Origin of the sequence: uncultured Shewanella sp., from assembly GCF_947497935.1 — a bacterium.
In the GTDB taxonomy this organism is placed as follows: Bacteria; Pseudomonadota; Gammaproteobacteria; order Enterobacterales; family Shewanellaceae; genus Shewanella.
Genome location: NZ_CANMIO010000006.1, coordinates 173,014 through 288,356, shown reverse-complemented (window position 1 = coordinate 288,356; position 115,343 = coordinate 173,014). Strand labels below are relative to the sequence as shown.

Here is a 115,343-nt window from a genome sequence, read left to right as displayed (position 1 = left end):
CCTGCTGGCTTACCAAAGGGAGCATAGAAAATATCGCACTCAGCAAGATCAAAAGATTTGGTTACCGGGTAGCTTCAAGACCCTGCAGGGACAAACTCTTCTCCTGCTAGGTACTGGCTCAATTGCCAAGCATATTGCTCAAACGGCTAAACACTTCGGCATGCATGTTATCGGGATCAATCGCGGTGCCAAGCCGACTAGAGGCTTCGATGAAGTCGATACTCTGGCCAACCTTGCTCGCTACCTGCCTCAAGCCGATGCGGTCGCCAGTATATTACCAAGTACCCCCGACACCCAAGGTGCCCTTAATAAGCAGACGCTATCACTACTGAAAGAAGAGGTAGTACTGTTCAATCTAGGTCGCGGCGACGTGCTCGATTTAGATGCGCTCTACCTACAATTAATCAAACACCCAGAGCAGCAAGCAATTCTAGATGTGTTTAACCAAGAGCCTTTACCTGAAGAGCACCCAATTTGGTCGCTAGACAATGTCATTATTACGCCGCATATCGCTGCGCCGAGTTTTCCTGAGCAGGTGGTCGAGATTTTTGCCGAAAATTTCCACAAATGGATTAAGGGAGAAAAGCTCTCTCACAGAGTGCACTTCGAGCGTGGCTACTAACGATAGTCGATGCTGCAAAGTATGAGGTTAATAACAATCGACCAAAATATGTGATTTAGGCACGCTTTTTAATAACTAGCTTAGGCGATACAACTGACAATTATTCCCAGCGGTTATTAGCATTGAGAATCATTTTCATTTATACTTCGGGCCATGTTCGATTTAGAGATGATATTTCATGTACGTTTGTCTTTGCCACGCAATCACAGATACCCAGATCAAAGAAGCCGTTAGCCAAGGTGATATGTCGTTAGCCGATGTTAAAAAGCGCCTAGGTGTAGCGGATCAATGTGGAAAATGTGCCAAGATGGCGACCCAGATCATCCAGAGACAAGTCGATATCGAACCTAACTTCTACGAAGTGGCTTAATTGCTCAACTCGTAGAAATAAAAAATGCAGCCAAATGGCTGCATTTTTTGTTTATCGACTAGATATTAGATAACTAAAACTAGATAACTAAGCGGCTAAATAAATCAGTCACTAAAGTACTGGTTCACCGTCACCTAGCTCTACACTGTCTACACGCTGCAAGCCACGTGGCAACTTGGCACCACGGCGGCCTCGCTCACCTCGATAGTGTTCTAAGTCACTCGGTTTCAAAGTTAGCTTACGCTTACCTGCCCATAGGGTCACTGACGTGTCTTCTGGGATCACATTCAAATGCAGCAATAACTCTTCACGGTTCTTAGCACGTTCGCCAGGAATACCGATGATCTTATTACCTTTACCCTTCGACAGCTGCGGCAGCGCATCGAGAGAAAACAGCAACATTCGACCTTCATTAGTAATAGCTAAAATCGATTGAGCCTTTGACTTATCGACTCTCTGCGGCAATAACACCTTGGCATTAGTAGGTAAGCTCAGTAGTGCCTTACCCGCCTTATTACGCGATACCATATCCTTATTCGCACAGATAAAGCCATAACCAGCATCTGAAGCTAATAGGTAGCACTGCTCCTCATCGGACAGTAATAAGTGCTCCATGGTCGCTCCGGGGGCTAGATTGAAGCGAGTGGTAATAGGTTCTCCCTGAGAGCGGGCTGACGGCAAGGTATGGGTTTCGGTGGCGAATGCTCGACCTGAGGTATCAATAAACACGCTCGGTTGATTGCTACGTCCTTGAGCCGAACGTAAGAAACTATCGCCCGCCTTATATGACAAACTCTTTCCATCAACCTCATGGCCTTTGGCACAGCGCACCCAGCCTTTTTCAGAAAGCACAACTGTAACCGATTCCGCAGGAACCAGTTCTTGATCTGTTAATGCTCTTGATTCAGTACGCTCAACCAACGGCGAACGACGCTCATCACCATAATCTTCACCGTCTCTAATCAACTCTTTCTTGATCAGCGTCTTCATACGACGCTCAGAGCTTAGCAATAGCTGTAACTTATCACGCTCTTCTTCAAGCTCGCTCTGCTCAGCCTTAATCTTAAACTCTTCTAGCTTAGCTAAATGACGCAGTTTCAAGTCAAGAATCGCATCGGCTTGCTTATCTGATAGATTGAAACGTGAGATCAATTCAGCCTTGGGATCGTCGTTATAACGAATGATCTCAATCACTTCATCGATATTCAAAAATGCAATCATCAAGGCATCTAGGATATGTAGACGCGATAAGACCTTATCTAACCGGTATTCTAAACGACGCTTGACCGTGGTCATTCTAAACTCAAGCCATTCGGTCAATAGTTCACGCAGGCCTTTCACCTGCGGACGACCATTCAAGCCAAGCACGTTAAGGTTAACTCGGTAGCTTTTCTCTAAATCTGTGGTAGCAAAAAGATGCGCCATCATCTGGTCACAGTCAACACGGTTAGAGCGCGGCACGACCACGATCCGCACTGGATTTTCGTGATCTGACTCGTCACGCAAATCCGTCACCATAGGCAACTTCTTCGCCTGCATCTGATTGGCAATCTGCTCTAAAATCTTACCACCACTGGCTTGATGCGGCAGCGCAGTAATGACGACTTCGCCATTTTCCACGGTATAAACCGCGCGGGTCTTAATCGAACCACGACCAGTTTGGTAGATCTTTGCGATATCGGCAGCCGGAGTGATAATCTCAGCTTCAGTTGGATAGTCAGGTCCAGGCACAAACTCCATCAGACGAGGCAGATCCGCCTTAGGGTTATCCAAAAGCTCAACACAGGCACCCACCAACTCTTTAGCATTATGAGGCGGGACGTCTGTCGCCATACCAACCGCGATACCAGTGATGCCGTTGAGTAAAATATGCGGCAAACGCGCGGGCAACACTAACGGCTCTTTCATGGTACCGTCGAAGTTAACACCCCAATCTACAGTGCCTTGACCTAGCTCACTAAGTAAAACTTCCGAGAACTTAGACAGTCTGGCTTCGGTGTAACGCATGGCAGCAAAGGACTTAGGGTCATCTGGAGCACCCCAGTTACCTTGACCATCAACCAGTGGATAGCGATACGAAAATGGCTGCGCCATCAATACCATGGCTTCATAACAGGCACTGTCACCGTGAGGGTGATATTTACCTAACACGTCACCAACGGTACGCGCTGATTTTTTATGTTTAGATTGAGCCGATAAGCCTAACTCACTCATGGCATAGACAATACGTCTCTGAACGGGTTTCAGTCCATCACCAATATGCGGCAATGCACGATCCATGATGACATACATGGAATAGTTCAGATATGCCTCTTCCGTGAAGCGGCGTAGAGGCATTTGCTCTACGCCATCAAGGCTTAAATCTATCGCATCACTCATTAATCATTATCCTGTGACTGATTTTTTGCTGACTCTTTATAGAACAAACGGTAGACGTTGCCCTTTAGATCATCAGAAATATACATGGCACCATCTGGTGCAGTGACCAAGGCATATGGTCTAGCGACGGGAAATTCTCCGTCTAGAAAACTCACTACGGTACTTCTTTTGGCGACTTGGCCATTTTCAATCTCTAACATCACAACTTGATAGCCGACCTTACTCGAACGGTTCCAAGAACCATTTTCGGCAACGAACATCTGATTATGAAAACGCTCAGGAAACTGGGAACCGCGGTAAAAGTGTAACCCTTTAGCCCCAACATGAGCCGGTAACTCATAGGTCGGCGACACCACTTTTAAGTTTTGAGGTTTATCGTATGCGGGCTCAATAATGTCGGTGGCATGAATATAGGGGAAACCAAAATGACTCCCCTTACGCTCGACTTTATTTATCTCATCTGGAGGCAAATTATCCCCCATCCAATCACGACCAAGATCGGCAAACCAAAGGGTGTTATCTTCAACAGCCCAGTCAAAAGCCAATACCTTGCGCACCCCACTAACGATCTGCTCGCTGTCACCAGTTGCGACATCTACTGCTATGATGCTGCTATATGGCACTTCGGTCTCACACACATTGCATGGCGCACCAATTGCGATATATAACAATCCATCAGGACCAAAATGCATGGCGCGGCGGCTTTTCTTGCTATTGCCCGGCAATCGGTCATAAACCTCTTTCGGGCGTCCAGGCCTACGCAGTCGAGACTCTATTTGGTTGAAGCGTAAGATCCGCTCCTCTTCTGCGACGTATAAAGCACCATCATGAAACGCTATTGCTTCTGGGTAATCTAAGCCTTTTGCAATCACATAACGTTTATCAACCCGACCATCATTGTTATCGTCGACCAAGGCGGTAATACTGCCTTCTCGATAAGAGCCAACAAATAAGGTGCCATTGTCACCAACCGCTAGCTGCTTGGCATCACCGAGATCGGAGGCATACAAGGTTAAACCAAATCCTTTTGACACAGTGATCATCACAGGTTCAGCAGCAAATGCGCTACAGCTAAGGATAAAGTGAGCACACAGTGCTGAGATCCCAACGGCTAATTGATTTCGATAGTTTTCAAACGTCATTATTATTCTTTTGTCTGATGATAATCTTTCATTGCCGATTAGAGCTGGGCGAGATCACCCTTTGTCTCTAGCCAAGTCTTTCTGTCACCAGAACGTTTCTTGGCTAATAGCATATCCATAAGCGCCAAAGTATCTTCGGCGTCATCTATGGTAAGTTGCACTAATCGACGCGTATTGGGATCCATCGTAGTTTCACGAAGTTGTAATGGGTTCATCTCACCCAGTCCCTTAAATCGTGTAACTTGGACTTTTCCTTTTCGTTTTTCTGCAGTAATTCTATCAAGAATACCGTTTTTTTCAGCTTCATCGAGGGCGTAAAATACGTCTTTACCTATATCGACTCGAAACAGTGGCGGCATGGCGACATAAATATGCCCCTGCTCTACCAGTACTCGGTAATGCTTCATAAACAGAGCACATAGCAAGGTCGCAATATGCAAACCATCCGAGTCAGCATCGGCGAGAATACAGATTTTGCCGTATCTCAACTCTGAAATGTCGCTGCTATCAGGGTCGCAACCAATGGCAACCGATATATCATGTACTTCTTGCGAGGCTAGCACCTGAGAGGCATCAACCTCCCAAGTATTCAAAATCTTACCACGTAGCGGCATAATCGCCTGAAACTCACGATCGCGAGCCTGCTTAGCACTACCACCCGCAGAGTCACCCTCCACTAGGAATAGCTCACCACGCATTGGATCTTGTCCGCTACAGTCGGTCAACTTACCTGGCAGCGCTGGGCCTGAGGTAATACGTTTACGCGCCACTTTCTTAGCCGCTTTTAAACGTTTCTGTGCATTATTAATACACATATCAGCTAAGGCTTCGGCCTGTTCAGTATTGGTATTTAACCAAAGGCTGAACGCATCACGTACGATGCCCGACACAAATGCTGCGCACTGTCTGCTTGAAAGCTTCTCTTTTGTTTGGCCTGCAAACTGCGGATCTTGCATCTTGATCGATAAGATAAAGGTACTGCGATCCCAGATATCTTCAGGGGTTAACTTGATACCGCGCGGCATCAAGTTTCTAAACTCACAAAATTCACGCATAGACTCGAGCAAGCCCTGCCTAAAACCGTTAACGTGAGTACCACCAAGCGGTGTAGGAATAAGGTTTACGTAACTTTCGTTAAGATAGTCACCGCCTTCAGGCAGCCAAGTAATCGCCCAATCTGCGGCCTCTAAGTTACCGGCAAAACTGCCCACAAATGGCACTTCTGGCAGTGTTGGCACACCCTTAAATGATGATCTTAAATAATCTTCTAAGCCACTTTCATAAAACCACTCTTGGGTTTCATTGGTCTGCTTATTTACGAATTTAATTCGAAGCCCTGGGCAAAGTACAGCCTTGGCTTTTAGTAAATAGGTCAATTTAGAGATCGAGAAGTTGCCCGAGTCGAAATAACTCGCGTCAGGCCAAAAGTGAACGCTAGTGCCGGTATTGCGGCGACCACAGGTACCCGTCACGTGTAAGTCTTCGACTTTTTCACCGTGTTCGAAGGCCATCTCATAAACTTCAGCATTACGTCTAACAGTAATCTCTACACGGCTTGAAAGCGCATTGACCACTGAGATCCCCACACCGTGAAGACCACCAGAGAACTGATAGTTTTTATTGGAAAACTTACCACCCGCGTGCAGCTTAGTCAGAATAAGCTCGACACCAGGGATCCCCTCTTCAGGGTGAATATCGACAGGCATACCACGGCCGTCATCGATAACTTCCAGTGAGTTATCGGCATGCAAAATAACGTCGATACGACTGGCATGGCCCGCCAATGCCTCGTCGACACTATTATCTATGACTTCCTGTCCTAAGTGGTTTGGGCGCGAAGTATCGGTATACATACCGGGGCGACGTTTAACAGGGTCGAGTCCATTTAGGACTTCAATAGCATCTGAAGTGTATTGGTTTGTCATGGCACACATATTATTTTGTTATTCAGGCCATGTTGCGGCCCTACGGGTCTATTTGTCAAGAAAACAGATATTCACAGATAGAAGCAAGCTGATCCTCATAGCCAATAAAGCTATGGTCTCCACCTGGCTCTATTAAGAGCTTACAACAGTGATATTTCTGCACGGCCTGTTTATAGTCGAGCACTTCATCGCCTGTCTGTAAAAGTACATAAAAGCGATCGGGATTGATTATTGCGGGCGTATTGTATCGCGCCACATCCTGCTTATGTTCAGCAACAACTTGGTAGGTTTCATCCGTATAGGGATTGTACTGAGTGCCAATGAATTCATCAAACAGTTCGAAAGGTTTTACCGCAGGATTAATTAAAACTGCGCGGCCGCCATATGTTTCTGCTAAATAACTTGCGAAATAACCACCTAATGATGAACCAATATAGGTAAGAGGCAGCCCCTCTTTTTTGGCCTTTTCAACAATATCAATCAGCAGGGCCATAGCTTCGAGCGGCTCACAGGGAAGTTGCGGTTGTTGAAAATGTAAATCGGGATAGTTTTGTGCCATAAAGCGCGCAGTAACTAAACCCTTTTCTGAAAGGGGAGAACTATTAAATCCATGTATATATAGCAGCATACTTCCTCACACTGCGGTTTCTCTTAGCTAATAACCGCCTGCATCTTTATCGGGTGAGAAGTTCTCACCTGGAACCCGGTAAACATTAGTCAGAATGCTACCATCAGACTTAAGTTCCAGCAAACGATAGCCTGGCTGCAGTGCGTCTAGCGCAAAATAGGGCGACCTAGGTTTAAACTGAATGCAGGTTGACGGTGTTGCCATCAAATGCATCGCCCCGTGTGGCCCCATGTGCTTAGTGTCTATGCTTTGGTGAACATGACCCCAGAGCAGCCCCTTTACTTGTGGGTATTGAGCGACTCTCTCTATAAAGCTTTCACCATTATCCATGCAATGCTGATCCAGCCAATTACACCCAGTTAAAATCGGATTATGGTGCATAACCAGCAGTACATGACGTTCAGGTTCAGCTTCTATCGCACTGTCGATAAGCTCAAGCTCTGCATCAGACATATGCCCACCAGGTCGCTCTCTTACCGTCGAATCCAACATGATTATCTGCCAACTCCCCGCCAAGATACGCTTGTGAGCAAAAATCTTAGGCCCTTGCATATGTAGACTCATGATACGCGGGTCATCATGATTACCGGGTAAGTAATGACAAGGTAAATTAACAGGCTCAATCGCTTTAACGAAGCTGTGATATGACTCGTTTGAGTAATCTTGGCTAATATCACCAGTTGCTAGCATTAAGTGTGCAGGGTAATTAACAGCAGAGATGGTATTTAACACAGCACCGAGACTTTGAGCCGTATTGACCCCTAATAGCTGGGCTTCGGGATCGGCAAACAAATGAGGATCCGTGACTTGCACGATTCTCACACTCTCAACTTCAGAAATTGAATAAGAGATAGCCGCTTTCAACAAATTAATTTACCCAATAATCAGATTAACTGACGAACTTAGTTAAGTTATCTATCTTCAATAACTCTTCTAGAAAAGCATTGACTTGGTACTTTTCATCCCGATGATGCATATGCATATTTGGATAATCATACACTGGTCGTAATTGGAAAATCTGTTGACTAGTTAACACTTCTGCTAATTTAGCATCATGGTAAATGCGTACAGAAACTTTTGGCGTTGTGAGCCACTCATTGCCGCCAACACAGCGAGAAATCTGCACTAACTGGGTATATCTAGTGTTTTCTAGAAGGCAAACATCTAATTGACCGAACTCACCTTTAACTCGCCACCGTTTGCCTTCGCAGGGTTCTAGAGTCAGCCACCTTTGAATGTGCATATAATTACGCCCACAAAGTGCCAAAAACTGGCTGACATTAGGCTGATACTTATTTTTTTTCGCGAACTCAACGTTTGACACAACTCTATCCTAACTCTCTCTAACTTCATCACCACGAGGGCTACTTGGTTTTAAGCGTTCTGCTTACTGATTTCTTGATAATTTAATTGCAGCCATAACAAGCCTATTACGGTAGAAGCATTATCAATTTTGCCATCAACAACCATCTGATAGGCCTGTTCACGGCCAAGAACATGGACACGAATATCTTCATGCTCTTCATCTAGGCCATGTATACCTTGTGCATCGGCGGCACACACTTTAGCCCAGTAAAAGTCAAAACGCTCACTCGTCCCACCTGGACTTGAAAAATATTCATTTACCTTAGTGATACTTTGAGCACTCAAGCCAGTTTCCTCTTTTAACTCTCGATGTGCGACATCCATCGATGTTTGCCCGCTATCAATCATCCCCGCAACCAGCTCGAATAACCAAGGGGTTTTGCCACTTTCAAGCACTGGAATACGGATCTGCTCTATTAATACGACCTCATCCGATATGGGATCGTAGGGCAGAACGACTACAGCATGACCACGCTCGAACACTTCACGGCAAACCTCCCCGCTCCAGCCACCGTTAAATAGACGATGTTTAAAGCGGTATTCGTCCATTTTAAAGAAGCCTTTATATAGAGGCTTCTTGCCCAGTAATTCAACATCATTACGATTAAATGTGCTGTTCATTTCTCGTCCTAAATATACTTATTTATAAAGGTATTAATGCCACGATAGCGCCAAACAAAAATATTAATACTATGATGAAAGCAGTACTAATCATAAGCAAAAAAAACTGTTACACTTCTTAGTTGACTTAGAATTTGTACATTTTTAATATTTAACCCACTAAGTTTAGATGTATTGGGAAGCGTCGGGAAGCGCAAACCGCCTTACTGCCTCTGAGTTATTGTGAGGCATGGCTAAACATAACAAGTTAAATTCGCTCCTCAATGGAGAATTTTGTCTAAAAGGACAGCAAATGAAATTCAAGATCCGTTCTCTATGTGCCGCATTGACCCTTGCAGCAACGGCACAAGCAGCTCATGCCGATGACCTTCTACAAATATATCAACAAGCATTGACCAGCGATCCTATTGCACTTCAAGCTAAGGCTCAACGTGATGCCTTGTATGAACAGATTGAAGAAAATCGTGCTCCACTACTACCGACTATCAGCGCCAATATCGGTTACGATAAAGCGTGGAATGACCCAAATGATGACAGCAGCGGTATTGTTGGTGGCGTTACCCTAAATCAAGTCATTTACGATCACAGCGCATGGGTTGGTTTAAGCTTAGCGGAAAAAGCCGCTTCTCAAGCAGACTCGGCATACGCTTCTGCATTACAAAGCCTAATTATCCGCGTAACCAATGCTTACTTTGACGTACTAACGGCCAAAGATAACTACGAGTTCCAAGGTTCAGAAAAACGTGCCATCGAGCGTCAGCTTGAACAGACTAAGCAACGTTTTGCTGTAGGTCTTACCGCGATTACTGACGTGCATGAAGCTCAGGCTCAGTATGACTTAGCAAACGCAACTGAAATCCTAGCTGAAAATACTCTTGCTAACAGCTACGAAGCATTACGTGAAATCACAGGTATCGATCACAAGAGCATTAATATCCTTGATACTAACCGTTTCTCAGCAACTGCAGTTGCACCAGCCTCTTCTACAGACTGGATCAAGATGGCTGAAACCAACAGTGTAGACTTGATGACCACACGCATCGGTAAAGATATCGCCGAAGAGACCATCTCGCTTTATAAAGCGGGACACATGCCATCACTAAGCTTAAATGCTGGTTACCAGAAAGGTATCGAGCAAGAGCAAGGCGATATCAGCAAGCCTGATTTCGATAACGGCACAGTGGGCGTAACCTTAAGCATTCCAATCTTCGAAGGCTTCAAGGTTTCTTCTCGTGTAAACCAAGCGCAATACCAATACGTAGAAGCAAGCGAGAAGCTTGAACAGACTCACCGCCAAGTCGTTAAAAATGTACGTAATAACTTTAACAACGTCGGTGCATCGATCAGTTCAATCCGTGCTTATGAGCAATCAGTTATCTCTTCAGAGAGCGCATTGAAAGCGACTCAGGCTGGTTTTGAAGTCGGTACACGTACCATCGTTGACGTATTAAACCGTACACGTGACTTATACGATTCTAAGCGTAAGCTGTCTGACGCACGTTATGGCTACATCAACTCTATCCTAGCGCTTAAACAAGCTGCGGGTACCTTGAACGAAGATGATATAGCCTCAATTAACAACGGTCTTGTCGCTCCAACGGCTAACTAATCCCTGTTGTTACTGTCATAAAAAAACCGCCAAATGGCGGTTTTTTTATGTTCTTTAAGCTGGAATTTGAAGTCTAAATTATTAAAAGACTAAATCCTTAGAAGACTAGTTCAACACCGGCGAAGTAACCTTTGAACTGCATATCTGCGGTTACGCCATCGAAACCGTTAACGTCAAACTTAAAGTCACGGTAACCCGCACGAATACGGTAATCTAAAGCCGCACCATCGAAGTTCCAACCAAGACCCAATGAGTAGTCATAAACACTTGACTCGTCAACGCCCATCATCACATCGGCAAAGCCATAAAGACCAAGACCTGGCACGCCAACCTGTGCGTCGATATAACCCATTACGATACCGCTATCGATGTTTTTCGTTTCAGGGTGGCCTGCGTCAGCTACACGGAAATGACCATCCATCTTCTTATAAGCTGCACCTAGATCAAGGGCTACGATATCGTTATCTAAGATCTCGTAATAAAGCACGAAATCAGTATTGCTTAAGTCAGCATTGCTATTAACATTACCTTGAAAGTCATGACCGTTAAAGCTGAAATCAGCATCACTCATCTTACCGTCAGCATCTAAACTATTTTGTCTAATCTTAACGTTTGGAATTAGCGGAATTGGATGTTCCACTGCAACCCAGATGCTGCCTTGAGAAGATGAGTCATAGTTAAACTCTTGCTGTGCATTGCCCTTTTCAGCAAAAGTACCATTAGTATCAGCTTTCCAATAATCACCGCCAATTTTAAAACCGACGACGGTAGCAGCTTGAGCAGAAGTGCCCACTAATGAAGTTAATAGTGCACACGCCAATAACGTCTTTTTCATAGTTAACCTTGAGTCAATAAGTTAGTTAAATCGATAACCGCTGCATTTGCGCGGGAGATGTAGTTTGCCATCACCAGAGAGTGATTGGCGACAACCCCAAACCCTGAACCGTTAAGGATCATTGGGCTCCATATAGGCTGTTGTGTTTCTTCTAGCTCACGAATAATCTGACGAAGACTAACTTGAGCATTTTTCTTTTGTAATACATCGGCAAAATCAACTTCGATTGCCTTCATAAAATTCAGTAGCGCCCAAGTTGCACCACGAGTCTCATAAAAGACATCATCGATTTTCCACCAGCTGGTTTTTATCTGCTGCGCATCATAACCTGGGGTTGATTGTCTTGCGGCACTATCGCCAGACAAATCGGTATTTAGACGCTCCTGACCAACACTCGCAGACAGTCTTTGAGACATACTACCAAGGCGTTTTTGTACCTCTTTAAGCCACTCATTGAGGTTATCGGCGCGAGCATAAAACTGCGCATCTTGGTTTTCCGTTGCCATCATGCGAGCGCGATAAAGCTTAAGTAGCTTAATTGCATCACGGTACTCGCTCTCGGCACTCGGCACTAACCAGCTAGTGTGTTCAATATTGAGCTTTGAATGTGCCGCAAGAAGATCTTTATCAGCGGTCGATTGCGATTGAGAACGGCTAAACTCTTTACGCATGATCAGCGCCAAATCTCTCGCCTGCTCAATGGCGCCAAATTCAAATGCAGGCATGTTATCCATAAAGATAGACGGAGGGGTGACATCATTAGATAACCAGCCTCCGGATTTATCCAATAGCCCTTCAATGGTTAAGATCAAAGAGGTTGTCGTAGCATAACCGACAACATTTTGGCTATTTTCTTGGCTATAGATATCCTGCTCGATCGAGTCAGGCTCCACGCTCCACCAAACACTCACTAGATAGCCGATAAAGAAAACTATAACCGCGGCTGCTAAGACTTTCTTCCATGTCACCTGCATTGTGCTAACTCCTTAGTGGTGATGATGGTGATGTGCACCATCGCTTTGCTCTGCTTGTTTTTTTACAGGCAGGCTGATTTTTTGTTTCGTGCCATCGGCAAACTTTAGCGTCATGTCCACAGTTGAACCTATTACTAAAGGCGACGTTAATCCCATGAGCATAATATGATTTCCCGACTCTGACAGCACTAAGCTCCCATGAGAGTCTATGTCAAACCCCTCGACTTGGCGCATTTTTATCATGCCATCTTCTTCAATTAGGGTGTGTAGCTGCGCTTCTTTGGCAAACGGGGCATCTACAGTCACTAATCGAGTCGCATCGCCATGATTCTCTACTGTGATATAGGCTGCGCTATTGGGGACGCTTGGTGGCATCGCGCGCACGTAACCATCGACAAGTACCACCTGTGCAAAAGCCGTGAAAGATATAGTGCTTAACAACGTCAAATTAAACAGCTGTTTGAATATTCGCTTCAATGTCTTAAACTCCTTGTAAACCCAATTCGTAAAACGAGGATATAACGAATGAGCACGATTCAGGTTAAGGACGATAATGGGGTACGTATCATTACGTTTAATCGTCCAGATAAGCGCAACGCGCTTAACCTACAAATGTATACACAGCTAACAGAATACCTTATCCAAGGCGAGTCGGACAATGAAATTCGAGCCTTTATGTTCCGTGGTCAAGCTGATTGTTTTACTTCGGGTAACGATGTCGCCGACTTCTTACAAAATAGTGGCTTAGGAGCCGAACATCCTGCTTTTCGCTTCCTCTTCTGCCTATTGGATCTCCAAAAGCCTGTTGTGGCGGCTGTCACTGGTGCTGCCGTCGGTATTGGCACGACCATGCTACTGCATTGTGATTTGGTTTATGCGGATCAGAGCGCCAAGTTTCAACTGCCTTTCGTACAGCTGGCGTTAGTTCCCGAAGCTGGGGCTAGCCTATTGCTCCCTCAAGTCATTGGCCAGGCAAAAGCCAGTGAACTATTAATGTTAGGTGAGAGCTTTAATGCTGTTCAAGCCCATAGTTATGGCCTCATTAATGACGTTATAACCAGTGATACTATTTTTGAGCACGCCTTGAGTCGTGCGCATCAGTTAGCGATGCTGCCACCAATATCGTTACAAACGACCAAGAAATTAATTCGCTATAACAGAGAAGATGTGCGAGCGCAGATGAAGAAAGAACTTATCGAATTTGAAGCTAGGCTGGCAAGTGATGAAGCCAAAGCAAGATTTGCTGCGTTTTTAAAGCGTTAACACTGTCTAGTTAAAGACATAAATTGCGGATGCTAGACGTCGGTTTTTAGCATCCGCGTTTTGTTGCAATTACCACGGCATGATGATGCGCTTGATAACGACTTGAGGCGATGTATTTCAAGGGAGTTAACACTCTCATTTAAATGCCCTCTTTCTCATTATTTTAAAGCGCTAACCTTAATATGGCTTTTCCCATTTAGGTAGCACTAAGGCCAACACAAAATAGGTCAATAAACCCATCGCAGGATTGCAGAATATAGCCACAGCACAAACGACTCGAGTCCACATGCAAGACCAGTCAAACTTATCAGCCATCGCGGCAGAAACACCACATACCAATGAACTTGGGTCTTTTAAACGTTCAACTAAATCAATCATTTCAGGCTCCCTTTCGATTAATCTTCCAACTTGTGCCAATCTAACGAGCACACCAAACAAGCAAACATAACTAAACTAATAACAGGCAGTAGTAGTAGCATCATAAACTGAGCTAAGAACAACATGATTAATCCTTAGCTACCGCACTCGTCACTAATGGCTGCTCTTTGTTTTCTGCAGCAAGTTGATCGTTAGTGACTTGCTGTTCACTGTCCATATCAAACAACATTTCAGACATCTGGGCTTGAATAGAAAGACTTAGCTCAGTCTGTGCTTTGGCCATCATATCTTGCATCTGAGCAGAGATATTTTGCTCTATATTGTTAGCCACATCGCTAACTAAAGAGGTTTCTGCATGGGCAGAAGTCGTAGCACTTACACCAAGAAGTAGAGCAGTGAATACCGAAGCTTTAACGGTTTTTAATACAGTAGAGTTAAACATAATGGATTCCTTTTCGAGTTTTGCCTAATTGCATTGTTCTGAATAAAAGAACTCTGAGTGACTAACCTTAAAATTGCAGACTTCTTAATTACAGACTGGTTAATTACAAGATTTCTTAATTACATAATAACTAATACAAGCAGTGTGCCAACTTTTCAAAAAAGAGTTAAGACCATGTTTTACATAGAAATTTAATGCGGAGAGGTTTTACTGCGGAGTGCGCGATATTTGAACACAAAAAGAAATTAGTGAAACTGACCATGCTCTGGCCAATTTCACTAATAGAGAGTCACTAATTGGGATTACTAAAGGCTAACTACCGAGTCCATCTCAGCTCTCGCCTGGGTTATAACCTCAATGCCAGCACCTTGCTTGTGAGCATTTTCGCTTATATATCGGCGCCATACACGTGAGCCAACCTCACCTTGGAAAAGACCAATTATATGGCGAGAGATATGGTTAAGGCGCCCGCCTTGCTGCAGATGTTTCTCTATATAAGGAAGTAGTTTCTCCAAAACAGCATCTCGACTCATAACAGGTGTATCCATACCACAAAGCTGTTGATCGACCTCTGCTAGTATATATGGATTTTGATAGGCTTCTCGGCCGACCATAACGCCATCAAGGTGCTGCAGGTGAGCCTTACACTCTTCTAACGTTTTAACACCACCATTAATGCTGATGTTTAACTCAGGGTAATCACGCTTAAGCTGATACACTCGCTCATAATCAAGAGGCGGGATTTCACGGTTCTCTTTTGGACTCAACCCCTGCAGCCAAGCCTTGCGTGCATGAATAATAAACTCTTCACAACCAGCCGCTTTCACTGTATCGATAAACTGAGTTAAAAACTCATAGCTATCTTGCTCATCAATACCGATTCTAGTCTTAACCGTAACCGGGATATCCACCACTTGCTTCATTGCCGACACACATTCGGCGACCAGCTCAGGTTCAGCCATCAAACAGGCACCAAAGCGGCCATTCTGTACTCGGTCTGAAGGGCAGCCCACATTAAGGTTAACCTCATCATAACCACGCTCAGCGGCAAGCTTGGCACAAGCCGCTAAATCAGCAGGATTCGAACCACCTAATTGCAAGGCAAGCGGATGCTCTTCTTGGTTATAAGCGAGGTAGTCGCCACGTCCATGCAAGATCGCACCAGTCGTTACCATCTCGGTATACAGCAAGGTTTGGGAAGACATCAGTCGCGCAAAATAGCGATAATGTCTATCAGTCCAATCCAGCATGGGTGCGATTGAGAAAGTTCTATCAATCATAAAGTTATTATTCCTAATAATTAAAACAACTTATACTCTAATCGCTTATCAATATTCTTGTTTTCACGGGTATATTATTGCTTGTTTATGTATCAATTGTACCCACAGGGTACACATCTAGGGTACAATTATATATGCTAATAAAATTAGCTCAGTAGTGAGATATTATACAGGAGTTGTAAATATGGGGACAGTTAACATTGAAACCAGAGTCACGAAGAAAGAAGTGAAATATCGAGCTAGAGTTAGAATCCGCTCAGAGAAGTTAGCAAAGGGGTATTATGAGGAGAGTAAAACCTTTCTCAATAAAACCACAGCAAAAAATTGGGCAAAAGATAGGGTTAAAATTTTAGAAAAGGAAGGACTTCCGTCCAGAGACCCTAAAGAAGATGAACTAACTGAATGCACCCTATCAACTCTTATCCAAATGCTTCTTGAATCAGAAGATTCACAACATTTTGGACGCTCAAAAAGGTATGCCCTAAAAGCTATCGCTAAAACAGATTTAGCTATGTTTACTGTAAGCGGTTTATCTGAGCGTGACATTATCAATTTCGCTAAAGAAAGAAAAATAGATGGTGTTTCTCCTTACACTGCTTATCAAGACATTCTATACATCAAAGGCGTCCTTGAGATCGCTAAAAGAGAGTTTGGAGTTAGAGCTGACACCGACTGTATTGCAGAAGCATTGAAGTACTTCAGAGAGCAGTTAAAAAAGAAACCCAAAGGTCAAAGGCTCATTGAGTTTAAAGCTGAAGAACGGTATGTCATTCCCACAAAAAATGAAATGAAACTAATGAGGGATGCTCTCCTAGAAAGGCAGGAACATCCATCAGCTAAAATCCCATTTCTCACAATACTAGACTTTGCAATTGATACTTGTATGCGAGTAAGCGAAATTTGTCGAGTTGAATGGCGGGACTTTAACGAAGAGGACAGAACTTTAACCATTAGAGACAGGAAGCACCCAAAGAACAAACTAGGTAATCATCAGACAATACCTTTAATTGGTTGTGCTTATGACATTCTCCTCAATAGAAAAGCTAAAATTACCTCACAGAATGAGAAGTTGAGTGTTAAATTCAACTACAATACCGAAATATTCCCATATAACCCACGTTCTGTAAGTGCAGGCTGGCAGCGAAGTAGAGCTGAATTGATAGCAGCAGGAGAGCGAATAGACAATATTCGTTTTCATGATCTAAGAGCTTTTGGAGCTTCAAAATTAATTGAAGAAGGTTGGGATCTAAGCCAAGTTTCGGTAGTAACTGGTCATCGAGACTTGAATATCCTAAACAATATTTACCTACGCCTAAAGCCCAAAGATATTGCTATGCAGGCATTGCAAAAACAAAGTCATAAAAATTAACAAATTCTAGTACAAAGGGAGTGATATGCTATGCTGTAGCAGCTCACTCTCTACGCCTTCAAAGATGCCCTTTATCATTTCCCGTTCTTTTTTACGCCTTCTAAGATACCTTTTACCAGCTCCCGTTCTTTTTGTTGTTCAGACTTACTCTTAATTATCGTATAAACAAGGTTATCTCTACGTCCATCTACAAAGTAATCATCAAGGTAGCCGACTTTCTTTAACTGTTCATGAGCATGAAGGATTTTTTGATTTACATTAGCAATCCGCAATTTAGATTGGACTCTTTTACGTAAGGTTTTGATATTTCTTTTTATAGCGTTGTTGAAATTACAGGTTTCATAATACAGAAAGAGTGTTTTCGCAAATGCTGATGTGAGTAAGTTGTAGTACCGCATATTTATATAGCGTCTGTAGGAAAACATATTTTGACTAAGAAACAATGGATGAACATCTATTTCATAAACTCCCTCAGTTTTATGATACTTAGAATACTGTATTATTGCCCCACCTTCAGTGTATATCTCTTTATCGTTGGAATCGATGATACTCAGACTCAAAGTGCACCTCCAAAGAGCCTTTAAAGTACCTTCTATTTGCTCTTTGTTTGCAGGGCAAACTTTAGAAAATACTAACTTACATAGTTCGTTATCGCTAATTAAGATTTTTTGTTGTTGAGTGGTATATGCATATTCATGTAAAAATGAGATAAGTATAAAATCTTTTTCAACAGATAATGGCTTACCTGTGTACTCCAGTTGCTCAATGTAATTGCTCTTTTTATATGTTTTATCCCAAGTTAAAACAATATCTTCCCGCTCTTCAATTTTTTGACCACGACTAGTAACCACATAAATTTCTTTCTCTAGCATACTCAACAGGATATTCGGGTTACAACTGATAGATTCCTTAAAGAAACCGTTCTTACTATAGGCTGATAACTTGCTTTTTAACTGAGATTTTTTAAACTTACCGATCTGTTTATTATCTAACACCATGTCCACCCTAATCGTAATCCTTTATTCAAATTACCACTAAATACGCCACTGTCAATAGGGTTATGAAGTTACCTAAAAAGGTTTTGAAGTTACCTACAACCTCAAAAAACACCCACAAACACCTGATATACCAGCAAAAAAAATAACAATTAGAAAACCGTAAATATTTTTTAACGATGTTAGGTTACAAATAATAATGTTCGTAAAACTCTGAGAGAACCCTACGGGACAAAATCAAGATTTTGCTGTTCTCCAACGAGATTTTCCTCTATGGGTTGATCGTCGTTTACTACGCTAATTAGACTTACTAGCATTACCACTTCGTGGTGTTTATCTGTGGTAAAGCAAAGATGCTTAGAAGCAGGCTAATAAAACAATTCAAAGTAAGTACTTAGCAAATACTACTTAATCATTCAGTGCAAAAAATAGTTAAAAATGATTATAAGCAACATTATTGTTATACAACTTTAGGTTTTCTGACTTTAACGCCTATTTTCAACTCACACTGACCAAAACTTCACTGTTTATGCCTTTGTTATATCCAGATAATTTTCTTTTTTACTTGAAATGCTTTTGTTCTACCGTTCAAAAAACATCTGAAAAACGATAAATAAACCAATAGCTAATGACTTTTGTCAGACAGTCTCTTTTAGGCTCTTTTAATCGATAAAACTCATGTTAAAACTTAAGTATGTAATATTAGAGATTAACAAAGGAAACCCGATATAACTTCTTCTCTAAAAACAAGTTTTTCGATTCTACGCACAAGTTTGTAGAAGAAGTTTCGGTTTACTTTCACGAAAGTAACAAAGGTTGCTCTGATTGAAATTTGCCGATTAACTAGGAGTAACTATGAACAACGACAATGATAAAAAAACCAAAAATGAGATAGATTTTGAGCGTGGTATGCGAGAAATCGCCAAACTTAAATCACGAGCTTCAAAAAAAGCGGCTGAAGAGCAACAACAAGCATATCTAGCAGAAAAAGAACGGTTAGAGTTTCAAAGACTAATCAAAAAAGCTTCTCAACAATCAGCAGCCTCTTCAAAATCAAAAAACCGTGTTCTCAACAATTTCGCTTATCGTAAAGATCTTGCCAAGATTTTTAGACAGAACAACCATTCGAACGGCACACACTATAAACGACATATAACTGCGAGGTTCAGTAGCATCAACTATAACCACCGTAATAGCGGTGATTATAGTTTAAATGCACTTAATACATCATTAATTCATAGCTCTAGAAAAGAAAAAAATCGTTGCGAAGAGTGGCTAGACAATCAGTCCCATAAGAATATTTACTATGCAGATGGTAAATACTTATCTCATCATGATTTTGTCCAAAAGAGAGAGCAATATTTATCCTTTTTTGACGAAGTTAAGAAAACTGCTAATAACAAGGCTGATGAAAAGCACAAAGTGGAACTCGCCAAATATTCACGCTATCGAAGCAGCTATTTCTGTAAGTTGAAAAAGCTCTTAGCTCCAACTCATCCTGATCATGCTAAATTTGTTGAGCAGATATCTAAACTTGAATCTCCAAATAATAAACCCTTAGACCTGAGCAAGGAACCACATAGTGCTTCTATTGCTAGATTGAGAGCTTACCTAAATAAGCAGTACACACGACTAGGATTAAGCCCAAAACATCGAGAAAATAAGCTTAGAGTGTTTGATAACTATCTAAATCATAGAAAACAACATCAATCGTTACTTGAGTCAAAATCGAACAGAGCAATCAGACACCTCAACTCTACGTCAATTTCCGAGTACATCTTTAAAATTCCTCACCGACATGGAGGGTTCAAACAGATCGATAAGCAACAGTTGCTTGAGGCTTGTGTTAATTTTTTTAGTGATAATTTCGATGTAAAGATTGAACTAGCAGCTTTTCACGCTGACGAAGGGTTGAGCGATGAACAGGAATCTGGTCTCAACGTACATGTATTTATCAAACCAAACAGAAATACTCCTTGGTCACAGCAGTACATTGCTTTTGCTAAAAAGCAGACACAAGTGCATTATTCTGCTCAATTTCCAGAGCTCCTATCAATAGAAGCATCCAAAAAATTACCTCCACAGATTATGGTGGCCTGCGGCCAGATCCTCCAGCTCAGTTTTCTTCAGCATTTACAAGAAAAAGTGTTTAATCATCATGATATAGGTATCAGGTTTCTTGAAGAAAATGAGCGAAAAGAGTTCAATAACATTGTAGCAATGGTCGAAGAAAATATGCCCCTTCACCTGCGTCAACAGTCACGATTTAACATGTTGCAAGACAAATCTAATGAGTTAAATCAAAGTATAGATATTCAATCTGAAAAGCTTGATTCAATCACAGAAGCCACCACTCAGCTGCAAAATAAAATGCTCGATGCTATAGATATATGGAAACTACATCCATCACTAGAAACAGCCACTCTCACGCTCTTTCAGCTTGAAATGATAGATAAACTGCCTAGTCAAATTAAATCGACATTAATAGAGGATATAAAGTCGTTTGAGCAGCTAAACAGCATCAAGTCGAAGGCAAAACTATCAAACAAAATCAGCAAACCATAATTTACATCATGCTATTGAAATAGTTTTTTATTGTGTAACGATTACATTAGATAAGGATAATTTAAATGAATAAAAATAGAGACATACAATACATAAGGCAAGCTCTGGATTGTTTAGTCAAAGCAGAAAAAGTAACTACAGACTCAAATATTTTTCAGGGCTTAGAGCCAGAATTAAACACGCTATCAACCATCATCAAGAAAGACTTGTTCAGGAGAATAAATAATGAGAACTAAACATGAAAATCCAACCACGGATATCCAGCAAATTGAAAATGGGATCTGGTATTTAGCTCAGATCGACAATTTAATTGAAAAACCTTCAGTGATCATGATGATCCAGCGATTAGAAAAGCTTATAAGTACAGACGCTGATGATCCAGACTCCCCTGAAGTTAATCGCTTGATTGAATACCCTCATGCAGATGAAATTGAGCGTAACCTTGCACTCATGAAGTTCGAAAAACGTAACAGCAAAGGCTCAGGCAAATCAGGAGGCAAGTTCAGTGACAGACCTAAGCAATAGTTTCCAAAGATCTATTAATTTAATTGAAATGCACTACAAACGTCATTCAGAGAGGATAAATGAGCTAGGCAAAGATCAAGACTTTAGCCTTGAGTATTTTATTCATTTTTATAAGGCAATACTAATGGAAGAGATTCAGCAGATCTTTGAGATGGATGATAGTGAGTTCTCTTCGCTAAGTAAAACCAGAAAGTTCCAATCTAAGATCATCGATTTGCTAGATAAAGTAATCATGCAATTAGCGAATAAAGCCTATGATGCAAAGCTTTATCCACCTATACCTACAAGCCGTAAACCATAGCCGCTTACAGTATTTTTCAGAGTTAATTAACACTGCAATGTTTTAGTTTCTGGTAAGCCCCTAGAATGTATCGACCTATCAAAAGTAAAGATTATTACCTTTTTAACCCTCTTTTACAACTTGGCTTGCCTCTCTCATCAAGTAGGTAGTGCTTGTCAGTCAGCTCCCTTATAGCTTCAACCGCATCAAAATCGTCCTTCAGTTGAACACCATTCTCTTCAAGTTGATCAAGGTACTCAGCAAGCTTGTCCTTGCCGTACAGCCTATGAAATCGATTAACCAAGGTCTGATCATTAAACTCACCATCCAGACCATCACTAAAAATATCATTCAATGAATACTTATCAACAATCTCACCAGCTTGACGAGCATCTGACACAGTAAAGCCATGCTCCTTTGTCAAAAACTTCCCAAAGTCATAATCCATCAGGAATTGCTCTTTTGAGCTTGAAAGCATCTTACCTGTACTCAGAAGTAGCTCGACTTCATTTACCCCGTCAAAACGCTGTATTAAGAACTCATCAACCGCTTTCATAGTCGTCTTGTTAAGATAATCAGCAATGAACAGCGTATCAGTATCAACATTGCTATAGCCTTTGCTTAAGCAGCTTATTCTGAAATTATCAATATCCAAGTTCTCGACAAGCTTCACTTGATACTCTTTAGCTTTAGTGAGAATAAACTCAGCAGCATTAGCCCCTTGATGACAAGCGATACTTAAAAAGTCCTTGTTACCACTCTCCTTTTGAGTTTTGAGCCAACCAGCGATATAAGCAGCACTTTGACTATCTGTTACACTTGGTAGATTTAGTTTTTTAAGAATCATTAAACTACCGCTCTCGGCAATTAATTCTTCAAAACCTATATTTTTTGGGGTTCTTGCTTCATTACCTAGACTGTTAACTAAAGGTCTGTTGAGGCGAGATACTGCTCCCGTAGAGTGCGATAATTCATGACAATAAACGCCTGTATAAACTAGAGCTGGATGATCAGTCTTGAAGTTTTGTTCAGATACCATTGCGATTTGATCTTTTGAAGGGCTGTAATGACAGCTAGTAGGATGCTCAATTAAATCAATCCCCATCGCTTTACGACTTGCGTCAATAATACATTTAGCCGCATAAACCTTAGGTTCAAACAGTCTCTGTCTCTCTTCATCCGTAAGGCACTCACCAAGCTTTTTCAGAAGTTTGGTCTCTTTATAATTTTCGATCCAACCTCGATATACCTCATTATCACGCAAGGCATTTTGAAACTGAGAATGATGGTAAAGGTCGAACTGCTTAAGGATCTTCTGTTGGCGGTAATTTTCCTGGTCTTTGCTATCCAGCTTTTTATACTTCTTCGCTGATATCCACTTATCAGGATTATTACCATCCAAAGTATCATTAACATAAAGCTCTACTACTTTTTGACACACTGCAATTGCATGTTCAGGCACTTCAAGTCCAAGTTGTTCGATGTTTGACTGATTTAGATAAAATGGCAAATCTAGCCCCTGCTCACTTTGCAACAAAGATAAAAGCAGCTCGTTAGATCCTTTGTAATACTCACCTGTTTTTCCATTTATAGGATTAGCTAACACCTGTTCTATCCACGGCTTTTTAAACTTGTAGTCATCGCCACTCTCAATAAACTTTCTGTAGATATCCAACACTTGATCAAGCACCACTTGATTCTTATTAGCCTTAGGTGGTAACACCTCAATAGCTTCAAGTTGTGCTTTTACTTCAGAAATGCTTTTAGAGCTGGCATCAATCCCTTCATCAGATTCAGCTTTCTTTAGTATATGAGTGAATTTGTGCAGACTGAGGAACTGCTTAAATTTCTTTTTAGTTAGTTTGTCATTTACTGTTCGTCCTCGATTCAAATAATAATCGAGTTGCTTTACTGACTTAATACCAGATTGGGACTCTAGAAACTTGTTTTTAATGAGTGCTTGAACACTCGTACCTTTTTTGTTCTCCATATGATTAATCCAATGAGTGACACTAGCGAAAAATCACACTAGCTACTTTCAGTAAACCATATAAAAAACTAGATTCAAGTCGCCGAGAGCAGAATAAGCAACAAAAAACCAAAACGAACCAAAAAAGCTCGAAATCACTGTTTTAATTGAAAAAAACAATTCCGCTTGATAATCTATTTGCATGGATTAGTTGATATCCGTAACAAACTAAATATCAATTTAAAAGTAAGTATCGCTATGTTTAGCCAGTTAGAAACGAAAGAATATTGGAGGTGTGGAACTAGACATTGATTCTGGTCACCTACTCTTCAGCCAGAATAAAAAAACAGGAGATAACTATGAACCATTCAAACTCAAGCTAGATAACAGCTAACCTCGTAAGTGAGTTATTGAAAGTCATTTTCTAAATGATTTACGGCTTCTTGCACCCAAAATTTAAGGTATACAAAAAATTGAGTCTGGATTCAGCAGACAGGATTCGTGCGCTTCGAATTCGCTGAAGCCACTAAAAATTAATTACTAAGGAAACAAAATGATGAAAAAAACAGCAGCAATGTCAACTAAAGACACTAACAACCAAGAAAAAATCTTCTATGTGTCATCAAACAATGACATTGAAAACGATCGTAAACATTTAACCCACTTCGGACATTTCCTAAACAGGCTGTCAGATCGACTAGGCTCTTTTAGCAGACAAGAAGTTCTTAGTTGTATCGCTAGTTCCCCTGAATATTGTCATGAAAACCTACTCTTTGACGCCTGCACAGACTGCGGTGAAGTAGAGTTGATAACGACTGGAAAGCGCCCCCTATGCATTGACAAGAAAACTTATGATATCGACTACTTTGTTGATTTGCCGACAGAAGGCTTAAAGCTCCTCTTCTGTCCTTTCAAGGTTTTCATTGTCGATGATCAGCTTGAACAGCTACATATGGCCGATTGGTACTAACTACACCTTATTTCAATATGAAATAACTCTGCTAATTTAGTCGCACAATTAAGGAATGGAGGGGATGGCTATGAACTAAATAAAACAACGTACAAATCATTCTTGTAAGTGACGGATTAATCGCAATACATGTAATTAATCACTTACGGCTTTAATACCAAGTTTTGATTAAAAACTAAATCTGGATTCACCAGACAGGATTCGTGCGCTTCGAATTCGGTGGAACCACTACGAAATAAATGGAGATAAAAATAATGAAAAACAACACTCAGCAACAGGCTGCAAATAAAAATAAACGGATTAAAACAATAGAGTTCTTGGCTCAACTTGGAGCTGTAGAAGAGGTACACGAGGCGCTTAGTCTATATTGTCCTAATCCAGAACCATTCAATTTAGATGGTTTTGAAGACATCCTTGAGGACTTAAAACACTTTGCTGAACATCATCTATATGACTCCGATGAGGAAACTATAAACACTGCACAATCAGATCTTAATTTACTCGTTGAAGATATCAAAGGGTTTGACTCTTTAACTGTGCTTATTTGGAAGCACAGAACTGATCTGCTTGATTGCGTCTGCGAACTAGACCAGCCAGAAAACTACACTGTTCACCAACCTTTTAAAGAGCATCTTATAGAGCTATTTGACGATAGTTTTGACCATAAAAAATCTCGGTTACTCGTAATGGATCATCCTTCACTAGGAGAGTCATTTCTTATCTGGAATGGGAGGGAGCAAGTAATTTGTACAACCAGCCAAGAAACTTACGAGATAGACCCAGCTACACCTGAAGCTAATGGTTCAATGTGGGTCAGTAAATTCATCGAATTAGCTAAAAAATTAAATTAACAAACTAACTAAAGGATAAAAAATATGAAAAATTTCAATGTGAAAATGATGTTTGAAAGCAACTTGTTATCTAAAGATGGAGCATTCTACTTAATGAGTAGAATCGAAGATGTTCTAGTCTCGCCACTAGTCTATAAGGCAGCCAAAGAGCCAATGGTTACTGAACTTATGCAACAAGCCAGTACAACCGTACTTCTTAAAGCTCATTCTTTATATAAATATCACCTATATAACCCAAACGTGTCTCTTACAGACAGCGAAAAATGGGCTACAGCTAGGGTTATGACATTGATTACAAATGAAACTAAAAAAAGGAAGCAGAAATAATATGGATTTATCATACGAAGAACTCGCAAAGATAGTACTTAAGCAGCCCCGACTATATGAGTTCGTAAAGAGCTTATATGAAGGCAAAGACTATCGACTAAACAAACTAAAATCTATGGATAGCAATAGCTTCAACATTGCCATCAACATAGTGACATTTTACTACCCAAGTGAGTACTTCTACCAGCTTGTGATCGCAGGAGAAGAACCGAAGTAAACACGTAAAAAGTCCAAATAGGATATTAAATGCTTAACCAAATCTTAGAGAAATCATTCCTGAGTAGGAGGTGTCACAAAAGTTAATTTTGTGCCGTTTAGCCTCCTTTTACCCAAAAATGGAGAATAACATGTATAACAACGAAGCAAAATTACTAGAAAAAATGTTGAAGTGGCACATAAAAGAAAGTAAGTGCCAACTTGAAAAAATCGCCAATTTTAAAAGAACCAAAAACTATGGAGCGTTTTTCAAGTTTATCGATTCAGAGCTTAACCCCCTTCACCAAGCACCTTGGCCAATTATCAAAGAAAAGGTAACACCCAATCTGACAGAGGATCAAATTGAAGAGTTATTTCTATCTGGACGAATTACATTCCCTTTACACAACAAGCTTGCTGCAAAATTGATGAAGCTAAAATATCAAGTTTCAAATGCATCTCGATCTCTTGAAGAAATCGCAATTACCAACATCCTAGGCGGTCAACCTGACTTTATATATAGAGAGGATGGCAGAGCCAGTTATTGATAGGCGAACTAATCCAGAGTTAGTGAAATACTTCAACATCATCACTTCACAATTGCAGACATACTAATTGGAGGCTTAAAGATGGAAACATCAAAGCCAATAAGCAAAGAGCCTATAACTTCGGTCATAGGCTCTTTTTATTCATGACAAACTTGAAACACCTACTAAGAGATCCGATCCAAGACCACAGGTCCATTGCCAGAATCATACATTTTTTCAACCTCTTCATCAGATAGCTGAAAGTGTAATGATAATGGCTTAACCAGTTCTTTAAGCTTTTTAGCTTCACCATCAAGCAAATGGGTCAAAACTACAAATCGTATGTTGTTGTGCTTTGTGATCGTCATAACCTTTTACCTGAACTGTTTATTTAAAGTAACGTTTCAAAAGCTGGTATAAATTCAGCCTTTCGAGACTGATGATTGTAAAATGGCAGTCCCCAAACAATAAATTTCTTACCTTGCCATACCTGTTCAATTTTATGGGTAGCTTTTAAATCTAACAAAAAGTTTTGCTTCCAAGCATCACTCTCAATTAGATGTTCACCTTTAGGTTCTATAAATACCTGGTAAGTTAGTTCAAGATCTTGCTCTTTTTTAGTTAAAAGTAATAAAAAATCAGGCTCGAAAGCACGACCATCGTCAAATGTATAAAGCTTAAAGTGTTTTTCATTTCTTAAAAGATATACATCGTCATAGATTGACTGAAGATCATTAATCATTGAATCTAAATAGCGAACAAAAGACTTCTCTTCTAATGTTCCATAATTTTCATTAAACACAAACCAATCACGCTTAGAAAGGTCTAAAGAGAGCTCATCATTAGTAGTTTCACTTTGAGCAATACCAAACTCTTGTTTTGTCAGCCCATCATTAGCAATATTTAAGATCTTATCTGTATCATAAAGTTCATTGATAGTTTTAGGCGTAAACTCTTTTGTTCCTTGATAGTCAATACGATTAACATTTAGCCTTTCAGCAATTTTTTGAAGTATTTTCTTACTTATCTTCAATTTTTCAACTTGTGGTATATTATTTAATATATCCTCTCGGCCACTGATTTCTACTGAAATCCCACCTAAAAAATCACTTGAAACAATAAACTCATCTAATGTTTTCAAGCTAGGGAATAATAATTTTAATTCATTAAACCTATAGACAGGAAGTGTTGCCATCGCTTTTCTTACAACATGCTTCCCAATCTCAATGAACTTAATAGTTTCTCTCTTAAGCTTTAAATGCTTAACTGTTGCATTGTCAAATATTGTTAACTCATTGGAGTGTTCAGTCTTAATAGCATAAGAGTAATTAGTGTTAATAATTGAGCTGTCAAGACCTTTAACCTTTGAACGGTCATATGAAACCCGTTTATTTACATAAATCAAACCAGATTTATAAAGTGATGTTTCTTTAAAATTATCTTTAACCTTTAAAGAAAGTGCTTTCCTTGTTTTAGCTTTAATACCAATCTCTTGAAGAGCTATGTTTAAATCACTTATATATTCAGGATTGTGTGCAGAATGATAATAAAGTTCTTCACAAATCTTCAATTCATGAGCCTCTTCCGTATCATCTAAAATATCATATTTTCGTTGATATAATGGCTGTTCATCTTCAACTTTAAAAGGACAATAACGAGCACCACGGCCTATCAACTGAGCTTCTTGCGTTGCTGTTTTACCCCATTTGTTACGGGTGTCATATAAACGAACAATATCAAATAGATTTAGAACGTCCCAACCTTCATTGAGTTTGTCAACTGCAAAAATGGCACGTATTTCATTATCAGCATCTTCTAACGAGTTTAATTCAATTTGATAAGTTTCTGCTTTTTTACTGTTAACTTCGATTGTTTTTTCTACTGAAAAATCTTCTTTTAGCTCTAAAGCTAATGAATCCAAGTTGATATTGTTTTTTTCAAAAAATTGAAAGGCAGTATAAATAACATCACCATCAACTGAGGTATTCTTTATTTTTTCTAGATCATCTTTGTCAATTTTTTCAATTGCACCTAAGAACTCTCTATGAAAAGCCTCACTCTCAGCGATAGTTTTTGCTTTAAACAAAATAACTGGTTTAATAATAAGCTGATGTTTTTCGAAAACTTTACGGCGATATTGACTTAAAATTATAGCCCTTAACACCCTCGGAAATGGTTCGCTATCTGATTGAAAAACTTTAACCTCTTTCGAGTAAAGGTCTTCTCTAAAGCGTTTTAGAGGATAATCAAAAAGTACAATATCTTGATACTTAGCTTTTATTTTAGGATCTGCTAAATCTGCTGTTGCTGTAAATTCCAACATTACGTTAGAACTATTTGCGTTAAAAATATCTCTAATCGTATTTTCCCAACTATCTACAGAATGTTGCTCTTCCTTACTTTTCTTATTTTTTGTTTCAGCATTAATATGATGCGCTTCATCTGAGATTAATACTAGTTTGTTATCTTCAAAATCTTCTATCGAAAGTGCATTTTCTTTCGGGTTAAGCATTACAGCATGAAGACCTTGAATCGTAGTAAAAACAATATTGATATCACTAGAGTTAGTCGTTGCAAAACTTTCTACTTCTTTTACATTTACCAAATCACCGTCAATATTAATAGACTCATTAAACAGATATTTAGATGAACCTTTATTTAAAAAGTTTTCTTTTGTTTTTTTAATAATATTAGTGCTATTAACAAAAAAAAGAAAGTTACGATACCCACGCTTATAAAGCGTAAGTATCTCCCCAGCCATAATCAGAGTTTTACCAGATCCAGTAGCCATATGGTACAACACATTTAATGGCTCATTTTTCGGTCTCTTTTGATAAGAGTCAAGGTAATATTCAAAACGGCCAAATGCTTCTTTTTGATATGGTCGTATATCAAAGCTAGGGTTTAAATTGCTACTAATATATTCAGGCACAAGATCAGAAAAAACATTCTCACCAAGAGCAAATTTCAGTGTGCTAAAAGTTTCGTGAAGCATTGTCATAATCGTTATGCTCCGTAAAACTGTTCGTTTAACTTTTTATCTTTCTCTGAAACACCATTACTTTCATCATCAATATCAGAGTAATTGACATAAAGCTGATTTTTATCTATTACTTCAATAAGAAAACGCTGCTGTTCCTCAAAAGAAAGCTCATTCAATGCTTCGATATTTCTATCAAACTCTTTAGGATCAACTTTATACGATAAATTAGAACTTTCTTTTAACTCATTCCAGATAGCAATTAATTCACTTGAGTTTTTAGCTTGCTCCACCCAATCTGAATATTTAGATGCTAATTCAGCTAGTTCACAGTAAACAAAAGAACCTCCACCTTGCCAGTTGACCTCTTTAGATATTCCATTCTGATCACCAGATATAATATTTTTAAGACGAGGCAGGGTTGTATCTTCAATATAAACCATTTGCTCAATACCAATATATTGACGATTCATTTTATGAGCAACTGCTTGAGTTGTTCCGCTTCCCATAAAGAAATCGACAACAATATCTCCAGCATCAGAAGAGCTTTCAATTATACGCTTTAACAATTTTTCAGGCTTTTGAGTACTATATCCTACACGTTCGGTTGACTGAGAATTAATAACATTAATATCATCCCACACATCTTGAACAGCTTTTCCTTGCATTTCATGTAAGTATTGCTTCATTCTTGGAGTGCCCGTATTAGTGTAATAAATCCTATTGTCGGCTTCTAATTTTTGCATAGTAGTTTCAGGACAACGCCAATAGCCTTCTTTGCCCCTCCATTTATATTCATAACCGCCGCCTTTTAACCCCTTAGCAGATAAATCTCGGTCTAGAAAGAAACCTCGTTCATCCTTTTGCCTATAACGTTTTCTATATTCTTCATCATATTCAGTAAAGGTTTTATTAAACTTAAAGTTCTCGCTCTTACTATAAAACAAAATCGTATCGTGGTTAGTACCGTATGTATTAGCATCCCCTCTTGACGAAGTACGCTTCCAAATCAATTGAGCTTGAAATAAATCTCGACCGAATATCTCATCGAGAAGAACTTTGGCATAATGGATCTCGTTATAGTCTAACTGAACATAAATAGATCCATCTTCAGATAATAATTCTTTTGCTATCAATAAACGATTCTTCATAAAAGTAAGCCATGTTGAATGGCTAAATGAATCGTTATAACAGAAACTATCATTATTTGTATTATAGGGAGGATCTATGTAAATAAGCTTAACTTTCCTCCGATATCTTGGAAGAATACTTCTTAATGCTAATAAATTATTCCCTTTTACAATCAAATTATCAGCATCACCTAATTTAAATTCAGAGTGCTCTCCATCTTTATCAAACTTTTTAAAGTTCGTCAGTGTTTTAGGAGCAAGAAGCGTATCGACTTGTTCAGGTGCAAGTGTCTCATTCCAAAAAACTTCACTACGTTTCTGATCGTCCTTTGTTTGCCCACCTTCTAAAACGCAATCTTTGTACGGCCAAGATAGGACAACATCGTTAGAGTCAGCCAAATAGTGGTTATCAACTGAAAGACCAATTTTATTTTTAAATTGTGTAAAGCTATCAGGCAAAAAAGATTTATTATTAACGAAGCGCTGAAATGCAACTTTATCAAAAATTAACATCCCTTCCACATCTGTAAAGAAATGACTTTTTAGTCGCTCATTAGCCAACAGTATTTTTAGCAGTGTAGGGTCAAGATTGAAGGCAAGTTCTACGATTTTATTTTTAGCTAACTTACCGTCAATAACAAGGCGTTCATCTATGGATAGAGCTACTAAAAGCTCGTCTAAAACGGTCATAATTCAATCACAATTCAAAGAAGTTTATATGCCAGAACATTACCATAATCATGAATTAAAAAATATGTTCAACAGCAGAAATCTACACGCAAGAATGTACTTCTAAAATTAAACCAAACAGTCAAAGTGAGAATTAAAAGGCTTTAATATCATAAACTAAGCGTCAAACAAGCTTTTCATAGTAAAAGCGATTACAGTACATTAGCACCTAAGATAAGTTACTCATGAAAGAGCCAAACTGAGATAATGATGATAAATTGAGTTCATAACTTTGCATCCAATCTTTTAGCGTTAGCCTGATAGATAAAAGGTCCATCCTTTAACTTTACCAGAATCAATCAATTTGTTAATGTAATCGAGTCAACGTATTAGCGATGTTTGATCGTCTTTAACTAGGGGGAATATACCTCAAACCTAAGATTAATTAAGCGCTTGAGCGACATACTTGATGGTTTTGTGGAAGTGTAAGTGATGATTGCAGCGTTAACCTTTTTGCTCAATCAGGTGATCTTATGACTCAAACAAGAACCGCTTCTCCGCAAACATTACTTCTTTTAATGGCTGAGTACGGACAACAAGTTTTAATTCCTCTAGAACAGATTTGTGAAAAGGTCTTTCATATGAGTATTAAAACTGCAAATCGAAAAGCGAATGCTAGCGAGTTACCTCTGCCAGCAGTCAGACTTAGCGATAGTCAGAAGTCACCATATATGGTCTCCATACAAGATCTGGCTTTATACATCGAAGACCGATGTACTGAAGCGAGGATTGAATGGGGCAAGAGGCGCTGTTAGGAAAGCAAACCGAAGGGGACACATGTTGTCCCCTTCAACTTTTCAGGAACAAATCTTAAAATATATACAGCACTTACACTCTACAAGTGAGAGTGCCAAACTCTTCAAACAATACCCAATTAGTACCCAAATAAAACCTTTAAAACCACAAGACCACTAAATTAAAGAGCTGTGGGAACCTTATCCGTCCAATCCAGCATGGGGGCGATTGAGAAGGTACGATTGATTGGTGTCACTGACATAAACTATTTATCCAACTTAAAAATAAAGACAGCTATAGCCCGACTCTGGCTTAAGTGCCTATCTGAAAAAATGCCCGACTCTTTGCCTAAACCACAAAAAGTGGCTAACAATATCTACATCGAAGGAAGATAAATCGGTGAAGTGCAATAATCGCGCATTATAGCACTACATCAGGTAGGAGGAGAAAGCTCTAAAGTAATGTTTAGCGGCTCATCTGCCACTCTGCTACTTATGAGCATTGACGATATAGGACTCTAAGGTTTGCTGAAGCCATAGGGGGACTATCACTTTGCCATCTAATGAACGCTTAAGCCACAAGTACACAGTCGGGTAAGAAAAGCCTTCCAGTAAATACTTATCTTCGGCGTAATCCATCCTCCTCGCACGTAAGCCATTAATGCTTGATAAAAAATCCACCGCGCCTTGGACTCCGACTATCATTAGTGCATCAGAGTTTAATAGACTACTGGCCGCACTGCCTAGGTCTGGTGCAGTTGCATAGATCTGCATTGGTTTGCCTTGCGCCTTTGCATAGACTCCTATGGGAGATTTATTGGCAGGAAATGGCATAGTCACCAGTTTCACCATAGGGTAATCAATCATCTTATCTATGCTGGGTGAGCTCCAAATTGGATGCTCGGCTCGAGCGATAAGATGACCGCCTCGGTGCTGAATAACCGATTTTGATAATAACTCTTTTCTAGTTGAAGGCTTAAAGCAAATCACAGCGTCAATCTCTCCATCGACCAACTGCTGCTCACTTCTTTCTGACCAAGCCAGCGTTGAGATAGCGAGGTGGGGATTAACACTACTATGCTCAGCTTCTTCGATAACTTGCTGGGCCAAGCCTAATTCTAATTGGGGAACAGTACTTATAACGATGCGAGGATCTGGAACAACAACGCTATTAATGGCATCAGTTTCTATCGAGTTCGCACAATCCATGATTTCAGCGAATGCATCGTATAAGGTATGAGTGAACTCAGTCGGAACCAGTTTATTATTCTTACGAATAAATAAGGGATCCCCAAACACATCTCTTAACCCATTTAATGCACGGCTGACTTTAGGCTGCGATAAAGATAAGCTAGTCGCCACATCCTTAGTGCTATTTTTAAGGTATAACTGACAGAAGATCTCAATCGTGCTGAGATGGATACTAGCTAACTTCTTCATGATGACCTCCAGCTTTGGAGATAACATTTGCCCTAATATAACGGTCAACTTCACCGCCAACCCAATCCGGATAGTTTCGGTCACAGCGCATTTGTGTCAGATAGTAATGACACTGACCACTTCTCTGATTAATCTGCTGACTCAAATCATCGTCTAAGGTCATAGCGGCAATGTTTCCACGCTGACAAAGAAATGTTATCGCATCTGAATGATTTAAAAGTGAAACTGCATCACTCTTCTCTAGCTCAAGCATAAGGTCAGCCAAGAAACAGACCCTCAGCACCAAGTGTAAATCTCGCTCAGTATCTAAAGCGTAGGACTCGATGGGATCAATGACATCATTAAGATCGCTTCCAGAAAAACTGATATACGGATAATCACATATGTCATCAATATCCAGTGACTTATTGCAACTGAATAGAGGATGTTCACGTCTCGCAACCAGAACATAGGTATCTGACTTGGTGATTAAACTCGAACACAACTGCTCCGTGTTATAAGCACTAGATGTGACTGCGATATCTACATACTGCTGCTTTAATAAGTCTACGACATTGCTGCTACTGGGTTTAAGGTGGAATATATAGCTTTGCTCTTCTTCTATCGCTTTTTGCTGAAGCTCGCTCAATAGGTTTAATGACAAGGAGGAAGGGCAAGCAATCACCAACTCCCGCTTTCGAGTACACTTAGCATGAGTATCCATATGCTCACACTGTTTAGCTAAATCAACTATGCGCTTCATTCTAGGATAGATATCATTCGCTAAATCACTTCGCTCGAAGCCCTGCTGCTTACGTATAAATAATGGAGCATTCAGCGAATGTCTCAATGACTTTAGGCTCCGACTAACCTTAGAACTCGGCACTCCAAGAGTTTGGCTCACTGCCGTAGCGTTGAGTGATTCATACAATAAAACGAATACTTGAATATCGAACAGGTAATTAGCGCTTAACTTATTCATTCACCCTCAAATCAAACTCTTAGATTAAACTTTCAAATCATTTAGTAGATAATCTAGACCAATCTTCAGAGCTTAGGTATACACGACATCAATTTTCGAGAATCTAATATTAGCTAATACTCAATTTTGTGACTCAGGCATAATATTTACAGCCATGAAAATGCACCAACTTTTTAGATTTGCAAAATCTGAATTTTACATTTTCACATAAGCGAAACATCCCGATAAATCTACCTTCAAGGTCAAGGGTGGAATTTGAAACCATAAACCCCAGAACAAACAAAGTAATTACCCACCAAGCAAAGCTCAAGCGACATATAAAACCAAACAGGAAGCATTATACAAGAGTGATCAACCTCATATCAAAAAAGGAACAAGATTACTAACATTTCATCAACCAAGATTGGTTACCTTTAAGGAACGCATGATGATGATAATGAAAAGAAAAACATCGTTAGCCCTATTGATTAGCTCTGCATTTCTAATCTCTGGCTGTTCAGATGGTGAAGATGGAAAAAATGGTGAAGACGGCCAACCGGGTGGCCCAGGTGATCCCGGCACCTCAGGCTTACATATCGATATGGCAAGCGAAGCAATCGCTAGTATCAGCAATGCCAGCTATGCCGATGGTATCATTACAGTCGATTTTGAACTGGAAAATAAGCAAGGCGTGGGCCTGCATGGCTTAAATGCAGAAAATGAATTCCACGACTTCCGCTTCTCTTTGGCTCAGCTAAAAACTAATGAAGGCTCAGATCTTAAACAGTGGATCTCACTGCTCAATGATGCCACCAATGATGCTGGCACGACTTTCGAGCAAGGCTTCGAAAAAATTAAAGACTGCGCGGAATGCTTAGTCGATCATAAAGATGGTACCTATACTTATACTTTCAGCACTAACCTAACCACTGCCACCGATCCTGCCGGTGTTATCTTTGATCCCGTACTCACGCAAAGAATTGCCATCGAAATGCAGTTTGAATATGACTCGGGTCATGAGCTCGCTGAAAACGCGCATTACGATTGGATCCCGGCGACAAATGCGACTGAAGGTGTTGAGACACGCGATCTTGTCACACTTGAGACCTGCTACACCTGTCACCAACCTGATAGCCTTAAGGCTCACGGTGGCCGCCGCTTAGATATGGAAAACTGTCAGTCGTGTCATAACGGCATAGTGTCAGATCCTAACGCCGTATCGGTTGAGCTAGGTCACATGGTCCATGCTATCCATATGGGACCAAACCGTGAAGGAAAAGACGCCGAAGGTAATGTGGTGCCTATGCCTTATACCATTGCAGGCTATGGCGGCGATCATGCCTTCGATTACCCCGCCTTCCCAACTAAGCCATTTATGGATTGTGCAACTTGTCACGTGGAAGATGAAACGCTTGCCGACAAAGATCTATGGTTGGCTAATGCCAACGCTAATGCGTGTACGGGTTGTCACACCGATTCTCCGGTGCAGCATAATTCAGATAAGAACCCCGATCTTGTTTGTACCGACTGTCACAGTGCAGCGGTTCATACCGATCATAAGAAACCTTATGAAGCCGCTGAAAACTATAGCGTTGATGTCAGCAACGTGAGCATAGACTCTGCAAACCTAATTAAGTTTGAAACTAAGATCATGGACGCCAATGGCGAACTCGTCACTAAAGATGAAGTCTATAAGCAAGGCTATAGCAAGCCTTATATGGTTGTAAGCTGGGATGTAGAGAAAGATTACCCAGACTATAACCAATCACCTTACAGTGAGCGTCGTATCGACCTAAAAGATGAGACTAAAGCCACTTGGAATGCCGATAATACTGTGAGTATCGCAGTAACTATGAACTTCCCAAGCGATATTGCTTCTCGCTCTTTAGAAGTATTACCTGTACTCAAGGTTTGTTTTGAGGAAGGTAGTGCTATTCGCACCACATGTGATGCTGATAATGCTTATCCGGCTTATGTACAGACCGATGCTTATCGTACCGTACTAAACGACGCAGATGCAGTGGTTGCCGAGCGTCGCTCTATTGTAGATACAGCAAGCTGTTACGGCTGTCACAGCAAAGAGTTCTACCATGATTCAAATGGGGTGAACTGTATCGCTTGTCATACCAATGATAAGAGCCTCAAAGGAAATGGCAAAGCCGACAACGGCGCTGACCTACTGAAATCGACTAGCTTTATGTACAAGGCTCACAAAGCTGAAGGCCATGATAATGGTCACGGTGGCAGCGGTACTATCTTGAAGACTGATTGTACGACTTGTCACTCTGCAGTCGAAGGCTGGGGTGGTCTGGCTTATGGCTTCGAGTTAGGTCGCAATGCGGGTCAAGCTCACGCTATACCTAGCACACAACGCCCTGCTGCCGATGAAACTGTTCAAACTTGGTACGCCTCTTCTGATGCTGCAGCATGTATGAGCTGTCACCAGAAGTACATGTCTGATGCTGCTATGTCGCACATTAGAAGTAACGGGGGTTACTTTGGTGCCAACAAAGATGCAGACCATATAGTTGATGTAAATGATGTGGGTAATGCAAAAGATGCTAAAGAAGCTTGTGCAACCTGTCATAGCCCAGAGAAAGTCATGGAGCATCATGGTTTTAGCTTATAGCTTTAACTTGTAACTTTTAGCCTCACCTTGTAAAAACCTGAGGTGCTACTTTGTCCCTAGCACCTCAATAAGTTCCATCCCCTGCAAAAGTCAAAGGCACCGAAAGGTGCCTTTTTTGCGTTTGACCTAGCTAGCTCGATGAATCGCCAACTAAAATCCCCACAGAGTGTTCTGTATAAGCTCAAACAATAGAGCTAAACAGATTTCACCATGCAGTAAACATCAGCTTAATAACCCAAGTGAATAACCCATGCTGATCAACTGCACCCGATTTTTGGCATTGAGCAGCTCTTTCAATCTATCAAGATGATAATTGATACCACTTTCTGTAATGCACAGCTTAATGGCTAATTCTTCACTTGAGTATCCTTCGGCCGTCAGCTTCAAAATTGTTAGCGAACGCTCCGACAAGCAGTTGAAGTTACTAATGGGATTGATCTGGCTAATGTGATGCTCATTAAAATAACTGGCAAACATCATCAACTGGGCTTCAATTTCTTCTTCATGTGGCTGTAATCTGGCCAGTAGCTCTTCCCTAGGCAGATCGGAGAAAAAAACAAATGCTCCCAGCCAGTCAGGATGATAGCTAGTCGGCATATGCCACACTCCGCGACTACGGAAGTTATGTTCAGCCATCAGATTTGCAAATCGCTGCCCTTTTGGTCCACTAAAGTCGGGATCGGCCCAGATGCTCAGCCCCATAGGGTGAGGACGGAAATAGGCGGCATCCTCAGATGCAAAGTACTGTAGATATAAGTGACGGAACTTTAGCATACTTTCGCTTGAGTAAACCCCATACCTTATCTTAATCATATCTGACGGAATACGGCGTTTAAGGTTTTTAAATTGGTGGCTATATGGCGGGATCACTTTAGTGGTGATCCCGTAAAAAAACTCACAGATCCCGTATTGTCTTAAAAATCGGCTAACACTTTCCAATATTCTAGGGTTGGTATCGCATCTTGTTGTATAGGTGTTCATTGCCGTGTAATCAACTGTTCAAAAGCTGCCCTCATCCTACCCCAGAGTTTTAAGAGGAATACTGCTATTTATCACAGTAATCTGCGGCAAATATGCCGCAGATTGACTCTCATCACGATTTATCTGGATGACAGGTCATACAAGAGTATGGATCTGGGAACACGTCACTCATGTTCCAATCGGAGTTTTTTGAATGCCAAATGTTATCGTACACCTCGTAATTCCCCCACTTATCTCGGGGTAGAACATTCAACAGATCTGGGTGATTATAGATTTTATCATTACTCAGCAAGGCATCCTTGCGATACAACTTCTTAGTAGAAGCATCGCCATGATGTTTTGGCGTGTTAGATTCTCCGGTGTGGCACCAGAAACAGCGGGCGGTTTCCTTATGTCCAAATGGCGCACCATTACTTCCATGGCAGGTCGCACAGTAATACGGCTGCATGGTAGAGAAACCATCGGTATTATTGATTGGCCAGCTATGGCCACCATGTCCTAGTGGCTCTTTGCTCTCGTTGTGGCACTCGGTACAGTCGGCTATTTTCCAACCAAAGTGAGCCTTGGTCAAAACTGGAGCATCCTTATCATTCTCTGATGGAAGATCAAATACCTGTAAATAGGCAATATCAGAACCATCACGAGACTCACTAAAGTCACGCTCTTTAGATTCTTGGCCATTAAACTCTTCCATTCCCCACAGTGGGTAATGACTTAGGTATCCTGTCATCACAAATTCAACAGGCTGGTTCATAACCCAAACATCACTCATGACATGAATAACGTTGCCGCCGAAGTTCGAGTTCCAATCCAAACGACAGTGTTCGCTATCTACCTCTAGCTCCATGCCACCGCTTTCTGGTCGGCCAAAGTTACACTGTGCATTAGGCTTAAAGTCATTCATTACCGCCATTTCGCCATATACTGTTGTCCAGCCTTTACCCACCTGAGAGTCGATACCATCGACACTGAATAGAGCAAAATGATCGACCTTGGCACCAGTAGACAATGTTGGCCAGTAGTTGAATTTAGTCTCTACGCCACGCTGCCTAGCCGATAAAAAGACATCCATCTTAGTAATGACACCAGGCTTAAAAATATCTGGTCGCATGTTGTGTGCAGTCACCTCCAGGTTTTCAATTACCATTGGTGTATCTTTGCTTCTATCATCAATGTTGGCAGGATCGGGCTTGTTGATCATCAACTTAGGTACGATCACCTTACCGCCATTTTGTGCTAGACGCGCCATTTCTCTGTCTTGTACCCATTGCCTTCTTTGGGTCATCTCCGGAGAAAAGGGTTGGAAGCGTACCGACATTCCAGGTTGCAACACAAACTGATCTAAACGTTCATAATGGCCTTCGCCTTGCGGGCCTTTACCATCTAGCGTGCCATTAAGCTTTTTTTCTACGCCGCCGTTTGACTTGATTCTGGCATGCCAATCTGGAGTCTGAAAATTACTATATACATTGCCATCTAGCTCATCAAAGATACCATCTTTGTTGCGATCCCAAGAGAGCACAAACTCGTGCGTATCACGGCCAGTCTCCAGAGGGAGGGTTACAGAGTCAAAACGTAAATCTTTGCGGGTATATACTAAGTAACGTAGCAAATCGAAGACAGAGTAATGACCATCGACAAAAATATCATCACGGGCGCTGCCAGCTCCCAAACCGTCGGGGTTGGTGGATAAGACCTTAGCAATGTCTGCGGCATTTAAGGTGTAGTAAGTTTCAGGCTCGTTAAAGACTCCATTAGGATGTTCTGGAGTCTTATGCAGGTGCGCATCTCGCTCATCCACATGACCATCACCATTGAGATCCAACTCTGGATTTGCCTGCAACCAATCCTTCAAGCGATCATCGTACCGCCCCAAGTAGACAGTAACCTCGCCTTCAAATTTTGCATTGGGCTTAACATCGACGGTAAGAAAGTCAGGCTTAGGCTGTTCAGGTTCTGGTAAAGAGGGAGAAACAGTTTCACTATCGCTACCACAGCCCCCTAGTAACATGGCTGCTAGCAATGCAGCCAGAGGTAATTTGTTCATCATTTAATCTCTTTTTATATTATCCCCTATATTGGGTGCTCGTGAGATTAGGGCAAAGCAAACAAATAACTACTATTAGATTTGGCAGAAAAACGTCAGATTTTATCAATTTGTGACGCCGATAATGAGTGAAGCAGAGCCTTTCATTTTCAGATGCACAGTCTAGAACAAATAAAAAAGCCGACCACATAGGTGATCGGCTGGCTAGTTACCGCTTACTTCTATCTAAACAACAATTATTGTGCCGCAGCTTGCTGACCTGCAATACGACCAAACACGATGATGTCGGTATAAGCATTACCGCCAAGACGGTTAGAACCATGAGTTAGCCCCGTCACCTCACCTGCAGCGTATAAGCCTTTAATGATGTTACCACTGTTGTCTAATACTTCTGCTTTAGTCGTTGTCGCAACACCACCCATAGTGTGGTGCACCGATGGCGTTGCTTTTAAGATCCAGTATTTACCTTCAGACATATCTACCAGACCTGCACGGTTATTAAACGCTAAATCCTTGCCTGTAGCAGCATATTTATTAACGTCGCTAATAGTGCTTTGTAGGGCTTCTAACGGAATATTAAATTTCGCAGCCGCTTCTTCGATGCTTTCAACTTCAAACATTAAACCACGAGAATTTAGGTCGTTGAATTCACCAGGATGCATATCAATTGTCTTAGCTAAATCATCAATCTTTTGGTTCCAAATAACATAAGTATATTTGCCAGTTTGGTTCAAGATTGCGTTAGAAATAACGTCACGACGTTCTAATTCTTCAACAAAGCGCTTACCTTCTTGGTTAACCAAGATTGCCCCAAAGAAACGCGCATCGGCGATTAACGCGATAGCGCCTGTTTCAGGGTTACAAATTGGGTACGCTTGGATCTCGCCTAAGTTAGCCGTCTTAGCATTAACCGCTTCAGACATTAAGATACCGTCACCTGTTGCACCTGAGTGGTTAGTTGTACCGTAGCGCTCATCGTATTCAGGGTTGAATTTCTTACGCATTTCGATATTTGCGCCGAAGCCACCCGCAGCCATTACCACCGCATTCTTAGCGTAGTAAGTGATAACTTTACCATTCTTCATCGCCTTAACACCGACAACGCGGCCAGTCTCATCTTGAATAAGATTTTTTGCTGTTGTGTTCAAGTGAACAGGTAGACCAATCTCTTCAGCCTTGACAGCAAACTTGCTTAATACTTCTGCGCCAGTATGTCCTTTAGGGATAACGGCACGTTTTACTGAGTGACCACCAAACTGGAAGATTTGATCTTTATAGAAATCGACTTTGATGTCATCGCGTAACCATTCCGCCGCTGCAACAGCGTTGTCCGCCATGACACGAACCATCTCTGGATCGCCTTTGTAGTCGCCACCCTTTAATGTATCTTCAATAAATAGAGCTTTGCTGTCTGTAATGCCCATACCTTTTTGAACCCAGCTACCCGCTACGTTCATTTCGCCGCCAGAGATGAGTGAGTTGCCACCAATAATTGGCTGCTTTTCGATAATAACAGCAGATGCTCCGGCTTCAACCGCTTCAACGCCTGCAGAAAAACCTGCACCACCGGCACCAATAACCACAACGTCATAAGTGTATTCTGATGGCTGCGCATCGACTTTTTTTCCATTGATAGCAGCAGTAGCAACCAGTGTTATGCCTGCAAGTTCAGCCGACTGAGCAACCGCTTTCTTGAAACCATCAGAAGTGGCTGTTGCACCTGAGATGCCATCAACATTGACACTGTTGTTATCAATAATTGCTTGCTTTACGTCTTTATAAACAGCAGCTGATAAAACTTTATTCTCTTTTTGTTTTACAATGTCAATTGCTGTAATTTTGCCATTTTCAAATGTTGTTTCTACAGTAATATCACCATGTCGACCTTTAGCCGTACCTTGTGATTTGATCATTTCACTTGTTACTGCACAACCAACTAATATTACCGGCAGGGCAATTGCCACGCCTAGTGCTGACTTTTTCAATTTGAAATTCATAGGGGTCTCTTTAAAAATAACGAGTGCTCAACAGAACAGTTAATTACGGTTTCACTAAAAATTTTCATGGGTAAATGACATCAAACTAAAGCTTGATGTCATTTATTAAGGCCTATTATTTAATTATTTACTGCCTAGTATTTTTAACTTTATAAATAACTATTAATTTTCGTAAATAATTTATTTGTTTTTAATACTTCATTAAGAACTTTTGTGATGCTTCGATATCTACAGTGAAAGTACGGGTATCATCGGCATAGAATTTAACGGTTTTACGTAGGTCTTTTAATAAAGTCTTGTTCGCATCAGACAAATCACGGTCATGAACTTTCTTTTGAAGATCTAACGCTTGACCATAGGTCATTAACTCAAATGCGTAGATGTAAGAAACGCCATCAACAACTGTGGTTAGATTCTTAGAAGCCTGGTGGAAGTTACTAAAGTTATCTTCGATACCACCTTGGTTAGCCTGACCATAGAAAGACACCGGGTTAGACGCATGAGCAATATCAACAAACAGCGCAGTGAAGCCATTTTGTAGCGTATAGAAACTCTGACCGTTTGTATCATCTGGGTTTACAAGTGCACGTGGTAGACCGGTGAAATATGGGTCAATCATCTTAATTTGACGATTAGATGAATACTTACCTAGCTGAGCCATAGCAATGCTGAAGGCTTCAGTTGTTGTCGCTAACTGAATTGTGTCGAAGTTAGCTGACGAGTTAATTGCGCCAGATACCTTGCCATCAGTGAAGTACTGCTCAACTTGAGGGTACTTGTTGAAACGTGAGTGCTTAGCATTCAAGTATACCGTTGGATTATCGTCAGAGCTGTTGATCTGAATATGTACCAACTCTTCAAGACTGTTGTACTGGCTAATAGCATTAGCTACAGGCCAATGCGCTCCACGGAATGATAAGCTATCTTGTAGAGGACGCTTTTCATCACGCTCAAATAAATAACCGCCTTCAAGATTTTTAAGAATGTCATTACCTACGTCCTGTACGTGCGGCATAGGACGAGCATCTAGCGTATGAGGCAGAATTGGGCTGATGTTACCATTAATAGACTCAAGGCCCGCTGCAATCAACTTTGGCGAGAATTCGATTAACTGCTCTGCTTGCCCCATAGCATGGACTAACTGTGCAGTTGACAGCGCGTTGTTAGAAAGAATAGATAACCCATCCTTGCCGAAAGGTACTAAAGGCTCAACACCAGCAGCTTTCAACGCCTTAGCAGCAGGCATACGCTCGCCTTTGTAGAACACCTCATGCTCACCCATCATCGCAGCACCAATGTGCGAAGCCAATAGAATGTCAGAAAGACCTACCGAACCATCAGATGGCACCACAGGAATAATGTTCTTATTCACGAACTGCTCGTACAAGCGAGCTACGTCTGGTTGCACGCCTACATGGCCTGTCGCGATCTGGTTTAGACGGATTGTCATCGCCATACGCACAACAGCTTGGTCAATTGGCTCACCAGATGCTGCGGCGTGAGTGAATAACATGTCACGGTTGAAATCTTCAGACAGTTTTACCGCTTCATCTGACATCTTTCCGTCTTTACCAAAAACTTCAGTATCCTTGTTCTTACCCACACCAACGGTTAGACCATAAACAGGAGTGCCTTGACGAGCTGAATCCATTAATAGATCGAAACTGTCTTGGATGTTCTGCTTGCCTTTTTTGCTAACAGTCACATTGGCTTCACCACTCTGAACTTTAAGCAATTGCTCAATAGTGAGATCTTTACCTGTTAGGCTAATCGTTTCAGCCATAGCGCTAAATGAAGCCATAGGAGCAACTGCACAGCTTAAGGCAATAGCCAAAGAACTTAGTTTCAACTTATGTTTAATAATCATTTCCATTCCTTTATATAACTGTGTGATGCACACTAGCCCACATAAAATTTGAGTTAGAACAATGACGAAAAGTTTTATTTAAAACTTAAACAAAGATTAACCTATAACAAATATTATGAAGTGATGTTGCTCACTATAATTTTTCGCTGTTCCAAAACAGTGTGGTAATGAACAGTAGTTTTAATAAATAATCAGAATTAAGTTCAATAAACGAACCAAATAGAGCAAATAAGCACAGATTTAATGCACAATACAATTAATTTTGGCTTATCACTCCCTCCACCTTGTAATAAGACCTACATCACAAAAAGAATAAAACCAATCACTACTTCAAATATCTAAACCACACTAAACACTGTAAGTCTGACGAATATCAAATAACGACCACAATATTTAGCGTGATCACAATATTAGCTATCCATCGGCTCTATTCACTTGAGTGGATAATGATTGTAGCCCTAAAAGAGTTATCATCATTTACTGTTGAGTAATCCCAATTGAGCTGCTTAGTTAGCCTTTCAACCAACATCAAACCTAGGCCAAAGCCACTGCTATTATGTTTTGATAAGGGATTAACAATATCAATTCGATTACCAGCTTGCTCTATGACAACCCCTTTAGCACCGTGCTCTAAACTGTTTCGGATCAAGTTGTTCAACACAATCATCAGAGGCTCTTTAAGCACGTAAAGCTCGGTTTCATCGCAGATCAAATCAACATTAATATCACTGCCCTGAGCATACTTTTGATCATCCACTATGCTCGCCAGTAGATGTGACAACTTCACATCACAGCAATTCATTGGACTACAGTCTGGACTCATTAACCAAAGCAGGGTCTCTGTAATTGACTTCATCTGAGTTGTCGCTTGACTAGCATGTAAGGTTGGCCCTTTAAGCTCTCCTTGTTGCAGCGATAAAATTTCAAATGATGACTGACATATTGCAATCGGTGTTCTTAGTTCATGGCTGGCAAAGCGTAGAAAAGATAACTCTCTTTGCTGCGCTTCTTTAAGCTGTTTAATCGAGCTATCTAGCGCATCCACAATCGATTGCAGCTCAGCGTAACATTGCTGCGGAAACTTAAGCTCTTGCATACCTTGCCAGTCATGTTGCTTAATGGCCCTGCTGATCTGGTGAACCGGTAATATCACCCGACGCTGTAGATACCAGGCAAGAGTCGCATTCACCGAAAATGTCATGATGACTAATAAAAGAATCGCAGCCATATTCTTCGGAGCAAATTCTAATGCGTGAGTGGCGTTATAATGCAACCAAACATAATAGTCCTGCCCCTCTTGAGTCGAGTAAAGCATCAAACCATCGATAAATTCTCCATCTGAGTGCTGATGTTTAACATCAAGCGCCTGCTGGGGAGGTAAACCTTCATTAATCGCCCTAACATGATTCGGCACCGCATCCCAACGGGTGTAAACCGTGATGTTCTGGGTTTCAATAACATCTTGGTTTGCACTGGCATAAGCTTCAGCTGCCTGAGCTGCATTTCTCATGGTGATTTCATGCATGCTTATCATTCCCGTACACATCATACACAGGGGAATAAGACTATTAATGATTAAAGTAATCGCTAAAAAACATATACCGTAAACCTGATATACACGCTTCAAACTCAGTTTAGGCTTCATCACTTTCAACTCTTAAGCACAAACCTACACCACGAATCGTATGAATAAGATTCTGCTCAAATGGTTTATCGACGACTCTGCGTAGCAGATGCATATGGCTTCGTAGGCTGTCGCTATCGGGTAGGCTATCTGGCCAGAGAAGTCGCTCTATCTCCTCCCGTTCGACAGTTTCAGGGCTTCTTCTTGCTAGAAAGGAAAGGATCTGCCATCCCGTACGCGACAATACAAGTTCCTGCCCCCGACGTTGTACCTTATGAGCACCAAAATCCAACTCGAGATCACCAATCGTCAGTCGTTTTGGCGATGGGCGTCGCTGCGACACCACCTTAAGCCGTGCAACTAACTCAGCTAACGCGAAAGGTTTAACTAGGTAATCATCGGCTCCAGCCTCAAAACCTGACAGTCTATCTTGTAAGTTACTTCTCGCTGTCAGCATAATGATTGGCGCCATAATGCACCGTTCTTTCCACCTCTGGCATGCCGTAATGCCATCACCATCAGGTAAATTAAGATCTAAAATTATCGCATCAAAGGTGCTGTTAAATATGCTTTCCTCAGCCCGCTCTAGAGTCTCCGCATAGTCACATTCAATCTCATTGAGTTCCAGATACTGAATGATATTTTTCGCCAATAGGCGGTTATCTTCGACAAGGAGAACCAACATCTTCTATATAATTTCCAGTTGATGAGCGATATGAACTAAATTGGCCCTATTACTGGCACACAACTTACTTCTTAAAGATTCAAGATGATATTCCACCCCACGAACAGTTATATCCAATTGCTCGGAAATCTCGTGGTTATGCAACCCCGTGGCAGCCATTTCCAGCGCTCTAATTGCAGTCTTATTAAACAAGTTATATTGGCGGTAGGGATTTATTTCATTATGAAAATGTTCAAATATTAACATTTGAGCTTGCTTTAACGCCTGCTCTAATTCTGCAATATTGAGCTCTTCATATGGATACTTTGACAATAAGGTAAATCGACCGCTCCAAGTATCCGATGCAAAATTCTTCAACGGCCAACTGAGAACTGTATTAATTCCATGGCTATTAAATAGTTTCTGTACTTTAGTCGGCTGACCATCTTCCGAAAGAACATAACAGTAAGGAGAATCAAGCTTTAATGCCGCAGCAAAATTTATATCGGTAGAAGCAACACGCGTCACATATTGTTGATGCAGCAATTTAACTGTTGGCGATGACGCGATGACGCCGCCACAGCTTCTTAACACTTTACGTGTCAGTAGACTCTTACGGTTGTTACCTAGATAGGATTGGTAAGCGCTGTTGGCAATACCTTGAAACCAAAAGCCACCGAAACCCAGTTCAGCAATTGGGGATTTAATTGTATTGAGGAGATCATCAGTTAAAGGGGGGAGATCAAAGTCACTTTCATCTATTAACCATGCACTGCTATTTATTTGTCCCATCACTCTACACCCAATCAAACTATTCGTGGTCACAAGCGGCAAAATTACCCAAGGTAAAGCCTATAAAAAATCACTTTACTCAAATAGTATTAACGGATAAACATTCTTGATGGAGATTTTCTAACCTTGCAACAGAAACATAAAATTTAATTTAGAGGGAAGTTATTTTGACGCAATTTTGACGTTGCTTACCCTATAATTACTTTAATTTACCAGAAATAAAATTAGCGGCTGAATATAAGCGTTAACTAAATAGCGGGTTATTAAGTGTCAGATTACTTATTCCGCTCATTAATTCAAAAACTATCTTCTCTCATATCTAAATCAGTTAGCGCTTCAGCAAAACCAGTACGCGAGCAAACATTTTTCAGCTATAGAATTGAAACTCTCATCAAAGCATGCTCCATCCTTGATCGTTGCATCGGCAGTTTTCAATCAAGGTCATTCAAGTCAATAGCCGGCATTATAGAGGCTGTATATACAACAGCCCCTCACCACAAGGATTAAAACGAAAAGCAACTTAGAACGGCTGATTGACCATAATCCAGAACTGATTTGACTCTTCACTGAAGGCTAGCTCAGCACGCACCACTACGCTTTCAACTTCAAAGCGCGCACCGATACCCGCCGACCATTTTAAGTCATCATGTAATGCACTAGCGCTAAACTCATCGCTGACTTGGCCAGCTTCAGCAAAAGCAACCCACTGCCACCAAGGAATGTCGTATAAGTTAAACACTGGCCACTCTTGCAATGGTTGCCATCTAGGTTGTACACGATACTCTGCGCTATACAGCACGGCCGAACGACCAGTAAAACGCTTGCTGCTATAACCGCGCAGACGCTCGAATCCACCTAAACTCACACCTGCAAAACTAGGCGGTTGATGCAAGTTATCATCTGAGCCTGATGTCCAAGTTGGTGTATCGGCTAAATAAAAGTTAAACGCTAAAATTTGCTGACCAAACCATTCATTAGAGTCGATAGAAACAAAGGTGCTTTGGTCAAACTCCCAGGTCGTCCAACTATTGCGTGAGCCGCTGCCAAAGTCGCGGGTAACCTTAAAGCTTGTTTGCCCACCTTGAGTACTATTTTTACCGTTATCACGATTATCCCACTCGAGCTCAACAGCTAAACCTTTGGCTTCATCCTCTAAAAACTCAAAGCCTTCGAGTTCTCTGCTCTGAGTAAAAGGGCTGAATTTAACACTGGTGACACCTGACTCTAGTGGATTCCAGCTAATATCTGTTCGCGCACGGCCTAGGCTACGCGCCGCACCTTGACTACCACGGCCAATAGGCAGCACGTATCGAGCATGAAACTTGGTAAAGGACTCATCACCTAACGTCACCACTCGCTCGCTGTCACCATTAATGTCAGCCTGATTAGGCACATAATAAACGCCTTCTTTAAAGCGAGCGTTGTAGGTTTCGATTGAGAACAACCATTGATCAAGGGTAGGAATTTGATAGTCGTTAAAACGCAAATAGCTAACCCAACTATTATTGGTGCTATACACACCAATACCCAATATAGAGGATTGAATCTGCCCTGCATGTTTAAGCACACCGGCGCCACCAAAAGCAGTACTTAAGCTCTCACTTGAAAACGCAAAAGGCACAGCAACAAATTCAGATTCATAATCCGGTAGTTGGTTATCGTTTGTTTTTTTCTGCTTATTAGCACTCGATTCAACTGACTCAATAATGACTTGCTCTTCACCAGACGGTTTACCATCTAGTTGTTCTGCTGTTGATTCTGCACTCACAAAGGGAGACATTAAGCCCAAAGCGACAAATATAGTTAATGGATTTATTTTCAATTTAAGACATCTTCAACTGCAACGGGCATCCCGCCTCAACTTGCAATATCAACATAAATAAGTTGTTTATTTGCTCAATCTAGGCAAACAGCGACTCGAGGAGTCAATTTAGTTACAAGCTCGTACGCGATAGTCCCAATGTGCTCTGCCACCTCCTCTACTGGAAGGTCTTTACCCCAGAGCACGGCATTATCACCGACACAATCTTTGGCATCAGCGCCAAGATCCACCGTCAACATATCCATCGACACACGACCAACAATTGGTGCTAAACGGCCATTAATTAATACTGGCGTACCCAAAGGGGCGTTACGTGGGTAGCCATCACCATAACCTATGGCTACCACACCAAGCTTGGTATCTTTATCGGCAACCCAATGACTGCCATAGCCGACAGGCTGGCCCGCTTTATGTTCACGTATGGCTATTAGTTGTGATACTAATTCCATCGCGGGCATTAGCCCGTGTTTAATACCTAAGTCGCCAACCACTGGAGATACACCATAGAGCGCAATACCAGGGCGGATCCAGTTAGCTTGGCTCTGCTGCCAAAATAGCGCGCCAGCGGAGTTCGCTAAAGTGCGCTCTCCAGGTAAGTCTTTGGTTAACTGCTCAAATGTCGCTAATTGAGTGGCAGTGTAATTATTATCTGGCTCATCGGCACAAGCGAAGTGAGTCATCAAATTAATCGGTTTAGCTATGTTCTTACACGCCACTAAGCGCTGATAAACCTGATGAAATTCATCGGGTACAAATCCTAAACGATGCATACCTGAGTCAACCTTCATCCACACGTTCACAGGCTTATCGAGCTCAGCCTGTTCGAGCATCTCAATTTGCGACTCATGGTGCACTACGGTTTCAATATCATGCTCAACTAAAGTCACTAAATCAGTCGGCCTAAAAAAGCCTTCTAATAGTAAAAGTTTAGCCTTAACCCCACCGGCACGTAGCGCCAATGCCTCTTCTAAACGCGCTAAGCCAAAACCGTCGGCATTATCTAAACATTGAGCGACATTAAGTAAACCATGGCCATAGCCATTGGCTTTTACAACCGCCATCACCTTGCTTGATGGGGCTAATTCATGCAGCCGAGCCAGATTATTCTTCAATGCTTGGCGACTGATCTCTGCTCGTGGAAATGGTTTCACAAGTAACCTTGTTATCTCTATTAAAAAGTAAGAGCCTCTATGAGGCTCTATTGTAATTAATCATGGTCCGTAAATGACTTTATGGACAATAATTAATCCTCTTCGAATTGTGGACCAGCGTAGTTATCAAAACGTGAGAATTGGCCTTGGAAGGTTAAACGCACACGCCCGATTGGGCCGTTACGCTGCTTACCAATAATGATCTCTGCGGTACCTTTATCTTCAGAATCGTTGTTATACACTTCATCACGATAAATAAACATGATCAAATCGGCATCCTGCTCAATCGCGCCCGATTCACGCAAATCCGAGTTAACCGGGCGTTTATCAGCACGTTGCTCAAGCGAGCGGTTAAGCTGTGACAGTGCAACAACCGGAATTTCCAGCTCTTTCGCCAAGGCCTTAAGCGAGCGTGAAATCTCCGAGATCTCCAAGGTACGGTTATCTTTAAGCGCTGGCACCTGCATTAACTGAAGGTAATCGATCATAATCATCGACAGACCGCCATATTCACGTGCGATACGTCGTGCACGGCTTCGTACTTCAGTAGGCGTTAGACCTGAGCCATCATCGATATACATCTTGCCCTGCTCAAGCATGATCCCCATGGTTGAGGATACACGCGCCCAATCGTCGTCATCAAGCTGACCAGTACGAATCTTTGTCTGATCGACACGGCCAAGTGAAGCCAACATACGCATCATGATCTGTTCTGAAGGCATCTCCAAGCTGAAAATGAGCACAGGCTTATCTTCGTGCAGTGCCGCCTGCTCACACAAGTTCATCGCAAAGGTGGTTTTACCCATAGATGGACGCGCCGCAACAATAATCAAGTCACCAGATTGGAAGCCTGCGGTCATTTTATCTAAGTCACCGAAGCCACTCGACACCCCCGTCACACCACTGGTCGGGTTATTATACAGCTCTTCAATCTTATCGACGGTCTTTTCAAGAATCGCCTTAATGCCTTCAGGGCCTTCGTTAGCGTTGGCGCGCTGCTCGGCAATCTTAAATACTTTGGTTTCGGCTAAATCAAGTAGCTCACTCGAATTACGCCCTTCGGGATTAAAACCCGCATCGGCAATTTCGTTGGCAACTTTAATCATATCGCGAACAACCGCACGCTCACGCACAATATTGGCGTACGAGTGAATATTACCAGCACTCGGCGTGTTTTTAGCGATTTCACCGATATAAGCAAAGCCGCCAACATCTTCAAGCTGATCTTCAAGCTCAAGCTGCTCAGATACGGTAATTAAGTCGATTGGCTGACCTGCGCTGATCAAAGATTCCATTGCCGTAAAAATGGTGCCGTGGGCACGGGAATAGAAATCTTCTTTTACAACCGCTTCAGCCACTCTGTCCCAAGCGTCCGAGTCCAACATCAAACCACCGAGAACCGATTGCTCAGCTTCAATTGAATGCGGCGGCATCTTCAGCGCGTCCATCTGAAGATCTCTTGGTTTCTCTTTGCCCTTAAAGGCGCGTTGTTGTGACATTAAATCTCCAAAATTCCAACGTTTAAGCAAAATGTGGTATAAAACAGTGGTAAAACAGAGCAGGCTTTTAACATCATACGACCTGCAACTAAAAATACACTATAACAATATTAAGGAAAGAACATGCGCAATGCATTGATTGCAGCCATCGCTCTATCTACGGGGATGCTGCCGTCAGCCGTAGCATTGGCTGATGAAGGACAGTGGCAACCCTATCAAATGCCGTCCATCGCCGATAAACTCAGCGAGCGTGGCATCGATATTCCGGCTAAACAGTTAGCAGACTTAACCCGCTACCCTATGAACGCAGTAGTCGGACTGGGCTATTGTACCGCCAGTTTTGTTTCGCCCCAAGGCTTAGTTGTGACAAACCATCATTGCGCCTATCGAGCCATTCAATATAACAGCAAAAAAGAGCATAACTATCTTGCAGATGGCTTTTTAGCAACCAGTAAAGATAAAGAACCAACAGCGGGTCCAAACGAGCGACTCTACATTACCGAAGCGGTCACCGATGTATCTGAGCAAGTCAAAAAAGATATCGGAGAAGACCCGCTCAAGCGCTATGAGAATATCCAAGCCAATCGCAAAGCCTTAATCAAAGAGTGTGAAAGCGATGATAACTACCGCTGCTCAGTAAGAAGTTTCCATAATGGCCTTGAGTATTACCTTATCAAGCAGCTAATTATTCGTGACGTGCGCCTAGTGTATGCGCCACCTGAAAGTGCAGGCGCCTTTGGCGGTGATATCGATAACTACGAATATCCACGCCACTCGGCCGATTTTACCTTCCTGCGTGCCTACGTTGGTAAAGACGGCAAACCAGCAGCTTTTGCTGAAGACAACGTCCCCTATATGCCTAAGAGTTACTTAAAGATTAATGCCGACGGCGTTAAGGCCGGTGACGGTGTATTCGTAGCCGGTTACCCAGGTTCAACCAGTCGCTACCGATTAACTAGCGAACTAAAATTTGCTAGCGATTGGTTATACCCAACGTTAGCCACTCGCTATCAGCTACGCATCGATACTATCGAAGCCATGAGCGCTAACGATAAAGACGTTAAGATTAAGTATGCTGGCACACTGGCTGGCATGGCAAACCGTATGAAAAAATACAATGGTTTGTTAGATGGCTTTAAGGCTACCGATATTGCAGGCATCAAGCAAAGCCGTGAAGATGATTTCCGCGCTTGGCTTAGCAAGGATCCTAGCTATCAATCTTTCCAAACTCAGTTTGATGAACTAGAAACGTTATTGGTAGAACAGCGCCAACAACGTCAAGGACGCTACTACTTTGAAAATGCTCAAAGCAGTGCCCTGCTATCGACAGCTAATAAGCTTTATCGCTTAGCCAAAGAGAAGCAAAAGAGCGATGCAGAGCGTGAAGAAGGTTATCAAGAGCGCGATATGAAAATGTTTAAGGCCCGTCTTAAGCGCCTTGATTCAAGCTTTGCCATTAGCGTCGACAAAACGCTTTGGATGCAAGACTTAGAAGCCTACCTTGCCCAAGACAACCGCGTTCCTCAGCTGGATGCGATGCTAAACGAAGGTGATAGCGATGTGAGTTTGAGCGACAAACTTGATGCGCTTTATGCCCTTAGCTCACTGACCGATAAACAAAAGCGCCTTGCTTGGATGGGTGCCGATGCACAAGCATTTGAAACAAGTGCCGATCCGTTTATTCGTCTTGCTGTCGCCCTGTATGATCAGAATATGCAAGCAGAGATTGATGCTAAGACCTTAGCGGGTAAGCTATCAAAAGCACGTCCTGACTATATGCAGGCAATTATTGCTTACAATAAAGCCAATGGCTGGCCAGTCTACCCTGACGCCAACGGTACCTTACGTATTACTTACGGCATGGTCGATGGATACCAGTCAACTGATGCGCTTTATAAGCAGCCATTTACCCGCTTAGAAGGCATTACCGCTAAACATACAGGCGAAGAGCCGTTTAACGCGCCAACTAAGTTGCTAGAGGCCATTGAAGCTAAACGTTACGGCAGCCATGCTGTTGAAACCGTTTATCAAGATCCTGCGTCATGGTTATGCCGATTGTTTTCTTGCTTAGATAAGCCTGAGAGCTTTGGCTCAGTACCCGTTAACTTCCTATCGAGTGTCGATACCACAGGTGGTAACTCTGGCTCACCAGTATTTAACGGTAAAGGTGAATTAGTCGGCCTTAACTTCGACTCGACTTACGAAGCTATTACTAAAGACTGGTTCTTTAACCCAACCATCACCCGTGCCGTACACGTGGATATTCGCTATATTCTATGGATGATGGATCAGGTGGATAATGCGCAAAACTTGATTGAAGAGTTAGACTTAGTTAACAACTAATCCTGAAATCTAAACGATAAAAGCGGTAGTCCCTCCCAGGGCCTACCGCTTTTTAGTTTATGCCGATAGTACGAACTAAAACAGACAATTAAACTCCCCACCACCCCATCCTCCCGCCATCCCCCTGTCAACTGCATTTAATTCAACATATAAAACATATACACCATCCGACTGAGCAAGTATTAATCAAATAATCATTTGATATATCTTATGCAACGATATAACATCCGACTTGTTACATTTTTGTAACAAAATAATAACAGTTAATTACATAAGTAATAACAATATAAAAATTAACAAAGGATTGAACATGAAGACAGTCAACTTCAAACGTTCATTACTAGCAGCATCTATTTCGACAATGCTAGCAATAAGCTCCCCTGCAATGGCCGCCAACAATACGGCAGGCTCCATGAAAGGAACCATTACCGATGCATCTAGCCATAGTGCGCTAGCGGGTGCAACTGTAACAATCGTCAACAAAGACAACGGTGCATCTACTTCTGTAACGGTCAATGATAAAGGGACATTTAAAGTGCCCTCGCTCAGTATTGGTGATTATAAAATAACCATCACAAAACCGGGCTATGAAACTCAAGTCATTGAAAGTGCAAAAGTGACTATCGGTAATGAAGTCTCAATTGAAGTACCAATGACAACTGGTGACGTAGAGAGAATATCAGTTACAGGTTCAAGAGTTGCGATGGTTGACACCTCATCTCCTGAGATCTCATTAACGATCAGTGCCGATGAAATCGCTCGCTTACCGATTTCACAAGATGTGGTATCTGTAGCACTACTCGCCCCTGGCACCACACAAGGTGACTCGGCATTTGGTAACCTCGCTTCATTTGGTGGCTCATCTGTCGCAGAAAACACATTCATCATTAACGGTGTGAATGTAACGAGTTTCCGTCGCGGTACGTCTATCGCCGACATTCCATTTAACGCTTACGATCAATTCCAAGTAAAAACGGGTGGCTATTCCGCTCAGTTTGGCCGCTCTACTGGTGGTGTGGTAAATGCGGTAACTAAGCGTGGTAATAACGGTTGGGATTTTGGTGTTGCAGCTCGTTGGGAGCCAGATGAATTACGTGAAAAGCGTCCAACAGTAAAATATCCTGTAGGTAATGCTGCTGGTACGATTCAGCCATTCGATACTTATTGGAATAATGATGCCGATGAGCTAGATGATTTTGAAGCTGAGTTTTCAGTTTCAGGTGACATCATTGAAGATACGTTATTTGTATATGGTTTAGTTCAAGCACAGGACTACAAGTCATATAACGAAAATTCAGATGGAACCCGTTATACAACAACTTCATATGACGATCCCTTATGGCTAGCACGTGTCGACTGGCAGATCACCGATAATCACTCATTGATGGCGTGGGGATTCTCCGATTCAGAAGAGGTAACTTACAACGACAATTCATATACTGATATGGATTCTCAAAAGCTATCAATAGAAGATCGCGGTGGTACTACTTGGTCTACTCAATACGTTGGCCGATTCACTGATTGGCTATCTATGGATGCTTTATATGCAGAGGTTGAATTTAACTCTACAGTACAAGCACCAGAAGACGAAACCTGTCCAGCAGTATATGACACCCGAGAGGGTTTCTGGGATCCTAAAGGTTGTTGGCAGAATTTTAGTTCGTCAGCTGAGAGTGATCTTCGTAAGCAAACTGTGGTTAACCTAAACATTGACTACTTCGACGACCATGCATTTAAAGTGGGTTATGACTACGAGAATAATACCTCATTCGAAAGTAGCTTCTACTCTGGCCATGTTTACTATCGTTACGGCATTGCAGCCGCAGGTGAATCCTTAAACGGTGTAGAAATGAGTGAAGATACTGAATATGTCAGAACTCGAATCTACGAAAATGGTGGTGAATTTACGAGTAAATCAACCGCATGGTACATCGAAGATACTTGGAGCATTTTACCTAATTTAACAGCGCGTATTGGTTTACGTTCTGAATCTTTCGAAAATTTAAATGCTGATGGTAATACCTTTATTGAGATTGAGAATCAACTTGCACCACGCTTAGGTATCTCTTGGGATCCAATGGATGATGGCGAGTCTAAGATCTTTGCTAACTGGGGGAGATACCACATTCCAGTCGCATCAAACACCAACGTTCGTTTAGCCGGTTCAGAGCTATATACCGCTGAATGGAATGAACTACTCAGTGTTGGTCCTGATGATTTACCAACAGGTATTGGCGCGCCAATTGGTGAAAAGCAGTTTTATGCCGACGGTACTGTCGCCGATCCAGCAGAAATACTCGATACCTCTATTGACCCTATGTATCAAGATGAGTTGATTATTGGTTATCAACGTAACCTTGATGAAGATTGGTCTACTGGTATCAAATTCACTCACCGTGATCTTAAAAGTATTATTGATGATGTCACCATCGACAAAGGTATCCGAGCAAATGGTTGGGTAGAAGGCAGTGCTCACACATATGTGTTAACCAACCCAAATACCGATGTGCACGTATCGTACGATACCGATGGTGATGGTACTCTAGAGCAAGTGGTTATTGCAGCTGCTGATCTAGGTTACCCAGAGCCAGAACGTATTTATAACTCTGTAGAACTGACTCTAAACCGCACTTGGAATGATGATTGGGCATTTAACGCATCATACACTTGGGCGCAAAGCTACGGTAATGCAGAAGGTTACGTTAAGTCAGACAACGGTCAGGATGATGCAGGTCTAACTACCGACTGGGATTTCCCTTACTTAATGGACGGCGCTAATGGTTACCTACCTAACGATAGACGCCACACCATTAAGGCCTACGGTGCTTATCAAATCATTGATAACCTTTCTATTGGTGCCAACTTGCTAGCACAATCGGGACGACCAAAGAGTGCGTTTGCAGATACTCTGCCTGCAGATTATGGTGATCCGTATGAATACGGTGCAACATATTATCCATATGATCAGAAGTGTGAGCGTGGCTGTATGGGACGTGAAGATTGGCGCTTTAAGATGGATTTGAACCTTGTTTATAACATCGACTTCAGCGATAGCGTTCAAGCAGATCTTCGTCTAGATGTGTTTAACGTGTTCAATTCATCCAATGTACTAAAAACTTCAGAGTCATTAACCATTGGTGGTCAATATGACCCATCTTATGGCCTGCCAGAGGAGTTTGAAGAGCCTAGATACGTACGTATTAGTGCAAATATTAAGTTCTAAAATTTAAAAAACATTACTCCCTTATTTGGGGCGCAAGTTCAGCTTGTGCCCCTTTTTTTATGCTCACCCTCTTCTCCTTAATAAGCCCTGCTTTTTCTGCTTTTCCTGCTTTTTCTGCTTTTCCTGCTTTTCCTGCTTTTCCTGCTTTTCCTGCTTTTCCTGCTTTTCCTGCTTTTCCTGCTTTTCCTGCTTTTCAGACATAAAAAAACGCCGCACTAATAAATTAGTACGGCGTTTCTAATTAAAGCATTTGCTCAGAGCAAATTATTAAGCTTCTGCAACTACAGATAGTTTAACGATTGCTTTAACTTCAGTGTGAACTTGAACTTCAACTTCGAATTCACCAGTAGTGCGGATAGCACCTAGTGGAAGACGAACTTCGCTCTTAGCTAGTTCAACACCTGCTGCAGTAACTGCATCAGCGATATCACGGTTGCCAATTGAACCGAATAGCTTGCCTTCGTCACCAGCTTTAGAAGCGATAACAACAGACTCAAGTGCAGAGATTTTCTCAGCGCGTTGAGTAGCAGCAGCTAGGTCAGCAGCTAACTTAGCTTCTAGATCAGCACGACGTGCTTCAAAAACTTCAGTGTTAGCAGCGTTAGCAACAACAGCTTTACCTTGTGGTAAAAGGAAGTTACGTGCGTAACCAGCTTTTACAGAAACTTGGTCACCCAAGTTGCCTAGGTTAGCGATTTTATCAAGTAAAATAACGTTCATTTTATATTCCTCTAAATTATTGCAGTATTACTGATGTAAATCAGTGTACGGCAGTAGAGAAAGATAACGAGCACGCTTGATAGCGCGAGCTAGTTGACGTTGATATTTAGCATTTGTACCAGTGATACGACTAGGAACAATTTTACCACTTTCAGTGATGTAGTTCTTCAAAGTTACGATATCTTTGTAATCGATCTCGGTAACGCCTTCTGCAGTGAAACGGCAGAACTTGCGACGACGGAAATAACGTGCCATGTGACAGTCTCCTAAGTTTTCAATTCGACATTTTCAGCGTGTAAAACCAAGCGATTTTGACCATTTCTGCTCTGTTGCAGATTAATGAAGCCTTCGACTTGTATTTCCACGCCGGCTTTTAGGTTTTTTGCAACGCTATTAAAGCGTTCTCCACTTAATACAACTTGGATTTGGCAATAAACGTTGCGTAACATTTCTGCTTCGTAACGCTGCGATTTGTGTTCTAACATCACTACCGTATGGGCAATGCCTGCAGGACTATCAAATTGCCTGGAACGCGTAATGGTTCCTGCTAATACCAAATTGTTTGTGGTCAAAAAAACTTACTCAGCAGTGTTTTCAGCGCTTTCTTCTACTTCTTCAGTAGCTTCTGCACGAGGTGCACGCTCTTCAGATGAACGACGTGTGTCGCGCTCGTCTTTAGCTTTAGCCATTGGAGATGCTTCAGTGATGGCAGCTTTAGTACGCATAACCATGCTACGCAAAACAGCGTCGTTGAAACGGAAAGCTGTTTCAAGTTCTTCAACCGCTTCTGCAGTAGTCTCTACGTTCATAAGAACATAGTGAGCTTTATGCAATTCGATGATTGGGTAAGCCAATTGACGACGGCCCCAATCTTCTAAACGGTGGATTTGACCGCCAGCTTGGGTAAGAATACCCGTGTAACGTTCGATCATACCTGGCACTTGTTCACTCTGATCAGGGTGAACTAAAAATACGATTTCATAATGACGCATTTTTTGCTCCTTACGGTTATCTAGCCTCGTTGTTGGCTCAGTCAAACCTAATAGAGGCAAGGAACTAATTAAAGTGACTGAATTAAGCCGCGGAATATTACATAAACCAAAGCAAAAATTCAAGCAATTATTAACCACTTTGATAATGAGTTTCGATAGTCTATTGGATTGAATAAGACTACCGACCAAAGTATCACTCGCTACTTGGGTCACGTTCTCCATTTTATAGTCTGAAAGGCTAATACAATCTAGTTTGCGCCTAAGCTGATTCTAGGTATTATGTTGCTACGACAAAGTGATGATAACCCCTCCAAACAACATCAAGAATAAGAATAATGCTAAAAACTCTCTTCATTGTATTTGGTCTTTTGTGCTCACCAGCCGCCTTTGCCCTAGTGCCGCCAGACTATCAAGAGCCTCCGAGCGATCTCACCGCCGAAATTGAGGCGGGTTTCCAGCTAAATACAGGTAATACTGAGTCTAGTAGCTTTAATGGTAGAACCAAGTTGGTTTACGACACGACTCAGACTAAACAAGAAGGCACAATTAAAGCCTACTTTGCTGCCGACAATGAGAAAACAACAGCAGAGAAGTATGACCTGCAACTTCAGTCAAACTATAAGATTAACGGTGGTTACTTTTTTGGACGTGGTGATTTTACCTGGGATAAATTTGGTAGTTACACTCGCATCGCTACGGTGTCAGGTGGTTACGGTTTCGACGCGGTTAGCACCTCGAAGACTAGCCTCAGTTTAGAAGTCGGCCCGGGTTATCGTTATAACCTGCCGATTGCTACAGACGAGGAGCCGCTTCCCGAAGCCAATAAAGACCTTATTCTACGTACTGCAGCAAAATTTGAAATGAAGCTGCAAGAATACACCAGTCTTAATGCCGACCTTACCGCCGAGACAGGTGAAGACAACAATACACTGACGCTGGATATGAGCTATAAAAACACCCTCTTCCAAGACTGGGCATTTAAAATAGGCGTAAACGTTAAGTACACATCTGTGGTACCTGTTGGCTCAAAACAGACCGACACTATTACGACCTTTAATCTACTGTACACCTTTCAATAGCGCCTATCGCGTCTCAAGCGGTACAAACCAATATAGTTTGTACCGCTATTACAGACTAAATTTAAGCCGACTTATCTTAATTGCTGCATAAGATAGGCGTAAACCATAGACTTCAATTCCGCCGCTTGGTTATTATCGGCAGCGCCTGCGTGACCACCTTCAATGTTCTCATAATACAAGACATCAATGCCCATACCTTCCATTTTGGCAACCATCTTGCGAGCATGAGCGGGGTGAACCCTGTCATCACGCGTCGAGGTGGTGAAAAAAACCTTTGGGTAAGCCGTATTTGCTTTTAGGTTATGGTAAGGCGAAAACGTCTTAATATAATCCCACTGAGCAGGAATATCAGGATCGCCGTACTCACCCATCCAACTCGCACCAGCCAACAGTTTGTTGTAGCGCTTCATATCCAGCAGTGGCACTTGGCACACAACAGCACCATAGAGCTCAGGCTTACGAGTAAACGCCGCCCCCATTAGCAATCCGCCATTACTGCCACCTTGGATCCCTAGATGCTCACTAGAGGTAATCTTTTTGGCTATCAAGTCTTCTGCAATCGCCTCAAAATCTTCATAGGCTTTATGACGATTCTGTTTCAGCGCCGCTTGATGCCATGCAGGGCCATACTCCCCCCCCCCACGAATGTTGGCTAAAACATAAACGCCGCCTTGCTCTAACCAGTTTTTACCGATTGTTGCCGAATAAGAAGGGCGTAGTGAAACCTCGAAGCCACCATAGCCATAAAGCAGAGTCGGATTTCTACCATCACGTTTAAGATCTTTCGCCATCACTACAAAATATGGCACCTGAGTACCATCTTTGGATGTAGCAAAATACTGTTTGGTTTCAAATTGTTCGGCAGCAAACTGCTGCTTCATGCCCTTAACTTTCTCAGCTTTCATGGTCACAGCATTAAAGCTATATAAACTTGAAGGCTCTAAGAAGCTAGTATAGTTAACGAAGAACTCATCACTATCACGCTCGACATCAAATACGCTAATGGTGCCATTGGCATCAAACGGCGCTTGCATACTTTTCCATTGGCCGTTTTTTGCTTGAGAGTAACGTACCAATTTGCCTTTAACGTTATCTAACCAAGTGACGAAAATTGCACTCTTGGTAAATTTAACTTGTGAGATAGAAGCGGTGTCAGATGGCTCCACTAACACTTTAAACTCTGGCTTCTGCTCAATCAGTTTCTCTACAGGAGCATAAACGATACTACCTTGCTTGAAGCTGTCGCCCTCAGCCTTAAGATCGCTTTTTAACTCAATATAGAGCTGACCATTAAAGAAGCCTTTAAGCTCTGCATCCTTTGGTAGAGGTAGCAGTGTGAGCTTTCCATCGCGATAAACATAATGTTCAGCGGTATAGAAGGTTAACGCCTCCGACACTAGCTCTAAGGAATTATCACCGTCAAACAACACATAGCCAGATACTGCCACCGAAGCCTTATCACCGCTGAAAACCGTTTTTGCTTCAGACAAGTTAGTACCACGCTGCCACAGCTTCACGACTTTAGGATAACCTGAGTCCGTCATGCTATCGTCACCAAAGTCGGTGCCAACAAAAACATTATTCTTATCAATCCAGCTCAGACTCGACTTAGCTTCTTCGAGAAAAAATGCATGCTGTTTGTTATCAACAAAGGACAGTTTATCGAGATCAAACTCCCGCACCTCGGTAGCATCGGCACCACCACGAGAAAGAGAGACAAAGCAACGGTCATTTTCAGGGTAACGGCAATTAAATCCTTTGTAGACCCAATTAACCCCCTCATCTTTGCCTAACTTATCGATATCGAGTACGGTTTCCCACTTAGGCGAATCCTTCTTATACTCCTGCATAGTGGTTCTGCGGTAGATCCCTCTAACGTGATTCTCATCTTTCCAGAAGTTATATAAGTAATCACCAATACGACTAGCATACGGAATGCGCTCCTTGTCGTTTAGGATAGCCAGACTATTACTCACTAAATCATCAAAGTTTTCGAATGCCTTAATTTCTTTGGCTGAGGCAGCATTTTGCTGTTTGACCCATTCCATTGGCTTCGCACCTTCAACATCTTCTAGCCAAAGATAGTTATCGTCCTCAGCATGAGCAGGGACAGCAGCGACCGCCCCTATCACGCACAAAGATAAAATCTGATTTCGCATGTAAACATCCTGTTATTAGAATTTGTGTTCTTAACCTACTGCATATTGCTCAGCAATAAAATAGCACTAGGGTTCTGCGCTCATAACTCCTGTAACAAAGCATTTCCATAAAGCATAAAAAATGCCGATAAGGTTAAACCCTATCGGCATTTATCAATAAAGCCAGTGTCACTCACATAGGCGAGTATTAGGCTAGACGTTGACGCACGGCTTCAAATAAGCAAACACCGGTTGCTACCGACACGTTTAAACTAGAAACACTACCCGCCATAGGGATAGACACTAAAGTGTCACAGCTTTCACGTGATAAACGGCGAAGACCTTTGCCTTCTGCGCCCATTGCGATAGCTAAAGGGCCAGTTAGGCTAGCTTGGTATAGCTCACAATCAGCTTCACCGGCTGCACCAATAATCCAAATGCCTTTCTCTTGCAGGCTACGCATAGTGCGCGCAAGGTTCGTCACTTGGTATAGCGGCACCACTTCTGCTGCGCCACAAGCTACTTTGCTCACCACTGGCGTTAAGCCAACAGAGTTGTCTTTAGGTACGATCACGCCGTGTACACCTGCAGCGTCAGCATTACGTAGGCATGCGCCTAAGTTATGCGGATCGGTCACACCATCTAAAATCAGTAAGAATGGTACTTCCGTCTTTTCAAGCATTGCCGCTAAATCGTTATCGTTAAGGATTTTTGCAGGCTTAACTTTAGCAACTACACCTTGGTGTTGGCCGCCATCAGACTTTTCATCCAAAGCTTTACGAGAAGCATACTGTACAGAGACTCCCCACTCAGCGGCGATCTCAAGAATAGGTGTCAGTCTCGCGTCATCACGACCTTGGAGCACCCACATCTCAATAACACGCTCTGGGCTATTTTTAAGTACCGCTTCAACAGCGTGTAAACCAAAGGTCATATCTTGCTTTTTCATCTATTTCTTACTCGCTTTACGCTTGGCTGACTTAGCTTTACTCGCTGAAGATTTTTTGGCCGAAGCTTTTGTCTTTGTCTTTTTAGCTGCAGCACTGCTGCCACTCTTATATTTACCGCCGCTCGCCTTACCGCCTGAGCGACTCTTACTAGGTTTACGTTTAGCACCTGCTTTAGATTCTGACTCAGAACCTGCTTCAGCGCCCTTACCATGTGAAGAGTCACGTCGATTACCGAGCTTAGCGCCTTCGCGATTCACTCGCTCACGAGCAGTCAATGGCTTAGTTGGTCTGCGACGTCGTCCGCCAGCAGAGTCACCTTCCATCATCAAGTCAATCTGACGGTCATCAAGATTAACGCCAGCAACTTTAACGGTTACCGTATCGCCAATTTGATAAACCTGACCCGATGCTTCACCCACTAAGCGCTGGCGCATATTATCATATTGATAATAGTCGCTGCCTAAGCTTGAGATATGCACTAAACCATCTATAAACAGGTCATTTAGACGCACGAACATACCAAAGTGGGTAACCGAAGCGATAACAGCTTCGAAGGTGTCACCTACGTGATCTTGCATAAACTCGCACTTAAGCCAGTCGCTCACATCACGGGTCGCTTCATCGGCGCGGCGCTCTGTAGTCGAACACTCTTCACCTAACAGATCCAACTCTTCAATCTTATAATTGAAACCGCCATCGGCAGTCCACTGATCCGTTAAGTTACCTTCTTGCTTAGCAAGTAAGTAGCGGATCACGCGGTGCAGAATCAAATCTGGGTAACGACGGATTGGCGAGGTGAAGTGTGAATACTCCTCAAGTGCCAAACCAAAGTGACCTTCATTATCGGGTGTATAGGTCGCTTGGCGCATTGAGCGCAGCAACATCACCTGAATAAGCTCAGCGTCGGGTCTATCAGCAATCTGCTCCATTACCGCTTGGTAATCTTTAGGCTCAGGTTCAAGCCCACCTTCCATCGTTAAGCCGCGCTCTTTAAGGAAATCCTTAAAGTTAGTTAGCTTTTGCTCTGAAGGCGCCTCATGCACACGGTATAACACTTCACCTTTGTGCTTTTTAACAAACTTAGCCGAAGCCACGTTAGCCAAAATCATACATTCTTCGATGATCTTGTGTGCTTGATTACGATGACGAGGCACGATCTTATCGATCTTACGCTGCTCATTGAAGATAAATTGCGTTTCAGTGGTTTCAAACGCAATTGCACCACGCTCGGCGCGGGTTTCTTCTAATGTCAGGTATAGTGACTGCAATGTCTGTAGATGTGGGAATATCGGTTCGAGCTCTTCGCTCACCTCTCCACCTTCTAGCATGTCAGCAACCTGGGTATAGGTTAAACGCGCATGTGAGTGCATCACTGCTGGATAAAACTTATAACCCGACAATTTGCCTGCTGCAGAGATAGTCATCTCAGCAACCATACATAGACGATCGACCTTAGGCATCAAAGAACAAAGACCATTAGAGATCTTTTCTGGCAGCATAGGGATAACTTGCGATGGGAAATACACCGAGTTGCCACGTGCACGCGCTTCTTTATCGAGTGCAGACTCTGTGCGTACGTAATGACTCACATCGGCAATCGCTACCCATAAGCGCCAGCCGCCAGACTTTTTCTTCTCGGCGTAAACCGCATCATCAAAGTCACGCGCATCTTCGCCATCGATAGTCACTAATGGCAATTGACGTAAGTCGACACGACCTTGCTTATCCGCTTCGGTCACTTCATCAGGGATCTTACGTAGTTTCTTCTCAATTAGGCCTGACCAAGTGTGTGGTAGGTCGTAATTGCGCAGCGCAATCTCAATCTCCATGCCCGGCGCCATCTCTTTACCTAGCACTTCGGTGACTTTACCGGCAGCTTTAACGTAGCGACCAGGTCGACGGGTCAACTCAAGTACGACAATATCGCCCTGACGTGCGCCCTTACGGTCTTCTTCAGGAACCAGAATCTCTTGGGTAATGCGGCGATCATCTGCAATTACAAAGCCCATACCCGCATCTAGATGGAAACGACCAACTAATGCAGCACTGCGCTCTTCGACTAGACGTACGATTCGCGCTTCGCGGCGTCCTTTACGGTCTACACCCGCTTTTTGCGCTAACACTTTGTCACCGTGGAAATACATCAGCATGTCACGGTTGTTGATATAAAGGTCGTCGCCGCCCTCTTCTAATTTCAAGAAACCAAAGCCATCACGGTGACCAATCACGGTACCGGTTAACAAATCCATTCTCTCTGGCAAGCCATATGACTGGCCACGGGTAAACACTAGTTCTCCATCACGCTCCATGGCTCTCAAGCGGCGGCGAATAGCTTCTAGCTGCTCTTCACCTTCAATTTGCAGTGCGACAGCAATATGTTCACGAGTTAACGGGGATTTCTGTGAGCGCAAGTAATCCAAGATATACTCACGGCTAGGGATAGGGTTTTCGTATTTTTCTTGCTCACGCTTAATATGCGGATCTTGTATCATTCACTTTCCAAATTAGTGACACAGCCATCTCTAGGCCGTGCTTATTGTGGCGTCCTAAGGTGTTCTTTCTTTGCCCTAGCAACTGCGCTGGGCGGCATCTTTGCCTCTAACACCTTTAACAAGTTAATTGCTTCGGCTTGCGTGGTTTCATCGCTAAACACTTCATTGTAGAGCCAATGAAAACCCACTTCGTAATCTCGAGGACTACCATAGCCCTCACCAAATAACCGAACCAACATCATCCGCGCAGGTAAATCTCCTGTCGCGGCAGCTGGCAATGTATATTGCACAGCCCTTTGTTTATCTTCGATGACAAATTTACCATCGTGATAATACTCAGCCATTCTTACCATGGCTTCAGCACTCCCCTGCTCAGCAGAGGTTTTTAACATAGCAATCCCACGCGGCGGATTCGCCTTTACGCAGATGCCATAATTGAGCATTTCCGCCCAAAGATACTGATACAAAGGCTGATTTAGCACCTCAGCCCTTGCTTCAATATCCTGCACTATCTGACAGTCATCCCCTTGAACTTGCGTCAAATAGCGTTTTGTTCGAATCAGATCAACCAATTGCTCCTGAGTATAGACATCAATAGCCTTGATAGTCGCAAAACTTGGTAGAGACAATATCGACAAGATTGTAATCAATACATAACGCAGCATAAGGATTCTCAATGACAGTAGGTTAATCTAATAGCCGTTTCATCAAGCTACCAATAATAAAGGATAACTTGAATATACTCTATTTTAATACCAATCAGTATAAGTAGTTGATCTACTCAGAGCGCTTTTTGGCAACTAATTCAAGGCGAATAGCTGAAAGAATGGTTATTCCCTTGTGAAGCTGTTCAACACAGAAGTAGGCAGCCAAAAACGCTCCAGAATGGCGAGTTTTAGCGGTTCTGATGCTGTGTTAACGAGCTTAACCGTAGAACAACTATGCTCTTCACTCGTTGCCTTGCCTCAGAACCGATAAACTCTCGCTGAGCGACCAAACCTTTATACTGATTGGTATCAGTCATCGGCAGTATAACGTATTTCTTGAGCTAGCTTCTCACTTATAGAGAAGGCATTAAAAAGGCCGCTAATTGCGGCCTTTTCTATTAACTAAACGGATTCACTAGAATCATGGTCTCGTTTCTATCCGGACCCGTTGAGATAATATCGATTGGCGTTTCTAGCAACTCTTCAAGACGCTTAATGTAGTTCAATGCCGCTTGTGGCAATTGCTCAACAGAAGTTGCGCCGAAAGTAGACTCGCTCCAACCTGGCATAGTTTCAAGAACAGGGGTAACCTTCTCGTAACCTTCAGCCGCTAGAGGAGTAGTAGTCGCTACAGTTCCATCTGGATACTGATAGCCAACACAGATCTTAACTTCTTCTAGGCCGTCTAGAACGTCTAGTTTAGTTAAGCAGAAACCGCTTACGCTGTTGATTTGAACTGCACGCTTCATAGCGACAACGTCTAACCAACCTGGACGACGCTTACGACCAGTAGTTGCGCCGAATTCGTGACCCTTAGTACCTAAGTAGTCGCCGATTTCGTTTTTCAATTCTGTTGGGAAAGGACCAGCACCAACACGTGTGGTGTATGCCTTCATGATACCCAAAACGTAGTCTAGATGACGTGGACCAAATCCTGAACCTGTCGCAACACCACCAGCGGTAGTATTAGAAGAGGTTACGAACGGATAAGTACCGTGGTCAATATCTAGTAACGTGCCTTGAGCACCTTCAAATAGAATTGGTTCACCTGCTTTACGCGCCTGATCAAGAAGCTCAGAAACGTCAGTGCACATGCTCTTCAAGTAGTCAGCAATTGCTAGAGCATCTTTCAATGTCTCTTCGTAATCAACAGCTTCGCACTTGTAATATTCAGTCAGCATGAAGTTATGGTAAGCCATTACTTCTTTCAGCTTAACGGCAAACAATTCTGCATCAAACAGATCACCTACACGTAAACCGCGACGAGAAACTTTATCTTCGTATGCTGGACCAATACCACGACCAGTTGTACCAATAGCATTATTGCCACGCGCTTTTTCGCGAGCCATATCTAGAGCACAATGGAATGGTAGGATTAGAGGACATGCTTCAGAAATTAATAAACGTTCCTCTACAGGTACGCCACGCTCTTTAAGCATGTTAATTTCTGCCATCAGTGCGTCAGGTGCTAGCACCACGCCGTTACCAATAATGCACTTAACATTATCGCGTAAGATCCCTGATGGAATAAGATGAAGAACGGTTTTGTCGCCATCAATTACTAAAGTATGACCCGCATTGTGGCCACCTTGGTAACGAACGACATATTTAGCCTGTTCGGTAAGAAGATCAACTATCTTACCCTTTCCTTCGTCACCCCATTGGGTGCCGAGAACTACAACGTTTTTGCCCATTATTTGCTGCACGGTAGTGGTTAAAACGGGATTTTAGCAGATCTATGGGGGCTATAGGCAAGTAATTTATGAAAAAATAATCAATATCACTATGCCTACTGTGACTAAGGAACCACCAAGTCTTTGCAAAAGTTGCTGATTTTGATTAGAAATTTCTTTTAGATAGGCTCGCCAACGATTTGGAAACAAAAGTGGACCAATTCCTTCAATTATTAAGACTAAACCTAACGAAAGCATGATTAACTCAAAAGACATAACAAAGTGTTCCTTTAGGTGAACAATCCAGAGAATAAGACTTAGAATTTGAACCTAGGTAGTTCAAAACTGCGCATGGAGCTTTCAGATTAAAATAAGTAAAAATAGCGAATAAGTCGTGCCTATTCGAAGCATTTTCTACCGTAAAGGTTATACCAATCTGTATAAGAAGTTGATCGACTCAGAGGTTTTTTGACAAACTAATTCAAAACGAATAGCTGAAAGAATGAATACTCGCTTGTGAAGTTGTTCAACGAAGAAGTGGGCAGCAAAAAATGCTCCGCAGTGGTAAGTTTTAACGATTCAGATGTAGTGAATCTTATCAATGCACGACTATATGGTCTATTTTGTTCCATACAAAATAAGACATTTCTTCCTTTCCTTGGAAGTCAGATATAGGAGGTACGAGACTAGGGATGAGCAAAGGTAGATCATGCAGGAGCAATTATCGAGAGTAGCTCAGGAGTCGTTACCTAAGAGCCATTAATCACCTTGCCTCATAACCACTCAGCTCTCGCAGAGGGGCCAAATCTTTATACTTATTGATATTTGCCTATTGCAAAATAACCTGTGATAAGTGCGAAGCGCTACAAAAGCAGATTTTAGATAAGAAAAAACCCAGCATATAGCTGGGTTTTTTGAACTCTGAAAGCGAAATTTTAACGCTTTGAGAATTGTGGCTTACGACGTGCTTTACGTAGACCAACTTTCTTACGCTCAACTTTACGAGCATCACGGGTAACGAAACCAGCAGCACGTAGAGTAGGACGTAGAGACTCGTCAAGTTCCATCAACGCACGGGTAATACCGTGACGGATTGCACCTGCTTGGCCAGTGTTACCACCACCCTTTACAGTTACCATGATGTCTAACTTCTCAGTCATTTCAACTAGCTCTAGAGGCTGACGAACAACCATGCGAGAAGTTTCACGACCGAAGTATTCGTCTAGAGGTAGCTTGTTAACGATAATGTTACCAGTACCTACTTTAGCGAATACGCGAGCGGTAGATGTTTTGCGACGGCCAGTGCCGTAGTATTGAGTTGCAGCCATTGCTATAATCCCGTTTAGATATCAAGAACTTGAGGTTGTTGTGCAGCGTGGTTATGCTCTGTACCAGCGTAAACTTTAAGCTTACGGAACATGGCACGGCCCAATGGACCTTTAGGTAGCATACCCTTAACAGCCTTCTCGATGATCATTTCAGGCTTATGGTCTTGTAGCTTCTCAAAAGTGATCTGCTTAATGCCACCGATGAAGCCTGAATGTGAGTAGTAAACTTTGCCTTTAGCTTTGTTACCAGTCACAGCAACTTTCTCAGCGTTAATAACGATGATGTAGTCACCAGTATCTACATGAGGCGTATACTCTGGCTTGTGCTTACCGCGTAAACGAGTAGCAATTTCAGTAGCGATACGACCCAAAGTTTTACCTTCGGCGTCAACGACGAACCAATCACGAGTGACTGTTTCTGGTGTAGCAGTAAAAGTAGTCTTCATTTACAAAAACCCAATGTTAAAATTCTGTCTCACATGTTTATGCCACTATTGGCAAAAACACAAAAAGTGCCATTCCCCGCCCCTTCGAGCAAAGAATAAGCTTTACAACTTCCACCTAATTGGTGGATAACGAGGGCAGGTTGCGGATTATAGACAAAGCTGAGTTAAAAATCACCTAATTTTTTAGTTTAATTCTTATCAGTTTTAATTCGTTCCGACCGTTTGCTCACTCAATTTCAAAAATAAACCAGCAAAACAGTGCAAAAGATCACCCTTATGGGGCAATGCACTGTCGTTGATGAAAATTTTGGTGGCGAACAATAAGCGATTCCGCTTCAGTTTACTATTAATTTTCAGCCGAAAATCTACGGGATATGCTCCAAAGCCAAATAATCATGAGATTGCATCTCGGTTAACCGTGAGCGACAGCGTCTAAACTCAAAGTTTAATAAGCCTTCAGTATAGATCTCCTCAAGAGGAGCCGCCGATGAGATAATCAGTTTTACATTACGCTCGTAAAACTCATCCACCATAGCGAGAAAACGACGTGCGATATCATCCCCTGTTAGATGCTCACCCATCTGTTCGACATTACTCAGTAGAACCGTATGGAATAACCTTGCTACTTCCATATAATCTCTCTGACTTCTCGGGCCATCGCATAAGGCTCTAAAGTCAATTAGCAGCACCCCTTGAGCCTGCTGACGAATATCTATCATTCGACTATCTATCTCTAAACCTTGGGTCGAGACCTCAGATTCTGGCGCAAGTTTCTCAAAGTATTCTTTTAGATTTTGCTCGGCTTTAATATCCAAAGGCGAGTGGAAAATTTCAGCCTGCTCTAGGGTTCTTAAGCGATAGTCAACACCGGAATCAACGTTGAGTACCTCACAGTGCTTATTAATCGCTGCGATAGCAGGTAAGAAGCGTGCACGCTGTAGCCCATTACGATAAAGCTCATCAGGAATGATGTTAGAAGTTGCTACCAGTGCTACGCCTTCGGCAAAAAGTGACTCAAATAAGGTACCGAGTAACATGGCATCGGTAATATCGGAAACGAAGAATTCGTCAAAACAGATCACCTGATATTGTGCAGCCATTTTCTTCGCAATCACAATGAGAGGGTCTCTTTGCCCTTGTAACTCAGCAAGCTCGATATGTAGTTGATGCATAAAACGATGAAAATGTGCTCGTAGCTTCTTATCACCGGGCAAGGCATCGAAAAAGGTATCCATGAGATAAGTCTTGCCGCGGCCCACCCCGCCCCATAAATATAAGCCTTGGACGCCTTGCTTACGTTTTTTGCTAAACAGAGAGAATAAGCCCTTACTCTGATTATTATTTATGGCAATCAGATCATCATAGACCCGCTGTAACTGTTTTACGGCCAGCTCTTGAGCGGCGTCATATGAAAAGTCATCTCGAGTTAAATCTTGCTGATAATGCTGCCATGGAGTTAATTGCGACACGTAAATACTTCTCTATTTATAGGGGAATACACAAATCAGCCCACTTAAATTAAAGATAGAGCCGTTTGACGAGGTATTTTTAATCATTTCCAGTTAATGGTATCACGCTAGAAAGCCACAATGCATCACCCACTCAGTTCCATAAATTATTCGATACTTGCTGAGGATAGATACAGAACAGTTCAATTTATGCTATTTGCTGACTTATTTTTAAGTAAACAGTACCGCGGCTTAAATCCGCGATGTATATTTGGCTCAATCAGCATCATATAAGTAAATTTAGGAGTCTATATGGAGTGGGCATTAACCTTTGCCGCGTTTGTGATTGGTGGCGTATTTGGCTACGTGGGCCATACTTTATTGGCTAAAAACAATCGCCATAAAAATAATAATGAGCAGTTGGAGCAAACACAGCTAGAACTCAGTCAATACAAGCAAGAAGTATCTGACCATTTCGATGACCATTATAAGCAACTTGCGGAGTTAACTGCCCAGTTAAATAGAGTCAATCAACAGTGGAATGCATCGGCTAGTTTGTTCACATCGCCGGTGACGGACAAACAACTACCTGAACTAGGAGTTCACAACACTGAAAAGAATGATGAAAAAACTGAGTCCATTGAGGAACAAAAGCTAGCTCCAGCATAAATGTGTGGGGATAAATTAACCTTTGTTAATAATTGATGAACTTTTTGATACTCACTTGAGTCCGAATCAATATTGAGTGAAACGGCATACTGATACTCAGTAACTAGCGCAGTACTGGCCAGTAAGTAGCCATTTTCATGATTTTTTAAATCTTGATTTTGAAGCCTGGTTGTAAAAATTTTGATTTTTACAATTTTAGTTTTGAAGATTGGAGCAATATATAAATGAAGACTAAATTATCCTTACTTTCAGCTGCAATATTAGGCGCTACCCTGGCACTAGCCCCAGTGGTTTCTCAAGCTGCCATTCCTTTAGCCGTCGATGGGCAAGAGCTACCAAGCTTAGCGCCCATGCTACAAAAAACAACGCCAGCTGTCGTAGCTGTCGCAGTCTCTGGTACCCATGTTTCTAAGCAGAAGGTACCCGATGCCTTCCGTTATTTCTTCGGCCCTAATGCGCCGCGTGAGCAAGTGCAGGAGCGTCCATTTAAAGGCTTGGGATCTGGGGTTATTATCGATGCCAAACAAGGTTATATCGTCACTAACAACCATGTGATTGAGGGTGCTGATGAAATTCTTATTGGTTTGCATGACGGCCGAGAAGTCGAAGCAAAACTGATTGGCACAGATGCAGAGTCGGATATCGCTTTATTGCAAATCAAGGCCAAAAACTTAACCGCATTAAAGCGCGCCGATTCAGACGCATTACAGGTCGGTGACTTTGCCGTAGCCATTGGTAATCCATTCGGCCTTGGCCAAACGGTGACCTCTGGCATCGTCAGCGCCATGGGCCGTAGCGGTCTTGGCATCGAGATGCTAGAAAACTTTATTCAAACCGATGCGGCCATTAACAGCGGTAATTCAGGTGGTGCTTTGGTCAACCTTAACGGTGAGCTTATCGGTATTAATACCGCGATTGTGGCTCCCGGTGGTGGTAACGTTGGTATTGGTTTCGCAATTCCAGCCAACATGGTGAATAACCTAGTTAAGCAGATCATCGAACACGGTGAGGTTCGCCGCGGCGTGCTCGGTGTGATGGGACAAGATCTCACCAGTGAACTCGCTAAAGGCTTCGGTATCGAGACTCAGCACGGTGGCTTTATTAACGAGGTGATGCCGGACAGTGCCGCAGCCAAGGCGGGCATAAAAGTCGGTGATATTATTGTCAGCGTTAATGGACGCAGCATTAAGAGCTTCCAGGAGCTACGTGCAAAAGTCGCTACCATGGGCGCTGGAACGAAAGTGGAATTTGGCTTAATCCGCGATGGTGACGAAGAAACTGTTACCGCAGTACTCGGTGAGTCAACCCAAGCAGCGGAGGCTGCAGCAGGTGCGGTGCACCCTATGTTGCAAGGGGCTAAACTAGAAACTGCAGGTTCATCTGGAGTAGAGATCACCGATGTCGCTCAAGGTTCTCCAGCTGCAGCAAGTGGCTTAATAAAAGGTGACATTATCGTTGGTGTTAATCGTACTAAGGTGAAAAACCTTAAGGCACTTAAATCTGCGCTTGAGGATCAAAAAGGCTCTGTAGCGCTAAAGATTAAGCGCGATAACACCAGTCTTTATTTAATCCTTAGATAAGCACTCCAATCGTCCAGTCGAGAGCCGAGCCATTTGCTCGGCTCTCTTTTTGGATTTAAAGCGCTTTTTCATGATTGCGTACAAGCTAGTACAATCATGTTAATATATTTCATCTTTTCAGTATTTATTCTCAGACATGATCATTAAAGACACTCTCATATATGTCGGTAAAGCCATTCTGTTTGGCCTTATCATGGCTGCAGTTATTATTTTTGTTTTGCCACTTATTACCGGCCAGAGCTTAACCAATGGCATCACTAGCCGAGTTTCGACAAGTAGCAACGAACTCTCTTTCTCGAAAGCTGTGCGTAGAGCTGCACCTGCTGTAGTCAACATCTATAGCTTGAGCATAGATCAATCTAAACCGTTAAACCCAGGTTCCCTTCAAGGACTCGGTTCAGGCGTGATAATGAGTAAAGAGGGTTACATTCTTACCAACTATCACGTTATCAAGAAGGCCGATGAAATCGTCGTCGCCCTACAAGATGGCCGTAAGTTCACCTCTGAAGTCGTGGGCTCCGATCCCGAAACCGACTTAGCCGTACTCAAAGTTGAAGGTGATAATCTTCCTGTTGTCCCTGTCAGTTTAGAGATCCCCGCACGTGTCGGTGATGTCGTTCTGGCTATTGGTAATCCATACAACCTTGGCCAAACCATAACCCAAGGGATCATCAGTGCAACAGGCCGTAACGGCTTAAGTTCTGGTTACTTAGACTTCCTACAGACCGATGCAGCAATTAATGCTGGTAACTCGGGTGGCGCACTAATCGATACCACAGGTCAGCTTATTGGTATTAACACTGCAGCCTTCCAGATTGGCGGTGAAGGTGGTGGCCACGGTATTAACTTCGCGATTCCAATTAAGCTAGCCCACAGCATTATGGGTAAACTAATAAAGAATGGCCGTGTTATTCGTGGTGCCCTTGGTATTGGTGGTGAGCCCGTAGGTCCTGTGATGGCGCAAATTTTAAACCTACCCGACTTAACTGGTGTTGTTATTACCAGTATTGACCGTAACGGCCCGGCAGCGCAGGCTAAGCTTCAACCCCGCGATGTGATCACTAAGTATGAGGGTGAGTCTATCCCTGGTGTTGAGATGCTAATGGATAGAATTGCTGAAACCACTCCAGGAAAAAAGGTGATGATGACAGTTATTCGAGATGGTAAATCTTACGAAGTGCCTGTAGTGATAGCCGAAAAGCCGGTTCATTATAATTAGGTTTTAGGAAGAGCTGAGATGAAAAGACGATACAAGCTAAGACGAGCGGCCTAGCCTACGGCCTAACGGATGTGACAACGTCACTGAAGAAGCTTGATAACTGTAGGTTGGGCTTTAGCCCATTAATCTTGGATTTAATATAGATAAATGACGGCATAAATACCGACCTACTTAAAAGAAGAACCTAGGTTCTAGCATTAAACAAAACCCATAAAGGCAAAACAGTATCAGCTGTTTTGCCTTTTTCATTTCATTCGACTTTCTTGCTAAAACGACGTCCTCAGCTTTCCTGCTTTTCCTAGGACCTACGACTTTGCTTGAACACGCCAATCCAAAATGCCAGCTCAAGTAATACGCCAATAATAATTAGGCCTGCCGCCCCTTTTGCCATTCCTGCCGCATAACAGCCTATCGCTGCGCTAATCAAGGCGGCTAAAATAGCCACTCTCATCCATGATACCATAATGCTCTCCGTTGCTGATTTAGACTAACACTAGCAAACTGCTTGCAATCACTCACTTATTTCAGATTAAACTTAATTAACTCTCACCCAGACCAAGCTAGTGCTTCCCCCATAAAAAAAGCCACGCTAAATACGTTAGCGTGGCTTGTCGGCAGGGACTAAATAATGATGAGCTTATTGTTATTTATGGATTTTAGGTAGTGCCGCGGCTCTATCGCTATAGTCTGCATGACACTTACCACAAGAGTACTGCGCAGTTGACCAAGGCATCTGGAACTTACCATCTTCGGTGAACTGCTTAGCCGCAGGGTCTAAGTCAATCGTGAATAAGTGAGATTTCACATCGCCAAAGGTTACACCGTTAACCACTTTACTGACTGCGCTCTTAGCCTGCTCTGGCATATGACAAGTTGTACACTCAGCCGCTGCATGTGGCCCAGCAGCCCAAGTATTTTCCGCAAACTCCTTTTCATGACAAGCCGTACACTCTTTCACTGCTCCCATGTGTAGACCATCATCACTATCCTGATTCACGGTAGACTTGTGTGAGTCATGACAAGTAGTACAGCTCATATTACGTTTCGGACCAATCTCATCACCAGCTTTATAGTCACCGTACGCTTCAGGTACGACACCTAACATTTCATCGCCGGTCTGGTGGTGTTTAGATAAACCACCTCCTGATGCAATAATACGTCCACCCACTTGACTGCCATCAGGGAAGGCTGCGTTATAGGCGCTAATGTAAGTTGGGTAATCCTTCTCACCATCACGTGTATGACACTCAGCACAGGTTACCGCTTTACCAAATGCCATATCCTCAGACAAGAAGTCTTCAGTAGAGCGTGCTACAGCAAGCTTAGTAATGTTGGCTTTTGAAGGCGCCTTAATATGGTCACTACCTGCACCATGACAAGCTTCACACTGAACACCTTGCTCAGCAAAAGTGCCCCCCATACCAGGTAGACCATCCTGTCTATCTGGATTTCTTACATCGCCATCTTCAGTGGTAGTACGCTTCCAACCTGTTGTATGGCAGTTACCACACTTATACTGATAGTTCATATCACCGGTTTTATAGTTACCCATCACATCAGGATCATTAGGGTGGTTTTCCGGAGTATTCAACTCATCAGCGCTATTACGAATGTTATATTGCACGTTAGTGCCAGTGACAATATAACCATCAGCATCTAACCAGCGCATCTTCCAGTGGTAGCCACCAACAACATAAGTGACATCGTCGTAGCTGGTTGGCGCGCCTAAGGCGTTGTTAGTTGTGCCATCGCCATCTGGACCAGCAAACTGTAGCAAGTCGATAGCACCTGTAATGGTTGCTTCAGGTGTATAGGGGAAAGTTGGTTGCTCACCATTTGCGATCTTTTGGATCTTAAAGTTATGGCCTGTCTTACTAAAGGTTTCATGTTGACCGCTATGACAGCCTGCACAAGCGGCGCTGCCAACATAAGCTAAAGGCTCGGGTACTGGCAGTGCCTCAACAGTTACCGTCACTACCGCCGATGCTTCATCGGTACCGTCGGTGATAGTGTAATTAAACTTCACTTCGCCCGCTTCAGTACCAGCTGTAAAGTCGACCTTGCCATCTTTAATCACTGCGCTATCTGAATCTACTGACACGATGGATAATGTATCACCGTCGGCATCGGTATCATTGGCAAGTACATCAATTGTCACGACATCTTCAGCCAAGACATTGGCAAAATCAGCCACCGCTACGGGTGCAGTGTTCTCAACAGGTAGGTTTACTTCGTTATCGTTATCACTACCACAAGCAACCAACATGGTGATCATGCTGGCAAGAAGTAGTTTTTTACATGGGATTTGTGCGTTCATAAGTTCATCCTCAACATTGCTATTCACATCGCCAACGTTGCAGGGAATGGCGATTGATATGCCTCTATGGACATGTTTCAAGTATTGAAGAGTTACTACTAAAGGGATAGATAACTAGAATTCACCACTATCAGAAAGTTGTGAACTATAGTTATCAACAGCAATCTAAGCTATTGTTTTAATTAAAAAAATCAACCCTGAGAAATGTTATGATTTGTTATCACAAATTGACCGGTATTTGTCAAAATGTAGATCTTGTTCTCATTTTGCGTAACAAGCCCAGCCTTCTTTAACTGGCGCAGATGGAAATTAAACTTAGTATGGTCTTCAATTTCAACTAGACGGCATAGATCCATAAACTTCAGCGCTTTATGTGTTGCAAGCACTGTAAGAGCTTTACGTCGAAAAGGATTAGCCAGCGCACCGTAAACTAAATCAGGGTCAAGATCGACACGGCTCTTGAACAGTTGTTTCTCCGCCAAACTTCGCCTTATCGTCACTATGAGTTCATGACTTTTAAAAGGCTTGGTCATCACGCTATCAGCTCCTTTTTTCATCGCATCCACAGCGGTGTCGACAGTAGCATAGGCAGTGATAATAATGACTGCGATTAAAGGCTGGTTTTGGCGCAGATTAGAAATGGCTTCAACCCCGGTCATTCCTGACATTAACAAGTCCATCAAGGCAATATCAAAGTGCTGCTTTTCACTGGCAAGGATTGCCTCCTCCGCGCTTTCAACCGCAGTAACACTAAAACCTTCAAGCTCGAGAATTTCGACCATATTCAGGCTCAGTTCCCTATCGTCCTCCGCCAACAAAATTGCAGTCATGAGTGATGTTCCCGATAAAATGTTAGCTCTACGCGCGTGCCCTTTCCTTCGCTACTCACAATATGCATTTTCCCATTATGTAGTGATACGATTTGTTCACAAATTGCCAAACCTAATCCCGTCCCCTGACCTACAGCCTTAGTCGAGTAAAATAGCTCTGTAGCTCGAGCCAGCAACTCTTCCCCCATGCCGCAGCCGAAATCTTCTACTACCACAAATACCTGTTGCTCATCTTGTTTAGCACTGACGATAATTGAACTATTCGCGGGTGAAGCATCAATGGCATTACACAGCAGGTTTATGAATAGCTCTTCTAGTTTAATTCTCTCGGCATATAAGACGATATTGTCACTGCAATCCAACTGAATATTATACTGCTTAGTTCTGTGTGACAGTAACTTCACACCGGAGTCTAAAACTTCTCTCAAGGCAACAAAACAGCGCTTACCCGATGCAGGCCTGGCATAGTTCAACAGTTCTTTACTGATAGATGATGCGCGTTCAATCCCCAAGCGAACACGACTTAGGTAATTAGCTTCAGACTCAGAAACTTGTGAGTGCTTTCGCTCCCAAAGGTCCAGCGCTAAGGAGGAGGAAGCCAATGGATTGTTGATCTCATGGGCGACTCCCATAGCCAATTGGCCAATAGCCTTATATTTATCCGCTTCAATCGCCCGCTTAAGCTTAGCTGCTGTCTTACGCTCTTTCTCTAGGTCAAAGACTTTAAGTGCCTTAAATAAAGCCACTAGGATAATGCCACCCGCCAATGTCCGGTAAATAGGTACGCTATAGTGATACTCCGTCGGTACTAGCCCAGATAGCACACCATAAATCATTAAACCTATGCCACACAGTGCAAAATAAAAACCATAACTGTGCTCTTCTTGGCGTAAACTGTTGCCGTAAACAACCATACCAACACCAGCCAAAGCAGCAGAGCCGAAGCCAATTAATATTCGAGTATATCGGCTAGCTTCTTCAAAACCAGTCTTGTTCACCGCTAAATGATGCAGATCAGGGAGCACTATGTAGGCGTAACTCAGTAACAGGGCAATAATCATCCCGTGTCCTATGTATGCTAGACGTTTATTACTGATCATTAGGATCTGCCAAGCAAACACCATTAAGGCGGCGTAGGATAGGAACAGCTTAGCCAAACAGAGCCATTGGGTTAATAAGCGGTATTCAGGAGCGATATGGTCTGAAAAGATAAGTACGTAAAGCTCTGACCATTCATGAAAAGCATGGGAAAAACCGAATATGGCCAGAGCCCAAAGTGTGGGAGCCACCTTTAATTGGCTGTAACGAAAATTTCGAAACACTACGGCACAGCCCATCGAGAAGAAAACGAGCCCATAAAAGAGATAGATGTTAAACGTGACAAATACTGGCATGACACAAAGATAGCACCCAATACTAAAGTTTGATTTGATCTGCTTCTTGTTTCACCTGTTTGTTATTTGCGCTAGCTCATAAAACAAAAAAGCCACTTAAGTGAATATACTTAAATGGCTTTTCATTGATAACAGTTTAAGGGTTACGACTTAACACGTTCAACGTGTCCGCCTAAGCCTTTAAACTTGTCTTCGATATGTTCGTAACCACGATCTAAGTGATAGATACGATCGACAATTGTCGTGCCTTCTGCCACTAGCCCCGCTATCACAAGACTTGCTGACGCACGTAGATCCGTTGCCATCACCTGAGCCCCATTTAGCTTTTCAATACCATGAATAATGCAGGTATTGCCTTCCAGCTCCATGGTTGCCCCCATACGGCTTAGCTCAGGTACATGCATAAAGCGGTTTTCGAAAATGGTTTCGGTGATCGTAGCCGTACCTTCAGCTAATGCGTTAAGTACACAGAACTGCGCCTGCATATCAGTTGGGAAACCGGGATATGCCACAGTCTTGATATTAACTGCCTTAGGGCGCTTACCCTGCATATCAAGCTCAATCCAGTCATCACCAGTGGTGATGCTTGCACCTGCATCTTCAAGCTTAGCCAATACCGCTTCAAGCGACTTAGGATCGGCTTGAGTACAACGGATCTTACCGCGGGTAACCGCTGCAGCCACTAAGAAGCTACCGGTTTCGATGCGATCTGGCATCACTCGGTAATCACAACCTTTAAGTGACTCGACACCTTGAATGCGCACAGTATCGGTGCCCGCACCTTCGATTTTAGCGCCCATTGCAATTAAGCAATTGGCCAAATCGACAACTTCAGGTTCACGTGCCGCGTTTTCGATAATGGTTTCACCATCGGCAAGAGATGCAGCCATCAGTAAGTTTTCTGTTGCGCCAACGCTAATCATATCCATAAAGATATGCGCGCCTTTTAGACGTCCATCGACACGGGCCTTAATGTAACCTTCTTGCACTTCAATTTGTGCGCCCATCTGCTCAAGGCCTTGCAGATGCAAGTTTACAGGACGAGCACCAATAGCGCAGCCACCCGGCAAAGACACATCGGCAGTGCCATATCGTGCAAGTAGAGGACCTAGAATAAGAATCGATGCGCGCATGGTTTTAACCAACTCATACGGTGCACAAAACTCATTAAGGTTAGTCGTAGAGATACACACCTTGTCAGTGCCAGAGCGAGTCACTTCGGCACCTAAGCAGCGCAGTAATTCGCAACTGGTATTCACATCTCTTAAATTTGGTACGTTAGAAACATTGAAGTCGGTCTCGGCTAGCACACCTGCCATTAAAATAGGCAAAGCGGCATTTTTAGCGCCAGAGATAACCACGTTTCCAGCAAGTGCACCACTTGCTTCAATTTTTAATTTATCCACTTTAACTCTCTAAATCCGCAATTACATATTAAAGACTTTTTCACGCTTCCATTGGGTAGGCGTGAATGCATTAATCGTAATAGCGTGTAACTCACCGCTAGTAATGTGAGCCATTAATGGGCCGTAAATTGTTTGTTGCTGCTTAACTCGTCCCATACCGTCAAAGCATTCACCTACAGCAACAATCTTGTAGTGTGTCCCTTCTTGGGTCACTTTAACTTCCTCTAAAGAAAGCTCGTTTAAAAGGATGGTTTCAATTTCTTTACATTCCATGGAACAGTTCACCTTACTTAGCTTCTTCGATAAAGAAGTCGTTTAAATCGTATAATACAATAAATTTCTTAAGCTGCTCTGAAGGCGACACAAGCTTTAAGCTCGCGCCTTTCGCAGCAAAAGTACTGACTAACTCAAGTAAAAATGCCACGCCAGCACTATCACAATATTCAATTTCAGAAAGCCTCAAAAATGCGGTATCTGGATCTAAAATACTCGTTCGTCCATTCCATAGACTGCGCACCGCCTCTTGGTCCAAACACCCAGATACAGTGCAATTAATCCCTTGCTGTTTAAATGATGCCACTAGCTCTTTTTCTCATTCGCATCTAAATCAATATGTTGATTTGTGCGTTCATTGAGCATAGTAATCACAGATTCGATACCTTGTTGACGTACAAGGTTAGTGATTTCGGACTGCTTAGATGATAACAAGCTAACGCCTTCAGCAATTAAGTCAAATGCTTTCCAATTACCGTTTTTCAAACGACGCGCTTTAAACTGCAACTTGATCGCTGGACGCCCTTGCTCGATGATCTGCACATTAACGTTAACGAACTTCTCACCCTCAAAGTCTCCCGCTTTGGCGTATTGTACCGTTTGGTCAGTATATTCGGTAAATGCTTGGGCGTAAGTCGAGATCAGATAGCCTCTAAACGCTTCAACAAAACGGTTACGCTGATCTTTAGTGGTATCACGTAGATATTGACCCAATACCTTATAAGAGGCGTACTTATAATCAACATAAGGCATCAACTCTTCAGTCACGATAACCTTTAAATGATCGGGATTTTCAGCAATGAGTTTCTCATCTTGATGAAAACGCTCAAAGGTCTTATTCGCAACGGCCTCAACCAAGGTAAAAGGGTTGGTTTGATCGATATCGGTACTTGCCTCTGCATAAGCGCTAATACTCACACTCAAACTAAGCAGCGCCATAATGACTAACTTCGCACTTCGATAGAAACCTTTAAACATTTTTTAAATACTCCAACTACTATCCTGAAAGGTTAATCCTTTGAACCCGTGCTATACAGGAACTGGCCAATTAAGTCTTCTAACACCAGCGCCGAATGGGTATCTTCGATACGGTCGCCATCGGCTAATAGCTCAATATCATCATCCATAAACCCGGGGGTTAACCCTAGAAATTGCTCGCCTAACAAGCCTGAAGTTAAAATCGATAAGGTGCTTGTTTCAGGAAAATACTGATAGCGCTTATCCATTGATAACGTCACTACTGGCACTAACTTTTCAGGGTCGAGATCGATTGCGCTTACACGCCCGACCACAACACCACCAACTTTCACTGGTGAGCGAACTTTGAGGCCGCCGATATTACTAAACTTGGCATATAAGGTATAACTGCTATCGCCTGATTTAACCTCAACATTGGCAACGTTAAAGACTAATACTAAGAAGGCTGCCAGTCCGGACAATAAGAATAGACCGACTAGAATCTCAATTTTCCTTGTCAACATAACTCATTTACCACTCTATTCAACAAATCTAAATAATAATTAACGACTAGGAATACACACTCGTCATATCAACTAATTACCAAACATTACCGCAGTCAATAAGAAGTCCAGTGCTAAAACGGCTAAGCTTGACTGCACAACGGTCTGGGTTGTCGCTCTGCTAATTCCTTCAGGATTAGGAATGACATGGTAGCCTCGGTAAAGCGCAATCCATGTCACCACGATCGCAAACAACAAACTCTTGATAATGCAGTTAACGATATCTTCTCGCCACTCAACAGACGCCTGAAGTATTGACCAAAAGCTACCGCTATCAATGCCTTTCCACTCGACACCAACAATGTGACCACCATAGATCCCGACGGCGGTAAACATCAGTGCCAGTAATGGTAAACTGATAACCCCCGCCCAAAATCGCGGCGCAATAATCTGTCTTAATGGGTCAATCGCCATCATTTCTAAACTCGATAGCTGCTCAGTACTCTTCATTAGACCGAGCTCAGCCGTTAATGCCGAGCCAGCACGCCCAGCAAAAAGCAATGCAGTCACCACAGGGCCTAATTCTCGCAATAAGCTTAGGGCAACCATAGGCCCTAAGCTCTCCTCGGTGCCAAAGCCTACTAAAATATTATAGCCTTGTAGCGCTAGTACCATGCCGATAAACAGCCCGGAGACTAAGATGATCACCATAGACTGTACGCCAACAACATACAGCTGCTTTAGCAATAAAGGCGTACCTTTACGCAATCTGGGGCGATGTACGATAGCGCCCCACAGCATTAAACCGGCTTGTCCCAGCCCAATAACTAACTCAATTGCAGCCCTACCTAGTCGAGCTATTTGGTCAATCAAGCTCACTGAGAAGTTCCTTCTTGTAATCTTGTGCAGGATAATGAAACGGTACAGGACCGTCTGGCTCACCACCAATAAATTGCTTTAACTGCGGATTATCCGATAACCGCAACTCTTCCGGTGTACCGTGAGCAATAATACGTTTGTCAGCTAATACATAAACATAATCAGCAATGCCGAGCACTTCTGCCACATCGTGAGAAACCACGACAGAGGTTAGATTAAGCGCATCGGAAAGTTCACGAATAAGCTTCACTAGCACGCCCATGGAAATAGGGTCTTGACCTGCAAAAGGCTCATCGTAAAGCACCATCTCTGGCTCTAATGCTATTGCTCTAGCCAAGGCTGCTCGCCGCTGCATTCCGCCCGAAAGCTCTGTCGGCATCAATTGCGCCGCGCCTCTTAGACCGACGGCCTCAAGCTTCATCAGAACGATTCTTCGAATAATCGCTTCGGGTAGGCCTGAATGTTCCCTTAGGGCGAAAGCGACATTATCGAACACATTCATGTCGGTAAATAGAGCGCCGCTTTGAAATAACATGCTCATACGCTTACGTAGCGTAAAAAGCTCATTACGGCTGCAAGTATGCACATCAACGCCATCGAATAATACCGAGCCACTGTCGGGCGTTAACTGGCCACCAATAAGCTTAAGCAGCGTAGTTTTTCCGATACCACTAGGCCCCATAATCGCAGTAACTTTTCCCTGGGGAATAGACAGGGTCACATCTTCAAAAATGACATGCTCACCACGACTAAATGCCATGTTTTGGGTTTTAACCAATGTTTTCGGGGGTTGAGTCATACACGCACCCTGCAGCTAAATTATGGAAACTTCCATTTTCCGTACCGGAAAGGGAGAAATTGTACGTAATTGACCACAGGGGCACAACCAAATCGATACTATCTCGCCTCAATACTTTCATTTTTCTTCATTTACAGCGAAAATACCCCGCTATACCCAAAAATACTAAGAATCGATGTTATTTAATATTTTTATGTTAGTTGTAGGCTTAGGGGCTCTCGTTTGGAGCGCTGATAAGTTTGTCTACGGTGCAGCCGCCTTTGCTCGTAACCTTGGCTTACCGCCAATGTTAATTGGTTTAACGATTGTCGCCATGGGTAGCTCAGCCCCCGAGATGTTTGTTGCGGCCACCGCATCCCTCGAAGGCATGACCGATACCGCAATCGGCAATGTACTGGGCTCTAACATAGCTAACATCACATTAATCTTAGGTATTACAGCCTTACTCGGAGCGATTTCAGTCAGTTCTCAGACACTGAAGCGTGAGATCCCATTGATGCTCATAGCCACCGTAATTGTAGGTTACTTCCTACATGATGGCTTTTTAACGCGCTTCGAAGGCATTAGCTTATTAATGATGTTCATCGGCTTAATGGGCTATCTGATTTGGCACGGATTTCACAGTAAAAATCGTGACGCCTTAGCAGTAGATGCTGAAAATGAGATCCCTGCAGATGTGCCTACAGCGAAAGCAATTTTATGGCTTGTGGTCGGCATGGTATTGTTACCGCTATCGGCAGACTGGATGGTTCAAGGCGCGGTCGGTATAGCCAAGGCTTATCACCTATCGGATCTCGTTATCGGCCTAACGATTATTGCCGTGGGTACCAGCTTACCAGAGCTTGCCGCTTGTGTTGCCGGAGTCTTAAAAAAGGAAGACGACCTTGCGATCGGTAACATAGTTGGTTCAAACTTATTCAATATTTTAGCGGTACTTGCTATACCTGGCATCATAGCGCCAGGCGCTGTCGATGCGGCGGCGAGTACTCGAGACTTTTATATGGTGCTTGCCACGAGCAGTGCACTGGCAATACTGATCTTATTATCTGGCCGTGCTAGACAGTTAAAACCCTGGCATGGCGTAGTATTACTTATTACATTTATCGCATACCAAGCATTACTTTTCCTATCTTAGCTGTGGATGCGGTACGTTAAGCAGAAATTTAAAGAGAGACCAAGAAATGGTAGATGAAAATCAACTACGCCAATGGGGTACTAAGGTTATCGATATCGAGAAACAAGCACTCGATAATCTGTATCAGTACATCGACTCTTCTGAATTTGCCCAAGCTTGCCAATTAATATTGCAATGCACAGGTAAAGTTATCGTGATGGGCATGGGTAAATCGGGTCATATTGGCAACAAGATTTCAGCCACATTAGCTAGCACAGGTACACCTGCATTTTTCGTTCACCCAGGTGAAGCCAGTCATGGTGACCTTGGCGTACTGAGCGAGAACGATATCGTGCTTGCGATTTCAAACTCTGGCGAATCGAGCGAAATCTTAACCCTAATGCCTGTCATTAAGCGTATGGGATTACCGATGATTTCGGTAACGGGTAAGCCAGATTCGAATATGGCCAAATTGGCTCAATTACACCTTTGCATCGAAGTGCCTGAGGAAGCCTGTCCATTAGGGCTAGCGCCAACGTCAAGCACCACCGCAACCTTAGTCATGGGCGACGCCCTTGCGGTTGCATTATTACAAGCTCGCGGCTTTACCCAAGACGACTTCGCACTGTCACACCCTGGCGGTAGCCTAGGTCGTAAGTTATTGCTAAAAGTCAGCGATGTCATGCATAAAGACGATGAGTTACCGCGTGTTCGAGATGATATTTGCATCACAGATGCCTTATACGAGATCTCTAAGAAAGGCTTAGGCATGACTGCCGTTGTAGACAGTAACAATACCTTGGTCGGGATCTTCACCGATGGCGATCTACGCCGAGTTATCGATGCGGACGTTAACTTAAGAACCACACCGATTGCCGATGTGATGACTAAAGGCTGCGTGACGATTACTGATAATGTACTTGCAGCAGAAGCGTTAAAAGTCATGGATACCAAGAGCATTAATGGCCTAGTAGTCATTAATGATAAGCAGCAACCTGTCGGCGCATTAAACATGCTCGATATGGTAAAAGCGGGAGTAATTTAATATGTCTCACCAAGGCTTTTATGGCCCGATTAGTGATGAGGTTTGGCAAGCGGCGAGCAAGATTAAACTACTCATTTGCGATGTTGACGGCGTGTTTTCAGACGGCTTAGTCTACATGAGCAACAGCGGTGAAGAACTTAAAACCTTCCACACACGTGATGGTTATGGTGTGCGCTCGGTGCTCACCAGCGGCATACAGGTTGCGATTATAACTGGTCGTAAATCACAGATAGTCGAAGACAGGTTTACCGCGCTTGGCGTCACACATATCTATCAAGGGGTCGACAATAAGCTGGCTCCTTATAACGAACTACTCGCGCTTTATAATGTAAGCCCTGAAGAAGTCGCCTATATTGGTGATGATATGGTGGACTTACCGGTTATGCAGAAGGTGGGTCTATCGGTATGTGTCGCTGATGGCCACCCTTACGTGAAACTACGCGCGAAAATGACAACCAATATTAAAGGTGGTCACGGTGCCCTAAGAGAGCTAACCGACTTACTACTGTTAAGCCAAGACAAGTTTGACTCGGCCCATGGGATGAGTATATGAACCGCGTTACCCTAGCGATTATCGCTTTATTTGGCACTGCGCTTTTGCTCTATTGGCAGGTGCAGTCTAAAAAAAGTGAGCAAGAGCTGGATATTGATATGAGCCAGCGACCCGACTATATCATCGACGACCTGCGCAGTATCGAATATAACGAGTTAGGTTTAGTCAACAGCAAAGTATCGGCTAAGCACATGGAACATTTTGATAGCATCAACATGACCTATTTTACTGATCCTGTTTATCTAATCTTCCCTGATGACGGACAGGCCCAATGGCGCCTGCAAAGTGCTAAAGGCAGCCATAATAAAATCACTGGCAAGGTAAGTTTAGAAAACAATGTTATTATCGACTCAATAAGTCCAGAAGAGCCGATCCAGACGTTAAGCACAAGCTATTTAGAGCTTGACTTAAATACCATGATCATGACCTCTGATGAAATGATCCACGTCACTGGCAACGAATTCGCCATTCAAGGTTTGGGCTTGTACGCTGACCTGAATGCCCAGAGTGTAAAACTAGTCAGCCAAGTAGAAGGCATCTACGACGCTAAGTAACACTCATAAATTGAACACTTTTACACTCATACTAACTAGACGAATCGCTTTAGTTGAGTAGAAGGACACTATGAAATACAACCAATCTATCCTTGCAGGCCTTTTTTGTCTGCTAAGTTTCAGCTCTGCTGCTAAAGTCGATGATCTACAGCAGGAAGTGAAAATTGCAGCGGCAAGCCAAGAAGCCGATATTAAGAATAACCAAGTTATCTTCTTTGGCCCTGTAGAAGTAACTCAGGGCTCGATTAAGATGAATGCCGATGAGCTACGTGTATTCTCAAAGGAAGACAAGAGCGGTAAAACGCTTGTGGCAACTGGTAATCCAGCCACCTACACCCAAATGATGGAGGATGGTCGCCCTGCAACCGCTAGCGCGAAAGAGATCCGCTACGAGCTTGCGACCCGCACATTAACCTTAATCGGCGAAGCGACCCTAGCGCAAGACGGCAGCCAAGTCACAGGTAACCGCATTAAGTACAACATTAGTCTGCAGCAACTTATTGCTGAAAGTACTGGCAAGGGCGATGACAGAGTTATCACCATTATTCAGCCTGAAACCTATCAGGAAGAGAAGCCAGACACGCCAGTGAATAAGCAGGAACAGCAATGACCCAAATTACCTTAAAAGCGGCCAATCTTGCTAAAAGCTATAAAAACCGCGCCGTCGTACAAGATGTCAGCCTTACCGTAAAAACAGGACAAATTGTCGGTCTGCTCGGCCCTAACGGCGCAGGTAAGACAACAACCTTCTACATGGTGGTCGGCCTAGTACAGAGCGATAAAGGTCAAATCTTTATCGATGACGACGATCTCACTCTAGATCCTATGCACCTACGCGCTCGTAAAGGTATTGGCTACCTGCCTCAAGAAGCTAGTATTTTTAGAAAGCTATCGGTGCGTGACAACATCATGGCGGTATTACAAACCCGCAGTGATATCAATAACGAGCAACGTGAAGAGCAACTCGAACACTTACTCGAAGAGTTCCATATCACTCACATTCGCGATAGCCAAGGCATGGCATTATCAGGCGGCGAACGACGCCGAGTGGAAATTGCCAGAGCATTGGCCGCTAATCCAAAGTTTATTTTATTGGATGAGCCATTCGCCGGTGTCGACCCGATTTCAGTTATCGATATTAAAAAGATCATTGAGCAACTTAAGAGCCGTGGTCTAGGCGTACTGATCACTGACCACAATGTTCGCGAAACCTTAGACGTTTGTGAGCACGCTTATATCGTAAGTCACGGAAATCTCATTGCCGAAGGTACACCTGCTGAAATCTTAGACAACCAACAGGTTCGAGCAGTGTACTTAGGTGAACAATTCAGGCTATAGTTAATTCATAGTATGGAAGCTGAAAAACTCAATATGGATTTACTTCCAAATAAAATCAACGTGTTGAGTTTTCAAGCGACCTTCGCCAGTTCAGCGAGCTTTAACGTTTAACTACAGTGTAGGGAATAGCGGTAAAATGAAAGCGTCACTCCAGCTCAAAATGGGTCAACAGCTCACCATGACTCCCCAGTTACAACAGGCTATTCGCCTGTTACAACTGTCTTCTTTAGAGCTGCAACAAGAGATCCAACAAGCATTAGATTCTAATCCGCTACTGGAATTGGATGAAGAGCAATCAGATGGCGACATGGATAGCAGTGACGATCCATCTTCAAGTGATTCAAATAACCTAGATCAAGATAGCGCTAGCGTTGAAACCTCCGATGCCCTAACCCAAGACTCCATGCCAGATGATCTGCCAATGGACACCACTTGGGATGAAGTCTATACCGTTTCTTCTAATTCAAGCTCAGGCGTGAGTCGTGAAGAGGATATGCCATTTCAAGGTGAAACCAGCGAAGGCTTATACGAACATTTAGAGTGGCAGAAAAACCTCACTCCTTTCTCTGATAACGACTTAGCTATAGCGACAGCGATTATCGATGCTATCGATGAGCGTGGTTACTTAACCCAAAGCTGTGAAGATATCCTCGAGGCGATGGGCGATCCTGAAACTGAACTCGATGAAGTTGAAGCCGTTTTAAAACGTGTACAACACTTTGATCCTATCGGTGTTGCCGCGCGTAACCTGAGTGAGTGTTTACTCATACAGCTGGCACAATACGCCGCCGATACGCCGCACATTGAAAACGCTAGATTGTTGATCAAAGACTATTTAGATCTTATCGCTGGTCGAGACTTTAGACAGCTAATGCGTAAGACCAAGCTAAAAGAAGATGATCTTCGCGACGCAATAACTCTTATTCAAACCCTCAACCCTAGACCAGGACTAGCGATAGCGCGTAGTAAAGACGAGTACGTTATCCCTGACGTTTCAGTTAGCAAGAAAAAAGGTCGCTGGGTCGTTGAGCTGAATCCTGACTATATGCCTAAGATTAATGTAAACCAACATTATGCATCTATGGCGCGCAGCACCACTAATCAGGCCGATGGCCAATTTATTCGTGGTCATCTGCAAGAAGCTAAATGGTTCATCAAGAGCTTAGAAAGTCGTAATGATACCTTGCTCAAAGTCACCAACTGTATCGTAAAGTTCCAGCAAGGATTTTTCGAATACGGCGAAGAAGCCATGAAGCCTATGGTACTCAATGATATTGCCGAAGCAGTTGAAATGCACGAGTCGACCATTTCACGGGTAACCACCCAAAAATATATGCACACCCCAAGAGGTATTTTTGAACTAAAGTACTTCTTCTCGAGCCATGTAGGAACCGACGATGGTGGCGAGTGTTCGTCGACCGCTATCAGAGCGTTCATTAAGAAGTTAGTCGCAGCAGAAAACCAGAAGAAACCATTAAGCGATAGCAAAATGGCGCAACTTTTGGCTGAACAAGGGATTAAAGTTGCTAGACGTACGATAGCTAAATATCGAGAGGCGATGCTGATCCCCCCCTCAAACCAACGTAAGAGTTTATAGCTCAAAATTAGGCACTTGGAGGATCGATATATGCAAATCAACCTGACAGGACATCACATCGAAATTACCGATTCACTGCGCGGTTATGTGGAAGAGAAATTCACAAAGCTTGAACGACATTTCGATCAGATCAATAATGTGCACGTTATTTTGAATGTACAAAAAATGCAACAGATTGCCGAAGCCAAAATCCACCTTAAGAAAGGGGAAGTATTTGCCACTTCGGAACATGCGGATATGTATGCCGCAATTGACTCCCTGATCGATAAGCTCGACCGTCAGGTTATTAAACACAAAGAGAAACTAATTAAACACTAACGATGGAACTAAGTACCATCCTGCAGCCGGAGTGCACTACCTGCGCCACTCCGGGCAGTAAGAAAAAGGTATTGGAATTAATCAGTGATATTGCCGCTGTCCAGTACCCTACCCTTTCTTCACAAGAGATTTTCGAAAGTCTGTTGGCGAGAGAAAAAATGGGTAGCACGGGTATAGGTAACGGTATAGCCATTCCTCACGGAAGGCTGACAAATATAGAGCGCCCTGTTGCGGTTTTAGTTAAATGTGAAGATCCAATCGCATTCGACTCTATCGATAAACAACCTGTCGACATTCTATTTGCCCTATTGGTGCCATCAGAGCAGTGTGAACAGCATTTAGCGACACTGTCCTTAATGGCAGAAAAACTCAACGATAAAACGGTAGTCAAGCAGTTGAGAAAAACCAGTAATGAGTCAGAGCTATACCAAGTCATTACCCAATAATTAGCTACTCAGGTCTTTAAGTTATTTGTTTTTTCAAAATGGAAAATAGATGATTTAAAGACCTAAGTAATTATTACAGCAATATTATTTCTCATAATCATCTGCTCAATTTCTTGCTTTCAGTCTTAAAAAAGTTACTCTATACACATACGTAACATAGTGATAAACCCCAAACAATTAGTTTAACCTCAATCAGGTAGTCATACGATGAAGCTTGTTTTAGTCTCTGGTCGCTCCGGCTCAGGCAAATCTGTTCTATTAAGAATGCTCGAAGATCTCGGCTACTATTGTGTAGACAACCTGCCTTTGCCTATGATGGGCACTCTGTTAAAAGAGTTGTCGGGTAACACTCAATTTGTCGCGATCAGCGTCGATATTCGTAACCTTCCAGAGAAAGAGAGTGAGCTGACTAAGCACCTTACCTTTCTGCCTGATGGCGTCGAGCTATTAAGCTTCTTCCTCAACTCTACCGATGAAGTGCTGCTTAAACGCTATAACGAAACACGCCGTCTGCATCCATTATCTCACGATAATATATCGCTGAAAGAGGCGATTGAGCTAGAGGGACGTTTGCTTGAGCCGCTGGCCAATATCGTCGATCATTATATCGATACCTCAAGCTTAAACATCTACGACCTTAACGATCAGGTGCGTGAGATCTTACTAGGTAACCTTGATAAAGAACTGATGATCAACTTTGAGTCATTTGGCTTTAAGCATGGTATGCCCATCGAAGCCGACTTTATGTTTGACGTCCGCTTTTTACCAAACCCACACTGGGAGCCAGAACTTCGCCCAATGACGGGTCTCGATAAACCAGTGCAAGACTTCTTAAACGAACGCCCGCGAGTCAATCAGTTTATTAAGCAAATTGAAGAACTACTCGAAAGCTGTCTGCCCGATCTGGAGCGCAATAACCGCAGCTACCTCACCATAGCGATTGGCTGCACAGGTGGCCAGCACCGTTCGGTTTATATCACCGAACGCCTCGCAGCGCATTTCAAAAAAGGTAAACACAAGGTCAATGCCCGCCATCGTGAGCTAAACAATGCCAACCATTAAGCGTGAAGTCACCATCTGTAACAAACTAGGACTCCACGCTCGCGCAGCAACAAAACTGGTAGTGCTAGCCTCAGAGTTTGATGCGGAAATCACCATTATCCAAGGTGAAAAACAAGCTTCAGCGACGAGTGTACTAGGCTTATTAATGTTAGAAACTGGCATGGGTAAGACCGTACAACTCCTTGCTACGGGAACCGATGCCCAAAGAGCGCTCGATGCGATTTGTCAGCTAATTAACGCTAAGTTTGATGAAGACAATTAATTCGTAATGTTCCTGTTTAATTTCCTATGTTAGCGCACACAAATACTCTTTAGTTAAGTTATGATAAGCGCCTTTTAAACGACCCTGTGAGGGAGCCATGCCGATTGAAGTCTTAGACAATGAAACAACAGATCAACGCCTCAATCAGCTAACAAAAGCATTGGGCAGCGGTATGTTTGTCCATGTCCGCAATATGTTGCAGGACATGGCAGCTTCAGATATTGCTTTTATTCTGGAATCTTCTCCACCTCGTACCCGTCAAGTGCTATGGCAGCTGATTGACCAAGAGCACACAGGTGAAATCCTCGATGAACTTGGGGAAGAACTAAAAGATAGCCTGATCACCCAGATGAGTCCTGAGCGTGTCGCTAAAGCCGCCGAGAATATGGACACCGATGACTTAGCCTATATTTTACGTAGTCTGCCAGATAGCGTATTTAGACAAGTCTTGCAGTCTATGAGTAAGCAAGACAGAGTTAGAGTCGAGCAAGCTTTGTCGTATCCTGATGACACCGCCGGTAGTTTAATGAATACCGATACCGTCACCCTACGACCTGACGTCAATATCGATGTAATACTGCGCTATTTAAGAATTCGTGGTGAACTGCCCGATGCCACCGATATGCTTTATGTTGTTGATAAACACGATCGTGTTTTGGGCGGTGTACGAATTGCCGATCTTCTTACTTGCGATCCCAACGCGTCCGTACGCGAGATTATGGTATCAGATCTCGAAGCGATCCCCGTAGGCATGTCAGACAGCGAAGTCGCGCAGTTGTTTGAACGCCATGACTGGATGTCAGCCCCTGTTATCGATGAAAACGACAAGCTGCTTGGCCGTATTACCATCGATGACGTGGTCGACGTTATTCGTGAAGATGCCGAACACTCCATGATGGGTATGGCGGGTATGGATGACGATACCGATACCTTTGGCCCTGTATTAAAAAGTACCTTCCGTCGCTCATTATGGTTAACGGTTAACTTATTTGCAGCGTTACTCGCGGCGTCGGTCAGTAACATGTTCGAAGGCACAATTGAGCAATTTGCTACTATCGCGATTCTAATGACAATTGTACCGAGTATGGGCGGCGTTGCAGGTAACCAAACCTTAGCTCTAGTTATTCGCGGTATTGCACTCGGTCAAATCGGCCAAAGCAACTCCCGCTGGCTGATTGGTAAAGAGCTCGCGATTGGCTTCCTTAACGGCTTGTTGTGGTCCATTTTAGTTTTTGCAGCTGTATGGGTCTGGAAAGGCGATATCGCCTTAGGTGGCTTGATTGCGGGGGCTATGCTAATCAATATGACGGTGGCAGGACTTGCGGGTGCCAGTATTCCACTCATATTAAAGAAGATGAACATAGATCCTGCACTCGCTGGCGGTATGGTATTAACCACAGTGACCGATGTTATTGGTCTGTTTGCCTTCCTCGGCTTGGCTACTATTTTCCTAATGAACTAAACCTGTATAAAAAGCCGCTATCTCAGCAATGCTGGTAAATTCAGCCCAAGCCCTGTTCAAAATAAAAACTAAGAGCCCAGTACAAACTGGGCTCTTCGTGTCCTTTGTGGTTCATTCCTATCTTTGAAAGTTATCGAGTTTCTCTAAATAACTTCCATTAGTGATCTGCAGTACCCTGTTTTCTATCTGCTATTGCTTAAGCGGCGCATCGAAGCCGTAATCAGCAAGAATCGTCTGTCCAGGCTCTGACAGAATAAACATCGCCAGCTTCCAAGCATCTGCTTGGGCATTATCGAGCACGATCAAACCATAGTTAGCACCGACAGCTAAGGGCGCAGGCATCTGCACAATTTGCAGATCTTTCACCTCTTTTTGCGCCAATACCGCATTGGTGCAATAAGTCAGGAAAACATCCGCACGCTTGTTTTCCATTACCCAGCCATAGGTATTACGACCCTTAGGGGCTTTAGTACTATTCTCACCACCAGTGAGCTGTAACGCTTTATCTTCAAGTTTTTCTTGAGCGCCAGTTTGTAACTGACCCGCTTTAGCGAAGATCTTCCAAGCATAGTCTCCAGACGGATCGGCTTTTGGCGTTGAAGTTCCCACACGCACATTAGGATCGAGCATCACAGCGAGTAAACCTTCACTATCGATCTTCACATTTGGCTGCGCAATAGCGCACATCTGATTGCGGGCAAACATCACTACATTGTCACCTTGTCCCGCAGTTTGTAGTGTTTGTGGGTGCTTCATATTGGCAGAGGCAAATACTCCCACTTTTTCGCCATTCTCGATGCGCTTTCTAAGCAAGCCTGAAGGCCCAAAATCGGCATGAACATCTTTGTTTGAGGCTTGCTGGTAAGCCGTCACAATATCATTCATGGCGTTTTTTAAGCTGCCTGCCGCTCTTAGTTCAATAGGCTCAGCGTTGGCGGCAAAAGGTAGGCTTAAAAGCGAAACGAGAATCCATTTTTTCATCATTTTGTCCATGGTTAAGATTTATTTTCACACAGGTGAATTAAGATTTTTTCCAATGAAAAAGCATCTGAGACTGAATAACAATGGCTTAATCCGAGTCGCTTCTATCAAGAGATTAACGCCGAGACTTAAGTCACCCCCTCCAAGGATAGCAAAGACAAATAGTCCCACTCATAAAAGCATGGCAATCAACTTCATAAGGTTAGAGCTGACAACAAAAAAGCCATGTTATAGAAGAGGGCTTCTCCCATTTGATACAAAGCCCTCCCTCTAGCTGGAGACCGCTATCCTGCACTAGCAAGAAGCCAAAATCCCCCATCCCCCGACTAGAATCACAGATATAAAGCTGACAACAAAGAAGCCATGTTATGAAGAGGGCTTCTCTCATTTGATACAAAGCACTCCCTCTAGCTGGAGACCGCTATCCTGCACTAGCAAGAAGCCAAAATACCCCCTCCCCAGACTAGAATCACAGATATAAAGCTGACAACAAAAAAGCCATGTTATGAAGAGGGCTTCTCTCATTTGATACAAAGCCCTCCCTCTAGCTGGAGACCGCTATCCTGCACTAGCAAGAAGCCAAAATACCCCATCCCCCGACTAGAATCACAGATATAAAGCTGACAACAAAAAAGCCACCCTAGGGTGGCTTTCATTACTCACGCAATTTAACACGGTTAAGCGTTTGGCATTGGGCTTAAGATAATCTCTACGCGACGATTTTCGGCTCGGCCCTGCTTAGTCTCGTTAGAGGCGATAGGCTTTGATTCACCCATACCATGAGAAGCTACACGCTGAGCTGGCACTTTATGATTAGTAAGATAGTTCGCCACTTCACTTGCACGCACTTGCGACAGTCTTAGGTTATATGACTCCGCACCCGAGCTGTCGGTATGGCCCATCACGTTTAACTTAGTCTCATCATATTCAAGCGCCACCAGCACCACACTGTTTAGTACTTGCTGGGCACGCTGGCTCAAGTCAGTTTGATCAACACCAAAAGTCACGTCATTTGGCATATTAAGAATAATATTGTCGCCACTGCGGGTAACACTCACACCTGATGATTGCAGCTGCTTACGAAGCTCGGCTTCCTGCACATCCATGTAATAGCCAATACCGCCACCTAAGGCCGCACCAGATGCAGCACCAATCAGTGCGCCTTTACCGCGATCATTTTTACTTGATGATGCAACACCAATCGCTGCTCCAGCGATAGCTCCAATCAAGGCACCGTTAGTCGCTTTGCCATTTTGAGATTCGTTGGTATAAGGATTGGTTGTCTGACAACCAGACACCATAATGGCGGCGATAAGACCACCAGCAAGAATAGAACTACGTTTAACGCTCATTTGTACCACTCCTAACTGCTTTTGTCTGTCACAAAAGCGACGACTAATAAGTTGTATTTTTTTAGCAGTATATAAACCACGGTGAATTAGACAATGGCCTAGCTACTAAGTGGTTTAAAAATAAACACACCATAGGTTTTCTAGATAATTTCAACGCACCACAATCGTGCACACCGCACCACTTTAGGGCGAAGATATTAAGAAATGTTGCCCCAAGTTGGTACCACTATTATTAACCACATGAAAAATAATGATTTAATATATAAGAACAAGTTGGCACACCTTAAGCATACTCATTATTGAGTACTCACTGGCAATAAAAATAATTAATAACCATGCTCAGAGAGTCACGACAGGGCTAAGCTTTACCGCCTTGCCAAGGGAACTCCGTCACCACGCTCAAAGACGTACAAGCTACTGATGTTTAAACATTAGAATTAGAGAAGAGAATGCCGATGGATGCCATGAACCTTAACCTAAAAGTCATTAACGAAGTCAAAAATAACGGCCGTTTATTATCGGACGTCGCCAAAGATTATGGCCTATCGACTAAAACCGTTTACCAGATTGTTCAGGAAAGTGAGCAAAGAACCACTAAAGGTTCGCTACCTATTCTGAAGCAGACTAAGCAGCTAAGTTTACGTATTAAACAGCTGCTCAGTCGCCGTTAAATTTAACAGGCTGTACCCTGTTAAGCAGAGGCGGAAAACACTATTTTCGCCTCAACGAAATCAAAAATTAACGCGCTAACTCTATACAAATAAAATACGCTTAATGTGAATTTCGCCTCTGCACCCCATTATCAGTTCAATACCGTCTATTGAAAAGTGGTCAGTCGATAACCCAGTGGCTGGCTATCGTCTCGGTTCAGCACCATGGTATAATTTCCCGCCTGATTAAACGGCACCACATCCGATTGATACACTAAAGTTAACGTGTCATTGTCATCTTTATAAACCACACTGATTTCATAGTCATCGGAGGGTAAGCTGATACTGCCCAGCTCGGTAAACTCGATTCCAGAGATCTGATACTCTGCAGACTCAATGGTCTCACTCGAACGCACAAAATAGATGGTCAGCTCGTCAAAGTCAGCAACAAGATTGGCTAAGCTAATCTGATGTTCAAAAGCTCTAGGTCGGTGATCATGGGTAATCGTCATCCCCTTTGTTCCACCTAACTCATCCTCGTAAAGCACAATGGACTTACTTTCATCCTGATTGAAAGTGATCAATAGGTTATTGGCCAATACCTCACTCGTTGTACTGTCTGAGATGCTAACCCCATAGTCGTTGTAACCTATCGCCTTAAACTCTGTTAGTTGATTCTGACTAAGTTCATACAGATACTGAGACTCCTGATGACTCACTAGCTCTGCATCGACCATATTTGTCTTATTTAAGCCATTAAAAAGACGGTATTCGGCATTAGCATCAATATTGCTGTATTGCTCAGGGCTCCCGGTTGAGTCTACATTATCGACCATGAGCTTAGGGACTCCAGGACCAAAGCTATTACGGACAACTAACTTGTATACCGTGTTAGCTGTCAGCTCCAGCGTGGCAGTAGTAAAGATTGGCGAGGTTTTGCCACTCTCGGTCAGATACAGTACGTAGTCCCCGGTATCGAACATCTGCTCATTGCTATAGCTTTTATAATTAAGCGCTCCCAGCATAGTCGCCGAGCTAAACTCCTCTCCCTGTTTACCCAAATACGCATCAAAGCTCGACTCCCCCATCGCGGCGTGAGCAACTAGCACCTGCATTTTGCTATAGTCACCACTTTCATCACTGTTAAGCTCATCCATTTCGCTACGGCGATAGACGATATCAAGCACCTCCGGCTCACCATAGTCGCCCACTAACATAAACAGATGGTTGTCGGTATTGGCAAACTCTATGCTCGATTGATACAGGGTCAGCTCCTCGCCTGAGGCATCAAGCCCACTTATCTCCAGTTCACTCGTTCCAGTCCCGTACTCATACCTTGGCAAAGAGTCGGCAAAGTTCACCACCGAGTAGGCATAATCATCTAGTACTAATGCCGTCTCAGTGCTATTGGGTGAAGCATTATAATATTGGATATAACTACTGTTACTCGTGGATTCATTGTCATCGGAGCTACAGGCAACAAGCGTCGCCATAATTGCTGATAAGCCTAAATATCGCCATGTTGTTAATTTCATCTATCTTCCTTAATTGGTAATCATTGCACTTCTTATGACCTAATATTTGCGTCAAGAACTGTCAGACAATGAAATAAACGGCAAGGTAATGAATAGCTTTGTAAATTAGTGTTAATTCGAATAGAAGTAATGCTGCAATAAAAAAGCGACCCGATTAGAGTCGCTTTACTGATATCGATACTGGGAAATGCAGACTAACTGGCTAATAGCACCCTGAACTGCCTAGAGAGCTTCTTATCGTCTTGGCGACCATACTTAATCAGCAGATCTTCTCTGCCATCACCGTTTAGATCCTCAGCCTTTAACATGCCACCTTCGACAGGCAGCTTCAGCTCATGCTCTTGTGCATCACGACTAAACAGCGCATCACCACGCTTACCCAAATAGATTTTCAAGGTCGACTCATCTTCTGACAGCAACAGATCTTTTAGCCCATCACCGTTCAGATCCGCAAGCTTGACCACAGGGCTGCCAGCTTGCCCCGAACTAAAACTAAAATTAAGTTCCACCTCTTTTGTCACGTTGGAATCGTCGCTAAAACGGCCTGTTGAATCCATCTTAAACAGATGCACATCTTGGTCGATACTGCCCGAAAGTAGCGCACCAATAATCTGTGACACACCGATATCAAACCCCGCGACCATCACCTCATCTTTATCGTCACTGTCGATATCGATAAACTCCAACCCTGTTAAGGTGCCTTCGGCTCTGATCACACTGCTAGCTTCTTTGGGGAAAGCTAACGCCCCTTTGTTGTTTTCACCGAGATAGATCTCATAGTCATTTACCCTGTCGAACACGCCGCTGCTTTTGGTATAGCGGATCACCATATCGGTAATCCCATCAGCGTTGAGATCTTTAAGCTGCTCCACCTTACGATAAACCAGCTCACTCTGATCTAATTGCTCCCCAAACGCATCGCGTTTATTCCACCAATCTACCCCACTAATGGGCTGACGCACTGAAATAAACGCGGCAATGGGATCGAAGTCTTTAGCTTGCGTCTGCTTGTAAACCTCTAACTCCCCCTCACCTATCTTAACGATATCCACCAAGCCATCTAAGTTGATGTCAGACACATAGAGTTTAGATTGGGTATAGGTGGCGCCATCATCAAATAATCGAGATTGTGGCTTAATCGGCAGGGTTTGACGCTCAAAGCCTTGCTCTGCCGCTAAGAATAGATGCACCTGATTAAAGTCATGGATCAAGATATCATCGCGGCTATCTCCATTAAGATCCTTAATAAACTCGCCGCGGCTGATAAAATCGGGGCGGTCTTTAAAAGATAACGAATTAATCTTGGCCACCGTTTCAATATATAGCTTAGCGCTATTTTCCTTGCTGACTAAGAGTTTGAGCTCGTCTTGAGATAAGAAATACAATTGCTGCAGCCCACCGGATGTAGACTCAGTGATATCGAAACTGTGTAACGCTTGAGGAAGCTCTCGTTTCATTACAAGTTGGTATTGCCCCTTTTCAAAGGCGTAAATGGCCATCCAACGGTGACTCAAACCATCTACACCAAATACCACCAGCTCTTTACCCGGCTCAGGTAATAAATCGGCAGCAATGATAGGGTGAGTCAGCTCAAAAGGCGCATCAATTGTCGACTCAGTAAAACTGAGTGTCGTTCCCGAAGCTGCCTGAACGGATAGCGGCATTGTAGAACCGAGCACCAACAAGGCTGCCCCGCTTCTATTTAAAATCGATCTATTATTAAAGAATCCCATCATAGCCGCTACCTCAGCATTATTACTCCAGAGTGTGAAACTAGCGGTTTTCGAGCAAGAGTAAAACCACTGGTTAACAGTTTGTAACATAAGCTTGGCCATTTTGAGAATTATTCAACCGCAGCAGCCTTAAAAGTCCAACGGTTAGCACCGAACCAATTGATGAAAAGCCCCGCTAATATGCCTAGGCTAAAACTAAGCAAGGCATTAAACTGGCTATTGCTTAGCACCGTGGAGCATAGATAGAAAACCATCAAATTTACCGATGCAGCTAAACTTGAAACGGCAACAGACATCAGTAACTGCTTGGATTTGGGTGCTTGTTTGCGATCGCCAAAAGTCCAACAGCGGTTAGCCAGCCAAGACACTATGACTGCACAAACAAAAGCACTGCAACGGGCAAGCATTAAGGGCAGTTCAAATCCGCTGAGCAAGCCATAAAACAGGGCGGCATCAAACACGAATACCGCACCGCCTACCAGCAAAAAGCGTATGCCTTGTCCATGCTTATCCCATAAAGACTCCAAGTTGGGCACAGAGAAAGTGGTTAATTTCGACGACAATGGAGCAGACCTCGATACTTGTTACGCGTCACTTCACTACAGTGAGCAAACTTAGGCTCTTGTAAAACCTTGTTGTCAGCGACTAAGTAATAGTCCCTCTTCGAGTCCACCTCATCTAAACGGTCAATTTTATCTGCTTGACCCGCGCTATAGAAACGCGCTGAAAACGGTTGCTTGTGCCAGTAATAGGTCGGTAACGCTTCACTGCGCTGTGACAATAACCAGCGCTCACTCTTATCTTTTCCAGGCCCCAAGTTCAGCACAACCACGGTGATCAATAGCAGTGCAGGAATGCATAAGGCGATAACATTCAGCCCAGGTAGGCGACTTCTGCGCCAAGCAAAACCGAGCAGCAAGGCTAAACCAGGGATCCCCGGCAAGACATAGGCAGGTAGAATATTACCCGCGAGAGTAAACAGCAGCATAGGTGCTATCATCCAGCAAATTAGATAACTGACCAGTCCTTTACTCTGCTGCTCATTTTGCTGATGAGCTTGCCCCTCAGCCTCCAGCACTCCTATCACCGAGCTATCATTCTCTACCACTGAGTTACCCGGTTTTACTACCGAGCTTCTTGACTCTTTAACTAGCTTATAAATTGCCCTAGGTAGGAACAGTGACCAAGGCATAGCTGCTACAACAAAGTACACCCAAATCGTGCCCCTAACTTCATCATGCGCCGAACCATAGAGATCGCCAGTCCAACCACTATCGACAAAACGGGACCAATGTTCTCCCACAATAAAGTAATTTAAAAAGCCAGGAGTCGCTCGCTCCGCCATCACATACCAAGGCAATGCAATCGCCAGCATCAGCAGTGTGCCCGTCACCAGCGGTGTTCGCTGCCATAACAGCTGCCACATTTTTATCGGGCCATTCTTGTGCGGACCATAGCGCCAGAGCAGCCAAAGCCCAGTGCCTATACCGAACAAGACTAATGCCACCGGGCCTTTAGCAAGCAGGCCAATCGCGAGTCCACTAAAACCGATATATCCCCACAGCTTGTCCCCTTGCCAGCACAGATAAAATCCGCACATAGCGAGAGTGAGTCCAAGGGTAAGGGCCATATCCGTCATTACCGCGCCAGCACTGATGGTGAACACTACGGTAGAGGCCAAGATGATTAACACTGACATAACCGGTAAACGTAGACGTTTGGCAAAGTAGCCCACAACAGCGAGGGTAAACATCGCTGCTAGCCAGTGCGGAAAACGCACAGCAAACTCATTGCTACCTAATACCGCTAAAGAGCTCGCACTCATCCAGGTATGTAAAGGTGGCTTGCCCCAGAACGGCACATTGTAATCAAACAGTGGAGTAACCCAGTTTCCCGTCTCTACCATCAAGCGTGCCATCTCGCCGTATCGCGCCTCAGTGGTATCCATAAGTGGATACCAAGGCAGGAGTAACAGCCGAGTAAGAACCACAATCAAAAGTACTATCAATCCCTTCTGGGTACCTCGTATGCTCTGCATTATTTAGCCCCCAAGTAGCTCACGTTACCTAGATTTGCATCGCTATTTCTGGCCTTCACTTGCGCTAATGACTGTCGATAAGCCACCTCTTCAATCAGGTATAAAGGCCTTTGCTTCACCTCAACAAACACTCGTCCTAAATATTCGCCAATAAGGCCAAGGGCTAACAGCTGGATCCCTGCTAGCGCCAGCTGCACCACCATCAGTGACGGATAACCAGCTACATTGCCGCCAAATATCAAAGTCTGCGTCACTATCCAGCCACCATAACCAAAGGCGCATAATGCAGTTATCACTCCACACCAGGTCGCCAGTCTAAGAGGTTTAAAGCTAAAAGATGTGATTCCGTCCATCGCCAGGCCAAACAACTTACCGTAGTTCCACTTTGTTTCGCCGATGAAGCGAGGGTCTCGGTCAAACTCTAAGGTTTTTTGCGAAAAACCCGGCCAGCTGAACAGGCCCTTCATAAAACGATTTCGTTCCGGCAACGCCTTTATACTGTCGATAACCTGACGGCTCATCAGACGAAAGTCACCAACATTTTCCGGCACCGGCGAGTCAGAAACCCAGTTCATCAAACGATAGAAACAAGCGGCTGAAAAACGTTTAAACCAGGTCTCTCCCAATCGCTTTCTGCGCTTCATATTGACGATATCGTATCCCGCTCGCCACTGCGCCAACATCTCTGGGATCAATTCCGGTGGATCTTGCAGATCCGCATCTAGCATGATCACCACCAAACCTCTGGCGTGTTCGATCCCCGCCGACATCGCCGCCTCTTTACCAAAGTTACGGCTTAACTTGATACACTGGTATTCATTGTCCACGAGCGGTAATTGACTCACCTGTAGCCAAGAGTCATCACTGCTACCGTCATCGACAAACACGATTTCACTACTATCATCAAGCCTTGAAAGCACTGCGGTTAAGCGTTCAATTAACGGCTTTATCATTTTAGATTCATTAAATAACGGCACGACAACAGACAGGCAGATTTCGCTATGAGTATTTGCTTGTTCGGGTGAGGAGTAAGACATGTTTTATCCTGCAATGGCTTGTTTTGCGCTAGCATGCCTAAGTGGGAGTGAACAAAATGTCATTGACATTTTTTCCACATAAAAGTGGTAATATCTAGCCAGCGTAACGGGTAATGGTCCTATATAAAATGACAATCAAACTACTGATTATTGAAGACAACAGCGATGTAGCGGGGATCCTTGGCGATTACTTTGAAGCCAAGGGGATGGAACTCGACTTTGCCGGTAACGGTGAACTTGGCCTTTCTCTAGCGCAAGCTTTTGACTTCGATGCGATCATTCTCGATCTGATGTTGCCTAAACTCGATGGGTTAAGCCTATGTAAGGCGCTGCGATCTTTGGGATGTAGCACGCCGATCTTAATGCTCACGGCATTAGATAATAAAAGCGACCTGCTTACTGGCTTTGATTGTGGCGCCGACGATTACCTAGGCAAGCCTTTCGATCTCGATGTTGTCGATGCCCGCGTGCAAGCGTTAATAAAGCGCCACCGCGGCCAAGTCGCCCAAGGAGTGCTCAAGTTTGGCGATATCGAAATCAATATCGCTAAACACCAAGCATCAAGACAAAATATGCAGCTTGCGCTCACCCCGATCACTTACCAAATCTTGTTACTCTTGATTAAGAATGCCCCTAATATTGTTAAGCGCGAACAAATTATTGACGAGATCTGGGGGCAATCGCCACCGAGTAGCGATATTTTACGCAGTCATATGTATCAGCTTCGCAATCAGCTCGATAAACCTTTTAAGCAGCCAATGCTCGCCACAGTGCCTAAAGTTGGCTTTAGGCTACAACTGGGAGAATAGACTTGCTAAAGCGCTTGTTCAACCGCGTACCATCTGTCTCTAAGCTACCGCAAAAACTGCTGATCTATTTCAGTAGTATTGCCTTAATGATAGGTCTGACTCTTTATATCTCTATGCTGAGCCTGATGCAGTGGATTGAAGATGAGGTCAACCAACATGAACTCGAGTCCAGCGCTCCCTTTGCCATCAGTCTATTCCAGCAAGGTGCCAAACAACCCTTGCAGATAGGCCTGCATGTTGAGGCCTACTATTCAGCAGAACTTATTCCTGAGTATTATGGTGACTTAAGCCAATTTCCAAACGGTTTCTCAGGTGAGGTTGTCGATCGCAATGCCAGTGGGCTATTGCACGAAATTGTTAATTTTAGCTTGGTAGATAGTGATTCGCTTGGGGTAAACAAAGAGCTATTCCTCTATCGCAGCGAATTTGAACTCGACGATGCCATGCACCCCCTCTACCTCATCATGCCCTCTGAGGGCGTGGAGCTAAGCGACAGTGAATGGCAATCGATTAATCTATTTGTTCTCAGCTTTATCGGCGTGCTCTTCCTACTTTTTGGCTTCGCCATTCATAAGCTGAGCCGCCGATTAGTCGAGCCGGTGGAGCAGCTCAGTAAGCAGTTAAAATCCCCCTCGGCCCACAAGACCTTTAATGTACCGCCACAGTCAGCCGCCGAGTTTAGTGAGCTTGCCAATAGCCTCAATGATTATCGCCAGCAAAATGAGCGAATGATAAAACAGGAGCAAGCCTTTGCTCGCTATGCTAGCCACGAGCTGCGCACTCCCATTACCGTCATTAGCGGAGCCGCTAAACTGCAGGAGCACAATGATGCTCCAGAGTTTCAGGCTCGCCAGCGAGATAGGATCCAACGCGCAGCCTTTGAGATGCAACATACCGTCGATGCACTGCTGAGCATAGTTAAACAGGAAAAAGGCACAGCGAGTAATAACTATAGAGCCCTAGAGCTCAAAGAGGTCGAACAGATAATCGCTCCTTTATCGCTGTTAGCTAATGCTAAAAATATCCAAATCATCTTAGATTTCAAACAAGCGCCAAGAATTAAACCCAGTCCCGCCGTACTCAGGATGCTGCTCAGCAATGTCATTAGCAATGCAATCAATGCCAGTGACTCGGGCGAAATAACCATCCGTATAGATAAAGAACAGATAGAGATTATCGATATGGGCCGAGGGCTTAGCTCGTCGGAAAACAGAAATGAAGAAGGTCACGGCCTAGGGCTACTGATTGTCGATAGCCTATGTCAGCGTTACCAATGGCAATTTAGCCTTATAAACATAACACCTAAAGGCTGCTGTGCTCGACTGATTTTACCAATAGCAGAAAGCCAATAAGACTCTCTGTTATAACCACTTAGCATTAGTGCCAAGCTTAAGCTGCTGACGACAGCACAATCTCATTACAGATCTCTTTTGCAATCCGTCGGCTGAAAATGACTGATAAATGCAAAATAATGATAAAGCTCTTGTTTTCAGCCACTCGCCAACAAGAGCTTGAGCTTGGCACTATCGTAAAATCGATGGGCGTCCAATAAGAATAAAGCTTTACCCCCTCTAAAACGGCTTCCGATTTCGCAAGCTCAACAAGCAAGTCACTGTTAGGCCTGAGTTGTTTAATGCCTTTTGACGGATAAGGTAGATAAGCTAAGTAACTGCCGTTGTGGGGAGTCGACAAACTGAAAAACTGGCTCACTCGCCGAGCTCCATTTAGCCGCTGCATGTAATAGCGCCCGACAATGCCTCCCATGCTAAACCCCACCAGCACAATGTTAGCGTCAACACCGAAGATTGCATCAATTTGTTGGCCCAACTCTTTTGCCGCATGCTCTATGCCATGGCGACCATCGAAGGGGCTTATCGTTGGCGAAAAACATTCATGTCCAGAGGCTTGCAGCCTTTTTTGCAGCACGCGCATAACATGCCCCGTATTAAAGATGCCATGCACTAACACCACCTTCATCCGTTTGCTCCTGACTAGACCCTATAATAATGTAGCGTTTATTTGTGCGCCAATTTACCCCGAGAGTCAAATCATAGCAGGCCATATACCAAGTAGCCTTAACCCTACTCTCATCGCCTTTTCATCAAGATTGAGGGTATTTATTGGTGCATTTTTGCTATCATTAGCGCCGTCACCTCTGACAGTATTTCAAATGAGCCCAATATTTATGTCGATCACTACATCGGACCCTGCAGCTTTAACTCTTTCTCAAGCATTGACTCAAGCCATAGCTAAGCGTGCAGATTTTTTACAGTACTCTGCAACCCAGCAAACTGACTGTTACCGCATATTCCACGGTACGGTTGAAGGCTGTAATGGACTCAATATTGATCGCTACGGCAATGCATGGCTCATTCAAAGTTTCCATCAATCGCTTACAGTTGATGAATTAAAAGAGGTAACAGAGCTGCTAACCCAAGTTGCCGAACTCGCCGTGATCTATAACGATCGTTCAGACAAAAACTCTCGAGTGCTGAACCGATTATCAGAGGAGCAACAAGCCTTTGCTGAGAGTGAGCAGCAGATGCAAGAAAATGGCGTCCTATTTACTAGCAAGCTGCGTCATGAAGGCCAAGATCCCCTGCTATTTCTCGATATGCGTATAGGTCGCGAATACGTAGCAGCGAATAGCCAAGGTAAGAGTGTATTAAACCTCTTCTCCTATACCTGTGGTATCGGCACCGCTGCCGCTGTTGGTGGGGCTAAACGCGTGGTTAACGTCGACTTCTCTTCTTTCGCTTTGGCTGCTGGACGTAAAAATGCCGCGCTAAACCAAGCTGAAGATGTGTGTGAATTTATCCAAAGTGATGCCTTCCCCGCTTTAAGGCAACTTGCCGGACTCAAGGTCGGCGGCCGTCGTAACCAAAAGCTACCAGCCTACCCCAAATTAGCTGCGACTCAGTTCGACCTAGTGTTTCTTGACCCACCAAGATATGCCAAGAGCCCATTTGGTATTGTCGACTTAGTTAATGACTATCAGGGTCTATTTAAGCCAGCACTACTCACAACTAAAGCTGGTGGCACTATCGTGTGCTGTAATAACGTTGCCAAAGTTGATCGCGATGAATGGTTTGCAAGCTTAGTGCGCTGCGTTGAAAAGCAAGGCCGTAAAGTCGCTGGGCACACCTGGTTAGATTGCCACGAAGATTTCCCTTCGTTTGATGGTAACCACCCACTGAAAATTGTGGCTCTGCAACTTAGCTAACTACCACTTAAAAAACGTTAAAAATGCAGGCGTTAAACCTGCATTTTTAACCATACCAACCTAACATCCCTACCTAAGCACTATAAACACCAGTTAAGAAATTTAAAAAAGCCAAAATAGCAGCTTAATCCAAACTGCATAAAAACAGCGTAAAACAAGCTACCAAACTTAACACACACCGCCACGCAAAATAAAATTAAAACCTTTACTATTAACAAGATAAAAGAAATTTTTGATAAAAACTTGTTTTTTATCATCTTGTATATAAATTAAGCTTTACTTTCTATATTAAAAGCATAAAATCCGCATCCTTAATTCAACAATCAAACCTTAAAAAGTATCAACCAATAGGAGATAGAGGTGGAAAATTCTGCCTGCCAACCATACAAAAACAGTACGTTCGTACCTGTTGCTGGTTTATCATTTTTCGCAATTGCATCTGGCTTCTTAATGAGTCTAATTCCACTGTCATTGGCATCATTTGGCATGGATAGTTCATTGGTCGCATGGTTAGCGAGCATCTTCTATTTAGGTATTTTAGTTGGCACAACTTGTATTCAAAATATCGTGGCTAAACTTGGTCACCGATTTTCTTTGATGCTGTTCTTAGCTATGCTAACGCTAACGATTGTCGCCATGCTTGCCGTGCCGACCTCAACCGTGTGGTTGATCGCCCGCTTTATCGCAGGCTTTGCCGTTGCAGGTGTATTTGTTGTGGTTGAATCCTGGTTACTCATGGCTGACAACGCTAAGCAAAGAGCGAAGCGTTTAGGCTTATATATGACCTCACTTTACGGCGGCAGTGCATTAGGTCAGCTAGCGATTGGACCTTTAGGCGTCAATGGTAATACCCCATTTTACTGGGTAATCGGCCTATTGATGTTAGCTATCTTGCCACCGCTTTTAGTCAAAAAAGGCCAGCCAGAAGCATTAGCTCACCAAAAGATCAGCTTGCGTGAAGTTAAGAAAATCAGCCTACCTGCGGTTATTGGCTGCTTAGTGTCTGGCATGTTGTTAGGCCCAATTTACGGTTTAATGCCAAGCTATATTAATGGCCAATTTGCCAGTAACGAGCGTACAGCATTCTTAATGGCGATCATTATTCTAGGCGGTATGTTAGTGCAGCCTTTGGTGAGCTACTTATCGACTCGGATCAGCAAGAGCTTATTGATGGCGCTATTTTGCTTGTTAGGGACAATCGGTATCGTTGGTATTGCCGATGGCACCTCGGTGCCTTTTGTTACCACTTGCTATTTCTTACTCGGCGCAAGTTGCTTTGCGCTTTACCCTATTGCCATTACTCTCGCCTGTGAGACCATGGCACTAGAGAAGATTGTTGCTGCAACCGAGCTTATGCTACTTAGCTATAGTGTCGGCTCAGTATTTGGCCCTGTTATCGCGGAGCACAGCAGTACTTCGGCGCATTCGTTGATCACTTACTTAGCCGTAGTGTTAACCACAACGTCGATTTATATGCTGATTAAAAGCCTGCAAAATACCCGCAGTGGCCACACCCCCGCTATTGGCTAACCGCCACTAAATAGCACACTAAGCGCAGCGAAAGCTGCGCTTTTGCTATCTAAAAACTATGCTCAAAAATCTCTGGGGACTACAGGGGCGATTTTTTAGTGAAAAAGCACTAAAATACTTCCTGTATGGTTTTCCATTACAGATAGCTATTACCGTCAGCCGAAAACGTTTCTAGCCAAATTAGCAAACTTATCGTCCCAACGCTTTAGAGAACCCAATCAGTGAAATGTGCCCACTTTGATCAGCAGCAATGCCTTTCTTGCCGCCATATTAAACAACCCATGTCAGCGCAAGTCGACGCTAAATCGCAAGTGCTAAGCCAACTACTGAGTGGCTTTGACGTGGAGCAATGGCACCAGCCTGTATTTGGCCCAGATAGTGGTTTTCGCAATAAGGCCAAAATGGTCGCACTCGGCGCCGCTCATCAGCCAATCCTCGGGATCGTTACCCCGACAGGTGAGCCTGTCAGCTTATGCGATTGCAACTTGTATCCAGACGATATGCAGCAGCTGCTGCATCGTCTAGAACTGTTTGTGCGTCAAGCTGGTATACCGCCTTACAATGTCGATAAAGCCAAGGGTGAGCTTAAATTTATCCTACTCACCCGTAGTCAAATCAAGGGCGAATACCTACTACGCTTTGTGCTCAAGTCTCATAAGTCTATCGAGCGCATCGAACGTGAGCTACCTAAGCTATTAAGCGAGTACCCGCAGATCAAAGTGGTGTCGGTGAACATTCAGCCTGTGCATATGGCTATTCTCGAAGGAGAGGAGGAGCTCTTCTTAACCGAAGAGACCCGCTTATCAGAGCAATTTAACGATGTGCCGTTGTTTATTCGCCCTAAGAGCTTCTTTCAGACTCATCCTGAAATAGCCGCAAAGCTTTACCAAACGGCCCGCGAGTGGGTAGCAGAACTAAAACCTAACACCCTCTGGGATCTATTCTGCGGCGTCGGAGGGTTTGGCTTGCACTGTGCGTCTAAAGATATTGGATTGACCGGAATCGAGATCTCCGCAGAGGCTATCACCTGCGCTAAGCTATCGGCTGAGGCAATGGGCTTAACTCAAGTTAACTTTACCGCACTGGACTCTACTGACTTTGCTCAAGGCTGTGATGCCAAAGATAAACCTGATGTGATCATAGTCAATCCACCAAGGCGTGGCATTGGTGAAAGCTTGTGCCAGTCATTGTCAGCTTTTGCTCCTAAAGCCATTTTATACTCGAGCTGTAATCCACACTCCTTGGCCAAAGATTTAGCCCATATTCAGGGTTACCGCATTCAAAAGGTACAGCTATTCGATATGTTCCCGCATACCGACCACTTCGAAGTACTGGTCCTGCTAATTAAGTCCAGCTAGTCTAAACAATACCAAGCAGGCTGAGTTCACTTTGAAACTAAGCCTGCCTCTTCTTTTCTTCTTTTCTTCTTTTCTTCTTTTCTTCACTCAATTTTCAAACAAGCAAGTTCTCAGATGCTAGCTAATTAACTTATGATAAATTAGTAAGATATAAACAAACCATGACAAAGCGTGATCAAACCTACAATAAAATGACTTTCAAACAAGCAAACGTGACCCGAACCAAGATAATGCGTCATATTGTCCAATATGAATATCATTACCCTATAAAGCTATTTATAATATTGTCTTTATTATTAAGGATATACTCATGAAAATCAGCGCACGCAACACCCTAAACGGCACAATCAAGTCAATCGAAGAAGGTTCTGTAAACAACGAAGTTGTTATCGAACTAGCACCAGGTGTTGAAATCACTTCTGTTGTAACTAAGAAGTCTTGCGAGCAGCTAGGTCTAGTTGTTGGTGGTCAAGCATACGCGATCATCAAAGCAAGCAACGTAATGGTTGCTGTAGACTAATATTAGTCTACATAAAAAATGCTAAAAAGCCGCCCACACTACTGTGTTGGCGGCTTTTTTGATTGACTGAATTAACGAGTATGAGCGCTTAAATCACTTTAAAGGCTCATTGATATTATAGGCCTATCAGCGCAGTGACTGAGCCTATGATAATCAAAGATATCCCGGCTAAGATAGTGTACTTAACCCGAGTCGCACGTTTGTAGGCCAATAAACCAGCGTACTGAATATCGATATTCTCAGAGTTTTCAAACCCTCGACCCAGTGTCCAGGTAAAGAGCGTCATACGATCAGAAGAGGAGAGCAAGCTAGCTTGAGATCCCAACAAAGAATCCCATAGCGCCCTATCATGTTGCTTTAACACTCGGTTAAGCTCTGGTAAGCCCATAAAGGCTAACCCCAGAAACATAAGAATAAAACCTAATGCCATCACAGCCATAACGTCCTCCACTGACGAAAAATCATCCAACTTTTGTATTAACATCGGGTATTTTTCGAAAGATGTAAAGATCTGTTATAACTCAGTCAAAGTTTTCTGTGATAACGACAGCTAATTCAAAACCTTTACTTCACGCTTCTAAAGCCTGCGTATTGCACAGCAGTTGGTGTCGATTGTGGATCCAATTGATAAGGTGTTTTCAGTATTCTAGGATCTAGGCTATTGCTCGCGGTTGCTTTACCACTGCAACCGCAGCCACCACTCGCACCACCACAACAGCCGCCCTTTTTCTCATGGTTTAATGACGCTCGACCTTGTGAAGCATCTAACAGACGATGATTGAGATCTCTTGCCCTGTTGATAAGCTCGGCTATATCCAAAGCATTATCAGCCTGACTCACACTAATACCCGCATCGAGCAACTTGCCTAACATGCGTTCACCAATATGCTGCACCACAACGATATCGGTTTTATGGTCGATGATAAGATTCAGCATTGCCTTCTTGGCGCTACATCCACCACTCATGGCAGGATTGTCATAACGCCCGATGAGCTGTAGATGCTCATCATAAAAAGCGATTTGTGGGGCTTTAGTGAAGTGAGTCGCCAAACGATCTCGACTCATAGGAATAGCAATGATCATGATTAATCCTTGTTTGCAATTTGGGGAAGTAAAAGCGCCTGGCCTTGAGTGACAGCCGTCGCCACTTTTTTACGAGCACTCGCCAACAAGTAGCCAAAAGTTTGCCGTGAGATCCCCATAGATGCGGCGGCATCCAGTTGACTCATCTTTTGCACATCCCCTAAATTCAAAGCCTCGAATTCATCAGCTTCTAACTGAATTTTTTCAAGCTGAGTCGATGGGATGCCATTAGGCTTAAACAGGCTACATGGCACACAGCTTCTAAGATGCCGACACTTCTTGGGTCTAGACATAACAAGCAGCCCTCTGGTTAATTGGTTGGAATGCATTCATTGGTGTTAATTGACCGCACTTTGCACTGTTATCCAGTGAGTATTTGCAGCAGTTATTGGCCTACGCCAGTAACGACTATTATTGGGTATGTTTTCGATGCAAACTGAGGCGAGAATCACAGTCAAAAATATTCGCCAAGTCTAAATAACCGTTCGTTTTATAAACATCAACTGCATAAGCGCCAAGATGACTGGATAATTAGCGAGTACACGGCCAGTTGATGACTCGATGGCAAATAGCATTAAGCAGATACTCGTCGTGGGAGATCACCAACAGGCCTAAATTGCGGCGCTTGGCACTGGCTAGAAGCTGTTGCCATAACTGGGCCTGGGTCACCATGTCCAGATGAGCAGTTACTTCATCACAGATCAAATACTCAGTGGTCGGAACCAAGGCTCTGATCAGATTAAATCGCTGTAATTGACCGCCCGATAGCTGGTTGGGTCGCCTCGTTAGCCATGCGGGAGCTAAGCCATATTCCTCTAACAAAGGCAGATAGGCATCACTTCTCCAGCTTTCAAATAACGAATCTTTTAAGCTCATGCGTGGATTAAAGGCAAACTCACTCTGCTGAATAAGCCATTGCACAGGGTTGGCCTCGCGAGCCTGCCTTCTTGGCAATTTTAGCAACTCGCCATCAGCCTTAACCATACCCGCCAGCACACTGGCTAACGATGACTTGCCCACACCGCTAGGGCCGGAGATCCCGAGTACCTCACCTCGCTGCAAGCTAAGATCGGGAAATGCGATTTTTTGCTCGCGGCGCCACAAACAAGCATTACGCAGCGTTAGCATTTGTTAGCCCCCAATGCTCCGGCAGCGCCGCCCATAGGCTTTGTGTATAACTGTGGCACGCTCCGCTGCGAATATTGGCACTGGTCGTTATCTCAACCAGCTGGCCATCACGCAACACTAAAATTCGGTCAGCCACTGTAAGAAGGTGCCTTAGGTTATGACTTATCACCATCACGGCTACATTCTCGCTGCGTGCTAGATAAGCTAAATGTTGATAAATCGTTTCTGCACTTTGATTATCTAGGCCGCAGCAAGGCTCATCGGCGATCATAATCTCACTCGCCTGCCAGCAGGCTTGGGCCAGTAATACTCGCTTAGCCATACCTCCAGACAATTGATGGCGGTAACAACTGCTAATGTCAGCCGCTAACGGGAAACGCTGCTTACGTGTCGCCCCCTTAGGCACTCTCTTCAAGGCGTAACTGAGCTGTGAGGAGATCCGCCTTAAGGGGTCGAGTACTGACGCTGACTGCGCCGCCAATACCCGTCTATCACCAGCAGCATAAGTTATCCGACCACTTAAGCTAAAACCGTCTGGAACTTGATCTAACAGTGCCTGTGCCAGCAGGCTCTTACCGCTACCGCTGGCTCCCACCACACCAAGCACTTCCCCCTTGGCAATCGAGAAACTTAAGGGGGATAACAAGCAGATCTCCCTAGATTGAATACTCAGATCATCGACAGTCAACATTTAGCATGCTCCTTGAAGGTGAGTCTGCGGCCCCTGACGCAGCGCTGTTAATAGCTGCTGGGCAATATAAGACAGCAGCAATAAGCAAATGAGTAGCAATAACCCAGGGCACACACCAAGCCACCAATGGCCAGTAAGCACATACTGACTGGCCTGCGCTAACAGCGCCCCCATAGAGGGATTATCAGGATTTAATCCAAAGCCCAGAAAGGTTAAGGCTGCCATATGAGTCAATGCATGGGGGAACAGCAGTAAGCCACCAATCCACCATTGAGGCAGAATATGCGGCAACATATGTGTTCGCAGTCGTAGCCAAGACGAGCAGCCAAACTGGCCAGCAAGACGATAATAGGGGGTCGATTGCACTTGCTGCATCTCAAATCGCAGTAGTCGCGTTAGCTTTGGCCAGTGACTCAGCGCTATGGCGATCACTAAGCCCCACTCGGCGCCACCAAACACCAGCGATAGTAAGATAAGTAGTAGCAGATGCGGCAGCGACATAAACAGATCCACCAGCAAGTCGACCACCCAACGGCAATAACGGTGCGACATGGCAAACATCGCCATTGCCAGTGACAAGAAACTACTCATCAGCACGGCAAGTCCACCAACATAGATGCTCTGTGCCAGTGCCTGTAAACTGCGGCTAAACAGATCTCGTCCTAACCAATCCGTACCAAAGAGATAGGCCATAGAGGGAGCCTGATATTTATGGAGTAGGTTGAGTTCATTTCCCTGCCAAGGCCAGAAAAATGCCAGCAGAATGAGCAGTAATAAACAGCTAGAGGCAAGAATAAATCTAGGCTGACGTAACATGCTAAGCAAGTTTCACCTCCAGTAAAAAAGAGGAACTTAGACTGACACAGCTCGTTACTTCCTTGGCTATTTGACTAAGCATCTTTAGCCTCTGGTATAAAGTGACGTGATAGCAAACTAGCTATCAAGTTACCGGAAAACACTAACAGTGCGGAGATCAAGGTGCAGCCCATCAGCAGCCCAGTATCGCTAGCTAAACCGGCTTTAACGATACTCGCCCCAAGCCCTGGAAAACTAAACACACTTTCGGCAATCAAGGAGCCACCAAACAGCTCGGCGATGGTGGCAAATTGCAAGATAATTGCCGGCAGCAGGCTATTTCGGATCACATGAAACAGCACCACCCTAGATAAACTGTCGCCATGGGCTAAGGAGTAAAGCACATAATCTGACTGCAATACATCGATCACCTTCTCGCGAGTGTGCAACATGATTGGCGCCATACTCACTAGGGTCAAAGTCGCGACGGGCAGTAGCAAGTGTTGCACCATGCTGCCTAACGACTGCTCCATAAAGGTCATGCCGATCGGGGCGGCGCAGCAAACGGGAGTCAGGCTAAGGCCGATAGAAAACAGGCTAATAAGTAACATAGCCAGCCAGAACGATGGCATACAGACCATCAACCATGCCAGCTTTTGAATGATGCGATCTAACCAACCGCCGCGATAGATTGCCGCGACTAAACCAAGCAAGTAACCGAAAACCAAAGAGCTGATCCAGCTTAAGCCGATCAACAGTAGTGATAGCGACAACTGCTCTGCAATCACACTCGACACAGGTTGCTGATAGAGGCTCGAGTAACCAAGATCTCCACGCATTAAACCCGCCAGCCAGTGGATGAAACGCTCTGCAACGCTTTGATCCAACGCTAACTGACTCGCTAACAGAGACTTTTGTGCTTCCGAGACGGCAAAAACATTGCCGCCAAGATAGGCATTGATCGGATCCAGTGGCGACCAACTCAGCAAAAGATAGGCAAACACGACGACGAGGAAAAGCAATAACAGCAGACGCAGTCCAGTATGCAATATCGAGGTGGATAACTTGCTCATCGACTAGGACACTGCCAATGCCACTGCTCGATATTATTGGCGAGCGGCCAACCGTGCCCATGGGCCTCTATGCCGGGCAGACCAAGATCTAGGCATTCATTCGCCGCGTAGAGGTGTTTTAAATTAACTAGCCAAGTCCAAGGGCGATCTGCCTCGATAAGAGATTGTGCTTGTTGCCAATAAGGCAGTGATTCAGGCCATGACGCAGCCCCCTGAGCACTATCTAGCGCCCTGTCCACCTCTGGATTGCTATAGTAAC

General features: G+C 43.4%; 112 protein-coding genes (2 of these 112 only partly in view). 41 read left to right on the top strand and 71 right to left on the bottom strand.

Translation table 11 applies throughout. From position 1 onward, the window contains the following. Together Q1A86_RS09750 and Q1A86_RS09745 are read left to right on the top strand one after the other, a co-directional pair. Window positions 1-622 carry the 3' portion of a D-2-hydroxyacid dehydrogenase gene (locus Q1A86_RS09750; RefSeq protein ID WP_299805929.1) on the top strand. 305 nt of this gene lie to the left of the window's left edge, so the window shows 622 of its 927 coding nt (coding positions 306-927); its start codon lies beyond the left edge, outside the window; it ends in the stop codon at window positions 620-622. Between the two features lie 178 nt (window positions 623-800). After that, window positions 801-992, top strand: a complete 192-nt coding sequence (locus Q1A86_RS09745; RefSeq protein ID WP_220758897.1) for a bacterioferritin-associated ferredoxin — start codon at window positions 801-803, stop codon at window positions 990-992. Window positions 993-1,103: 111 nt separating this feature from the next. On the opposite strand, the gene parC is transcribed toward Q1A86_RS09745, so the two are convergent. The 7 genes from parC to nudF form a co-directional block, all read right to left on the bottom strand. Continuing rightward, window positions 1,104-3,371: a DNA topoisomerase IV subunit A gene (gene parC, locus Q1A86_RS09740; protein WP_299805928.1), complete on the bottom strand. Its 2,268-nt coding sequence runs from the start codon at window positions 3,369-3,371 to the stop codon at window positions 1,104-1,106. Then, a complete protein-coding gene (locus Q1A86_RS09735; RefSeq protein WP_299805953.1) occupies window positions 3,371-4,414 on the bottom strand; it encodes a PQQ-dependent sugar dehydrogenase in 1,044 nt (347 codons plus the stop codon). The genes parC and Q1A86_RS09735 overlap by 1 nt, the downstream gene beginning before the upstream one ends. Before the next feature lie 137 nt (window positions 4,415-4,551). Then, on the bottom strand, window positions 4,552-6,438 hold the full coding sequence (parE, locus tag Q1A86_RS09730) for a DNA topoisomerase IV subunit B (protein ID WP_299805927.1): 1,887 nt from the start codon (window positions 6,436-6,438) through the stop codon (window positions 4,552-4,554). Window positions 6,439-6,493: 55 nt separating this feature from the next. Beyond that, a complete protein-coding gene (locus tag Q1A86_RS09725) occupies window positions 6,494-7,066 on the bottom strand; it encodes a YqiA/YcfP family alpha/beta fold hydrolase (RefSeq protein ID WP_299805926.1) in 573 nt (190 codons plus the stop codon). Between the two features lie 27 nt (window positions 7,067-7,093). Continuing rightward, window positions 7,094-7,933: a 3',5'-cyclic-AMP phosphodiesterase gene (gene cpdA / locus Q1A86_RS09720; RefSeq protein WP_299805925.1), complete on the bottom strand. Its 840-nt coding sequence runs from the start codon at window positions 7,931-7,933 to the stop codon at window positions 7,094-7,096. A gap of 22 nt (window positions 7,934-7,955) precedes the next feature. Next, window positions 7,956-8,390, bottom strand: coding sequence for a DUF1249 domain-containing protein (locus Q1A86_RS09715; protein WP_299805924.1), 435 nt, complete (start codon window positions 8,388-8,390; stop codon window positions 7,956-7,958). Between the two features lie 50 nt (window positions 8,391-8,440). Continuing rightward, on the bottom strand, window positions 8,441-9,052 hold the full coding sequence (nudF, locus tag Q1A86_RS09710) for an ADP-ribose diphosphatase (protein ID WP_299805923.1): 612 nt from the start codon (window positions 9,050-9,052) through the stop codon (window positions 8,441-8,443). A 292-nt stretch (window positions 9,053-9,344) separates the two neighbouring features. Between nudF and tolC the strand changes: the two genes are divergently transcribed. Further along, window positions 9,345-10,661, top strand: coding sequence for an outer membrane channel protein TolC (tolC, locus tag Q1A86_RS09705; protein WP_299805922.1), 1,317 nt, complete (start codon window positions 9,345-9,347; stop codon window positions 10,659-10,661). A gap of 97 nt (window positions 10,662-10,758) precedes the next feature. Here the strand turns inward: tolC and Q1A86_RS09700 are convergent, their stop codons facing one another. The 3 genes from Q1A86_RS09700 to Q1A86_RS09690 are packed head-to-tail and all read right to left on the bottom strand — an operon-like array spanning window position 10,759 to window position 12,947. Next, on the bottom strand, window positions 10,759-11,496 hold the full coding sequence (locus Q1A86_RS09700) for a TIGR04219 family outer membrane beta-barrel protein (RefSeq protein WP_299805921.1): 738 nt from the start codon (window positions 11,494-11,496) through the stop codon (window positions 10,759-10,761). Between the two features lie 2 nt (window positions 11,497-11,498). After that, complete coding sequence (locus tag Q1A86_RS09695) at window positions 11,499-12,470, bottom strand: DUF2333 family protein (RefSeq protein ID WP_299805920.1); 972 nt, start codon at window positions 12,468-12,470, stop codon at window positions 11,499-11,501. Window positions 12,471-12,482: 12 nt separating this feature from the next. Next, window positions 12,483-12,947, bottom strand: coding sequence for a copper chaperone PCu(A)C (locus tag Q1A86_RS09690; protein ID WP_299805919.1), 465 nt, complete (start codon window positions 12,945-12,947; stop codon window positions 12,483-12,485). Between the two features lie 48 nt (window positions 12,948-12,995). On the opposite strand from Q1A86_RS09690, the gene Q1A86_RS09685 reads away from it, so the two are divergent. After that, window positions 12,996-13,733, top strand: a complete 738-nt coding sequence (locus Q1A86_RS09685; RefSeq protein WP_299805918.1) for an enoyl-CoA hydratase-related protein — start codon at window positions 12,996-12,998, stop codon at window positions 13,731-13,733. Window positions 13,734-13,910: 177 nt separating this feature from the next. Here Q1A86_RS09685 and Q1A86_RS09680 read toward each other — a convergent pair whose 3' ends face one another. The 3 genes from Q1A86_RS09680 to dusA all read right to left on the bottom strand — a co-directional run bounded on the left by Q1A86_RS09680 (window position 13,911) and on the right by dusA (window position 15,833). Beyond that, window positions 13,911-14,111 (bottom strand): PspC domain-containing protein, encoded by a 201-nt coding sequence (locus Q1A86_RS09680; RefSeq protein ID WP_299805917.1) that lies wholly within the window; start codon window positions 14,109-14,111, stop codon window positions 13,911-13,913. 127 nt (window positions 14,112-14,238) lie between these two features. Continuing rightward, the gene (locus Q1A86_RS09675) at window positions 14,239-14,553 is read right to left on the bottom strand and encodes a hypothetical protein (RefSeq protein ID WP_299805916.1); all 315 of its coding nucleotides are present in this window, start codon (window positions 14,551-14,553) and stop codon (window positions 14,239-14,241) included. A 305-nt stretch (window positions 14,554-14,858) separates the two neighbouring features. Then, the gene (gene dusA, locus Q1A86_RS09670) at window positions 14,859-15,833 is read right to left on the bottom strand and encodes a tRNA dihydrouridine(20/20a) synthase DusA (RefSeq protein WP_299805914.1); all 975 of its coding nucleotides are present in this window, start codon (window positions 15,831-15,833) and stop codon (window positions 14,859-14,861) included. A 184-nt stretch (window positions 15,834-16,017) separates the two neighbouring features. Here dusA and Q1A86_RS09665 point away from each other — a divergent pair, with 184 nt between their 5' ends. Further along, window positions 16,018-17,202 carry a site-specific integrase gene (locus Q1A86_RS09665; RefSeq protein WP_299805912.1) on the top strand — a complete coding sequence of 395 codons (1,185 nt, stop codon included), beginning with the start codon at window positions 16,018-16,020 and terminating at the stop codon, window positions 17,200-17,202. Window positions 17,203-17,276: 74 nt separating this feature from the next. On the opposite strand, the gene Q1A86_RS09660 is transcribed toward Q1A86_RS09665, so the two are convergent. Then, window positions 17,277-18,206, bottom strand: coding sequence for a hypothetical protein (locus tag Q1A86_RS09660; protein WP_299805910.1), 930 nt, complete (start codon window positions 18,204-18,206; stop codon window positions 17,277-17,279). 846 nt (window positions 18,207-19,052) lie between these two features. On the opposite strand from Q1A86_RS09660, the gene Q1A86_RS09655 reads away from it, so the two are divergent. The 4 genes from Q1A86_RS09655 to Q1A86_RS09640 all read left to right on the top strand — a co-directional run bounded on the left by Q1A86_RS09655 (window position 19,053) and on the right by Q1A86_RS09640 (window position 21,588). Further along, window positions 19,053-20,762, top strand: coding sequence for a hypothetical protein (locus Q1A86_RS09655; RefSeq protein ID WP_299805908.1), 1,710 nt, complete (start codon window positions 19,053-19,055; stop codon window positions 20,760-20,762). A 65-nt stretch (window positions 20,763-20,827) separates the two neighbouring features. Beyond that, complete coding sequence (locus Q1A86_RS09650) at window positions 20,828-20,998, top strand: hypothetical protein (protein WP_299805906.1); 171 nt, start codon at window positions 20,828-20,830, stop codon at window positions 20,996-20,998. Next, entirely contained in the window at window positions 20,988-21,287 is a 300-nt protein-coding gene (locus tag Q1A86_RS09645) for a hypothetical protein (protein ID WP_299805904.1), read from the top strand. The genes Q1A86_RS09650 and Q1A86_RS09645 overlap by 11 nt, the downstream gene beginning before the upstream one ends. Before the next feature lie 124 nt (window positions 21,288-21,411). Continuing rightward, window positions 21,412-21,588, top strand: a complete 177-nt coding sequence (locus tag Q1A86_RS09640) for a hypothetical protein (RefSeq protein WP_299805902.1) — start codon at window positions 21,412-21,414, stop codon at window positions 21,586-21,588. Between the two features lie 94 nt (window positions 21,589-21,682). Here the strand turns inward: Q1A86_RS09640 and Q1A86_RS09635 are convergent, their stop codons facing one another. Next, complete coding sequence (locus Q1A86_RS09635) at window positions 21,683-23,557, bottom strand: zincin-like metallopeptidase domain-containing protein (RefSeq protein WP_299805900.1); 1,875 nt, start codon at window positions 23,555-23,557, stop codon at window positions 21,683-21,685. A gap of 532 nt (window positions 23,558-24,089) precedes the next feature. Here Q1A86_RS09635 and Q1A86_RS09630 point away from each other — a divergent pair. From Q1A86_RS09630 to Q1A86_RS09610, 5 genes are all read left to right on the top strand, one after another. Continuing rightward, the gene (locus Q1A86_RS09630) at window positions 24,090-24,506 is read left to right on the top strand and encodes a hypothetical protein (RefSeq protein WP_299805898.1); all 417 of its coding nucleotides are present in this window, start codon (window positions 24,090-24,092) and stop codon (window positions 24,504-24,506) included. Window positions 24,507-24,760: 254 nt separating this feature from the next. After that, window positions 24,761-25,357, top strand: a complete 597-nt coding sequence (locus Q1A86_RS09625) for a hypothetical protein (RefSeq protein WP_299805896.1) — start codon at window positions 24,761-24,763, stop codon at window positions 25,355-25,357. Between the two features lie 24 nt (window positions 25,358-25,381). Beyond that, window positions 25,382-25,684, top strand: a complete 303-nt coding sequence (locus Q1A86_RS09620; RefSeq protein WP_299805895.1) for a hypothetical protein — start codon at window positions 25,382-25,384, stop codon at window positions 25,682-25,684. Window position 25,685: 1 nt separating this feature from the next. Further along, window positions 25,686-25,901 carry a hypothetical protein gene (locus Q1A86_RS09615; protein WP_299805892.1) on the top strand — a complete coding sequence of 72 codons (216 nt, stop codon included), beginning with the start codon at window positions 25,686-25,688 and terminating at the stop codon, window positions 25,899-25,901. Window positions 25,902-26,031: 130 nt separating this feature from the next. Further along, on the top strand, window positions 26,032-26,427 hold the full coding sequence (locus Q1A86_RS09610) for a hypothetical protein (RefSeq protein WP_299805890.1): 396 nt from the start codon (window positions 26,032-26,034) through the stop codon (window positions 26,425-26,427). Between the two features lie 164 nt (window positions 26,428-26,591). Here Q1A86_RS09610 and Q1A86_RS09605 read toward each other — a convergent pair whose 3' ends face one another. From Q1A86_RS09605 to Q1A86_RS09595, 3 genes are read right to left on the bottom strand one after another with little or no spacing between them, the layout of a single operon-like run. Then, a complete protein-coding gene (locus Q1A86_RS09605) occupies window positions 26,592-26,774 on the bottom strand; it encodes a hypothetical protein (RefSeq protein WP_299805888.1) in 183 nt (60 codons plus the stop codon). 23 nt (window positions 26,775-26,797) lie between these two features. Further along, complete coding sequence (locus tag Q1A86_RS09600; protein ID WP_299805886.1) at window positions 26,798-29,407, bottom strand: DEAD/DEAH box helicase family protein; 2,610 nt, start codon at window positions 29,405-29,407, stop codon at window positions 26,798-26,800. Between the two features lie 5 nt (window positions 29,408-29,412). Continuing rightward, on the bottom strand, window positions 29,413-31,206 hold the full coding sequence (locus tag Q1A86_RS09595) for a site-specific DNA-methyltransferase (protein WP_299805884.1): 1,794 nt from the start codon (window positions 31,204-31,206) through the stop codon (window positions 29,413-29,415). Between the two features lie 512 nt (window positions 31,207-31,718). Here Q1A86_RS09595 and Q1A86_RS09590 point away from each other — a divergent pair. Further along, window positions 31,719-32,000, top strand: a complete 282-nt coding sequence (locus Q1A86_RS09590; RefSeq protein ID WP_299805882.1) for a pyocin activator PrtN family protein — start codon at window positions 31,719-31,721, stop codon at window positions 31,998-32,000. A 468-nt stretch (window positions 32,001-32,468) separates the two neighbouring features. Here the strand turns inward: Q1A86_RS09590 and Q1A86_RS09585 are convergent, their stop codons facing one another. Further along, window positions 32,469-33,419: a LysR family transcriptional regulator gene (locus Q1A86_RS09585; RefSeq protein WP_299805880.1), complete on the bottom strand. Its 951-nt coding sequence runs from the start codon at window positions 33,417-33,419 to the stop codon at window positions 32,469-32,471. Further along, on the bottom strand, window positions 33,403-34,380 hold the full coding sequence (locus tag Q1A86_RS09580) for a LysR family transcriptional regulator (RefSeq protein ID WP_299805878.1): 978 nt from the start codon (window positions 34,378-34,380) through the stop codon (window positions 33,403-33,405). Before Q1A86_RS09580 ends, Q1A86_RS09585 begins: the two co-directional genes overlap by 17 nt. A gap of 436 nt (window positions 34,381-34,816) precedes the next feature. Here Q1A86_RS09580 and Q1A86_RS09575 point away from each other — a divergent pair, with 436 nt between their 5' ends. Further along, a complete protein-coding gene (locus Q1A86_RS09575) occupies window positions 34,817-36,988 on the top strand; it encodes an OmcA/MtrC family decaheme c-type cytochrome (protein ID WP_299805875.1) in 2,172 nt (723 codons plus the stop codon). A gap of 222 nt (window positions 36,989-37,210) precedes the next feature. Here Q1A86_RS09575 and Q1A86_RS09570 read toward each other — a convergent pair whose 3' ends face one another. The 10 genes from Q1A86_RS09570 to dnaB form a co-directional block, all read right to left on the bottom strand. Next, complete coding sequence (locus Q1A86_RS09570) at window positions 37,211-37,969, bottom strand: LuxR family transcriptional regulator (protein ID WP_299805873.1); 759 nt, start codon at window positions 37,967-37,969, stop codon at window positions 37,211-37,213. Window positions 37,970-38,081: 112 nt separating this feature from the next. Then, the gene (locus tag Q1A86_RS09565; RefSeq protein WP_299805871.1) at window positions 38,082-40,019 is read right to left on the bottom strand and encodes a hypothetical protein; all 1,938 of its coding nucleotides are present in this window, start codon (window positions 40,017-40,019) and stop codon (window positions 38,082-38,084) included. Window positions 40,020-40,252: 233 nt separating this feature from the next. Next, the gene (locus tag Q1A86_RS09560; protein WP_299805870.1) at window positions 40,253-42,013 is read right to left on the bottom strand and encodes a flavocytochrome c; all 1,761 of its coding nucleotides are present in this window, start codon (window positions 42,011-42,013) and stop codon (window positions 40,253-40,255) included. Between the two features lie 190 nt (window positions 42,014-42,203). Then, entirely contained in the window at window positions 42,204-43,880 is a 1,677-nt protein-coding gene (locus tag Q1A86_RS09555) for an aromatic amino acid ammonia-lyase (RefSeq protein ID WP_299805868.1), read from the bottom strand. A 427-nt stretch (window positions 43,881-44,307) separates the two neighbouring features. Continuing rightward, window positions 44,308-45,528, bottom strand: a complete 1,221-nt coding sequence (locus Q1A86_RS09550; protein ID WP_299805866.1) for a HAMP domain-containing sensor histidine kinase — start codon at window positions 45,526-45,528, stop codon at window positions 44,308-44,310. After that, window positions 45,515-46,189 (bottom strand): response regulator transcription factor, encoded by a 675-nt coding sequence (locus Q1A86_RS09545; RefSeq protein WP_299805864.1) that lies wholly within the window; start codon window positions 46,187-46,189, stop codon window positions 45,515-45,517. Before Q1A86_RS09545 ends, Q1A86_RS09550 begins: the two co-directional genes overlap by 14 nt. 3 nt (window positions 46,190-46,192) lie before the next feature. Then, window positions 46,193-46,960 (bottom strand): helix-turn-helix transcriptional regulator, encoded by a 768-nt coding sequence (locus tag Q1A86_RS09540; protein WP_299805861.1) that lies wholly within the window; start codon window positions 46,958-46,960, stop codon window positions 46,193-46,195. A 520-nt stretch (window positions 46,961-47,480) separates the two neighbouring features. Continuing rightward, window positions 47,481-48,740 (bottom strand): hypothetical protein, encoded by a 1,260-nt coding sequence (locus Q1A86_RS09535; RefSeq protein WP_299805951.1) that lies wholly within the window; start codon window positions 48,738-48,740, stop codon window positions 47,481-47,483. A 116-nt stretch (window positions 48,741-48,856) separates the two neighbouring features. Further along, window positions 48,857-49,933, bottom strand: coding sequence for an alanine racemase (gene alr / locus Q1A86_RS09530; protein ID WP_299805859.1), 1,077 nt, complete (start codon window positions 49,931-49,933; stop codon window positions 48,857-48,859). Between the two features lie 92 nt (window positions 49,934-50,025). Beyond that, window positions 50,026-51,432: a replicative DNA helicase gene (gene dnaB / locus Q1A86_RS09525; protein ID WP_220765214.1), complete on the bottom strand. Its 1,407-nt coding sequence runs from the start codon at window positions 51,430-51,432 to the stop codon at window positions 50,026-50,028. 123 nt (window positions 51,433-51,555) lie between these two features. Between dnaB and Q1A86_RS09520 the strand changes: the two genes are divergently transcribed. Both Q1A86_RS09520 and Q1A86_RS09515 read left to right on the top strand, forming a co-directional pair. Further along, the gene (locus tag Q1A86_RS09520; RefSeq protein ID WP_299805856.1) at window positions 51,556-53,775 is read left to right on the top strand and encodes a S46 family peptidase; all 2,220 of its coding nucleotides are present in this window, start codon (window positions 51,556-51,558) and stop codon (window positions 53,773-53,775) included. Between the two features lie 310 nt (window positions 53,776-54,085). Beyond that, the gene (locus Q1A86_RS09515; RefSeq protein WP_299805854.1) at window positions 54,086-56,998 is read left to right on the top strand and encodes a TonB-dependent receptor; all 2,913 of its coding nucleotides are present in this window, start codon (window positions 54,086-54,088) and stop codon (window positions 56,996-56,998) included. Window positions 56,999-57,061: 63 nt separating this feature from the next. Here the strand turns inward: Q1A86_RS09515 and Q1A86_RS09510 are convergent, their stop codons facing one another. The 5 genes from Q1A86_RS09510 to rpsF form a co-directional block, all read right to left on the bottom strand. Beyond that, window positions 57,062-57,199, bottom strand: coding sequence for a hypothetical protein (locus Q1A86_RS09510; protein WP_299805851.1), 138 nt, complete (start codon window positions 57,197-57,199; stop codon window positions 57,062-57,064). Between the two features lie 66 nt (window positions 57,200-57,265). Continuing rightward, window positions 57,266-57,718: a 50S ribosomal protein L9 gene (rplI, locus tag Q1A86_RS09505; RefSeq protein WP_012278732.1), complete on the bottom strand. Its 453-nt coding sequence runs from the start codon at window positions 57,716-57,718 to the stop codon at window positions 57,266-57,268. A gap of 27 nt (window positions 57,719-57,745) precedes the next feature. Next, window positions 57,746-57,973: a 30S ribosomal protein S18 gene (gene rpsR / locus Q1A86_RS09500; RefSeq protein WP_005497284.1), complete on the bottom strand. Its 228-nt coding sequence runs from the start codon at window positions 57,971-57,973 to the stop codon at window positions 57,746-57,748. A gap of 11 nt (window positions 57,974-57,984) precedes the next feature. Then, the gene (gene priB / locus Q1A86_RS09495; RefSeq protein ID WP_299805844.1) at window positions 57,985-58,290 is read right to left on the bottom strand and encodes a primosomal replication protein N; all 306 of its coding nucleotides are present in this window, start codon (window positions 58,288-58,290) and stop codon (window positions 57,985-57,987) included. Between the two features lie 6 nt (window positions 58,291-58,296). After that, complete coding sequence (rpsF, locus tag Q1A86_RS09490) at window positions 58,297-58,710, bottom strand: 30S ribosomal protein S6 (protein WP_299805842.1); 414 nt, start codon at window positions 58,708-58,710, stop codon at window positions 58,297-58,299. A gap of 335 nt (window positions 58,711-59,045) precedes the next feature. Here rpsF and Q1A86_RS09485 point away from each other — a divergent pair, with 335 nt between their 5' ends. Then, window positions 59,046-59,789 carry a YdiY family protein gene (locus tag Q1A86_RS09485; protein WP_299805840.1) on the top strand — a complete coding sequence of 248 codons (744 nt, stop codon included), beginning with the start codon at window positions 59,046-59,048 and terminating at the stop codon, window positions 59,787-59,789. Between the two features lie 71 nt (window positions 59,790-59,860). Here the strand turns inward: Q1A86_RS09485 and Q1A86_RS09480 are convergent, their stop codons facing one another. The 9 genes from Q1A86_RS09480 to zapE all read right to left on the bottom strand — a co-directional run bounded on the left by Q1A86_RS09480 (window position 59,861) and on the right by zapE (window position 70,992). Further along, window positions 59,861-61,948, bottom strand: a complete 2,088-nt coding sequence (locus Q1A86_RS09480) for a prolyl oligopeptidase family serine peptidase (protein WP_299805837.1) — start codon at window positions 61,946-61,948, stop codon at window positions 59,861-59,863. A gap of 187 nt (window positions 61,949-62,135) precedes the next feature. Beyond that, complete coding sequence (gene rlmB, locus Q1A86_RS09475; protein ID WP_299805835.1) at window positions 62,136-62,876, bottom strand: 23S rRNA (guanosine(2251)-2'-O)-methyltransferase RlmB; 741 nt, start codon at window positions 62,874-62,876, stop codon at window positions 62,136-62,138. Further along, window positions 62,877-65,369 carry a ribonuclease R gene (gene rnr, locus Q1A86_RS09470; RefSeq protein WP_299805832.1) on the bottom strand — a complete coding sequence of 831 codons (2,493 nt, stop codon included), beginning with the start codon at window positions 65,367-65,369 and terminating at the stop codon, window positions 62,877-62,879. Between the two features lie 41 nt (window positions 65,370-65,410). After that, on the bottom strand, window positions 65,411-66,034 hold the full coding sequence (locus Q1A86_RS09465) for a flagellar protein MotX (RefSeq protein WP_299805830.1): 624 nt from the start codon (window positions 66,032-66,034) through the stop codon (window positions 65,411-65,413). A 440-nt stretch (window positions 66,035-66,474) separates the two neighbouring features. Beyond that, window positions 66,475-67,770 carry an adenylosuccinate synthase gene (locus Q1A86_RS09460; RefSeq protein WP_299805827.1) on the bottom strand — a complete coding sequence of 432 codons (1,296 nt, stop codon included), beginning with the start codon at window positions 67,768-67,770 and terminating at the stop codon, window positions 66,475-66,477. A gap of 66 nt (window positions 67,771-67,836) precedes the next feature. Next, on the bottom strand, window positions 67,837-68,025 hold the full coding sequence (locus Q1A86_RS09455) for a DUF2065 domain-containing protein (RefSeq protein WP_299805824.1): 189 nt from the start codon (window positions 68,023-68,025) through the stop codon (window positions 67,837-67,839). 659 nt (window positions 68,026-68,684) lie between these two features. Then, on the bottom strand, window positions 68,685-69,077 hold the full coding sequence (rpsI, locus tag Q1A86_RS09450; protein WP_220765225.1) for a 30S ribosomal protein S9: 393 nt from the start codon (window positions 69,075-69,077) through the stop codon (window positions 68,685-68,687). Window positions 69,078-69,091: 14 nt separating this feature from the next. Further along, window positions 69,092-69,523: a 50S ribosomal protein L13 gene (gene rplM / locus Q1A86_RS09445; RefSeq protein WP_055023464.1), complete on the bottom strand. Its 432-nt coding sequence runs from the start codon at window positions 69,521-69,523 to the stop codon at window positions 69,092-69,094. A 365-nt stretch (window positions 69,524-69,888) separates the two neighbouring features. Further along, window positions 69,889-70,992: a cell division protein ZapE gene (zapE, locus tag Q1A86_RS09440; RefSeq protein WP_299805819.1), complete on the bottom strand. Its 1,104-nt coding sequence runs from the start codon at window positions 70,990-70,992 to the stop codon at window positions 69,889-69,891. Between the two features lie 291 nt (window positions 70,993-71,283). Here zapE and Q1A86_RS09435 point away from each other — a divergent pair, with 291 nt between their 5' ends. The 3 genes from Q1A86_RS09435 (at window position 71,284) to degS (ending at window position 74,439) form a co-directional block, all read left to right on the top strand. Further along, window positions 71,284-71,640 (top strand): DUF1043 family protein, encoded by a 357-nt coding sequence (locus tag Q1A86_RS09435; protein WP_299805817.1) that lies wholly within the window; start codon window positions 71,284-71,286, stop codon window positions 71,638-71,640. Between the two features lie 224 nt (window positions 71,641-71,864). Continuing rightward, complete coding sequence (locus Q1A86_RS09430; RefSeq protein ID WP_299805814.1) at window positions 71,865-73,220, top strand: Do family serine endopeptidase; 1,356 nt, start codon at window positions 71,865-71,867, stop codon at window positions 73,218-73,220. A gap of 136 nt (window positions 73,221-73,356) precedes the next feature. Further along, window positions 73,357-74,439, top strand: coding sequence for an outer membrane-stress sensor serine endopeptidase DegS (gene degS / locus Q1A86_RS09425; RefSeq protein ID WP_299805811.1), 1,083 nt, complete (start codon window positions 73,357-73,359; stop codon window positions 74,437-74,439). A gap of 298 nt (window positions 74,440-74,737) precedes the next feature. Here degS and Q1A86_RS09420 read toward each other — a convergent pair whose 3' ends face one another. The 11 genes from Q1A86_RS09420 to Q1A86_RS09370 all read right to left on the bottom strand — a co-directional run bounded on the left by Q1A86_RS09420 (window position 74,738) and on the right by Q1A86_RS09370 (window position 83,797). Next, entirely contained in the window at window positions 74,738-74,902 is a 165-nt protein-coding gene (locus Q1A86_RS09420; protein ID WP_299805808.1) for a hypothetical protein, read from the bottom strand. A 180-nt stretch (window positions 74,903-75,082) separates the two neighbouring features. Then, entirely contained in the window at window positions 75,083-76,756 is a 1,674-nt protein-coding gene (locus Q1A86_RS09415; RefSeq protein ID WP_299805806.1) for a cadherin-like domain-containing protein, read from the bottom strand. A 191-nt stretch (window positions 76,757-76,947) separates the two neighbouring features. Beyond that, window positions 76,948-77,586, bottom strand: coding sequence for a response regulator (locus Q1A86_RS09410; protein ID WP_299805803.1), 639 nt, complete (start codon window positions 77,584-77,586; stop codon window positions 76,948-76,950). Then, window positions 77,583-78,908: a sensor histidine kinase gene (locus Q1A86_RS09405; RefSeq protein WP_299805801.1), complete on the bottom strand. Its 1,326-nt coding sequence runs from the start codon at window positions 78,906-78,908 to the stop codon at window positions 77,583-77,585. Before Q1A86_RS09405 ends, Q1A86_RS09410 begins: the two co-directional genes overlap by 4 nt. A 215-nt stretch (window positions 78,909-79,123) precedes the next feature. Beyond that, entirely contained in the window at window positions 79,124-80,386 is a 1,263-nt protein-coding gene (murA, locus tag Q1A86_RS09400; protein ID WP_299805800.1) for a UDP-N-acetylglucosamine 1-carboxyvinyltransferase, read from the bottom strand. A gap of 21 nt (window positions 80,387-80,407) precedes the next feature. Further along, on the bottom strand, window positions 80,408-80,659 hold the full coding sequence (locus Q1A86_RS09395; protein ID WP_220765236.1) for a BolA family protein: 252 nt from the start codon (window positions 80,657-80,659) through the stop codon (window positions 80,408-80,410). A 13-nt stretch (window positions 80,660-80,672) separates the two neighbouring features. Further along, window positions 80,673-80,966: a lipid asymmetry maintenance protein MlaB gene (locus Q1A86_RS09390; protein WP_299805796.1), complete on the bottom strand. Its 294-nt coding sequence runs from the start codon at window positions 80,964-80,966 to the stop codon at window positions 80,673-80,675. After that, the gene (locus tag Q1A86_RS09385; protein ID WP_299805949.1) at window positions 80,966-81,598 is read right to left on the bottom strand and encodes an ABC transporter substrate-binding protein; all 633 of its coding nucleotides are present in this window, start codon (window positions 81,596-81,598) and stop codon (window positions 80,966-80,968) included. Before Q1A86_RS09385 ends, Q1A86_RS09390 begins: the two co-directional genes overlap by 1 nt. A gap of 71 nt (window positions 81,599-81,669) precedes the next feature. Next, the gene (gene mlaD, locus Q1A86_RS09380) at window positions 81,670-82,140 is read right to left on the bottom strand and encodes an outer membrane lipid asymmetry maintenance protein MlaD (protein WP_299805793.1); all 471 of its coding nucleotides are present in this window, start codon (window positions 82,138-82,140) and stop codon (window positions 81,670-81,672) included. A 72-nt stretch (window positions 82,141-82,212) separates the two neighbouring features. Next, entirely contained in the window at window positions 82,213-82,998 is a 786-nt protein-coding gene (mlaE, locus tag Q1A86_RS09375; RefSeq protein ID WP_299805790.1) for a lipid asymmetry maintenance ABC transporter permease subunit MlaE, read from the bottom strand. Continuing rightward, window positions 82,985-83,797, bottom strand: coding sequence for an ATP-binding cassette domain-containing protein (locus tag Q1A86_RS09370; protein ID WP_299805787.1), 813 nt, complete (start codon window positions 83,795-83,797; stop codon window positions 82,985-82,987). The genes mlaE and Q1A86_RS09370 overlap by 14 nt, the downstream gene beginning before the upstream one ends. Before the next feature lie 175 nt (window positions 83,798-83,972). Here Q1A86_RS09370 and Q1A86_RS09365 point away from each other — a divergent pair, with 175 nt between their 5' ends. From Q1A86_RS09365 to mgtE, 12 genes are all read left to right on the top strand, one after another. Continuing rightward, a complete protein-coding gene (locus Q1A86_RS09365; protein WP_299805784.1) occupies window positions 83,973-84,932 on the top strand; it encodes a calcium/sodium antiporter in 960 nt (319 codons plus the stop codon). Window positions 84,933-84,978: 46 nt separating this feature from the next. Further along, window positions 84,979-85,956 (top strand): KpsF/GutQ family sugar-phosphate isomerase, encoded by a 978-nt coding sequence (locus Q1A86_RS09360; RefSeq protein ID WP_299805782.1) that lies wholly within the window; start codon window positions 84,979-84,981, stop codon window positions 85,954-85,956. Window position 85,957: 1 nt separating this feature from the next. Further along, a complete protein-coding gene (kdsC, locus tag Q1A86_RS09355) occupies window positions 85,958-86,509 on the top strand; it encodes a 3-deoxy-manno-octulosonate-8-phosphatase KdsC (protein ID WP_299805779.1) in 552 nt (183 codons plus the stop codon). After that, window positions 86,506-87,063, top strand: coding sequence for an LPS export ABC transporter periplasmic protein LptC (gene lptC, locus Q1A86_RS09350; RefSeq protein ID WP_299805776.1), 558 nt, complete (start codon window positions 86,506-86,508; stop codon window positions 87,061-87,063). Before kdsC ends, lptC begins: the two co-directional genes overlap by 4 nt. Window positions 87,064-87,133: 70 nt before the next feature. Next, window positions 87,134-87,673, top strand: coding sequence for a lipopolysaccharide transport periplasmic protein LptA (lptA, locus tag Q1A86_RS09345; protein WP_299805774.1), 540 nt, complete (start codon window positions 87,134-87,136; stop codon window positions 87,671-87,673). After that, window positions 87,670-88,401 (top strand): LPS export ABC transporter ATP-binding protein, encoded by a 732-nt coding sequence (gene lptB, locus Q1A86_RS09340; protein WP_299805771.1) that lies wholly within the window; start codon window positions 87,670-87,672, stop codon window positions 88,399-88,401. Before lptA ends, lptB begins: the two co-directional genes overlap by 4 nt. A 136-nt stretch (window positions 88,402-88,537) precedes the next feature. Further along, complete coding sequence (locus tag Q1A86_RS09335) at window positions 88,538-89,998, top strand: RNA polymerase factor sigma-54 (protein WP_299805768.1); 1,461 nt, start codon at window positions 88,538-88,540, stop codon at window positions 89,996-89,998. Window positions 89,999-90,028: 30 nt separating this feature from the next. Then, on the top strand, window positions 90,029-90,316 hold the full coding sequence (gene hpf, locus Q1A86_RS09330) for a ribosome hibernation promoting factor (protein WP_299805766.1): 288 nt from the start codon (window positions 90,029-90,031) through the stop codon (window positions 90,314-90,316). Between the two features lie 2 nt (window positions 90,317-90,318). After that, window positions 90,319-90,762, top strand: a complete 444-nt coding sequence (gene ptsN, locus Q1A86_RS09325; protein WP_299805763.1) for a PTS IIA-like nitrogen regulatory protein PtsN — start codon at window positions 90,319-90,321, stop codon at window positions 90,760-90,762. A 207-nt stretch (window positions 90,763-90,969) separates the two neighbouring features. After that, on the top strand, window positions 90,970-91,824 hold the full coding sequence (gene rapZ, locus Q1A86_RS09320) for an RNase adapter RapZ (RefSeq protein ID WP_299805761.1): 855 nt from the start codon (window positions 90,970-90,972) through the stop codon (window positions 91,822-91,824). Beyond that, window positions 91,811-92,086 carry an HPr family phosphocarrier protein gene (locus tag Q1A86_RS09315; RefSeq protein WP_299805759.1) on the top strand — a complete coding sequence of 92 codons (276 nt, stop codon included), beginning with the start codon at window positions 91,811-91,813 and terminating at the stop codon, window positions 92,084-92,086. Before rapZ ends, Q1A86_RS09315 begins: the two co-directional genes overlap by 14 nt. Window positions 92,087-92,183: 97 nt before the next feature. Continuing rightward, complete coding sequence (gene mgtE, locus Q1A86_RS09310; protein WP_299805757.1) at window positions 92,184-93,548, top strand: magnesium transporter; 1,365 nt, start codon at window positions 92,184-92,186, stop codon at window positions 93,546-93,548. Between the two features lie 189 nt (window positions 93,549-93,737). Here mgtE and Q1A86_RS09305 read toward each other — a convergent pair whose 3' ends face one another. Further along, entirely contained in the window at window positions 93,738-94,529 is a 792-nt protein-coding gene (locus tag Q1A86_RS09305) for a molybdate ABC transporter substrate-binding protein (RefSeq protein WP_299805756.1), read from the bottom strand. Window positions 94,530-95,206: 677 nt separating this feature from the next. Next, window positions 95,207-95,881 (bottom strand): OmpA family protein, encoded by a 675-nt coding sequence (locus Q1A86_RS09300; protein ID WP_299805754.1) that lies wholly within the window; start codon window positions 95,879-95,881, stop codon window positions 95,207-95,209. 449 nt (window positions 95,882-96,330) lie between these two features. Here Q1A86_RS09300 and Q1A86_RS09295 point away from each other — a divergent pair, with 449 nt between their 5' ends. After that, window positions 96,331-96,552 carry a transposase gene (locus tag Q1A86_RS09295; RefSeq protein WP_299805750.1) on the top strand — a complete coding sequence of 74 codons (222 nt, stop codon included), beginning with the start codon at window positions 96,331-96,333 and terminating at the stop codon, window positions 96,550-96,552. A gap of 146 nt (window positions 96,553-96,698) precedes the next feature. Here the strand turns inward: Q1A86_RS09295 and Q1A86_RS09290 are convergent, their stop codons facing one another. From Q1A86_RS09290 to Q1A86_RS09270, 5 genes are all read right to left on the bottom strand, one after another. Beyond that, window positions 96,699-98,066 (bottom strand): hypothetical protein, encoded by a 1,368-nt coding sequence (locus Q1A86_RS09290; RefSeq protein ID WP_299805749.1) that lies wholly within the window; start codon window positions 98,064-98,066, stop codon window positions 96,699-96,701. A gap of 194 nt (window positions 98,067-98,260) precedes the next feature. Further along, window positions 98,261-99,730: a VCBS repeat-containing protein gene (locus Q1A86_RS09285; protein ID WP_299805746.1), complete on the bottom strand. Its 1,470-nt coding sequence runs from the start codon at window positions 99,728-99,730 to the stop codon at window positions 98,261-98,263. Between the two features lie 179 nt (window positions 99,731-99,909). Then, on the bottom strand, window positions 99,910-100,362 hold the full coding sequence (locus Q1A86_RS09280; protein WP_299805743.1) for a GtrA family protein: 453 nt from the start codon (window positions 100,360-100,362) through the stop codon (window positions 99,910-99,912). Beyond that, entirely contained in the window at window positions 100,347-101,837 is a 1,491-nt protein-coding gene (locus tag Q1A86_RS09275; protein ID WP_299805741.1) for a glycosyltransferase family 39 protein, read from the bottom strand. Before Q1A86_RS09275 ends, Q1A86_RS09280 begins: the two co-directional genes overlap by 16 nt. After that, a complete protein-coding gene (locus Q1A86_RS09270; RefSeq protein ID WP_299805739.1) occupies window positions 101,837-102,874 on the bottom strand; it encodes a glycosyltransferase family 2 protein in 1,038 nt (345 codons plus the stop codon). The genes Q1A86_RS09275 and Q1A86_RS09270 overlap by 1 nt, the downstream gene beginning before the upstream one ends. A 128-nt stretch (window positions 102,875-103,002) precedes the next feature. Between Q1A86_RS09270 and Q1A86_RS09265 the strand changes: the two genes are divergently transcribed. Further along, window positions 103,003-103,683, top strand: coding sequence for a response regulator transcription factor (locus tag Q1A86_RS09265; protein WP_299805737.1), 681 nt, complete (start codon window positions 103,003-103,005; stop codon window positions 103,681-103,683). A gap of 2 nt (window positions 103,684-103,685) precedes the next feature. After that, window positions 103,686-105,035 carry a sensor histidine kinase KdpD gene (locus Q1A86_RS09260; protein WP_299805734.1) on the top strand — a complete coding sequence of 450 codons (1,350 nt, stop codon included), beginning with the start codon at window positions 103,686-103,688 and terminating at the stop codon, window positions 105,033-105,035. A 37-nt stretch (window positions 105,036-105,072) separates the two neighbouring features. Here the strand turns inward: Q1A86_RS09260 and Q1A86_RS09255 are convergent, their stop codons facing one another. Continuing rightward, complete coding sequence (locus Q1A86_RS09255) at window positions 105,073-105,660, bottom strand: alpha/beta fold hydrolase (RefSeq protein ID WP_299805731.1); 588 nt, start codon at window positions 105,658-105,660, stop codon at window positions 105,073-105,075. 193 nt (window positions 105,661-105,853) lie between these two features. Here Q1A86_RS09255 and Q1A86_RS09250 point away from each other — a divergent pair, with 193 nt between their 5' ends. The 4 genes from Q1A86_RS09250 to Q1A86_RS09235 all read left to right on the top strand — a co-directional run bounded on the left by Q1A86_RS09250 (window position 105,854) and on the right by Q1A86_RS09235 (window position 110,314). Beyond that, window positions 105,854-106,906: a class I SAM-dependent methyltransferase gene (locus tag Q1A86_RS09250; protein ID WP_299805728.1), complete on the top strand. Its 1,053-nt coding sequence runs from the start codon at window positions 105,854-105,856 to the stop codon at window positions 106,904-106,906. Window positions 106,907-107,266: 360 nt separating this feature from the next. Next, window positions 107,267-108,436, top strand: a complete 1,170-nt coding sequence (locus tag Q1A86_RS09245; protein WP_299805725.1) for an MFS transporter — start codon at window positions 107,267-107,269, stop codon at window positions 108,434-108,436. 221 nt (window positions 108,437-108,657) lie between these two features. Further along, a complete protein-coding gene (rlmC, locus tag Q1A86_RS09240; RefSeq protein WP_299805723.1) occupies window positions 108,658-109,794 on the top strand; it encodes a 23S rRNA (uracil(747)-C(5))-methyltransferase RlmC in 1,137 nt (378 codons plus the stop codon). Window positions 109,795-110,104: 310 nt separating this feature from the next. Next, window positions 110,105-110,314, top strand: coding sequence for a molybdopterin-binding protein (locus Q1A86_RS09235; protein WP_220765344.1), 210 nt, complete (start codon window positions 110,105-110,107; stop codon window positions 110,312-110,314). 115 nt (window positions 110,315-110,429) lie between these two features. Here Q1A86_RS09235 and Q1A86_RS09230 read toward each other — a convergent pair whose 3' ends face one another. From Q1A86_RS09230 to Q1A86_RS09195, 8 genes are all read right to left on the bottom strand, one after another. After that, entirely contained in the window at window positions 110,430-110,753 is a 324-nt protein-coding gene (locus Q1A86_RS09230) for a hypothetical protein (protein ID WP_299805716.1), read from the bottom strand. Window positions 110,754-110,878: 125 nt separating this feature from the next. After that, on the bottom strand, window positions 110,879-111,397 hold the full coding sequence (locus Q1A86_RS09225) for a NifB/NifX family molybdenum-iron cluster-binding protein (RefSeq protein WP_299805713.1): 519 nt from the start codon (window positions 111,395-111,397) through the stop codon (window positions 110,879-110,881). Window positions 111,398-111,399: 2 nt separating this feature from the next. Then, entirely contained in the window at window positions 111,400-111,690 is a 291-nt protein-coding gene (locus tag Q1A86_RS09220; RefSeq protein WP_299805711.1) for a DUF134 domain-containing protein, read from the bottom strand. A 238-nt stretch (window positions 111,691-111,928) separates the two neighbouring features. Then, window positions 111,929-112,525 carry an ATP-binding cassette domain-containing protein gene (locus Q1A86_RS09215; protein ID WP_299805709.1) on the bottom strand — a complete coding sequence of 199 codons (597 nt, stop codon included), beginning with the start codon at window positions 112,523-112,525 and terminating at the stop codon, window positions 111,929-111,931. Then, complete coding sequence (locus tag Q1A86_RS09210) at window positions 112,509-113,216, bottom strand: ATP-binding cassette domain-containing protein (protein ID WP_299805706.1); 708 nt, start codon at window positions 113,214-113,216, stop codon at window positions 112,509-112,511. Before Q1A86_RS09210 ends, Q1A86_RS09215 begins: the two co-directional genes overlap by 17 nt. Beyond that, a complete protein-coding gene (locus tag Q1A86_RS09205; RefSeq protein ID WP_299805947.1) occupies window positions 113,217-114,032 on the bottom strand; it encodes an ABC transporter permease in 816 nt (271 codons plus the stop codon). It lies immediately after the preceding gene. A gap of 74 nt (window positions 114,033-114,106) precedes the next feature. Next, a complete protein-coding gene (locus Q1A86_RS09200; protein ID WP_299805704.1) occupies window positions 114,107-115,084 on the bottom strand; it encodes an ABC transporter permease in 978 nt (325 codons plus the stop codon). Then, window positions 115,081-115,343: the end of an ABC transporter substrate-binding protein gene (locus tag Q1A86_RS09195; protein WP_299805702.1), read on the bottom strand. The gene runs 1,270 nt beyond the window's last position; the window shows 263 of its 1,533 coding nt (coding positions 1,271-1,533); its start codon lies off the right edge, out of view — the gene reads right to left on this strand; it ends in the stop codon at window positions 115,081-115,083. The genes Q1A86_RS09200 and Q1A86_RS09195 overlap by 4 nt, the downstream gene beginning before the upstream one ends.

Coding starts and splice junctions, on each gene's coding strand:
- parE (WP_299805927.1), bottom strand. CDS start 6,438: ATGACAAACCAATACACTTCAGATGCTATTGAAGTCCTAAATGGACTC.
- rpsF (WP_299805842.1), bottom strand. CDS start 58,710: ATGCGTCATTATGAAATCGTATTTTTAGTTCACCCTGATCAGAGTGAA.
- nudF (WP_299805923.1), bottom strand. CDS start 9,052: ATGAACAGCACATTTAATCGTAATGATGTTGAATTACTGGGCAAGAAG.
- Q1A86_RS09290 (WP_299805749.1), bottom strand. CDS start 98,066: ATGAAATTAACAACATGGCGATATTTAGGCTTATCAGCAATTATGGCG.
- Q1A86_RS09575 (WP_299805875.1), top strand. CDS start 34,817: ATGAAAAGAAAAACATCGTTAGCCCTATTGATTAGCTCTGCATTTCTA.
- Q1A86_RS09595 (WP_299805884.1), bottom strand. CDS start 31,206: ATGACCGTTTTAGACGAGCTTTTAGTAGCTCTATCCATAGATGAACGC.
- Q1A86_RS09455 (WP_299805824.1), bottom strand. CDS start 68,025: ATGTCTTTTGAGTTAATCATGCTTTCGTTAGGTTTAGTCTTAATAATT.
- Q1A86_RS09270 (WP_299805739.1), bottom strand. CDS start 102,874: ATGTCTTACTCCTCACCCGAACAAGCAAATACTCATAGCGAAATCTGC.
- tolC (WP_299805922.1), top strand. CDS start 9,345: ATGAAATTCAAGATCCGTTCTCTATGTGCCGCATTGACCCTTGCAGCA.
- Q1A86_RS09745 (WP_220758897.1), top strand. CDS start 801: ATGTACGTTTGTCTTTGCCACGCAATCACAGATACCCAGATCAAAGAA.
- Q1A86_RS09540 (WP_299805861.1), bottom strand. CDS start 46,960: ATGGGACAAATAAATAGCAGTGCATGGTTAATAGATGAAAGTGACTTT.
- Q1A86_RS09635 (WP_299805900.1), bottom strand. CDS start 23,557: ATGGAGAACAAAAAAGGTACGAGTGTTCAAGCACTCATTAAAAACAAG.
- Q1A86_RS09535 (WP_299805951.1), bottom strand. CDS start 48,740: ATGTCTCCCTTTGTGAGTGCAGAATCAACAGCAGAACAACTAGATGGT.
- hpf (WP_299805766.1), top strand. CDS start 90,029: ATGCAAATCAACCTGACAGGACATCACATCGAAATTACCGATTCACTG.
- Q1A86_RS09300 (WP_299805754.1), bottom strand. CDS start 95,881: ATGAGCGTTAAACGTAGTTCTATTCTTGCTGGTGGTCTTATCGCCGCC.
- dnaB (WP_220765214.1), bottom strand. CDS start 51,432: ATGTCACAACAACGCGCCTTTAAGGGCAAAGAGAAACCAAGAGATCTT.
- Q1A86_RS09410 (WP_299805803.1), bottom strand. CDS start 77,586: ATGACTGCAATTTTGTTGGCGGAGGACGATAGGGAACTGAGCCTGAAT.
- Q1A86_RS09485 (WP_299805840.1), top strand. CDS start 59,046: ATGCTAAAAACTCTCTTCATTGTATTTGGTCTTTTGTGCTCACCAGCC.
- Q1A86_RS09700 (WP_299805921.1), bottom strand. CDS start 11,496: ATGAAAAAGACGTTATTGGCGTGTGCACTATTAACTTCATTAGTGGGC.
- Q1A86_RS09570 (WP_299805873.1), bottom strand. CDS start 37,969: ATGAACACCTATACAACAAGATGCGATACCAACCCTAGAATATTGGAA.
- Q1A86_RS09725 (WP_299805926.1), bottom strand. CDS start 7,066: ATGCTGCTATATATACATGGATTTAATAGTTCTCCCCTTTCAGAAAAG.
- Q1A86_RS09580 (WP_299805878.1), bottom strand. CDS start 34,380: ATGAATAAGTTAAGCGCTAATTACCTGTTCGATATTCAAGTATTCGTT.
- Q1A86_RS09385 (WP_299805949.1), bottom strand. CDS start 81,598: ATGGCGCTGCTTAGTTTGAGTGTGAGTATTAGCGCTTATGCAGAGGCA.
- Q1A86_RS09610 (WP_299805890.1), top strand. CDS start 26,032: ATGTATAACAACGAAGCAAAATTACTAGAAAAAATGTTGAAGTGGCAC.
- ptsN (WP_299805763.1), top strand. CDS start 90,319: ATGGAACTAAGTACCATCCTGCAGCCGGAGTGCACTACCTGCGCCACT.
- Q1A86_RS09600 (WP_299805886.1), bottom strand. CDS start 29,407: ATGACAATGCTTCACGAAACTTTTAGCACACTGAAATTTGCTCTTGGT.
- Q1A86_RS09415 (WP_299805806.1), bottom strand. CDS start 76,756: ATGAACGCACAAATCCCATGTAAAAAACTACTTCTTGCCAGCATGATC.
- Q1A86_RS09200 (WP_299805704.1), bottom strand. CDS start 115,084: ATGAGCAAGTTATCCACCTCGATATTGCATACTGGACTGCGTCTGCTG.
- Q1A86_RS09230 (WP_299805716.1), bottom strand. CDS start 110,753: ATGGCTGTGATGGCATTAGGTTTTATTCTTATGTTTCTGGGGTTAGCC.
- Q1A86_RS09210 (WP_299805706.1), bottom strand. CDS start 113,216: ATGTTGACTGTCGATGATCTGAGTATTCAATCTAGGGAGATCTGCTTG.
- Q1A86_RS09285 (WP_299805746.1), bottom strand. CDS start 99,730: ATGCCGCTATCCGTTCAGGCAGCTTCGGGAACGACACTCAGTTTTACT.
- Q1A86_RS09360 (WP_299805782.1), top strand. CDS start 84,979: ATGGTAGATGAAAATCAACTACGCCAATGGGGTACTAAGGTTATCGAT.
- Q1A86_RS09430 (WP_299805814.1), top strand. CDS start 71,865: ATGAAGACTAAATTATCCTTACTTTCAGCTGCAATATTAGGCGCTACC.
- rnr (WP_299805832.1), bottom strand. CDS start 65,369: ATGATACAAGATCCGCATATTAAGCGTGAGCAAGAAAAATACGAAAAC.
- Q1A86_RS09630 (WP_299805898.1), top strand. CDS start 24,090: ATGATGAAAAAAACAGCAGCAATGTCAACTAAAGACACTAACAACCAA.
- rpsR (WP_005497284.1), bottom strand. CDS start 57,973: ATGGCACGTTATTTCCGTCGTCGCAAGTTCTGCCGTTTCACTGCAGAA.
- kdsC (WP_299805779.1), top strand. CDS start 85,958: ATGTCTCACCAAGGCTTTTATGGCCCGATTAGTGATGAGGTTTGGCAA.
- Q1A86_RS09465 (WP_299805830.1), bottom strand. CDS start 66,034: ATGCTGCGTTATGTATTGATTACAATCTTGTCGATATTGTCTCTACCA.
- Q1A86_RS09585 (WP_299805880.1), bottom strand. CDS start 33,419: ATGAAGAAGTTAGCTAGTATCCATCTCAGCACGATTGAGATCTTCTGT.
- Q1A86_RS09695 (WP_299805920.1), bottom strand. CDS start 12,470: ATGCAGGTGACATGGAAGAAAGTCTTAGCAGCCGCGGTTATAGTTTTC.
- Q1A86_RS09565 (WP_299805871.1), bottom strand. CDS start 40,019: ATGATGAACAAATTACCTCTGGCTGCATTGCTAGCAGCCATGTTACTA.
- Q1A86_RS09605 (WP_299805888.1), bottom strand. CDS start 26,774: ATGACGATCACAAAGCACAACAACATACGATTTGTAGTTTTGACCCAT.
- Q1A86_RS09735 (WP_299805953.1), bottom strand. CDS start 4,414: ATGATCACTGTGTCAAAAGGATTTGGTTTAACCTTGTATGCCTCCGAT.
- mlaD (WP_299805793.1), bottom strand. CDS start 82,140: ATGTTGACAAGGAAAATTGAGATTCTAGTCGGTCTATTCTTATTGTCC.
- lptC (WP_299805776.1), top strand. CDS start 86,506: ATGAACCGCGTTACCCTAGCGATTATCGCTTTATTTGGCACTGCGCTT.
- Q1A86_RS09665 (WP_299805912.1), top strand. CDS start 16,018: ATGGGGACAGTTAACATTGAAACCAGAGTCACGAAGAAAGAAGTGAAA.
- Q1A86_RS09420 (WP_299805808.1), bottom strand. CDS start 74,902: ATGGTATCATGGATGAGAGTGGCTATTTTAGCCGCCTTGATTAGCGCA.
- Q1A86_RS09295 (WP_299805750.1), top strand. CDS start 96,331: ATGCCGATGGATGCCATGAACCTTAACCTAAAAGTCATTAACGAAGTC.
- Q1A86_RS09560 (WP_299805870.1), bottom strand. CDS start 42,013: ATGAATTTCAAATTGAAAAAGTCAGCACTAGGCGTGGCAATTGCCCTG.
- lptA (WP_299805774.1), top strand. CDS start 87,134: ATGAAATACAACCAATCTATCCTTGCAGGCCTTTTTTGTCTGCTAAGT.
- lptB (WP_299805771.1), top strand. CDS start 87,670: ATGACCCAAATTACCTTAAAAGCGGCCAATCTTGCTAAAAGCTATAAA.
- rplI (WP_012278732.1), bottom strand. CDS start 57,718: ATGAACGTTATTTTACTTGATAAAATCGCTAACCTAGGCAACTTGGGT.
- Q1A86_RS09510 (WP_299805851.1), bottom strand. CDS start 57,199: ATGTCTGAAAAGCAGGAAAAGCAGGAAAAGCAGGAAAAGCAGGAAAAG.
- rplM (WP_055023464.1), bottom strand. CDS start 69,523: ATGAAGACTACTTTTACTGCTACACCAGAAACAGTCACTCGTGATTGG.
- Q1A86_RS09650 (WP_299805906.1), top strand. CDS start 20,828: ATGAATAAAAATAGAGACATACAATACATAAGGCAAGCTCTGGATTGT.
- rapZ (WP_299805761.1), top strand. CDS start 90,970: ATGAAGCTTGTTTTAGTCTCTGGTCGCTCCGGCTCAGGCAAATCTGTT.
- Q1A86_RS09680 (WP_299805917.1), bottom strand. CDS start 14,111: ATGATTGATTTAGTTGAACGTTTAAAAGACCCAAGTTCATTGGTATGT.
- mgtE (WP_299805757.1), top strand. CDS start 92,184: ATGCCGATTGAAGTCTTAGACAATGAAACAACAGATCAACGCCTCAAT.
- Q1A86_RS09620 (WP_299805895.1), top strand. CDS start 25,382: ATGAAAAATTTCAATGTGAAAATGATGTTTGAAAGCAACTTGTTATCT.
- Q1A86_RS09205 (WP_299805947.1), bottom strand. CDS start 114,032: ATGTTACGTCAGCCTAGATTTATTCTTGCCTCTAGCTGTTTATTACTG.
- Q1A86_RS09645 (WP_299805904.1), top strand. CDS start 20,988: ATGAGAACTAAACATGAAAATCCAACCACGGATATCCAGCAAATTGAA.
- rlmB (WP_299805835.1), bottom strand. CDS start 62,876: ATGAAAAAGCAAGATATGACCTTTGGTTTACACGCTGTTGAAGCGGTA.
- Q1A86_RS09305 (WP_299805756.1), bottom strand. CDS start 94,529: ATGAAAAAATGGATTCTCGTTTCGCTTTTAAGCCTACCTTTTGCCGCC.
- parC (WP_299805928.1), bottom strand. CDS start 3,371: ATGAGTGATGCGATAGATTTAAGCCTTGATGGCGTAGAGCAAATGCCT.
- Q1A86_RS09275 (WP_299805741.1), bottom strand. CDS start 101,837: ATGCAGAGCATACGAGGTACCCAGAAGGGATTGATAGTACTTTTGATT.
- Q1A86_RS09675 (WP_299805916.1), bottom strand. CDS start 14,553: ATGTTTAACTCTACTGTATTAAAAACCGTTAAAGCTTCGGTATTCACT.
- dusA (WP_299805914.1), bottom strand. CDS start 15,833: ATGATTGATAGAACTTTCTCAATCGCACCCATGCTGGATTGGACTGAT.
- Q1A86_RS09685 (WP_299805918.1), top strand. CDS start 12,996: ATGAGCACGATTCAGGTTAAGGACGATAATGGGGTACGTATCATTACG.
- Q1A86_RS09220 (WP_299805711.1), bottom strand. CDS start 111,690: ATGTCTAGACCCAAGAAGTGTCGGCATCTTAGAAGCTGTGTGCCATGT.
- Q1A86_RS09520 (WP_299805856.1), top strand. CDS start 51,556: ATGCGCAATGCATTGATTGCAGCCATCGCTCTATCTACGGGGATGCTG.
- Q1A86_RS09625 (WP_299805896.1), top strand. CDS start 24,761: ATGAAAAACAACACTCAGCAACAGGCTGCAAATAAAAATAAACGGATT.
- Q1A86_RS09435 (WP_299805817.1), top strand. CDS start 71,284: ATGGAGTGGGCATTAACCTTTGCCGCGTTTGTGATTGGTGGCGTATTT.
- Q1A86_RS09480 (WP_299805837.1), bottom strand. CDS start 61,948: ATGCGAAATCAGATTTTATCTTTGTGCGTGATAGGGGCGGTCGCTGCT.
- Q1A86_RS09590 (WP_299805882.1), top strand. CDS start 31,719: ATGACTCAAACAAGAACCGCTTCTCCGCAAACATTACTTCTTTTAATG.
- Q1A86_RS09250 (WP_299805728.1), top strand. CDS start 105,854: ATGAGCCCAATATTTATGTCGATCACTACATCGGACCCTGCAGCTTTA.
- Q1A86_RS09370 (WP_299805787.1), bottom strand. CDS start 83,797: ATGACTCAACCCCCGAAAACATTGGTTAAAACCCAAAACATGGCATTT.
- Q1A86_RS09460 (WP_299805827.1), bottom strand. CDS start 67,770: ATGGGCAAAAACGTTGTAGTTCTCGGCACCCAATGGGGTGACGAAGGA.
- Q1A86_RS09225 (WP_299805713.1), bottom strand. CDS start 111,397: ATGATCATTGCTATTCCTATGAGTCGAGATCGTTTGGCGACTCACTTC.
- Q1A86_RS09615 (WP_299805892.1), top strand. CDS start 25,686: ATGGATTTATCATACGAAGAACTCGCAAAGATAGTACTTAAGCAGCCC.
- Q1A86_RS09365 (WP_299805784.1), top strand. CDS start 83,973: ATGTTATTTAATATTTTTATGTTAGTTGTAGGCTTAGGGGCTCTCGTT.
- Q1A86_RS09215 (WP_299805709.1), bottom strand. CDS start 112,525: ATGCTAACGCTGCGTAATGCTTGTTTGTGGCGCCGCGAGCAAAAAATC.
- Q1A86_RS09640 (WP_299805902.1), top strand. CDS start 21,412: ATGGAAGAGATTCAGCAGATCTTTGAGATGGATGATAGTGAGTTCTCT.
- Q1A86_RS09515 (WP_299805854.1), top strand. CDS start 54,086: ATGAAGACAGTCAACTTCAAACGTTCATTACTAGCAGCATCTATTTCG.
- Q1A86_RS09235 (WP_220765344.1), top strand. CDS start 110,105: ATGAAAATCAGCGCACGCAACACCCTAAACGGCACAATCAAGTCAATC.
- Q1A86_RS09315 (WP_299805759.1), top strand. CDS start 91,811: ATGCCAACCATTAAGCGTGAAGTCACCATCTGTAACAAACTAGGACTC.
- Q1A86_RS09255 (WP_299805731.1), bottom strand. CDS start 105,660: ATGAAGGTGGTGTTAGTGCATGGCATCTTTAATACGGGGCATGTTATG.
- Q1A86_RS09655 (WP_299805908.1), top strand. CDS start 19,053: ATGAACAACGACAATGATAAAAAAACCAAAAATGAGATAGATTTTGAG.
- Q1A86_RS09265 (WP_299805737.1), top strand. CDS start 103,003: ATGACAATCAAACTACTGATTATTGAAGACAACAGCGATGTAGCGGGG.
- Q1A86_RS09555 (WP_299805868.1), bottom strand. CDS start 43,880: ATGATTATTAAACATAAGTTGAAACTAAGTTCTTTGGCTATTGCCTTA.
- rpsI (WP_220765225.1), bottom strand. CDS start 69,077: ATGGCTGCAACTCAATACTACGGCACTGGCCGTCGCAAAACATCTACC.
- Q1A86_RS09395 (WP_220765236.1), bottom strand. CDS start 80,659: ATGGAATGTAAAGAAATTGAAACCATCCTTTTAAACGAGCTTTCTTTA.
- Q1A86_RS09545 (WP_299805864.1), bottom strand. CDS start 46,189: ATGTTGGTTCTCCTTGTCGAAGATAACCGCCTATTGGCGAAAAATATC.
- degS (WP_299805811.1), top strand. CDS start 73,357: ATGATCATTAAAGACACTCTCATATATGTCGGTAAAGCCATTCTGTTT.
- Q1A86_RS09335 (WP_299805768.1), top strand. CDS start 88,538: ATGAAAGCGTCACTCCAGCTCAAAATGGGTCAACAGCTCACCATGACT.